Origin of the sequence: Rhodococcus ruber (genome assembly GCF_016804345.1) — a bacterium.
GTDB lineage: Bacteria > Actinomycetota > Actinomycetes > Mycobacteriales > Mycobacteriaceae > Rhodococcus > Rhodococcus ruber.
The window spans coordinates 111977-226051 of the sequence record NZ_CP044211.1 but is presented as its reverse complement, the minus strand read 5'-3'; the positions used below and the strand labels follow the sequence as shown (position 1 = coordinate 226051).

Here is a 114075-nt window from a genome sequence, read left to right as displayed (position 1 = left end):
GGATCAGCCCGGCCGCGCTGTGGTGGTGCTCGAGGCCGTCGACCACGGCGCCGGTGGTGACGGTCCGCACCTGATCGAAGGCCTCGAAGCGGCCCTGCAGCACCCACTCCGGCGCAGGCTCGTACGCGGGGATTCCGGTGAAGGCCGTCAGAGCCGGCGACTTCGGGTCGTGGATGCGGACGGCGAACCGGCCGGTGCGGCGGATGATCTCGGCGTAGCCGTCGCCGGCCGCGACCCGGACACCGGGTGCGCCCTCGATCGGCTTGTGCACCTCGGTTCCGCCGTCGGATTCGAGGAGCACGCGCTCGCCGTCCACCCGCCACAATCCGGGCACCTCGTCGAGGATCGTGGGCTCGGTGTCCAGCCAGTACAGCCCGGTCAGGCTGAGCCAGCCGTCCGGGCGGCGCAGCGCCTCCTCGCGGGCTGCGTGCCAGCTCCGCCAGTCCTCGGTGAACGTCTCTCGGTCGAGTGTGGTGGTCACGATGCCTGAACTCCTTCGTCGATCTCGTGCGGGTGGCGCAGGTCGAGGTGACTGCGCAGGGTGGTGCCCTCGTATTCGGTGCGGAAACTGCCGCGTTCCTGCAGCAGCGGCACGACCTTGTCGACGAATTCGTCGAGGCCGCCGGGGGTGAGGTGCGGAACCAGGATGAAGCCGTCGCTCGCGTCGGTCTGCACATAGCGGTCGATCTCGGCGGCGACGTGATCGGGGGTGCCGACGAACTGCTGCCGCGCGGTGACCTCGATGATCAGTTCGCGGATGCTGAGCTTCTCGGCCTCGGCCTTCTCCCGCCAGGCCAGCGCGACGGCGCGCGGATCCTTGGCGTGGCGGACGCGGCCGCGCGTGATGTTCAGGTTGTCCTCCGGTTCGACGTCCGGCAGCGGCCCTTCGGGGTCGTACCCGGACAGGTCGCGGCCCCACACCTGCTCGAGGAACGCGATCGCGGTCTGCGGGCTCACCTGCTGCAGCCGGATGTGGCGGGCTCGCTCGGCCGCGTCCTCCGCGGAGTCGCCGAGGACGAACGTCGCGGCCGGAAGGATCTTCAGGTCGGCGTGGCTGCGCCCGTACTTCGCGAGGCGGCCCTTGACGTCGGCGTAGAAGGCGTGGCCCTCCTCGAGGGTGCCGTGGCCGGTGAAGATGGCGTCGGCCTTGGCGGCGCCGAATTCGCGGCCCTCGTCCGAGTCGCCGGCCTGCAGGAGCACCGGGTGTCCCTGCGGGCTGCGTGGCACCTCGAACCGCCCGGAGATGTCGAACTGCGTGGTGTGGATGTCGAACGGAGCGATGTCGGAATCCGCCGCGAAGATGCCGTTTTCGCGGTCGACGACCGGTGCTCCGGGGCGCCAGCCGTCCCACAGCCGCCGGGTGACGTCGACGATCTCGTGGGCGCGGACGTAGCGCTGCGAGTGGTCGAGATAGCCGCCACGCCGGAAGTTCTCGCCGGTGAAGGCGTCGGAGGAGGTGACGAGGTTCCACGCGGCGCGGCCGTCGGACAGATGGTCGAGGGTGGCGAACTGCTTGGCCAGTTCGTACGGCTCGTTGAAGGTGGTGTTGATCGTGCCCGCGAGCCCGAGGTGGGTCGTCGCACCGGCGAGGGCCTCGAGAACCGTAAGGGTGTCGGGCCGGCCGACGACGTCGAGATCGTGGATGCGGCCGCGGTGTTCGCGCAGCCGCAGTCCCTCGGCCAGGAAGAAGAAGTCGAACAGTCCGCGTTCTGCGGTCCGGGCCAGGTGCAGGAAGGACTCGAAGTCGATCTGGCTCTTCGATTCGGGATCCGCCCACACGGTCGTGTTGTTGACGCCCGGGAAGTGCGCGGCCAGATGGATCTGCTTTCGAACGGTGTTCTGCGGCATGGTTGTCGGCCTCCTCAGGCGGTGGCGTAGCGGTTGACGGGGCGCGGCAGGCCGAGACGGTCCCGCAGGGTTCCAGTGGACGTCGGGTCCTGCCGCCGCAACACCGGCAGGACCCGTTCGGTGAGCGCCGCGACCGTGCCGGCGAGGGCCAGCGGACGTAGCACCACGCCGTCCAGGCCGTCCACGTCCCCGAGGAGTGCGAGCAGCCCTGCCGGGCCGCCGCGGTAGAACAGCGACTCCGGCGTGTAGGCAGCGCCGGCCCAGTTCTCGAGCTGGGCCAGGTCCGCGGCGGCGGTGGCGTCGTCCGCGGCGAGCAGCACGTCGATGTCGAGCAGCACCGCCGGTCGCCGATCACCGGCCTGCGCGCGCAGGCGCTCGGCCAGGTTCGCGGCGGACCCGAGGTCGGCGGCCTCGATACGCACGAGATCGGCGCGTTCTGCGGCGAAGTCGAACGACTGCTCGTCCGCTGCCGCAACGGCGACGAGGGGCAGGCCCTGGGGTGACCGGGGCGTGATCGACGGACCTTTGACGGAGAAGTGCTCGCCGACGAAGTCGATGTAGTGCAGCTTGTCCCGGTCGACGAACCGGCCGGTGGCGACGTCGCGGATCTCGGCGTCGTCCTCCCAGCTGTCCCACAGGCGGGCCGCGACCTCGGCGGCCTCGGCGGCCTCGGTCCACAGTGAGCCGGTGCCCTGGGTGCCCTTGCGGCCGAACAGGGCGGCCCGGTCCTCACCCTCGGAGACGGCGACCTGCCACCCCGCACGGCCGGCCGTGGTGTGGTCGAGGGTTTGCACGGCCTTGGCCACGTGGAACGGTTCCGTGTGGGTCACCGTCGCGGTGGGGATCAGCCCGATCCGCGAGGTGACGGCGGACAGCCGGGCGGCGACGCCGACCGCTTCGAGCCGGCCGCGCACGGTGTCCGCACCGGAGTCGATACCGAACGAGTCGGGGAGGAAGGCCAGGTCGACGCCGGCACGATCCGCGCTGCCCACGATATCCGCCCAGTAGCGGGCGGTGAACACGTCCTCCGCGCGTGAATCCTTGCGACGCCACGAATGCGGATGCGAGCCGGTTCCGCGGAATTCGAGGGCGAGCAACAAGTGTGAACTATCGGGCATGCCGAACCTTCCCTGGAATGGCATCGAGCAGCAGTTTCGTGTACTCGTGCTGTGGTCTGTCGAAAATCTCTGCGGTGGTCCCGGATTCGATGATTTCGCCGGACCGCATCACCGCGACGGTGTCGCTGATCTGCCGGACCACGGCAAGATCGTGGGAGATGAACAGGTAGCTCAGCCCCAGCTCGTCCTGCAGGCGGGCGAGCAGGTCGAGGATCTGCGCCTGGACCGACACGTCGAGCGCGGAGACGGGCTCGTCGAGCACGAGGAGTTCCGGGTGCAGCGCGAGCGCGCGGGCGATCGCCACGCGCTGTCGTTGTCCGCCGGACAGTTCCGCGGGTCTGCGCTCGAGGTGTGCCGTGCTCAGCGCCACCTGCCCGATCAGCTCCGCAACACGTTCGGCGCGCTCGCTTTTCGTGCCGATGCCGAAGGCTTCGAGCGGTTCGGCGACGACGTCGCGGATGCGGAGCTTGGGATTCAGGGCCGCATAGGGGTTCTGGTGGACGATCTGCACCCGGCGGCGGAGCTCGCGCAGGTCCCGGCCGCGCAGCGCGGTGATGTCCCGCCCGTCGAACCGGACCTGCCCGGACGTGGCGGATTCCAGTCGGATCGCGATGCGGGACACCGTGGACTTGCCGGAACCGGACTCGCCGACCAGGGACAGAGTGCGACCGCGCGGAACCGAGAAGGAGACGTCGCGCACCGCCTCGAGCGACGTGCGCCGGTCGATGCGGAAGGTCCTCGATACCCCGGACACGGTGAGCAGGGGTTCCGCGGGTCCGCGGCCGGGCCGGGCCGCGGTGCCGGCGAGGCTCGGTGCGGCGGCGACGAGCGCCCGGGTGTACTCGTGCCGGGGGTTCTCGAGGATCTGCCGGGCCGGCCCGGTCTCGACGATCCGGCCCTGGCTCATCACGACGATGCGGTCGGCGCGGTCGGCGGCGACGCCGAGGTCGTGGGTGATGAGCAGGACCGCGGTACCGGTCTCGGCGATGCGGCTGTCGAGGTGGTCGAGGATGCGCCGCTGCACGGTGACGTCGAGCGCGCTGGTCGGCTCGTCGGCGATGACGAGGTCCGGCCGGCATGCGAGCGCGATGCCTATGAGCACGCGCTGCCGCTGCCCGCCGGACAGGTCCTGCGGGTACTGCCTGGCACGGAGTTCGGGATCGTCGAGGCCGGCTTCCGCGAGGATGCGCCGCGCGTCGATCTTCGCGGTGCGCCGGTCGGCGCGACCGTGGATACGCAGGACCTCGGCGACCTGGTCACCGATGCGGACGACCGGGTTCAGGGACGTGGTGGGGTCCTGGGGCACGAGTCCGATGCGGGCACCGCGCACCTTCTCGAAGGCGCGTTCGGGCAGGGTGTCCAGTCGCTGCCCGTCGAACGTGACGGTGCCGCCGGTGATCCTGCCGCTGCCCGACAGCAGGCCCAGGATCGCGTGTGCGGTCGTCGACTTGCCGGAACCGGACTCGCCGACCACCGCGACGACCTCACCCCGGGAAAGCGTGAAGCCGACCCCGTCCACCGCGGTGACCGGGTCGCGACGGCTGCCGTACTCGACCCGCAGGTCGCGTACGTCCAGCAGGGGCGCGGTCATCGAGTGCTCCGTTCTTCGATGGCGTGACCGAGGCGATGCGCCGACAGGACGACCGCCACGATGACCAGGCCGGGCAGCGTCGTCATCCACCAGGCGGTGGCCAGGTAGTTCCTGCCCTCGGAGATCAACGATCCCCACTCCGGGGTGGGCGGCACCGCGCCGAAGCCGAGGAAGCTCAGCGACGACACAGCGAGCACGGCCATGCCGAACTCCACCGCCGCGAGCGCGACGACGGGGGCGTACGAGTTGCGCAGCACGTGCCGGCGCAGGACTCTGTGCCAGCGGGCACCGCATGCGAACGCCGCCTCGACGTACAGGGCGCGGCGCACGCGCAGGACCTCCGACCGCATCACGCGGGCGAAGTTCGCGACGAGCCCGACGCCGACCGCGATCGCCACGTTCATGGTGCCGAATCCGAGCGCGGTGACGAGCGCCAGGGACAGCAACAGGGCGGGGATGGACAGCAGAACATCGACGGCCCGCATGAGTAGCCCGTCGACCGCTCCGCCGACCGCGCCGGAGAGCAACCCGACGAGCGAGCCGACGACGAGAGCGATTCCGACGGCGACGAGCGTCGCGGTCAGGGACAGGCCCGCACCGTGCACGACCCGGGTGTACACGTCGCGCCCGATGTTGTCGGTGCCGAACCAGTGCGCCGCGGACGGCCCCTGCAACTTGTCGGCCGGGACGCCCTGCAGCGGATCACCGGACGCGAAGACCGAGGGGAACAGGGCGAAGCCGACGGCGAGGAGCAGCACGGTCGTCGAGACCACGAGAACCCCGTAGCGGCGCAGGGCGCTCGTCGCTCCCCGGAGCCGGGACGGTCCGTGTGGCCCGGCCGCGGCCTGCGCGGATGCGGCGACCGGTTCCCGGATCAGGACGTCAGACATGAGCCTTCCTCTCCTCCTCCACCGCGAAGCCGGTGAGTTCGGTGGTCACCTCGGCGGGCGTCGGATGCGAGGGCGAACCGCCGCCGCGACGGCCGTCGGCGATGCGTGGATCGATGAGCGGATAGACCAGGTCCACCGCGAGGTTGACGAGCACGAAGATCACCGCACTGAAGACCACGATGCCCTGGACGACGGGAATATCCTGCGCCAGAACCGAAGTCTGGGTCAGACGACCGACACCGGCGCGGGAGAACACCGTCTCGACGACCACGGACCCCGCCAACAGGTTGCCGACTGTCACCCCGGCGATAGTGAATGCGGGGATGCTGGACAGCCGCAGTGTGTGCCGGGTCTGGATGCGCCACCGGGACGCGCCCTTGGCGCGAGCTGCTTCGACGAACGGTTGCCGCCATGTGGTCTGCAGGCTGGCGGCGAGGACCTGCGCGATCACCGCACCGGTGGGGAGCGCGAGGGTGATCGCGGGCAGCACCAGATGCTCGATGCCCTGGTCGCCGAATGCCGGAAGCAGCTTCATCCGGAACGAGAAGAGCTGGAGCAGAACCAGTCCCACCCAGAAGGTCGGAACCGCGACACCGAGCGGCGGCAGCGAGAACAGCGTGCTGCGCAGCCACCGGGCGCGCGTGTACGTGGCGACGAACGCGATCGAGGTGCCGAGGAGCACGGCGAGCGCCAGGGCGACCGCGGCCAGGGCCAGGGTGCTGGGTACGGCGGCGGCGATCGCGTCGGTCACGGGTTGTCCCGTGACGATCGAGATGCCGAAGTCACCCCGGACGGCGTTGCTCAGCGCAGTAAGGTACTGCCCCGACAACGGACGGTCGAGCCCGTACCGCTCCTGCAGTTGCGCGACAGCGGCCGCATCCACCGGTGTGCCGCTGCCGGCGCCGTCGACCGCGATGCTCACCGGGTCGGACGGCAGCAGGTACAGCACGCCGAACGAGACGGTGAACGCCGCCCACAGCACCAACAGCGCCTGCACGAGCCGGGAACCGAGATACCGGGCCATGGTCTACTCGCTCAGCCAGGTGTCGAAGAACTGCAACCGGGCGGAGGCCTCGAACTTCAGGTCCTGCACCGCCCCCGCCGCACCGATGGCCTGGGACAGCTCCACGGTCGGCAGCCACAGGCCGTTGTCGAGGACGAGCTGCTGTGCCTGCTCGATCAGCTCGCCGCGTTCGGCCGGGTCGGTGGTGCGCAGCTGCGCGGACAGGACCTCGTCCAGCGCCGGGATCGGGCCGCGGTTGTTGAGGTTGCGCCCGTCGAGTCCGAACGTGGTGCGCAGGATGTCGCCGTCGGCGCGCGTGCTGTTGTAGTAGGTGGCGTCGAAGTCCTTCGTGCCCTGCCGGGCAGTGGCTTCCGGGGTGGAGACCAGGTCGAGCTGCAGGTCGATACCGACCTCGCGCAGCTGCTGCTGCACGAGCTCGAGGATCGCCTGGTTGCCGGCGAACACCGAACTGAACAGCACCGAGAAGGACAGGCGGTTGCCGTCCTTGACGCGGATGCCGTCCGGGCCGGGAACCCAGCCGGCGGCGTCGAGGATCGACTTCGACTTCGCCGGGTCGTAGGTGACGTCGTCGAGTGCGGCGTAGCCGGGGGTGCGGGAGGCGAGGGTACTGGTCGCGGGCCGGAAATCGGGGCCGAGGACGGTGTCGACGAGTTCCTGGCGGTCGAGGGCCGGCACGATCGCAGCGCGCACCGCCGGATCGGTCAGGACGCCACGGGTGACGTTCGGCTGGAAACCGAACGGGACACCCGGGTTCGGCGTGGTGAGGATCCGTCCGCCGCTGCCTTCGATCTGGGAAGCGTCCTGCGGCAGCGCATCGCTGATCGCGTCGAGCTGGCCGGATGCGAGGCTGCCGGTGCGTACACCGGACTCCGGGACGATCGTGAACTCGATGCGATCGAGGTAGGCCTCGCCGTCGTGCGCGAAAACGTCGGATCCCCACGAGTATCCAGTGCGCTTGACCAGCGTGGCGGACTTGTCCTGCTGGTAGTCCTCGTAGACGAAGGGACCGGTGCCGGACAGGTCGCCGGCGCAGCGTTCCTCCGCGGACTTCGCGACGTCCCTGTCGGACAGGAAGCCGAGTTGCAGCGTCGACGACGCCTGCAGGAACTGCGCGTTCGGTCCGGCGAAGGACACCTGGGCGGTGAGCGGATCGAGCACCGTGGTGCCGGTGTACCCCGACAGGTAGCTCGCCGCCAGCGCTGCCTTGGCGCCGGTGAGGGTCTGGACGATCGCGTCGAAGTTCTTCTTCACCGACTCCGCGGTGAACGGGGTGCCGTCACTGAATGTCACGCCGTCCTTCAGCCGGAACGTGAACGCCGAGGCGTCCCCGTTCACCTCCCAGCTTTCGGCGAGCCACGGCTTCAGTTCACCGGTCCCGGGGTCCTGATCGGTGAGCGAGTCGACGATCTGACGGGCGACGTAGATGGTCTGGTTGCTGCCGGCCTGCGCGGGATCGGCACACGTGGGGGCCTGGGACAGGCCGTAGCGCAGGGTGCCGCCGGGCTGCGGGGTGCCGCCACCGGAGGAGGTGCCCGCCGTGTCGGCGCCGCACGCGGCGAGCCCACCGGTGAGGATTGCGGCGGTGGCGCCCGCGACGGCGCGACGTCGGGCGGCAGAGGTGAACGGAACAGGCACCGGGGAACTCCATGATCTCGTGAGGCGCCGATGGCACCGCGCTTCGCGATGCCACCGGCCGGGCAGACGGTCGTAGTTCTTCGACTGGGTTGCGCCGCTCAGGCGCGACAGGATCGGGGGCGACAGAGGCCCGAGCACTGACGGCACAGGTCGACGTGCAGGCGCGCCCACGCGCCCACGAACCCCTCGCCTGCCATGCCTTCTCCTCCATCGTTCCCGGCGGTAGCACCCTCACCTGCGGCAGGGGGTTGCTGCGACGTCGTCGAGCCGGGTCTCTCGGTCGCTCTGGATGGTTCCCGGTGACCGTACGCGTTGCGAACGAGTTCGGAGAACCCTTTCGCTCACCGTGATCGAAACCCGGCGTCGGCACGACGGCGCCGGTCGGCGAGCGCACAGAGCAGCGACACCGCGAGCATGGCGGCGCACACCGCGAGGCCGGCCGACGCGGCACCGGCGAAGTCGTCCCCGTCCGTCGCCAGCGCCGACAGATACAGGCCGGACACCGCGGCGAGGGCGACCGTCGCGGACAACCGCTGTGACAGTTGCAGGAACCCGGCCGCGACACCGTGACCGCCCGCCGGGGACGACTCGAGCGTCAGCGCCCGGTTGGGTGCATCCACGAATCCACCCGAGAGGCCCGACAGAGCGGCCAGCGCCACGAACACCGGCATCGTGGCGTCGTGCCGCACAGCGGCGGCGTAGCCACCGACGACGGCGATCTCGGCCGCCACCGCCACGACGACCGTCACCCGGCCGTATCGCGCGACGACCCGCCACCCCACGGCCGAGGCGACGGCCATCGCCGCGGCGGCGGCGGACAGCACGGCGGCGGCCTGGACCGCGGCATAGCCGCGCCCCTCGATGAGGTACAGGCTCACGACGGTGTTCAGGGACAGCACCGCACCGAACCAGAACAGTGCGACCAAGGTGCCGAGGATGTATCCGCCGGATCCGGTCAGTTCGGGAAGCAGCACGGGCTTGCCGCCGCGCACGGCGACACGGCGTTCCCACCATAGGAAGGTGGCGAGTGAGACCGCCGCTCCCCCGACGGCGAACACCGCACCCACCGGACCCGGTTCGGAGACCACGGGCACCATCACCAGCGTCGTGGCCGCCGCGAGCAGCGCGAGGCCCCCGGCATCGACCCCGCTGCGGGCCGACGGTCGTCCCCGATCCGGGGGCAGGCGGCGGGCCGCGAGCACGAGTGTGACGAGTGCGCACGGCACGTTGAGAATCAGCAGAACACGCCACCCGTAGTCCCCGGGTGCAGCGCCGAGCACCAGCCCACCGACGAGTGGACCGCACAGCCCGGCGAGGCCTCCGGCCGTGCTGTAGGCGGCCAGGGCCCGGGCGCGCGCCGGGCCGGTGTAGTTCTCGGCCAGGATCCCGAGCACCTGCGCGCTGATCAGGCCCGCCCCGACCCCCTGACCGGCCCGTGCGGCGACGACCGTCCAGGGGTCGGACGCGACAGCTCCGCACACCCCCATGACCGCGAAGAGGGTCATGCCCGCGAGGAACAGCCGCCGCCGGCCGGCCACATCGCCGAGCCGGCCTGCCGGGACCAGCGCAAGACCGAAGCTCAGCGAGTATGCGGCCAGGATCCACTGCACCTGCGAAACGCCCGCGTCGAGACCGGTCCGCAAGGCGGGAAGGCCGATGTTCAGCACCGACGAATCGAGCAGGGTGGTGAAGCCGGCGGCCGCACAGACCGGCACCACTGACGTCGTCTGCCGGGGCGTCTGCGCCCGATCGGTGAGTGTCACGCGGGAGGTGGGTTAACCGCCGACCGCCACCGGATCGGCCGGCACCCGCAGCCCGAGGTTGTGCCGCAGCGTGGTTCCGGTGTACTCGACGCGGAGGACACCACGGTCCTGCAGCAGGGGCACCACCTCGTCGACGAAATCGTCGAGCCCCCAAGGCACGAGGTGCGAACCGAGGATGAACCCGTCCGAGCCGTCGTTCTGCACGAAGGCGTCGATCTGCTCGGCGATCCGTGCCGCGGTACCGACGAGGGGTCCGCGCTCGAACTGGTCGATCACGACCTCTCGCAGCGTCAGCTTCTTCTCCTCCGCGATCGCGCGGAGCCGTGCGACGGTCTCGAACCGGTCCTGGTGGACGAACGCCCGTCCCTGGATGATCGGCTCGGCGTCGGGGTCGGGATCGATGTCCGGCAGCGGGCCCTCCGGATCGTATTCGGACAGATCCCGATTCCAGATCTGCTCGAGCAGGATCAGGGCGGTCTGCCCGGTGACCTGCTGGTTACGGATCTCGTGGTACTTCTCGACGGCCTCGGCCTCGGTGTCACCGATCACGAAGCTCGCCGACGGCAGGATCTTGATGTCGTCGGCGGAGCGGCCGGCAGCGATCGCCCGGGCCTTGACATCTCGGTAGAACTCCGTGGCCTCGGGCAGCTTCCCGTACGGGGAGAAGATGGCGTCGGCGTTCGCGGCAGCGAAGTCCCGGCCCTGCGGGGACACCCCGGCCTGGAGGATCACCGGGCGTCCCTGGAGGCTGCGCGGAACCGTGAACCTGCCGTGCACGTCGAAGTGGTTGCCGTGGTGTTCGAAGGCGCCGGCGTCGGGTCGACGCAGGAACCGGCCGCCGGCCTTGTCGGCGACGATGTCGTCGCTACGCCACGAATTCCAGAGTTGACGGATGAGCGTCAGGTTCTCCTCCGCGCGCTCGTACCGGTGGGAGCGATCCAGGAAGCCGCCGCGGCGGAAGTTGCGCCCCGTGAAGGCATCGAAGGAGGTGACCACGTTCCACGCGGCCCGGCCGCCGGAGAGGTGATCGAGAGAGGCGATCTGCCGAGCCAGCTCGTACGGCTCGTTGAAGGTCGCGTTGATGGTGGCGGCCAGGCCGAGGTGGTCCGTGACGGCGGCCAGCGACGCGAGGACCGTGAAGGTGTCGGGCCGGCCGATGATGTCCTGATCGAAGATCCGGCCCGCGCGCTCGCGCAGCACGAGGCCCTCGGCGAGGAAGAAGAAGTCGAACTTGCCGCGCTCGGCGGTACGGGCGGTGTGCTCGAAGGTCGAGAACTCGATCTGGCTGCCCGCCCGGGGATCCCACCATGCGGTGTGGTGATTGACACCGCCGAGGTAGGCCCCGAGGATGACCTGCTTGCGTGTACTCATCGGTCGTGTCCTTCGGTTCCGGCCGTGGTGACGGCGTAGCGGTGGGGAATGTCGGTCGGCAGATCCAGAAGTCCGCGCAGGGACGTGTCGGGGTACTCGGAGCGGAACAACTCGCGCTGTTGCAGGATCGGGACGAGCACGTCGACGATGACGTCGAGGTCGTCGACTGCCACCCCGGGCCGGAGCCGGAAGCCGTCGATACCCTGTCGACGCCACTCACCGATCCGGTCGGCGAGTTCGGTCGCCGATCCGGTGAACACGAGTGCATCCGAGTCGAATGCGCTGCCCGCGAGTGCGTCGAGACGCCGGAGCCGCTCGGCGCCGCTCTCGCGCGGTGTGTCGAGGAAGACCACGAGGTCCGCGTACACCCGCAGCGGTTCACCGACACGCCCGACCCGCACCCCCGCCGCCGTGACCTCGTCGACGAGGTCACGCACGCGGCGGGTGTCCGACGGGGTGACGAACACCAGATCTGCCTGCCGCGAGGCCAGTTCGTACGGAAGGTCGCGGTGGGCCAGCAGTGCGACCACCGGCTGCCCCTGCGGCGGTCGGGGCGTGATCGACGGCCCTCGAACGTGGAAGAACCGGCCTTCGAAGTCGATGTAGTGCAGCTTGTCGCGGTCGATGAACCGTCGCGTCTTCACGTCGCGGAGCTCCGCGTCGTCCTCCCAGCTGTCCCACAGCCGCCGAACGACCTCGACGGCGTCGGCGGCCTCGTCGAACAGGTCGTGGACGAACTCGGGCAGGCGATTCTCGGCGAGCGCCTGCCGGTCGCGCTTGTCGAGTCCGGGGATGTCGCGCCGGCCGAAGTGTGCGGCCTCCTGCGCGGAGGAGGACACCTTGACCTGCCAGCCGGCGCGACCGTGCGATGTGTAGTCGAGGGTGGCCAGCGCCTTGGACACGTGGAACGGTTCGGTGTGCGTGGTGGTGATCGTCGGGATCAGCCCGATGTGCCGGGTCGACGGTGCAACCCGCGCGGCGATCAGGAGCGCATCGAGCCGGACCCGTACCCGGTCCACCGCGTCGGGGTCCTCGCTCGTGTACGGGTTCGCCGGTACGGCAAGGGAATCCTCGATCGTGACGAAGTCCAGCAGCCCGCGTTCCGCGGTGGTGACGAGATCGGCCCAGTACGTGGGTGAGGTCAATTCGTCGGGGCGTGAATTCTCTTCACGCCACGCGGCGGGATGCCAACCGGCGCCGTCGAGCGCGACGGCGAGGTGGACGGGTGTTGTCGAGGTCATCGGCGAGACTCCTGGTCGGTGTGCGGCGGGGATCGGTGGCGTCACAGGGGCGTCCGGCAGCAGGGCGCACCGGCAGCACCGCGGGCTCGCGATGCTGCCGGGCCTGGTGGGGGTCTTCGGGAGGATCGTGGCGGCGGAGAGTTCACACGAGAATCGGACGTCCGCACCCGTCACGACGGCTGCGGACGTCCGATTCGTGCACTGCTTCGAGCCGCTCGGCGCGGTTCAGTCCGTCCGCAACCGGATCAGCACTTTCTCGAAGGGGTGCGGCCCGATCTCCTCGGCCGGTCGGCCGGGATCGAACAGGGCGGTGTATCCCGCGGCCAGGTACAGCGCGACTGCCTCGGGTTGACGCCACCCGGTGGTCAGGTAGATGCGGGCGTACCCCCTCCGGGCCGCCTCGGCCTCGAGTTCCTCCAGCACGAGTCTGCCGAGTCCGCGCCGCCGGTGCTTTTTCGACGTCCAAATGCGCTTGAGCTCAGCGGTGGTCGCGTCGTAGCGCCGGAACGCGCCACCGGCGACAGGTTCGTCGTCTTCGACGAGCACCAGCAACGTGCCGTCGGGTCCGGCGAACTCGTCGGCCGGGTGGGTGGTGAGGGTATGGATCTGCTCGTCGAGCGGACGTTCGTAGCGGGTGCTGTATTCGACGGCGAGTTCGGCGAGCAGCGGCGCGGCCAGCGGGTCGTCCTGCCGCACGGTGCAGACCTGGATGTGGCGGGCGGTGGTCACCGCGCGGTCACCGCCTCCCGGGTGCCGAACCGGAACGGCTCCGGTGCGACGGCCGTGCCCTCGACGAGACCTGCGATCAGCTCGCCGATCGCGGGGGCGAACTTGAAGCCGTGCCCGGAGAAGCCCGCGGCCACGACGACGGCGCCGATGCGGTCCACGACGAAGTTGCTGTCGGGTGTGCTGGTGTACAGGCAGGTGTCGGCCACGGCGCTGCCCGGGTCGACGCCGGGCAGCCACCGGGCGGCGTAGGCGGCGAGCCGCGCGAGGCCGGCGGGGTCGGCCCGGAAGGTTCTCGTCTCGGGCGTCACTTCGGGTCCGGTGCCGTGCTCGCCGATCTTGATGCCGTCCTCGGAGCCGAGCCCGTAGATGCCGGCTGTCGTGAGCAACGCGCCGGGGTGATGGACGAAGCTCGGCCAGTCGGGCCCCGTGACAGGAACGAAGTGCGCGGGCTGCTCCTGCGTGGTGCGCATCGCCGGGAGGAGGGGCGCCGGATCCGAAGCCCGGGTGAGCAACCGGTGCGACCACGCGCCGGCCGCGACGACGACGTGCCGGGCGCGCACCACCGCGTCCGGGGTGACCACGTCGACGCCGTGTCCGTGACTGTGCAGGCTTTCGACGACGGTCCCGTGCCGCACGTCGGCCCCGGCCTGCGCCGCGGCCTCCTGGAACGCGGCGACCGCGCGGTCGGCGTGCAGCCGTCCCGCCTCGGGATGATGCACGACGGTTGTGTCGAACCGTATTCCGGGCCAAAGACGTTCCGCGGCACGCGGCTCGAGGACCTCGTGCCGGACGCCGAGGGCGGCCAGCGACCGGGCACGTGCTTCGACGACGGCGGGCAGTCCGTGGTCGACCGCACCGGTGAGGGTCAGTACCTCCGTGCCCGTGGTGTCCTGCAGGTGCCGCCATAGCGGCAGGGCACGGCCGGCGAGGGCCGTGTAGAACTCGCCGTCGTATGCCTGCCGGTAGATGCGGGAACTGCCGTGCGAGGCGCCGCGACGGTGACCCGGCTCGAACTGTTCGAGCAGGATCACCGCCTTCCCGCGGGCGGCCAGGCGCCACGCCGCCGCCGACCCGATGACGCCGCCCCCGACGATCACGATGTCGGCCCGGCGCTCCACCTGACTCATTGCTGTCCCTCCCCTGGCTGTTGTCCGGCTACTGCTTCTTCGGCAGGCCCGGAGGATTGATCACCGAGGTCGCGACAGCCTCGTTCGCGATACCCCATCGGTCGAGCACCTGCTGGTAGGTGCCGTTCTCGATGACGTGGTTGAGCGCCTCGTTGATCGCCTCGATCAGGCCGTTGTCCTTCTTGGTCAGGACCGCGATCTCGCCCTGCAGGTCCGCACCCGCGCCGGAGAACGTGCCGGCGATCTCGGTCTCCCCGGCCTGGATGACGTGGAACGACGCGGACGGATTGGGCCCGAAGTAGGCGTCGATGCGGCCGGAGCCGAGCGCGAGGTAGTAGTCGGTGGCGTTCTGGAAGTAGAGGATTTCGGTGGGCTCGAGGCCCGCGGCGACGTTCTGCTCGTTCCACTCGACGAGGAGCGCCTCCTGGTTGGTGCCGGAGCTCACCCCGACTTTCAGACCCGCGACATCCTTCGGATCCTTCACCTCGATCCCGCTGTCCTTCGTCACCTCGAAGGCGAGGTTGTCGAGACGGTAGGTGGAGAAGTCGTACTTCTCCTTGCGTTCCTCCGTGACGGTGACATTGGAGATGAACACGTCCGCTTCACCGGAGTCGACGCGCACGAAGTTCTGTGCCCAGTCCGCGGCGGTGAGCTCGACGTCGAGGTCGAGAACGTCGCCGAGGAGATGCGCGAAGTCGGTCTCGGAGCCGATGATGGTCTTGTCGTCGTCGGCATAGAACCGCAGCGGAGGTGCGGTGCCGGCGGACCCCGTGACGATGAGGGTGCCGCGGTCGCGGATGGGCTGCGGGACCTTGGCCGCGATCTCGGGTACGGGGTCGGTGGTGATGCGGTTCTGGTCGGCGGTGAGGTTGTAGCCGGCGGCGCCGGCCGCGTCGGGCTCGTTGGTGCCGCAGGCGGCGACCGACAGCAGGGCGACGGCGGTCAGGGCCGAGGCGACCAGCCTCGTGCGTCGGGTCAACGCGGACATCATTGCCTTTCGGGAGGACTTCAGAGGACTTTGGACAGGAAGGCGCGGGTGCGATCCTGGGTGGGCCGGTCGAGAACCTGCGCGGGCGGACCTTGTTCGACGACGACGCCGCCGTCCATGAACACGACGGTGTCGGCAACCTCACGCGCGAAGCCGATCTCGTGGGTGACGATCACCAGGGTCGCACCGTCGCGGGCCAGGTCGCGGATCACCTCGAGCACCTCGCCGACCAGTTCGGGGTCGAGCGCGGAGGTCGGCTCGTCGAACAGGATCACGGCCGGGCGCAGCGCGAGGGCGCGGGCGATGGCGACCCGCTGCTGCTGCCCACCGGACAGCTGTTTGGGGTAGTCGTGGATCTTGTCGCCGACGCCGACCCGGTCGAGCAGTTCGCGGGCGAGCGTCTCGACCTCGGCGCGGTCGCGGCGCTGCGCGGAGATCGGCGCCTCGATCACGTTCTCGAGCACGGTCAGGTGCGGGAAGAGGTTGAAGTTCTGGAACACGAATCCGATGCGCGACCGTTGACGGAGGATGTCCCTCTCGCGCATCTCGTGCAGCTTGTTGCCCCGGCGGCGGTAGCCGACGAGTTCGCCGTCGATGCGGACCGTGCCGCGGTCGACCTTCTCGAGGTGGTTGAGGGTGCGCAGCAGGGTGGACTTGCCGGAGCCGGAGGGGCCGAGGATCACCGTGACCTCGCCCTTGCGGACCTTCAGGTCGACACCTCTCAGGACCTCGAGGGATCCGAACGACTTGTGCACGCCCCGGACGTCGACGGCGTACGGGGTGGGATCGACCGGCGTGGTCATCGGGTGGCTCCCCGGGGTGCGGCGATACCCGAGTCGCGGATCTCGCGGAACTTGGCGACGGTCTTCTGCCAGGGGGTGAGCGGGAGGGCGCGGGACGAGCCGCGCGCGTAGTGCCGCTCCACGTAGTACTGGACGATCGACAACGCGGTGGTGAGCACGATGTACCAGACGGTGGCCACCATGAGCAGGGGCACGACCCGGCCGTTGCGGCCGAAGACGACCTGCACCTGATAGAACAGCTCGGCGATCGCCATCGTGGAGACGATCGAGGTGCCCTTGAACAGGCTGATGACCTCGTTGGCGGCGTTGGGCAGGATCGATCGCATGGCCTGCGGCAGAATAATCTTGAAGAACTGCCGGCGGCGAGGGATGCCCAGGGCCTGCGCCGCCTCGATCTGGCCGTGGTCCACGGAGATGATGCCGGCGCGGATGATCTCCGCCGAGTAGGCGGCCTGATGCAGGGCCAGGCCGATCACCGCGGCGGTGAAGCCGGAGATCACGCCGGTGACCTCGAACTCGAAGAACGACGGTCCGAACGGGACACCCAGCGACAGCGTTCGGTACAGGTACGCGATATTGAACCAGAACAGCAGTTGCACGATGAGCGGGATGGATCGGAATGCCCAGATGTACACCCAGGAGATCACCTGCAGGACGGGATTCCTCGACAGCCTGCCGACGGCGAGCAGCACGCCGAGCCCGAATCCGAGAACCGTTCCCCACACGGTGAGTTCGATGGTCACCACCAGGGCCGAGAGCACGGACTGTGCGGTGAAGTACCGAGCGAACGTCGCCCAGTCCCAGCCCGGGTTGGTAGCCAGGCCGTGCACGAACTGCGCCACCAGGACGAGGGCGAGGGCGGCGACCAGCCAGCGCAGCGGGTGGCGGGCGGGGGCGACGATCAACCCTGCGTCGTCGGGCTCCGCGGTGCTCGCCGGCGCAGGACGGATCCCGGTCGGCGCGCTCACGCCGACCCACCGGGGAAAGCGTTCATCGGGTAGTACCTTTCACGGATCTCGGGTGAGTGATCGGCGTGCACACCGGGAGGGCGGGGCGCGTGGACACCACTCTCGCCCGGCGGGGTCCTGCTCGTCACGGATTCCGATCCGGGTGATTCGAACCCGCCGCAGGACCCGAGCAGTCCGCGGGGTGATACCGCACGCCTGAATGGCCGAATGTCACACGGGTTCGATCCAACTGAACCTGTGTGACATTCGGCCGAGTGAGGCGCCGGTGGGTGGGCGTGGCTCTAGCCGATCGGCACCCGCGTCGTCTCCGGCAGCGCCGGTTCCTCGGTCGCGCGCGCATAGACGGTCTCGCCGGGCGCGAGACCGAGAGCGCGTGCGTCGCCGCGGGTGACCTGCGCGGTGAAGTCCTCACCGGTCGCGGCGTTGCGCAGCTCGACGCGGACCTCGAACCCGAGGTGCACGACCCGCTCCACCGTCGCGCGGGTGACACCCACGGACCCGGCGGTGCCCGCGTCCTGGGCGCGGGCGAGATCGGGTTCGCGACCGAGACGGATGTCGTGCGGCCGCACCAGCTTTCCGTTGAGCCTGGAGACATTGCCCAGGAACGACATCACGAAGTCGTTCGCGGGCCGGTCGTACAGGTCCCGCGGGGTTCCGACCTGCTCGATGCGGCCCCGGTTCATCACGGCGATCCGGTCGGCGACGTCGAGCGCCTCCTCCTGATCATGGGTGACCAGCACGGTGGTCACGTGCACCTCGTCGTGCAAGCGGCGCAGCCACGTGCGCAGGTCGGCGCGCACCTTGGCGTCGAGCGCGCCGAACGGTTCGTCGAGCAGCAGCACCTTGGGATCGACGGCGAGGGCGCGGGCCAGGGCCATGCGCTGGCGCTGGCCGCCGGACAGCTGTGCCGGATAGCGTTGCTGGAACCCGTCGAGCCCGACGATGCCGAGCAGTTCGTCGACGCGGCGGCTGATTTCGGTCTTGGGCCGCTTGCGGATCTTCAGTCCGAACGCGACGTTCTCGCGGACGGTCATGTGCTTGAACGCCGCGTAGTGCTGGAAGACGAAACCGATGTCCCGCTTCTGCGGGGTCACGCCGGTCACGTCGTCGCCGCCGATGCGCACGATGCCGTCGTCGAGGGTTTCCAGTCCGGCGATGGACCGCAGCAGCGTCGACTTACCGGAGCCCGAGGGTCCGAGCAGCGCGGTGAGCGACCCGGACGGGATCTCGATGTCGACGTCGTCGAGGGCCGCGAAGTCGCCGTAGTTCTTTCGTGCGCCCATGACGGTGATCATCTGGTACTCCTCTTGCGGTCGAGCAGGGTCATCAGCAGCAGCACGATCACGGCGATGGCCATGAGCAGGGTCGCGGCGCAGTAGGCGCCGAAGGTGTTGTGGTCGTCGATGTAGCGGGAGTGCACCAGCAACGTCAGGGTCTGGGACACGCCGGGGAAGCCGGACGAGACCATGATGACAGCCCCGAACTCGCCGAGCGCGCGGGCGACGGTGAGGACCACGCCGTACGTCAGGCCCCACCGGATCGAGGGGAGGGTGATGCGCCGGAACGTCTGCCAGCCGTTCGCGCCGAGTGTCGCGGCGGCCTGCTCCTGTTCCTGGCCGATCTCGTGAAGCACCGGTTCGACCTCGCGCACGACGAACGGCAAGGTGACGAAGATCGTGGCGATCACCATGCCCGGTAGCCCGAATATCACCTTGAATCCGAGGGATTCGACACCTCCGAACCACCCGCCGGCACCCCACAGCATGATCAGGGCGACACCGACAACGATCGGTGAGACGGCGAACGGCAGGTCCACCACGGCTTGCAGCAGCCCGCGGCCGCGGAACCGGCCGCGCACGAGCGCAAGTGCGACGACGACACCGAACACGACGTTGACGGGCACCACGATGGCGACGATCAGCAGCGACAGGTTCAACGCCGAGATCGCCGCGGGCGTGCTGATCGACTGGAGGAACGCACCCACGCCGTTCTCGAATGTGCGGTAGAGGATCACCCCGATCGGAACGAGCAACAGGACCAACAGGTAGCCGAGTGCGATCGTCCGCAGCGAGATTCGCGTCCACGGGGAGACCTTCATCGGTCCTCCTCCTCCCGGCGCAGGCTGCGTCCCGCTGCCAGGCGCAGCACGAACAGCACGACGAAGGCGATGAGCAGCAGTGCCACGGACACCGCGGCAGCGTTCATCGGGCGGTCGATCTCGATCTGCTGCTGGATGTACTGCGACGCCACCTGGGTCTCGTACGGGATGTTGCCGCCGATGAGCACGATCGATCCGTATTCGCCGAGGGCACGGGCGAACGCGAGCCCGGCACCGCTGACGACAGCCGGGGTCAGCGCGGGCAGTACCACGGACCGGAAGACGGTCAGGTTGTTCGCGCCGAGGGACGCCGCGGCCTCTTCCACCTCCCGGTCCGCCTCGAGGAGCACCGGCTGCACCGAACGCACCACGAACGGCAGCGTCACGAATGCCAGCGCGACGACGAGCCCCGGCTGGGAGGCGTTGAGATGGATACCGATCGGGCTCTCCGGCCCGTACAGCGCCAGCAGCACGATGCTCGCCACGATGGTGGGCAGCGCGAAGGGCAGGTCGATCAGGGCATTGACGAACTTCTTGCCCGGGAACTCGTCGCGCACCAGTACCCACGCGATGAGGGTGCCCATGACCACGTTGACGACCGCGACGATCGCGGAGACGACCACGGTGATCCGCAGCGTCGCCAGCGCGGCCGGGGCGGTGACGGCGTTCCAGAAGCCACTCGGACCGTCGGCGAACGCCTCCGCGGTCAGCGCCGCGAGCGGCAACAGAACGATGACGGACAGCCACAGCACGGACACTCCGATGCCGAGCGGTCCGACCGTGCCGGTCGCTGCGCGCAGCGGAGTGCGGCGGCGCGCCGCCGGGGCGGGAGCCGGCCTCGGTCCCACCCCGGTGGCGCTGTCGGTGATACTCACTGTCCGGGCTCTACTTCGTGGCGTTGTCGTAGATCACGGCGATCGAGCCGGTCTCGGCCTTGAACAACTGCTCGTCGACAGCCTTCCAGCCGCCCAGGTCCGCGATCGTCCACAGCTTCGCCGGCTGCGGGAAGTCGGCCGCGAACTCCTCCGCCACCGCAGGGTCGACGGGCCGGAAGCCCGCCTCCGCCCACAGACGCTGCGCCTGCGGGGTGTAGAGGAAGTCCGCGAACGCCCGTGCCTTCTCGGCGTTCTTCGAATTCGTGAGCACTGCAGCCGGATTCTCGATCTTGAAGGTGGTGGGCGGGGTGACGTGCTCGACCGGGTCGCCGTTGCGCTCGATGAACAGCGCCTCGTTCTCGTAGCTGAGCAGCACGTCGCCGGAGCCCTGCAGGAACGCCTCGGTGGCCTCGCGACCGGACTTGGGCTGGATCTTGACGTGCTCGTTCACGAGTGTGGTGACGTAGTCCAGACCCGCCTGCGGGTTCGCGCCGCCGTCGCTCTTCGCCGCGTAGGGGGCGAGCAGGTTCCACTTGGCCGAGCCGGAACTGAACGGGTTGGGCGTGACGACCTCGAGGCCGGGCTGCAGCAGGTCGTCCCAGTCGGTGATGTTCTTGGGGTTGCCCTCGCGCACCACGATCGTCACCACCGATCCGAAGGGAATTCCGTTGTACGGACCGGAGTTCCAATCGGCCTCGACGAGCCCGGCGTCGACGAGACGCGTGATGTCCGGCTCGACGGAGAAGTTGACGAAGTCCGCCTCGGCGCCGTCCTTGACCTTCCGGGACTGATCGCCGGAGGCGCCGTAGGACTGCTGGAACTCGACGTCCGCACCCTCCTCGGTGGCCTGGAAGGCGGGGATCAGCTTGTCGAATCCAGGCTTCGGCACGGCGTACGCGTACAGGTTGATCGTGCCGCCGGAGCCGTCGCCGCTGCTCTCACCTCCGCCCACGGTGTCGCTGGATCCGCCGGAGCACGCGGTCAGCACGGTCGCGCCGAGGGCGGCGAGGGCGGTGACGAACAGACCCGAACGTCTCTTCATGAGGTGATGCCTTTCCTGCAGGAGTGTCTCTGTGCGAGACCGGGGGAGGACCCGGGCACACCGGTTCGAGGAGACGCTCCGCAGGACGGACGAAGGTGGTGGAGACGTGGACCCGAACGAGTCGGGCCGACGAATGTCACGCCGGACGGGGCGACGCGACTCCTCGGCAACCGGGGGCGGCAACGATGCCGCAAGGGTTGGTGACGGGAGTCAGCGACGACAGTCGACGTCGGCGACCGCGCGCACGCCGACAGCGATCAGCGCCAGTTCATGGCGGACGCGAGGCACGGCGGTAGCGGACACGCGGCAGACTCTAGCAGAAGCGCTCGGCCTGTTCGACGGTGTCGTCCGGAAGCGCGCGCAGTCCGATGACGCCCGCGCCGCCCATCGCGTCCACGGCCTCGCCGAGGAGGAGGCAGCCGGCGAACACGACACCGCCGACGGTAAGCACCGCGGCGTACATCTTGTCGATCACGATCTGCCTCCCGGCGGGTTCGGTGGTGTCGCGAGTGGTCGTGCTCCAGCGTGACGTGGGGTCGGCGTCCCGAACTGTCCGGATTCTGGACAGTGCCGGTGTCAGGGCGTCGTTCGCGCGCCCGGCGAGCCCTCGCCGCCCTCGGCCGCGGCGACCCCGAGCATCAGCCGCGTGATCTCCTCGCGGTCCGCCGCACCGGGCAGACCCCAGCCGGGCTGGTAGCCGTACATCTCCGCGAGGGTGATCGCGCGCCGGTTGCCGTCGGCCACCTCGACGTCGGTCGGGGTGATCAGACCGGGATGCGCGACGCCACAGGCCTCGGCCAGCTTGAACATGTCCCGGCGCAGCGCCCGGAGGTAGTTGGCGGCGCGCACCGCCTTCAGCTCGACGTCGAGGCCCCGCTCGAGCCACGGGTTCTGGGTGGCGACGCCGGTCGGGCACCGATCGGTGTGGCACTTCTGGGCCTGGATGCAGCCGATCGCGAGCATCGGCTCCCGCGCGACGTTGATCATGTCGCAGCCCAGGGCCATCGCCACCACCGCGTTGTCGGGCAGTCCGAGCTTGCCGGCGCCGATGAACGTCACGTCGTCGCTGAGACCGGCCTCCGCGAACAGCTTGTAGACCCGGGCGAAGCCACTGCGGAAGGGCAGCGAGACCGCGTCGGTGAACACGAGCGGCGCCGCACCCGTGCCGCCCTCGCCGCCGTCGATCGTCACGAAGTCGACGCCACGGTCGGAGTTGCACATCGCGTCGACGAGGTGCTGCCAGAAGGCCATGTCGCCGACCGCCGACTTGACGCCGACCGGCAGCCCGGTCTCGTGGGCGAGCAGCTCGATCCAGTCGAGCATGCTGTCGACGTCGTGGAACGTGGTGTGCCGCGACGGGCTGACACAGTCGCGGCCCTCCGGGATGCCGCGGATCTCGGCGATCTCGGGCGTCACCTTCGCCCCGGGCAGCAGGCCGCCGAGGCCGGGCTTGGCGCCCTGGCTCAGTTTGATCTCGATCGCCCGCACCGGCGCCGACTCGACGACGGCCTTCAGCCGGGCCAGGTCGAACCGGCCCTCCTCGTCGCGGCAACCGAAGTACGCGGTGCCGATCTGGAAGATCAGGTCTGCCCCGTTGCGGTGGTAGCGCGACAGCCCGCCCTCACCGGTGTTGTGCAGGCAACCGCTGTCGGCGGCGCCGCGGTTGAGCGCCGAGACGGCGGCCCCGCTCAACGACCCGAAGCTCATCGCCGAGACGTTGACGATCGACTGCGGCCGGAACGCCTTCGCCCGCCCACGCGGTCCGCCGAGGACCTTCGCCGACGGGATCGGCAGCTTCTCCCCGGCGTGCGGCGCGGCCGACGGCGGGGTCTCGGAGAACGTGCGGTGCTTGATGATCGTGTAGCCGTCGGTGTATTCGACGTCGTTGTCGGTGCCGAATCCGAAGGTGTTGTTCACGAGCTTCGAGGAGGTGTACACCCAGCGGCGCTGATCGCGCGTGAAGGGACGCTCCTCGTCGTTTCCGGTGGTGATGTACTGCCGCAACTCGGGACCGACGGCTTCGAGCAGGTAGCGGCCGTGCCCGACGACGGGAAAGTTGCGCAGGATGGCGTGCCGCCGCTGCAGCAGGTCGTACGACGCGACCGCGGCCATCGCCGCGGCGGGGAGTCCGAGGGCTTTCGACCACTTCATGAGGCCACCGTACGACGCGGCCACGAGGCCCGCCGACCTTCACGAATCCGGTTTCGCGGGCGCGGCGCGCGGGTAGGCAGAGCATCGACACGCGTGCGCGGGGAGCCGGGCGCGCGGACACGGTGTGGACGACCGCGGACACAGTGTGGACGACGAGGGGCCGGCGATGCGCAGACACGATCGGGACTACGACGAGCGCGACCTCGAGGTCGACGACGCCGAGGATCATGCCGCGGGCCCGACCGCGGTGGCGGTGTCGATGAAGCGGTCCCTCGAACGGATGGGACCGATCCGGACGGCGCAGACACTGCTGCGGTTGAACCAGGCCGAGGGCTTCGACTGCATGAGCTGTGCGTGGCCCGATCCGGACCCGGGACATCGGTCGGTCGCCGAGTTCTGCGAGAACGGTGCGAAGGCGGTGGCGGAGGAGGCGACCCGGCGCCGCGCCACCCCCGGGTTCTTCGCCGCCCACAGCCTCGCCGAGCTGGATGCGCACAGCGAGCACTGGCTCGGCCAGCAGGGCCGCATCACGCATCCGATGATCAAGCGGCCCGGCGGCACCCACTACGAACCGATCGACTGGGACGAGGCGTTCGCCCTGATCGGCGCGGAGCTGAACGCGCTCGACAGCCCCGACGAGGCGATCTTCTACACCTCGGGGCGGGCTTCGAACGAGGTGGCGTTCGCCTACCAGCTCTTCGCCCGGGCGTTCGGCACGAACAACCTGCCCGACTGTTCCAACATGTGCCACGAGTCCACCAGCATCGCGTTGCAGGAGTCGATCGGCATCGGCAAGGCGAGCGTCACGCTCGACGACGTCTACCACGCGGAGCTCATCGTCCTGCAGGGCCAGAATCCGGGGACGAACCATCCACGCATGCTCACCGCGCTCGAGAAGGCCAAACGCAACGGCGCCACTATCCTGTCGATCAATCCGCTGCGGGAGGCGGGCCTGGTCAACTTCCGCAATCCGCAGACCCCGCGCGGGGTCGTCGGCCGGGGCACCGACCTGTCGGACCTGCACCTGCCGATCGCGCTGAACGGGGATCTGGCGCTGCTGCAGGCGTTCGGGTCGCTGCTCGTGGAGTGGGACGCGCTCGACCACGAGTTCATCGAGCGGCACACCCGCGGTTTCGAGCAGTGGCGCCGCCACGTCGCCGACGTCGACTGGGACGTCGTCACCACCGCCACGGGGCTGTCGCGGGAGCAGATCACCGAGGCCGCGAGGCTGCTGCGTGACTCGCGGGCGACGGTGTTCTGCTGGGCGATGGGCCTGACCCAGCACCGCAACGCGGTCGCCACCATCAAGGAGGTCACCAATCTGGCTCTGGCACAGGGCAATATCGGTAAGCGCGGCGCGGGTCTGTTCCCCGTGCGCGGGCATTCCAACGTGCAGGGCGACCGCACCATGGGAATCTGGGAGCGGCCCCCGGCCCACTTTCTCGATGCGTTGCAACGGGAGTTCGGCTTCGATCCGCCGCGCGAGAACGGCTTCGACACCGTCGACTCGATCCGGGCGCTGCGCGACGGCCGGGCCCGCTTCTTCATGGGTCTCGGGGGCAACTTCGTGCAGGCCGCGCCCGACACCCACGTCACCGCGGCCGCGATGCGGCGGGCCCGGATGACCGTGCAGGTCTCCACCAAGATCAACCGCTCGCATCTCGTGTGCGGCGAGACGGCGCTGATCCTGCCGACCAAGGGGCGCACCGAGCAGGACGTGCAGGCGTCGGGCCCGCAGTTCGTGACGGTCGAGGACTCGACGTGCTCGGTGCACGCGTCGCGCGGGCCGCTCGAGCCCGCGAGCCCGCACCTGAAGTCCGAGGTCGAGATCGTCTCGCGGATCGCCGAGGCCACGCTCGGGGACCGGTACGGCCTCGACTGGAAGGCGATGCGCGACGACTACGGCGTCGTCCGCGGCCTGATCTCCCGCGTCGTCCCGGGTTGTGAGAGCTACGACGTCAACGTCCGTCGCCCGGGCGGGTTCGTCCTGCCGCACCCGCCCCGCGATTCGCGTACCTTCCACACCGATTCCGGGCGGGCCGAATTCGCGGTCTCCCCGATCGACGTGCTGCACGTGCCCGAGGGGCACGTGATCCTGCAGACCCTGCGGAGCCACGACCAGTTCAACACCACCATCTACGGGCTGAGCGACCGGTACCGCGGCGTCGAGGGCGGGCGGCGGGTGATCTTCCTGCACCGCGACGACATCGCCGCCCTCGGCTTCGACGACGGTGATCTGGTCGACCTGTTCACGCGGTGGGACGGCGACGAGCGGGTCCGGTGCGCGCGGTCGTTCCGGATCGTCGAGTACGACACTCCGCGCGGATCGGCTGCCGCCTACTATCCCGAGACCAACGGATTGGTGCCGCTGGATTCGACTGCCCGCCAGAGCAATTGCCCTACCTCCAAGTCCGTCGTGGTGTCCCTGGCCCGCGTGGGCGAACGCAGCGACGAGTGCCCGGAGGACTCGCACCAGGGCACCCTCGGTTCGGACTGGTCGCACAAGACCTGCCCGGACCCCGAGTACCTGTCCTGAGACCCGTTCAGCCCCCGGTGTGCCGGGCGGCGGCGTGGGAGTGACCGGCGCGGAACGCCGCCGGTGACGCCCCGTAGCGCCGGGTGAACGCCTGCCGCAGCGTCTCGGTGGTGCCGAACCCGCAGCGCGCCGCGATCGCCGTGACCGGCAGCGACGTGGTGGTGAGCAGGACGGCGGCGGCCTCGAGCCGGACCCGGCGGACGTAGCGGGCGGGGGTGTCGTGCAGGTGGTGCAGGAACATCCGGGTGAGGTGCCGTTCGCTCATCCCGGCCCGCGCGGCGAGCGCGGTAGCCGACAGATCGCCGCCGAGGTGGGTGGTGATGTGGTCGACGAGGCGCCGCATCCCGCGGTCCTCCGGCTCGGGCACCGTGGTGAACAGGCTCATCTGCGCCTGGTTGCCCGGTCGCTGCAGGTAGGTGACCAGGGCGCGGGAGACGTGGCGGGCGAGGTCGGGGCCGTGGTCCTCCTCGACGAACGCGAGGGTGAGGTCCAGGGCGCTGGTCACCCCGGCGGCGGTCGCGACGTGGCCGTCGCGCACGAAGATCGGCAGCGGATCCACCTGCACCTGCGGGTACCGCGCGGCGAGCCGAGCGGCGAACGCCCAGTGGGTGGTGGCGCGCCGGCCGTCGAGCAGACCGGCGGCCGCGAGGACGGAGGCGCCCGTGCACACGGACGCCACCCGGCGGCTGTCCCGCGCGAGGCGGCGCACGTGGCCGACGAACCGGGCGTCGTCGGCCACGTCGACGTGCCCGAAGCCGCCGGAGACGACGAGGGTGTCGAGTGCTCCGACGAGCCGTTCGAGCCGTCGCTGTCCGGCCAGCACCAGCCCGGTGTCGCAGGTGATCGCGGCCCCGCCGGGGGTGGCCAGCTCCACCCGGTACGCCGGGGCGGCGCCGAATCGGTTCGCAGTCGCGAACGTCGTCGTCACGCAGGCGATGTCGAGCAGCTCCGCCCGGTCGTAGCCGACGACCACCACGCGTCGTTCGTCCACACCGTCGACGGTAGCCGCGGCCGGGGCCGGACGCGGCGTGTCCGACGGACAGGGATCCCACATTTCCGGACACGTCCGACCTCGGGGTCTCGTCCGGCCGGATCCGGGGGCCGATCGTGGAGGCATCCGCCCACCACTGCCCCCGGGAGACCTCATGGACACCACGACGGCCGTGAGCACGGCCCGCCCCGCATCGCGCCGCCCGGCCGGTCCGGCCTTCCTGGCGCAGCGCTGGCCGACGGTCGCGGCTCTGGCGTTCGCCCTGTTCGGCACGCCCGCCGAGGCGAGCGTCGAGATCCTCACCGAGATGATGATGCTGCTGCCGTTCCTGTATCTCGTCACGGCCGTGCTGGGCCGGCCGCGTGCGGTATGGGTGGTGTTCCCGGCCTCCTACACGGTGTGGTTCGTGCTGCGGGCGCTGGACGTCGTGCCGTCGACGGTGCTGATCGGCGCCGCGGCGGCGGTCGTGATCGTCGTGGGCGTGGTGCGCGGCCGGCTGCGCGACCGCCGTTTCCTCGTCCAGGTGGCCGGCATGGTCGCCTTCGGGGTGCTCGGCCTGGTCGCGCTCGCCGCCGATCCGGACCTCGCCCGGTACCTCGTCGCGGCCGGATGGTTCCTGCACGGCGTGTGGGATCTCGTCCACCATCGGCTCCGGGTCACCGTGGACCGTTCCTTCGCCGAGTTCTGCGCCGTGCTCGATGTCGCGGTCGCCGTCGCGCTCGTCGTCGTGTGAGATATCGGCATCGCGCTCACCGGGCGCGCAGCCGCAACCGGGTGTAGGTGAACGTGGCGTAGACGATGCCGAGGAGGAGCAGCATCCCGGCGGAGAGCAGCCACCACGACGGGGCGTGCTGCCACAGCACGTCGGCCTCGGCGGTCGGGTCCTTGGCACGCAGGTCGACGGTCGAGGCGGTCGCGGCGTAGCCCCACCGCGACGGCGACAGCCACGACAGCTGGGCGAGCACGGCGCGCCCGGTGATGGGGATCAGGCCACCGCTGAGCACGAGCTGCACCATGACCGTCACGACGAGCAGCGGCATCACCTGTTCACCGGACCGGGCGACGGCCGACAGGGCCAGGCCGACCACCACGCAGGCACACGTGGTCAGGGCGATATCGACGACGAGTTCGACGCTGCCGGAAGGAATCACGCTGCCGGCACCGGGGGCGCCCTTGCCGACCAGGACGACGAGGACCAGCACGAACGACTGCACGATCGCGGCGGCGCAGAACACCACGATCTTCGCGATCAGGTACGCCGACGGTGCGAGCCCGGCGGCGCGTTCGCGGTGGTAGATCATCCGTTCGCCGACGAGGTCCCGGACGGTGAGCGACGAGCCCATGAAGCAGGCCCCGAGGATCAGCAGGATGAGGATGAACGCCAGCTCGCCCGGATCCGCACCCGGGCTCGGCGGGCCGAATCCGTCGCTGCCGGGCACCAGGATCGACAGCCCGCCGAGGATGAACGGCAGCAGCGACAGGAAGATCAGGTAGCCGCGGTCCGCGCGGATCAACCGGATCTGCCGCCGCGCGACGGTGCTCAGCTGTCTGCGACGGGAGGTGTGGGCGGGTCGGCCCAGCGGGCCGGGGGCCGCGGCGGGTGGATGGTCGACGGTCGCACTGCGGGCGAGGTGCTCGGCGTGCACCGCGTCGGGTTCGGCGGCGACGCGGGCGAAGATCTCGGCCCAGTCGGAGCTGCCGAGCGCGGTGCCCACCTCGCCGGGCGGCCCCACATAGGCGGTCTTGCCGCCGGGAGCGAGCAGCAGCACCTGATCACACAGTTCGAGGTAGGACAGGGAGTGGGTGATGACGAGGACGACCCGGCCGGAGTCGGCGAGGCGGCGCAGCGTGGTCATGATCTGCCGGTCGAGTGCCGGATCGAGGCCGGAGGTGGGTTCGTCGAGGATCAGCAGCGACGGCCCGGTGAGCAGTTCGAGGGCGACCGACGCGCGCTTGCGCTGCCCCCCGGAGAGGCGGTCGACCCGGGTGCCGGCGTGTTCGGTGAGCTGCAGTTCGCCGAGCACCCGGGCGATCACCTCCTCGCGGTCGGCGCGGGTGGTGTCCGGCGGCAGCCGCAGTTCGGCGGCGTAACCGAGGGCCTCGCGGACGGTGAGCTGCCGGTGGAGCACGTCGTCCTGGGGGACGAGGCCGATCCGGGAGCGCAGCGCCTGATATTCGGCGTGCACGCTGTGGCCGTCGAACTCCACGACCCCGTCGGTGGGACTGCCGGTGCCCGAGACGATCTTGGCCACGGTGGACTTGCCGGCACCGGAGGGGCCGATGACGGCGGTGAGCGTGCCGGGCGGCGCGGCCAGGGTGACGTCGTGCAGCAGTCGCCGGCTCCCGTCGATGGTCAGTCCGACGGCGCGCACGCGCAGCCCGTCGGTCGTGGCCGCCGCCGTCTTCTCCCGCGGGACGAGGGTGCCGTCGCGGACGACGAGGTCGGTGTTGCCGATCGTCACGACGTCGCCCTCGGCGAGGACGGCGTGATCGATGCGGGTGCCCGCGACGAACGTGCCGTTGACGCTGCCGAGGTCCTCGATCTCGAGGCCGGTCGGCCCGGTGCGCAGGGCCGCGTGCTGGCGGGAGGCCAGGACGTCGTCGACGACGACGGTGTTGTCGGCGGCGCGGCCGATCGACACGTCGCCGGTGCGGGGCGCGCGGCGGGTCCGGCGCCGCGCCCCGCGGGTCTCGCCGGCCCGGACCGCGGTCAGCTGGTCGAGCAGACCCCCGCGGCGTTCGCGGGTCGCCTCGGGTTCGGCGACGGAGATCCGGAGGTCCGGTCCCTCGGCGCGGTCGCCGAGGCGGGCGACGACCGTGCCGGTCACCCGGATCCGCTCCACCCGGCGGCCGTCGACGAAGAGCCCGTTCTTGCTGCCGGAGTCGACGAGATACCAGCCGTCCTCCCACTGCAGGAGCGCGTGTTCGCGGGAGACCACCGGGTGTTCGAGGGTGACATCCATCGATCGGTCGCGGCCGATGTGCACCGTCGTTCCGGGGTCGTAGCCGGCGCGGCCGCTGTCCCATTCGAGCAGAACCTGCGCGTGCCGGGTGTCCACGTCGTCCATCGTCTCGGCCTTCCGTCAGCCGTGTCCGCTCGTACCGACGTGCGGTTCTCGACCGCCCACCGACGATTTCCGACCGCTCGTCGCGTCGCGCGCCGGGGGTCGTTCGATCTCCGATTCTCCCACTCCGGGAATGCCCAGGCCAGGGCCCGCATGCGGACGCCACGGGTGTGTCCTGTCCGATTTGACACGCGGTTGTGTGGCCCACGACACTACTGACAGACCGCTTACCGACCGAGCGATCGGTCGTGGCGGTGGAAGGCCCCGCAGTCGAGTGGAAGGAACTGCGTCGTGACGTCCCAGATGCGCCCCTGGACCGCGCTCTACCCGAACGGACTCGACCCCGAGCCGGTGGTGCCGTTCGTCTCCCTGGTGGACGCGTGGCGCGCCCGCGTGGATGCCGACCCCGACGGCAAGGCCATCGCCTACTTCGACGGTGTGCTGACCGCCCGCGAGACCGACGAGCTCTCCGACGCTCTCGCCGTCGCCTTCGCCGCTCGCGGGGTGCGGCGCGGCGACCGTGTGGGCATCTACCTGCAGAACATCCCCCAGTATGCGCTGACCCTGCTCGCGCTGTGGAAACTCGGCGCCGCGGCGCTCGTGCTCAACCCCATGTACCGGAGAGTCGAACTGCGCCGTCTCGTCGACGACGCCGAGATCGTCGGCATGGTGTGCGCCGACACCGCCGTCGCGGAGACCGCGGACACCGTGCGCGACAGCTCGGTGCGCTGGATCGTCAGCACCAGCGACCTGGACTTCCAGAGCCGCGACGACGCACGGGTCTTCCCGACGACGGACCGTGCCGTGGCCGCGCCCGACGGCGACCTCGTCGAGCTGATCGAACAACACCGGGGCCGGCGGCCGTCGCCCGTCGAGATCACCGGCGACGACGTCGCCCTGCTCGCCTACACCTCGGGCACCACCGGACCACCGAAGGGCGCGATGAACACCCACGCCAACGTGCTGGCCGTGGCCACCACCTTCGGCTCCTTCGTCGGCCTGACCGCCGGCGACGCGGTGTTCGCCGTCGCGCCGTTGTTCCACATCACCGGCGCCGTCATCAACGCCACCCTGGCGCTGGTGCACCCGACCACCCTGGTCTTCGCCAACCGCTTCAATGCCGAGGTCGCGCTCGAGGCCCTCGTCGAGCACGGGGTCACCTTCACGATCGGCTCGATCACGGTGTTCAACGCCCTGTACGAACCCCCCGGCGCCGAGGCCCGCCACTTCGCGTCGGTCAAGACCCTCTACTCCGGCGGCGCACCGATCCCGCCCGCGACCGTGGAGAAGTTCGAAGCGAAGTTCGGCAAGTACATCCACAACGCGTACGGGATGACCGAGACGTCCTCGGGCGTCATCGCGGTGCCCCCCGGGCGGCGGGCACCCGTGGACCCCGCCAGCGGCACCCTCGCGATCGGCGTCCCGCTGCCCCTGATCGATGCGCGGGTCGTCGACGCGGACGGTGCCGCCGTCGAACCCGGCACGCAGGGGGAACTGGAACTGGCCGGCCCGCAGGTGATCTCGGGGTACTGGCGCAAGCCCGAGGCATCCGCCTCCACCCTGCCCGGCGGACGGCTGCGCACCGGCGACGGCGCGATCATCGATCGGCACGGCTGGGTCTACCTGGTGGACCGGCTGAAGGACCAGATCAACGTCTCCGGCTACAAGGTGTGGCCCCGCGAGGTCGAGGACGCCCTCTACGAGCACCCCGCCGTGCACGAGGCCGCCGTCGTCGGTCAGCCCGACGACTACCAGGGCGAATCCGTGGTGGCGTTCGTGTCGCTCGAACGCGACGCCCACGCCACCGAGGACGAACTCGTGGACTTCGCCCGTGAGCGCCTCGCCGCCTACAAGCGGCCCCGCCGGGTCCACATCGTCGAGAACCTCCCCAAGACCCAGACCGGCAAGATCCGGCGCAGCGACCTGCGCGACCGCACCGCCCCCACCGCGACCACCTGACGATCCGCCCCCCTCCCACCCGACCGAATGACCGACCGACCGACCGAATGTCACACCGGTTCGGTCACATCGAACCGATGTGACATTCGGCCACTGCTCCCGCGAACGAAAAGAGACACCACGTGAACACCGACGTCCGGAACCCCCGGGATGCGGTCGACACCGCGCCCACCCTGGCCTCGAAGAAGAAATCGCTGTTCGCCAGCGCGGTCGGCAACGTACTCGAGTGGTACGAGTGGAGCGCCTACGCGGTCTTCGCACCGTTCATCGCCGCGGTGATGTTCAACAACTCCGATCCGATCTCCGCGCTGCTGTCGACGCTCGCGGTCTTCGCCGTCGGCTTCCTCATGCGCCCCCTCGGCGGCATCGTGTTCGGCCGCATCGCCGACCGGCGGGGCCGCAAGTTCGTCCTCGTCACCACGATGCTCATGATGGCGACGGGCAGCCTCGTCATCGGCATCATGCCCACCTACGAGTCCATCGGGGCGTGGGCGTCGCTGATCCTGCTCGCCGCGCGGATCATGCAGGGCTTCGCCCACGGCGGCGAATCGGCCACCGCCTACTCGTACGTCGGTGAGATCGCCCCGCCGCACCGTCGCGGGATGTGGGGCAGCGTCGCCTTCATCGCGATCTTCGGTGGCTCGGTCCTCGCCTACAGCATCGGTGGCGCCGTCACCTCGTCGCTCTCCGAAAACGCCGTCGCCGAATGGGGCTGGCGCATCCCGTTCCTCATCGGCGCGTGCCTGGCCCTGGTCGCCCTGTACCTGCGTCGCAGCATGGACGAGAGCGACGTGTTCGACGCCCACCAGGAGCAGGACGAGCAGCCGCGCATCCCGCGCAAGACCGTCGTCCGCGCGATCCTGCTGATGATCGGCATGACCTCCGGCATCACCGCCGCCCACTACACCTGGACGTCGTACGTCTCCACCTACGCCATCACCCAGCAGGGGATGGACCCCGACGTCGCCTACTGGATGTCGGTGATCGCCCAGTCGATCGCGCTCGTCTCCCTGCCCTTCTGGGGCATGCTGTCCGACCGGATCGGCCGCCGCCCGATGCTGTTCGCGTTCGCCGGCCTCATGCTCGTGTTGCAGTTGCCGCTGACGATGATGATCTCCTCCGCCGGATGGACCCTGCTCGTCGCGACGACCGTCGCGCTGCTCGTCGTGTCCGTCCCCGCGTCGGTGCTGTCGGCGACGCTGTCGGAGAGCTTCCCCACCCGGCTGCGGACCCAGGCGATCGGCTTCGCGTACTCGTTCTCCGTCGCGGTGTTCGGTGGAACCGCCCCGTACCTGAATCAGCTCCTGATCGGCCGCGGCCTCGGATGGGCGTTCAGCGTGTACATCATGGTGCTGTGCGTGCTGACCGGCATCGCCTGCGTCTTCATGAGGGAGACCAAGGGCATCCGCCTCGAGCACGCCTGACGGCTCGTCCCCTGCGCCCCACCGGCATCGTGGCGGTGGGGCGCAGTCGCGTCCGCGACGAGTGGGACGCAGTCGCGTCCGCGACGGGTGGGACGCAGTCGCGTCCGCGACGGGTGGGGCGCAGTCGCGTCCGCGACGGGTGGGGCGCAGTCGCGTCCGCGACGGGTGGGGCGCAGTCGCGTCCGCGACGGGTGGGGCGCAGTCGCGTCCGCGACGGCCCCCGTGCCGATACGCTGGGCCTGCCGCGACGGGGGCCGACCCCGGTCGCGGTGACGCATCCCGGGTGGGCGAGGAGGCGGTGTGCAGGCACATTCCGGTCCGCAGGTGCTCCCCGGCGGCGGTCTCACCGGAAGTGAGGCCGCCGCGCGGCTGATCCGCGACGGCCCGAACCAGCTCCCCGCCGCGCGGCGAGTGCCGTGGTGGCGCAGGCTGATCGCGCAGCTCACGCACTTCTTCGCGCTGCTGTTGTGGTTCGCTTCGGCCCTCGCGTTCGTCGCGGGCATGCCGGAGCTGGGCATCGCCGTGATCGTGGTGATCGTCGTCAACGGCATTTTCGCCTTCGTGCAGCAGGAACGCGCGGAGAAGGCTGCCGAGCGCCTCGGCGAGCTGTTGCCCACCACCATCGTGGTGCGCCGGGACGGGGCGCTGCGCACGGTCGACGCCCGTGACCTGGTGGTCGGCGACGTCGTCGTGCTCACCGGCGGCGACCGGGTCCCGGCCGATCTGACCCTTGTGGTCGCGGGCCGCTGCACCTTCGACGAATCCACCCTCACCGGGGAGAGCGAACCGGTGCTCCGCACGGCCGGCGCGGCCGTGTTCGCCGGAACGTTCGTCGCCGAGGGCGAATCCGAAGGGATCGTGACAGCCACGGGTGCGAACACCCGCCTCGCCGGTATCGCAGCCCTGACCACGTCGGTGCGACGTCCACCCGGCCCGCTCGATCGGGAGATCCAGCGCATCGTCCGGACGCTCGCCTTCGGTTCCGTCGGCGTCGGCGCGGTGTTCTTCGCCGTGTCTCTCCTGGTGGGGATCTCCTGGCAGGACGCCTTCCTCTTCGCGGTGGGCATCACCGTCGCCCTCGTGCCCGAGGGGCTGCTGCCCACCGTGACGCTGTCGCTGGCGATGGGGGCGCAGCGCATGGCCCGCGACAACGCGCTGGTGCGCAACCTCGAGGCCGTCGAGACCCTCGGTGCGACGACGTTCGTCTGCACCGACAAGACGGGCACGCTCACCCAGAACCAGATGAACGTCGTCGAGGCGTGGACCCCGGCCGGGACCGTCGCCGTGCGCGGGGAGGGGTATGCGCCCACCGGTGCGGTGACCGGCCCGGAGCCGGCGGTGGCGGCGGCCGCGACCGCCGGTCTCGCCGGCGCGGCCGCCTCGAAGGGCGGAATCACCCTCGACGACGACGAGTGGCGGGCGGTCGGCGACCCGATGGAGGCGGCGATCGCCGCGTTCGCGGCCCGTCTCGCCGGTCCCGGCGCACAGCCGGGGCCGGTCACCCGCCGGTTCGTGTTCGATCCCCGGCGCCGCCGCGAATCGGTGATCGTGGGCGGGCGGCTGCTTCTCAAGGGCGCCCCGGACGCGGTGCTTCCGCGCTGCGCCGAGCCGGGCGAGCTCGTCGACCGGGCGGAGGAGGCGCTCGCGGACATGGCGTCGCGGGGCCTGCGGGTGCTCGCCGTCGCCCGCCGGACCCTGAGCGATTCCGGCGCGCTCACCGACCCCGAACTCGCCGAACGCGACCTCGAGCTCCTCGGCCTGCTGGGCATGGAGGATCCGCCGCGGATCGCCGTCCCGGCCGCGCTGCGGGCCGCGCGCGGCGCCGGCATCAAGGGCGCGATGCTCACCGGTGACCACCCGGAGACGGCCCGCGCCATCGCCCGCGAGATCGGCCTGCTCGGCGCAGAGGGCAAGGTGGTGCAGGGCAAGGATCTGCCGGACGACGATCAGCTGCTCGGTGCCCTCCTCGATCGCGACGGCGTCGTGATCAGCCGGGTCTCTCCGGAGCAGAAGCTGCGCGTCGCGAAGGCCCTGCAGGACCGCGGTCACGTCGTCGCGATGACCGGCGACGGTGTCAACGACGGACCGGCCCTGCGGCAGGCCGACATCGGGGTGGCGATGGGCGAGGGCGGCACCGACGTCGCGCGCGAGGCCGCGGACCTGGTGCTGCTCGACGACGACTTCGCAACCATCCTCACCGCGGTCGAGCAGGGCCGGGCCACCTACGCCAACATCCGCCGCTTCCTCAGTTATCACCTGACCTCCAACGTCGCGGAACTGACGCCGTTCGCGCTGTGGGGACTGTCGGGCGGGCAGTTTCCGCTCGCCCTGGGGGTGCTGCAGATCCTGTGCATCGACATCGGCACCGATCTGCTGCCGGCGCTGGCCCTCGGCGGTGAACCGCCGAGCCGGGACACGCTGAAGCGGCCACCGGAGCGTCGGCACCTCGTCGACCGGACCCTGCTGGTCCGGGTGTTCGGGGTTCTCGGACCGGTCGAGGCGATCGTCGAGATGAGTGCGTTCCTCGTCGCGCTCCTCGTCGCAGGTTGGCGTCCCGGAGGTGAATTTCCCACCGGTCCGGCACTTCTCGCGGCCTCGGGCGCCGCGTTCGCCGCGGTCGTCCTGGGGCAGGTGGGCACCGCGTTCGCCTGCCGCAGCGCGTCCCGGCCGCCGTGGCAGCTCGGGTGGGGCTCGAACCGGTTGCTGCTGTGGGCCGTTCTCGTCGAGCTCGTCGCCCTCGTCGTCTTCCTGGGAGTCGTCCCGGTCGCCGACGTGCTGGGCCATGCGGTTCCGCCGCTCGAGGCGCTGTGTGTCGCGCTGCTGGGCATCCCCGCGGTCCTTGCCGCGGACTTCGTGTACAAGACGGTCCGTAGCCGCCGGTGAGTGCGGCGCGCCGGCCTCGGGGTGCGGTCCGGGACCCGCACGCGCACGATGGGACCGAAGGGAGGAGGGCACATGGATGTCGTCACAGTCACGGATCTGCACAAGCACTACGGAGACGTGCGGGCGGTCGACGGGGTGTCGTTCGCGGTGCAGGCCGGTGAGGTCTTCGCGCTGCTGGGACCGAACGGCGCGGGCAAGACCACCCTCGTCGAGATTCTCGAGGGACACCGGCGGCGCACGTCCGGAGAGGTCGACGTGCTCGGGTTCGACCCGGAGACCGGGGGACGGGACTTTCGCGAACGTATCGGAATCGTGTTGCAGGAAGCCGGTTTCGAGGAGCACTTCACCGTCCGGGAACTCGTCCGTCACTACCGGTCCCTGTATCCGCGCCGGCTGGACGTGGACGATGTCGTGGATCTCGTGGGCCTGTCGGACAAGCGCGACGCGAAAGTCGAGACCCTGTCCGGCGGTCAGCGGCGTCGCCTCGACCTGGCGCTCGGCCTCGTCGGCGATCCCGAACTGCTGTTCCTCGACGAACCCACCACCGGGTTCGATCCCGCCGCCCGGCGCCGCGCCTGGGATCTCGTCGAGGCCCTGCGCGGTCTGGGCAAGACCGTCCTGCTCACGACCCACTACATGGACGAGGCCGAGCATCTCGCGGACCGGGTGGGCATCGTCGTCGCCGGACGCATGATCGCGCTGGGCACGCCCGGCGAGATCGGCGGCGAACAGGGCAGTGCCGCCGTCGTGAGCTTCCGCCTGCCACCCGGCGCGGCACCGTCGGGGCTACCCGACCTGGGCGCACCGTTGACCACCGACGGGGCGGACTGGCAGCTGCGCACCTCCACCCCGACCGCGGCGCTGCGCCGGCTCACGGAGTGGGCCCGGGACCGCGGCCAGGAGCTGCCCGCGCTGACCGTCACCCGACCGTCCCTCGAGGACGTCTACCTCGAGCTGGTCGCCCGGCACGACGACCGGCGCGCGACCGCCCGGTCCGCGGAGGTGCCGTCGTGAGCGTCCCCCAGGCCTCCGCGCACACCGGCCGTCCGGCCGCGGCCGGTCTGTTCGCCGAGCAGCTGCGCCACACCGTCGTCGACCTGTGGCGCGCCCGGGTCGTCTTCGTCTTCACCTTCCTGTTCCCCCTCACCTGGTTGGTCGTCATCGGGTTCCTCGCCGGCAACGCCACCGTGGACGAGACCGGCGGGGTGCGCGTGATGCAGTTCGTCACGCCCACCGCGGCGGTGATGGGTGTCCTCTACGCCGCCTTTCCGACCGTGGCGACGGCCCTGGCCACCGCACGCGAACAGGGAGTCCTGAAGCGGGTACGCGGAACCCCGCTGCCGGCGTGGATCTACCTCGCCGGGCGTGTCGGGGGCGCCGTGGTGTTCGCGCTGTGCTCGGTGCTGACGATGCTGCTCGTCGGGACGGTCGTCTACGACGTGCAGATCCTGTGGCGCACCGCACCCGCCACCGTCGTGACGATCGCGGTGGGAATCGCCTGCTTCGCGGCACTCGGCCTGGCCGTGGCCGCGCTGTCCCCCACCGCTGCCGTCGCGGAGGCGGTGTCGATCGCCGCTGCGGTGGCGCTCGGGTTCGTGTCGGGACTGTTCATCGTCGGTGACATGCCGGGGTGGGCGGATTCGATCGCGTCCGTCTTCCCGCTGAAGCCGTTCAACGAGGCGCTGCAGGGGCAGTTCGATCCGTTCGCCGCCGGTGGCGGCTGGGATCTCGGCGCGCTGGCCGTGATGACGGCGTGGACCTTCGCCGCGTCCCTCGTCGCGGTGCGTGCCTTCGGCTGGGACCCCGCGCGGGGCAGCACCGGCCGCGCGTCTGCCCCGCCCGTCGCGTCCCGGCGCGCAGATCGCATGCTGGACGCCGACGTGCCCGGCCGGCCCTCCACGGCCCGACTGGTCCTCGGCCGGATCGCCTGGACCACCCGGGCGGCCGCGCGCGACCCGGGCTGGGTGTTCTTCGCGGTCGCCCTGCCGGTGGGCCTGTACGCCTTCATCATGGCCGTGCTGCCCGACGGTGCCGTCACGGTCGCCGACGTGCCCCCGGAGTTGTCCGGGGCGGCGGGCATGGCGGCGTGGGGTGCAGCGGTCACCGCGTTCGTCAACATGCCCGAGGCGGTGGTGCGGGCCCGCGACCGGGGGGTGTTGAAGCGGCTGCGCGGCACCCCGCTCGGGCCGGTCGGTTTCATGGCCGGGCACACCGTGTCGACGCTGTGGATTGCCCTGGTCACCGCAGTTCTGGTCGTGGCCGTCGGTGTCGTCTTCTTCGGCCTCGTCCTCACGTGGCCCGGCGTGTTCCTCGCCGCCGCTGTGGTGGTGCTCGGCACCGCGACGTTGGCTGCGTGCGGTTTCGCTCTCGCTGCGGTGCTGCCGAGCAGCAAGGCGGTCTCCGCGGTCGGCCTCGCGATCCTCCTCCCGCTCGCGTTCTTCTCCGACATCTTCTTCCTCGGCGACACCCCCGGTTGGATGCAGACGGTGGGATCGGCCTTTCCGTTGAAGCATTTCTCGAATTCACTTGCCGCAGCCCTGGATCCGTCCGGTCCCCGGATCCTGTGGGGCGCCATCGCGGTGATGGCTGCCTGGCTCGTCGCCGCCGCGCTCGTCGCGACGCGCACCTTCCGCTGGGGTCCGCGGGCGGAGCACGGGGCGCCGTCCGCCGCCCCACTGGGATTGCGCCGCCGCGGCTCCGGGTATGCCCGGAACAGCGCTCGCCGATGATCGGAAGGGACCGGCCATGACCACCCCCTGCCTGACCACACCTTGCCTGACCACACCCTGCCTGACCACACCCTGCCTGACCACACCGGACCCGGACACGGGGCCGGGCTCGCCCGAGCCGGCCCCGCCCGTCCCACCGACGCCCACGCCGCCGTCACCGTTCCCGCCGGAGCCGAATCCGGTGCCGACCCCACCGGAGCCGCAGCCGCCGTTCCCGCCGGAACCGGATCCCGAGCCCTCGCCCCCGCATCCGCAGCGGCCCTTCCCCCAGATCCCCGACAACGCGATGTGACGACCTCGCCGACGGCGAGAGTGAGGAGAGCAGGTATGTCCAGCATGTTCGGCCGCACGTTGCTCGGAACGACCGCGGCGACCGCCGCGACGGCGGTGGCGGGATCGATCGCCTCGCGGGACGTGGACACGCGGTGGTACCGGCGGTTGCGCAAACCGTCGTTCCAGCCGCCGGGTGCGGTCTTTCCCGTCGTGTGGACGGCGCTGTACGCCGACATCGCGGTGAGTTCCGCGGTGGCGATCGACGAACTCGAATCGGAGGCGCGGGTCGACGAGGCCACCTACTATCGGGCCGCCCTCGCGGTGAATCTGGTGCTCAACGCGTCCTGGTCGTGGGTGTTCTTCAAGGCGCACCGGCTCGTGCCGGCGACGGTGGTCGCCGGAGCGCTCGCGGTGAGCAGTGCCGACCTGGCGCGTCGCGCCGCCGTCGCGAAGCCGGCGGCAGGGGCCGCGCTCGGTCCGTACGCGGTGTGGTGCGCGTTCGCCACGGTTCTCAGCGGCCGGATCGCGCGGCTCAACCGGTCCTGAGCGGGCGCGGAGGTCAGTAGAGCGGGTCGTGGCGGAGGCGGTCCGCGGGCACGCCGGCGGCCTGCAGCCGGAACTCGGTCGCCTGGATCATGGCGGGCGGGCCGGCGATCTGCACGTCGTGCCCCGACCAGTCCCCGGAGCCGAGCACCCACGTCTCGCCGACGCGGGCATGGCCGACGATGTACGGGCTCACCCACCCGCCGGAGACGCGACGGACGTGGAATTCCACGGAACCGGCCGCGTTGCGAATCGCCGTGTGGGCCGGACGGATTACCGGGAAACGGATCTCGGGACGTACGTCCCTGCCGGTCGGGTGCTTCGGTCCTGTGGACGGCGGCTGCGGTCGAAACGCCGGCGCCACCCGTGGAACCGGCACCACCTGCAGCCGGCGCGCGGTTCGATGCGAAAGTCCCTGGGGAGAAACGGAAGAGGCATCAGCCGCCGTGCCGTAGGTCAGCGCCCACGGAGGGGCCGGCGGCGGCTCGAAGGTCCCTCGACAATCGGGACCTTCGAGCCGGTGACCCCGGACGGGTGGCGTCGCTGCGCGACTACCGCTGGGCTGCAATGCGGTTGCGCATCGCCTCGAGCCCCCCGACGACGACGATCGCGATCACCACGTGCATCAGCGAGAGTGTGATCGTGCTCGGGGTGTCGAAGTCGGCGACGATCGTCGACGCGATCGTGCCGAGCGCGGCCACCGCGCCCACGACCTCGGCGACGCGGACGATGCCGAACCAGCGCAGGCTGAGCAGCGCCGCGAGACCCATGCCCACGGTGAGCGGGACGACGGTCATGACGAGAACGCCACCCGGGGCGGCGCTTTCGACGGTGTCACCGTTGGTGACCTCGAACGTGCCGCCGGCGGCGAGGCCGACGAGCCACAGGGCGATGTTGGCGACGAGAGCCACGACGACCGGGACGAGCACCGCCATCGGACGACTGAGCGCGAACGCGGGCAGGGTCGGCGTGGCGGTGCGGTCGAGAGGCTTGACAACACTCATGATGTCCTCCGGAAGGGCCGATGAACTGACGTCGCCCATCGTTCAACCTCGAGTCGACTCGAGGTCAAGTTCTTTCCTCGCGAGCTACGCGGCGGCCACGGCGCACCAGTCCACGGTGACCGAACGCGCACCGGAATGCGCGAGCATGGAACGCACGGGGCCACCCAGGCACAGCTGCCGGTCGAGCTCGCGCTGCTCGGCGTCCGGGTCGCGGGCGTCGGGGGCACCCACGAGGATCTCCGCCGGCTCGGTGCTGCGCGCGCCCTCCACCAGCAGCCGCTCCTCGTCGACGACCCGCACGGGCACGTCGTCCGATCCGACCACGTCGCCGATGAGCAGGGCCACGTAGTCGGCGTCGTCGTCCGCGTCGTGATAGGCCAGCAGCCGGCCGCGGACGGTGCCCGAGACGAGCCGCCGATCGAGAGTCAGCCCGGACCGCGCGGGCGTTCCCGCCGCGACGGCCCGCAGGCAGTGCGGCAACGTCACCCGTCGTGAGGTCCAGCTGAAGAAGGCCCCACACCCCGTGTCCATGACACTCGCTCCTCCTCGGTACGTCCGGGCGAGGCGGTCCCCGGTTCTGTGATCAGTGTGCGCCGGGGGTCCGACATGTTCCGGGAGTGCCGGAGCTGGTGCCGGAGCAGGTTCAGAGCGTGGTGCTGAGCGAGCCGGACGGAGGCGGCATCGGTGTTCAGGGCACGAGCCGTGTCGGTGATCGACAGGCCACACGCGATGCGCAGGTGCAGCACGGCGCGGTAGCGGTGCGGGAGGGCAGCGATCAGCGTCGAGGGTCGTGTCGCCGCCTTGTCCGTCGTCACCGCCTCGTCCGTCGTCACCGCGTGCGTCCTCCTCCGTCCGGTGCGGGACATCGTGTCGCGACCGGTGTCCCGGACGGAAGGGACCGGTGTCCCGATCGCGCGGGCGCCCGGCGTCTGCTGTGATGCACTCGCGACACGACGCACCCAGGGAGGCTTCCGTGAGACCGACCGCCGAGGACATCGAGCGGATGACCGCCACGCTGTTCCTGTCCGAGGACGCCCAGCCGCGGTCGCGGCGCGCGACGTTCTGGACCCTGCTCGTGCTGGCCTCGGTCATCGCCTCGGCGGGCGTCGTCGCGGACTCCACCGCCACCGTCATCGGCGCCATGATCGTCGCCCCGTTGATGACGCCGATCGTCGGGACGGCCCTGGCGGTGGTGCTCAACGATCATCGCAACCTGGTCGCCTCCGCGTTGCTCGTCGCGGCGGGTGCGGCCGCGGTGGTGGCGACGGGATACGCGGTGGGCCTGCTCGATCCACTGGATGTGCTCGCCGAGAACAACAGCCAGGTGGCGGGCCGGGTCGCGCCGCGGCTGATCGACCTCGTCGCGGCCCTGGCCACGGGCGCGGTCGGGGCGTTCGCGCTGGTGCGGCGCGACGTGTCCGACGCCCTGCCCGGGGTGGCGATCGCCATCTCGCTGGTGCCGCCGCTCGCGGTGGTGGGCCTGACCCTCGAGTCCGACGCGCCACGCCAGGCCGGTGGGGCGCTGTTGCTGTTCGCCACGAACGTCGCGGCGATCGTCGCCACCGGCACGCTGGTCTTCCTGTTCGCGGGGGTGCGCGGGGCGGCGCGCCGCGCCGGTCGCGAGGTCGGGGACCTGCGCGGCCTCAGCCTGCTCACGGTGGTGGCCGCGGTGGTGGTCGTCGCGGTGCCGCTGGGGCTGTCCAGCACCCGGGTGATCCGGCAGGAGACGCTGAAGGCCGACGTCGCTCCGGTCGCCGAGCGGTGGGCCCAGGAGCAGGGCTGGGCGATCACCGAGATCGGGTTCCGGCAGTCCGTGCTCTGGATCGAGGCGCTCGGGCCGCCGCCGGAGGCGGACCCGGCGACGCTGCGCGAGGCCCTGAACGAGGCGGGTCTGCGCGACGTCGACGTCGAGGTCACCCTCGTCATCGGCGGAACGCGGCGCCTGCCGGGCGGGTAGCGGCCGCGGTCAGCACACGACCGGCCGGTCCGCGGACGGGTCCAGCGCGGCCAGCACGAGCTGCTCGGCGACGGGATCGTAGGGGATCGAGACGTGGTCGGCGGTGTTCGCCGGGCACACGTCCTGCAGCAGGATGTTCCGCGCGCCGGGGCCGGTGAGGAACGACGCCGTGTAGGGGATGATCACCTGGTCGTATCTGGTGGCGACGACCGTGTAGGAAACCCCTTCGACGGTGTCGCTGCCCGCGTTGAGCTCGGCGAGCACGGCGTCCTGCGCGACGGACGGCGGCCCGAGCGACGGGTAGTTCGCCGGCGCCAGCCCGACGATGCGGCTGGTCTTGTCCGCCCCGCCGAGGAACCGCACGTACCACCGGGGGACGGCCCCGCCCTTGGAGTGGCCGACGACGGACACCCGCTCCGCACCGGTTGCCGCCAGGACGGCGTCGACGAACGCCGCCAGTTCGCCGGCGGCATCCGGGATCGGCTCCCGCGCCTTGAACGGCTCGGCCGGCGGGGCGCCGTAGTCGAGTGCGAACACGCAGTACCCCTCGGTCTTCAGCGCCGGCGCCAATCCGGCCCAGTTGGCGTAGGAGTTCTCCAGGAAGCCGTGGACGAGCACCACCGGCTCGGGGTGCTCCGGCACAGGCACGCAGCCGAAGTCGTTCGTCCCGGCCGGGACGACCCCGGGATGCACCAGCGAGTAGGCGAGCGCGGCGCCGAAGGTGCTCTGCGGTGGGCCGGTCGGCTCGTCGGCGGAGGCCGACGGACTCGCGGCGACACTGCCGCCCAGCACCAGGAGACCGGCGACCGCGAGTGTGCGGATCATGACGCCGATCATGCACCGCCGAGGTCCAGGCGGGGGCCGGAACGGCCGGAGGGGGAATACCGGCGAGCCTCCGCCGTTCGTATAGTTGAGCAATCAACGATTAGACGGAGGCACCCGTGCAGTTCGGCATCTTCACCATCGGCGACGTCACCCGCGACCCCACCACGGGCCGCATCCCCACCGAGCACGAGCGGATCGTCGCCATGACGGAGATCGCGCTGAAGGCCGAGGAGGTCGGGCTCGACGTCTTCGCGAGCGGCGAGCACCACAACCCGCCCTTCGTCCCGTCGTCGCCGACCACCATGCTCGGCTGGATCGCGGCGAAGACCGAGAAACTGATCCTCTCGACCGCGACCACCCTGATCACGACGAACGACCCGGTCAAGATCGCCGAGGACTTCGCGATGCTGCAGCACCTGTCCGGCGGCCGCGTCGACCTCATGATGGGCCGGGGCAACACCGGCCCGGTCTACCCGTGGTTCGGCAAGGACATCCGACAGGGCATTCCGCTCGCGATCGAGAACTACCACCTGCTGCGCCGGCTCTGGCGGGAGAAGGACCTCGAGTGGGAAGGCAGGTTCCGCACCCCGCTGCGCGGCTACACCTCGACTCCGTGGCCTCTCGACGACACCCCGCCGTTCGTGTGGCACGGCTCGATCCGCTCGCCGGAGATCGCCGAGCAGGCCGCGTTCTACGGCGACGGCTTCTTCCACAACAACATCTTCTGGAACCGCGAACACATCCAGCAGATGATCGGCCTCTACCGCACCCGGTTCGAGCAGTACGGCCACGGCGCCGCCGACCAGGCGATCGTCGGGCTGGGCGGCCAGGTGTTCATGGCCGAGACCGAGGAGAAGGCCAAGCGCGTCTTCCGGCCGTACTTCGACAACGCCCCCGTCTACGGTCACGGGCCGTCGCTCGAGGACTTCTCCGCGACCACCCCGCTCACCGTCGGCACCCCCGAGCAGGTGATCGAGCGCACCCTCGGCTTCGCCGACTACGCGGGCGACTACCAGCGGCAGCTGTTCCTCATGGACCACGCCGGCCTGCCCCTCGACGTGGTGCTCGAGCAGATCGAGATCCTCGGTCGCGACGTCGTGCCCGTGCTGCGCGCCGAATTCGAGCGTCGCCGCCCGGCGCACGTGCCGTCGGACCCGCCGACGCACGCCTCGCTCGTCGCCGAGGGCGCAGACTCGCCGCACCGGCTCGTGATACCCGCGAAGGTCGACCTGTCCGCCGCCGGGGAGGCCGAGACTCTCTGAGCCGAACCGGCGGTGTGACGCGCAGCGAGCCGGGTATGCCGGTCCGTATGGAGACACACAACGACAAGCGCAGGTTCGTGGCTCAGCGGCTCGACGAGATCATCGGGGCCCTCGAGACGAGTGCCCCGGGTCCCGGCGAACAGAGTCCGGTGCCGACGTCGGGGGAGTTCGACGGGTCCCTCGTGGCGGCGCAGCGGCACCGTGCCGAGATCGAGACCGCCTCGGACGAGCGGCTCGACGAGATCGCGGCCGGATACCCGGAGATCGCCGCGGCGTGGGAGCGCGACGGCTCGTCCTGAACCCGGATCACCCGGTCGCCACCCGTGCCCGCAGATCGTCCACACCCGCCCCGGACAATCGGGGCAGCGCCACGCGACGGCCGGTGAGCAGCAACAGGATCGCGGAGATCGGTCCCCGGATCTCCGGTCCCTCGCCGACCGACCACGCGACGTCGGTGGCGGTGAGCCGGTAGCCGCGCAGGGGAAGGGAGCGGAAGACCCGGGCCTTGCCCCTGCCGCCTTGGGACCACACCCGCGCGGCGACCGCGGACGCCGCGTCCGCGGGCATCTCGAGGTCGCGGTGCAGCGGGATCGCGATGTCCTGGCCGTGCACGAGGATGTCGGTCAGGGGCTCGAAGGCGGTCAGCCCCACATTGTGGCGGCGGGAGCCGATCGTCGCGCGCAGGTCCGCGATCAACCGGTCGGTCGGCAGCGCCGCCCGGTCGCGCGCGGCGGCACGGATCATCGAGTTCATCGGGCCGGGATGCCGCAGGACGATCCGGACGGCGTCCCCGACGGTCAGCTGCTGCAGGGTCAGGTGGGCGGCGACGTCACGCACCGCCCAGCCGTCGCACAGCGAGGGCTGCGCCCATTCGTCGTCGGAGAGCCGTTCGAGCAGGTCGGCCGTGCGCCCTCGCGCGCTGTCGATCGCGGCCCAGATCTCGTCCTCGTTCATCATGGGGCCCCCCTTGTCAGTGGAACACCGGTGGGCGGGTCCGGGTGCGCTTGAGTTCGAAGAAGTCCGAGAACCCGGACAGCAATCGCGCGCCCTCGAAGACGCGCACGGCGTCGTCGCCGCGCGGAATCGAGTTGAGTACCGGACCGAAGAACGCGACGCCGTCGAGGTGGACGGTCGGCGTGCCGGCCTCGCGGCCCACCGGCGCCATCCCGGCGTCGTGACTGCGGCGGAGCGCGTCGTCGTACTCGGTCGAGTCGCCCGCGGACGAGAGCCGGGCCGGCAGGCCGGTCCGCTCGAGCGCACCGGCCATCGCGGTGCGATATTCGTCCGCATCGGGGTAGCGCCACCGATCGAAGATCGCGTCACCGAATGCCGTGTACAAGTCCCGCAGGACCGCCTCGCCGAACTGGACGGCGGCAGCGGTGGCCACTCGTGACGGACCGGCGGAACGTTCGATGTTGGCGAGATAGGCGGGATCGCCCGGGCGGTTCTCGTTGAGAACCCTCAGGCTCATCACATGGAATCTCAGATCGAGGGGCCGCCGGCGCTCCACTTCCAGCAGCCACCGGGACGCGATCCACGCGTACGGGCAGACGGGGTCGAAGTAGAAGTCCACGACGGGCGCTTCGTCGGCCATCTCGCACCTCCCGGGCGGGCCAACAAGTACGATGCTGGTACCAATATAGTTCGAGGATCGTACTATCTGCAAGGAGTGGGATGGCAAAGGACCTCAACACCGCCCTGCTGATGTTCATCGCCTCGCGCTCGGCGGAGAACCGCATCCTCGCGGCGCTGCGGCGCGCGGGCTACGACGACATCACGCTCGCTCAGGCGCGGGTGGCCGCCCGGATCGGGCCCGACGGCACGCGGTTGACGGACCTCGCCGAGCAGGCCCAGGTGGCCAAGCAGACGGCGAGTTTCCTCGTCGACCAGCTCGAACGGGCCGGCTACGTCGAACGCACCGTCGACCCCACCGACGCCCGCGCGCGACTCGTGCGGATCGCGCGGCGCGGCACGGAGGCCCTCCCTGTCGCCCGGGCCGAGGAGGCGCGGATCGAGGCCGAATGGACCGAGCACCTCGGCGTGCGCCGGATGAAGCAGCTGCGCGAGGCGCTCACCCTGCTCCGGGAGATCACCGATCCGTATCGGCCCACGGGAGCGTAGTCGTCCGGTCGCATCCGGCCGGGACGTCCACCCGGTGTCACGCGTGCCCTACGCCGGGAACGATGTTCGCATTCCGGTGAAAGACGTTGTGCGGATCGTACTTCGCCTTGATCTCGGCCAATCGCGCGTACTTGTCCGGACCGTAGGTGGCGCGCACCCGGTCCTGCTCGAATTCGGTCATGGAGTTGACGTACGCGCCGATGCCGACCGAATACGGGCGCAGGGCATCCCACAGGGACCGGGCCCAGGCTCGCTCCGGTGGCAGCAGTGCGGGATCGGGACAGACGCCGACGATGAAGACGGCGAAGCGTGGCGTCCGTCCGCCGCCGAAGGCGGTGTCGTCCTCCCCGGTCTCGCAGTACGCCTCGTCCAGCCGGTAGAACAACAGGAGCGACAGAGGCGAGGTCTTCTGCGGCACAAGATCGACGACTGTCGCGATCAGATCGTCGGAGAGATCTTCGACGTAGCAGCCCTTGTCGTAGCAGTAGAAGCCCCACGCATTGCCCTCGTCGAGCAGCTGCTGCACGTCGACGTAGGGCATCGGCGTGACGAACTCGAACAGCGGTGGCAGCGCGCGCCGAATCCGCGCCAGCGCGTCCTCGTGCGCCTGCGCTGCTCCGAAACCGGTGACCAGGAAGGCATAGCCGGGCTGGAGGTGGTACTGCTCGGGCACGAACGGGGCCGGTGGGGCGTTCACGCCGGCGAGCACGATGTTCAGCTCGCGCGGCAGCGTACCGATCACCTCCCGGGCGAGCCGCAGCACCTCGGTGCCCTGATCCAGACCCCAGAACAGGAGGCCGAACTGCACGACGGGACCGGCCTCGTGCAGGCGGAACTCGAACTCCGTCACCACACCGAAGTTGCCGCCGCCGCCCCGGATCGCCCAGAACAGGTCCGTATTCTCGTCCTCGGCGGCACGCAGGATCCGGCCGTCGGCGGTGACCACCTCGGCCGACTCGAGGTTGTCGATGCTCAATCCGGCCTGCCGCGTGAGCCAGCCCATTCCTCCGCCCAGCGTGAGTCCCGCGACGCCCGTGTGACTGATCAGCCCGGCCGGGACGGCGAGTCCGTGGGCCTGCGTGGCGGCATCGAGATCACGCAGCAGGGCGCCGCCACCGACCCGCGCCCGCCTGCGCTTCGGGTCGACGACGACGTGATTTATCGATCCGAGGTCGATCACCAGGCCGTCGTCGACGACCGACGCGCCTGCGGTGCTGTGGGCGCCCGCACGCACAGCCATCTCCATTCCGTGCCCGGTCGCGTAGGCGATCGCCGCCTGCACGTCGGCGGTACTCCGGCACTGTGCGATCGCGGCCGGGCGGCGGTCGATGTCGGCGTTCCACACCGTGCGCGCTTCGTCGTAGTCCGCGTCGCCGGGTCCGAGAACCGGGCCCTCCATCGCGGCCCGCAGCATGCCGAGGTCGCCGGTCGTGTGAGTCATGTGTTCTCCAGACGTTGCCGGGCGCAGGCGGGATCCTCTCCGGCGAGGCGTTCGGCGCGCTCCCGGATGCCGAGCAGCATCCTGCGCATCATCGGAAAATCGGCCAGTTCCATCAGTGCGACGGTGAGCGGCAGCGACGGTGTGGGCCGGTAGGCGGCCTGCAACCGGCTCACGAGCCGGGTCCGTCGCCCGCCGTCGACGGGATCGAGGCGCCACGACCACGTCGAATCCGGCTTCGCCCACACCAGGTAGCGCCCCGGATCGAAGGAGTGCACCCGGAAGGACGTCGCCGCCGTGGCCGGACTCGCCATCGGCGCCGCCACGTCGCCGACCTCGATGCACTGCAGGCGTGGATCGATCGTCGTCGCGCTGGGCCGCCCCAGGTTGTCGAGACGGTCGTAGGAGTAGAAGCCGGCCCGGTTGTAGCCGACCTGGACGATCCACGGCCACACGCACTCGGCCGGCGCGTCGATCGTGAGGGCGCGGGTCGCGCTGAACGCGGCCGAGGAGAGGATGTCGTCTCCGGGCATCGGGCCGGCGCACTCGGCAGTCGTCGCTCCCCACCGCCGGTGCCACCGGCGATACAGGACGAAGGCACTCACCGCTGTCGCGACTGCGGCGAGCGTGCGGATCGCCATGAGAGAACTGTTCCACACCGGAGCCGGGGAGAGAAGGTCCCGGCGGTCCTGCTCATCGGGCGGCCCGGAGGGCGAGGGCGGCCTGCACCACCGCGGCATGGGTGAGCGCCTGCGGATAGTTGCCGAGGAAGGCGCCGGTGGCGGGATCCACTTCTTCCGGAAGAAGGCCGAGGGTGCCGGTGCGCCGCAGCAGGGTTTCGAACAGCTCCTCGGCTTCCGTCCGCCGGCCGGTGAGGGCCAGTGCCTGGACCAGCCAGAAGGAGCACGGCAGGAACGCGCCCTCGCCTCCGGGCAGTCCGTCCTGGCCGGGCGGATACCGGTAGAGCAGCGGACCTCCGGCCGACAGCTCGCGCCGGATCGCGTCGATCGTGCCCCTCACCCGGTGCGAGTCCGGGTCGTCGATGCCCAGCACGGGAAGCACGAGCAGGGCGGCATCGACGTCGCGGGAGCCGTAGGTACGGGTGTAGCGGTCTCCGAGCCGGTCGAAGCCGCGAGCGCGCACCTCCGTGGCGACGGCGTCCCGCGCTGCGCGCCAGCGCCGGCGGCGACGGGCGGACAGGCGATGGGTCTCGCCGATGCGCAAGGCACGGTCGAGGGCCAGCCAGGCCATCGTCTTCGAGTGCACATGGTGGGCGGCGTCGGCGCGGATCTCCCAGATGCCGGCATCCGGATCGCGCCACCGTTCGCAGACATGATCGGTGAATCCGCGTACCATTCGCCAGGTTTCGGAATTCAGCGACCGGCCGGTCCGGACGAATTCCCACGCGGCGTCGACGACCCAGCCGTAGCCGTCGAGTTGGTGCTGGTCGGCCGCGTCGTTGCCGAACCGCACGGGGGCGCTGCCGGCGAAGCCGGGCCATCCCGCCAGGGTGCGTTCGGCGGGTCCGGGCCGGCCGTCGAGTGTGAACAGGACCGGCAGGCGGGGTCGCTGCAGACGGCTCGCGTGCAGGAGCCACCCGAGGAACCCGCGTGCCTCGTCGACCTTGCCGGCCCCGAGAAACGCCGCGACGCCGATGCCGGCGTCGCGCGGCCAGGCGTAGCGGTAGTCCCAGTTCCGGATCCCCCCGAGCCGTTCGGGCAGCGACGTCGTCGGCGCGGCCACCGGTGCGCCGGAGGGAGAGTAGGTGAGCAGACGCAGCGTCAGCAGGCTTCGCACGACGGCCTCCCGGTAGGGCAGGTCGTGAGCGATGTCCGCCGTCCATGTCCGCCAGCGTGCCTCGTCCTCGGCCACGAGCTCCCACGCCGCGCCAGGAGTGAGGTGGATCAGCGGCTCGCGGTGAGCCACGGCCAGGACGAAGGTGACCGGATGCCCGGGGGTCACGGTGATCGAGGCCGGCCGGCCCGGCGTGATCGGGGTTTCGGAATCGCAGGCCAGCGACAGGGCGAGCGAGCCCCACTCGCACACGAGATCGCGGCCGCGCCGACGCACGTTGGGAGAACGGTGCCGTTCACCGAGCATGGGATCGAAATCGACCACTGCGCGGGCAAATTCGCTTTCGGCGGAGAGTTGTCGCACCAGGACCGTCGTCGGTAGCAGCTGCCCGGCCACCTCCGCGATCATCGCCTCGCGCAGGGTGAGCCGGGCATTGCCGAGATCCCAGGTGGTCTCCAGCGTCGCGGTGTGTGTCCGGTAGCGGCGCCGGACGACGGGGGCAGGCCCCTCGGGCCCGAGCCGGAACCGTCCGGCCTGCGCCCCGCCGACGAGCCGGCCGAAGACGGGATCTCCGTCGAAGCGCGGCACGCAGAGCCAGTCGAGCGATCCGTCGTCGGAGACCAGCGCTGCAGTGCGAGTGTCGCCGAGCAGGCCGTAGTCCTCGATCCGGGACGGCACGGCCGCATCGTCCCTGATCCGATCGAAAGCTCTTGCCGTGGAGGTCACTTCAGGACACCTGCAACAACAGTCCGAGTGCGATGCCGTAGACGAGATGTGCGACGACGGCGACGGCCGGAGTTTGGGCACCGTAGTTCAGGCCGAGCAGGCCGGGCGGTTCGAGGACCGCGGTGCTGCGCGGACCGGCTCGCCGGGAAGCCATGCGTGGATGTACGCCCGGCAACAGCGGCAGCAGGACCGTCAAGGCGACGACGCCGTGCAGCAGGCCGAGCATCATGCCGAGCCACCACGTCGCCTGATGGAGAAGCGCGAAGGTGGCGGCGTACCCGAGCGCGAAACCCTGGCCGATCGCGAGGTGGACGAAGAAGCCGACCACCCGGGCGCGGTCCGGGTCGGGAGTGACGGCCGTGCCGAGCACCAACGGCAGGTCCAGTCGGCTGAAACCTGCCAGTTGGGCGGCGATCATGACCGCCGTCAGGACGGTGGTGGCCAGCGATCCGAAGAGTGCCCATCCGGCCCAGTCCATGGCATTTCACCTTCGGGTGCGGGAGCGGCGGGTCCACGGTCGGCGTCCGCCGTGGACCCGCCGCTCGACTTCACGGGGTGCCGGCGGTGACTCTGCGCCGGGCGGCCGGGGCGGTGGCCAGCCGGGCGAGGGCGAGGGCGGCGACCGCCAGTCCGACGTCGCGCAATGCGATGTCGAGGTAGCCGCCCAGGGTGACCAGATCGACGATGATGCCGAGCAGCCATGCGGCGACGACGTAGCCGCCGATCGCAGGTCGGATCGCGACGAGGATGCCGGCGAGGATCTCGACCACTCCTACCGCGAGCATGGCCTGGTGGGCGGTGCCGGGGACGATGTCGTCGATCCAAGGGGCGAGATAGCGCTCCCAGTCGGTGAGCAGGTTCGTGAACTTGTCGAGACCGAAGGCGATCGGAGCGACCGTGAAGACGGTCCGGAGGAGGACGAATGCCTGGCGGGCTCCGACGTCGGCGTCGATGCGGGTGCGAGGGGACGTGGCGGGGGAGAGGGGGGAGGTGCTCATCGAAGTCTCCTGACTTCTAAAAGATAGTAGACTCTATTTTAGATATGTGACGTAGATTACGTCAAGAAGTTTCTCTTTTAGAAGGAGAGCGAGCGTGCAGGACGAGTTTGCAGAGCAGGCTGCAGGAATCGGGGCGCTGGCGGACCCCGTCCGGCGCTCGCTCTACCGGTACGTCGTCGCGCAGGCGGACGCGGTCGGGCGCGAGGAGGCGGCGGCCGCGGTGGAGGTGCCGGTGCATGCGGCGAAATTCCATCTCGACCGGCTCGTCGTCGACGGTCTGCTCGAGACGGAGTTCCGACGGCTTTCGGGACGGACCGGCCCGGGCGCAGGACGGCCGTCGAAGCTCTACCGGCGCTCGTCGCAGGAATTATCGATCTCCCTGCCCGAGCGTCGCTACGACCTGGCGGGGGAGATTCTGGCAACTGCCATCGAGCGGTCGATGCGTGAGTCGGTGCCCGTCGCGGAGGCGGTGCGGGCCGCCGCCGCCGAGCGGGGACGGCGGATCGCGGCGGAGCCGGCCCCGGCGGACGGCCCCGCGAACGGAGGCGATGTCGAGGCACCGGCCGGCCTCGAGGGCGTGGCGCGGGTGCTCGCCCGGCACGGCTACGAGCCGCGCCTGTCCGGCGACGGGCAGATCCGGTTGGCGAACTGCCCCTTCGACCGGCTGGCCGGCGAACACCGCGACCTGGTCTGCGGCATGAACCTCGCTCTGGTCGAGGCGGTCGTCGCCGGGCTCGGGGCTGCCGGTCTCGACACTGCCGAGCTCGACACCGAGCTTGCCCCGGAACCGGGATTCTGCTGCGTCCGGATCCGGAGCGGGGACCGGTGAATCGGCGCCGCACCGCTCCCGCCGCGGAGGACGGGACCGCACCGGCCGGCGCGGTCCCGTCCGGGTGTCAGAGCCCGAGAGCTGCGGCTACCTCGCGCAGGGCCGGGACCGGGTCGTCGCGCATCGGCAGGGTCTGCACCGCGACGTGGTCCGCCCCGGCGTCGAGGTGCTCTCGCAGCCGGGTCGCGATGTACTCCGCGTCGCCGTGCGCGACGAGTGCGTCGACGACCCGGTCGGTGCCGTCGTTGTCGAGTTCCTCGGCGGTGAAGCCGGTGCGTTCCAGATTCGCGCGGTAGTTGCGCAGTTTCAGATACGGGTTGGCCACGGCCTTGCGGCCGACGTCGCGGGCCGTGGCGACGTCGGTGGACAGCACGATCTTCTGCTCGGGCGCGAGCACGACGTCCGGGCCGAGCACGTCGCGCGCCTCACGGGTGTGCTCGGGGGTGGTGAGGTAGGGATGGGCCCCGGCGGACCGGTCTGCGGACAGCTTCAGCACCTTCGGTCCCAGCGCGGCGAGCACCCGCCGCGCCGCGGGTACGCCCTCGCGGTCGAGCACGTCCAGGTATTCGACCAGCGCCGTGTACGGCTTGCGGTACGTCTCACCGTGCGCCTCGGGGTGGCCGACGCCGACCCCGAGCAGGAAGCGGCCGGGGTGGCGCTCCTCGAGCCGGTGGTAGGAGGCGGCGATCTCGTCGGCGGGAGCGGTCCAGATGTTGACGATGCCGGTGGCGACGACCACGGTCTCGGTGGCGTCGAGGAGGCGTTCGGCCACCTCGAGGTCGGCGGGCGGTGAGCCGCCGATCCAGATCGTGCCGTAACCGAGTTTCTCGATCTCGGCCCCGGTCTCCGGGGGGAGACCGGTCGCGTGCCGCCAGACGCCGAAACGGCCGAGCGGGGGAGTCTGCGTCGAGTTCTCTGCCTTCGTCGAATCCGTCACGCCGAGTCCAACCTCCACCGGTTCCGGTTTCATTCCGTCGGGCCGCGGCGGATATCGATCCCGCAACGGTTGCGTCTTTCGTGCTGCGGGGGCGGCGCACGGGTTTCGTGTCGCGTTAGCGTGGAGGGCGATCACCCACTCCCCCCTGCGTGGGTGATCCGCCGGAAGGACCTCGCGGTCGTGCCGGCGCCCGACGACCCCGCCGGCGCTCTCGGATGTATGCGCCGGCGGGGTCCGTCCGTTTTCGGCGGGTCCGTGCGTTTTCGGCGGGCTCGGCGGCCTCGGCTCACCCCTGTCGGCGCCGCAGCACCAGGTAGACGATCAGCGCCAGCAGCGCCCCGACGGCCACCGCCGGCCCGACCCTCTTCAGCACCGACCCGCGGGCGAACTGCATCAGGTCCAGCGGGGCAGCCTCGGTGGGTTGCGCCGCCGGGGCCGGGGTCACCGGCGCGACCGCCGGTGCGGCGGGCGCGGCGGGTGTGACCGCTTCCGGCGTCGGGGCCGGGGCCGGCGCGGCGGGCGGGCCGCCGAGCTTGTCCGCCAGGCACGCCGTGAACTGCTCGATGATCTTGCCGCCGACGTCGGAGATCATGCCCCGGCCGAACTGGGCGGGCTTGCCCGTGATGGACAGGTCGGTCACGACGGTGCCTTCGGTGCGGTCGCCGTCACCGATGAGCGTGATCGTGAACGTCGCGTTCACGGTGCCGTTGCCGCGCGAGTCCTTCGCGGCGGCCTCCATGACCGCGCGACGCGCCTGTTCGTCGGTCTCGACGAACTTGCCGGTTCCCTTGTACAGCAGCTGCACCGGCCCCATCTTGATCTTCACCGTGCCGGTGAAGGTGTTGCCGTCGACCCCGGTGAGGGTGGCCCCGGGCATGCAGGGTGCCACCTTCTCCGGATCGAGCAGTGCCGTCCACACCTCGTCGACGGGTGCCGGCACGGACATGTGGTGTTCGAGTTGCATGGTTTTCGTCTCCAGTGCTTGCTCAGGCGACGTCCGCTGCCGTCGACACCGCACGGCGCGTGAGCACCCGCGCGAGCTGGCGACGGTAGTCGGCGTCGGCGTTGCCGTCGCTCATGGGGGAGGTGCCCTCGGTGGCCCGCTCGGCGGCGGCCCGGATGGTGTCGGCCGTCGCGGGCTGCCCGACGAGTGCCTGCTCGACGGCGTGCGCGCGGACCGGCACGGCCGCCATGTTGGTCAGCGCCACCCGGGCCTGCCGGATCGTGCCGCCGTCCGTCTGCACGGTGGCGGCGACCGCGACGATCGACCAGGCGTGCGCCACCCGGTTGAACTTCTCGTACCGCGCCGCCCATCCCGTGCGCTTGGGGATCCGCACCTCGACGAGGATCTCATCGGGTTGCAGGGTGGTGGTGAAGTAGTCGTCGAAGAAGTCCGCGACGGGGATGCTGCGCCGCCCCGACGGTCCCGCCGCGACAAGGGTCGCCTCGAGCGCGAGCACCGGGGCGCCGAGATCCCCGGCGGGATCGGCGTGGGCCAGAGCCCCGCCGAGGGTGCCCCGGTGCCGGATCTGGGGGTCGGCCACCGTGCTCGTGGCCTCCGCGAGCAACCGGGCGTGCTCCCGCACGAGTGGATCGTGGATCACGTCGTGGTGCGTGGTCATCGCCCCGATCACGAGGTCGCCGCCGTCCTCGCGGACACCCCGCAACTCCGGGACCCGTCCGAGGTCGACGAGCGTGGTGGGGGCCGCCAGCCGCAGCCGCAGCACCGGCATCAGGGACTGCCCCCCGGCGATGATCTTGGCGTCCTCCCCCGCCGAGGCCAGGGCGGCGACGGCCTCGTCGACGGTGGTGGGCGCGACGTAGTCGAACGTCGACGGGATCATCGGGCGCCTCCCTGAGCCGAGTTCCGAGCTGATTCGACGGCGTGCCACACCCGCATCGGCGTGCACGGCATCTCGATGTCCCGCACGCCGAGGTGGCGCACGGCGTCGAGGACGGCGTTGACCACCGCCGGCGTGGAGGCGATCGTGCCGGACTCGCCGACCCCCTTGACGCCCAGCGGGTTTCCGGTCGCGGGGGTCTCGGTGCGGTCGGTGGTGAACGTCGGCAGGTCCGCGGCCGACGGCAGCAGGTACTCGGCGAACGAGCCGCTGAGCAGGGTGCCGGACTCGTCGTGCACGGCCTCCTCGTACAGGGCCTGCGCGATGCCCTGGGCGAGGCCGCCGTGCACCTGGCCCTCCACGATGAGCGGGTTGACGACGTGCCCGACGTCGTCGACGCACACGTACGAGCGGATACGCACCTGCCCGGTCTCGGTGTCCACCTCGGTGGCGCACAGGTGCGTGCCGTGCGGGAACGAGAAGTTGTCCGGGTCGTAGGTGGCCTCGGAGTCGAGGTTGGGTTCGATGCCCTCGGGCAGGTCCGCGGCGGTGAACACCGCGAGCGCGATGTCGCTCATGCCCACGGCCTTCTCGGTGCCGCGGACCCGGAACCGGCCCTCGGTGAACTCGAGGTCGTCCTCCGAGCACTCCATCATGTGCGCCGCGATCGGACGGGCCTTCGCGATCACCTTCTCCGCGGCCTTGACCACCGCCACGCCGCCCACGGCCAGCGACCGGGATCCGTAGGTGTCCAGCCCGCGCGGGGAGGTCTGCGTATCGCCGTGCAGCACTTCGACATCCTCGAACGGCACGCCGAGCCGGTCGGCGACGATCTGGCTCCACGCCGTCTCGTGCCCCTGCCCGTGCGACGACGAGCCGGTCACCACTTCGACCCGGCCGGTGGGCAGCATCCGGATCGCGGCGTGCTCCCAGCCGCCCGCCCCGTAGTTGAGCGAGCCGAGCACCCGCGACGGGGCCAGGCCGCACATCTCGGTGAAGGTCGACACCCCGATGCCGAGCTGGACCGGATCGTTCCGGCGACGGCGTTCCTCCTGCTCACGGCGCAGCTCGTCGTAGTGGAACAGGTCGCGGGCCTTCGCGGTGGCGGCCTCGTAGTTGCCCGAGTCGTACGTCAGGCCCGCGACGGTGTCGAACGGGAACTCCTCGTGCCGGATCCAGTTCTTCGCTCGCAGCTCGAGCGGATCCATCGACAGTTCGGCGGCGAGTTCGTCCATGATGCGTTCGATTCCGAACGTCGCCTCCGGCCGGCCTGCCCCGCGGTAGGCGTCGGTGGGCACCTTGTTGGTGAACACGTTGGTGCAGGAGAAGTGGTAGGCGCCGAACTTGTAGATGCCGTTGAACATGAACGCACCCAGGATCGGTACACCCGGGGTGACCAGCCGCAGGTAGGCGCCCATGTCGGCCAGCAGCTCCACCTTCAGGCCGACGACGGTGCCGTCGCGGCGCGCGGCGAGGGTGAGCTTCTGGATCTGGTCGCGGCCGTGATGCGCCGCGACCATCGACTCGCTGCGGGTTTCGGTGTACTTCACCGGTTTCCCGAGCCGGCGCGCGACGAGCAGGGCGAGCAGCTCCTCCGGCGTCACCTGCAGCTTGCCGCCGAAACCACCGCCGACGTCCGGGGCGATCACCCGCAGCTTGTGCTCGGGGATGCCGAGCGTCATCGCCAGCATGATCTTGAGGATGTGCGGGACCTGCGTGGCCGACCACACCGTGATCTGCGGGCCGGTCGGGTCGACCACGACGGAGCGCGGCTCCATGAACGCCGGGATGAGCCGCTGCTGCCGGAACGTACGCTCGACGACCACCTCGGCGTCCCGGATGGCCTGCTCGACGTCGCCCCCGGTACCGGCCTCGGCGGAATCGAACGTCCACGTCGCGCTGACGTTGGTGCCGAGGTCCGGGTGCACGAGGTCGGCGCCGTCGCGGGCCGCGTCCGCCAGGTCGAGGACCACGGGCAGGTCGTCGTAGTCCACGTCGATCGCCTCGAGGGCGTCGTGCGCCTCGTAGGCGCTGCGCGCGACGACGACGGCGACGGCCTCCCCGGCGAAGTTGACCGTGTCGACGGCCAGGGACGGCGCGGGCGGGATCTTCATGTCGGGGGTGATCACCCACGCGCACGGCAGGCTGCCCTGCTCCGGTGAGGCGTCCGCACCGGTGAGCACCGCCACCACGCCGGGCCTCTGCCGGGCTTCCGACGTGTCGATCGAGGTGATGCGGGCGTGGGCGAACGGGCTGCGCAGGATCGCCATGTGCAGCATCCCGGGGAGGACGAGATTGTCGGTCCAGCGGGTGCGTCCGGTGACGAGGTGCTCGTCCTCCTTGCGCCGCCGCGCCTGGCCGATCTCCGGTTCGACGGTACTGGTCATCGTCCGCCTCCCGCGGCCGCGTCGGTCTGCAGTTCGGCGGCGCGGGCCTTCTGCGCCGCGTCCAGTGCCGCCTTCACGATGTTCTGGTAGCCGGTGCAGCGGCACAGGTTGCCTTCGAGGCCGAGCCGCACCTCCTGCTCGTCGGGATCGGGATTCTCCTCGAGCAGGTCGATCGTCGACATGATCATGCCGGGCGTGCAGTAGCCGCACTGCAGGGCGTGGTTGTCGTGGAACGCCTGCTGGACGGGGTGCAGCACGCCGTCGCGGGACAGGCCTTCGACGGTGGTGACCTCCGAACCGTCGGCCTGCACGGCGAGCACCGAGCAGGACTTGACGCTGCGGCCGTCGAGATGGACGGTGCAGGCGCCGCAGTTGCTGGTGTCGCAGCCGACCACGGTGCCGACCTTGCCGAGCCGCTCGCGCAGATAGTGCACGAGCAGGAGCCTCGGTTCCACCTCGTCCGTGTAGGCCGTCCCGTCGACGGTGACAGTGATGCGCATCGGGCCTCCAATGCCGGGAACATCCGGGATCCAAGATCGTCGAGAAGTGTTCACTGACACTGTGCTCCAACGGTGACCACCGAACACGCCGATTCGCCGAATCGGTGGCGGATCAACCTCGTTCCCGCGTTTGCGACGACCGGAGCGAGGGAATCCGCACGGACACGTTCGTCGGAGAACGACAGGCGGAGGTGAGAGGTGACCACGGTGGAGGAGATCGTCGAGCGAGGCGCCGGCCGGGACCTTCCCGTCGTCGGCAGCCTGGCGGAACTGACGGACCTGGTGATGTCCCACGACTCCGAGATCTACCTGCGGTACTCGAAGGGACCGGACAGCGATGCGCGGAAGGGCCCGAGCCGGGACTACGAGGCCGACGTGACACTGCCCGGGTTGTCGGTGACCAGGATCGTCCCGGAGCCGTGGTGGCCGCGGCCCGCCGTCGACTGGGTGGCGCGCCGGATCCGCAAGTACGCCGAGCTGGGCCGCGAGAGCGGCCGATTCGCGTGGCTGCTGACCGGCACGGTGGTCGGCGAGGGACCGGACCACGAACCGCTCGTCGTGCGCGCCCGCCCGCTGGCGCGCTTGTCCGACGAGATGCTCGACGAGGCGGCCGAGTGCTACCGGACCCGGTTCCGCGTCGGGAACGATTCGCGAAGCTGACCCGCGTCGCGGGGGCGCGCGCGGGGTACCCGTCGGGCATGGACCAGTCCGAAACTCCCATGCTGGATGCGCTGGATCAGTACCACCGACTCGACCGCTACGGGTTCTCCCCGCCCGGCCACCGCCAGGGGCGCGGCGCCGACCCGCGGGTGAAGAAGGTGCTCGGGCTCGACCCCTTCCGCTCGGACGTGCTCGCCTCCGGCGGCCTCGACGACCGCAGGTCGCGCAACGGCTACCTGTCGCGGGCCGAGCAGCTCATGGCCGAGGCGGTGGGAGCGCAGCAGGCGTTCTTCTCCACCTGCGGAAGCTCGCTGTCGGTCAAGGCCGCGATGATGGCGGTGGCGGGCAACGACCCGGGGGGACTGCTCGTCGGCCGGGACTCGCACAAGTCGATCGTGGCCGGTCTGATCTTCAGCGGCGTCACGCCCCGCTGGATCACGCCCCGCTGGGACGAGGAGATGCACTTCTCGCATCCGCCGTCGCCGGAACAGGTGCGCGAGACGTGGGAGAAGTACCCGGACGCGGCCGGCGCGCTGATCGTCAGTCCCAGTCCCTACGGCACGTGCGCCGACATCGAGGGCATCGCGAACGTCTGTCACGAGCGGGGCAAGCCCCTCATCGTCGACGAGGCGTGGGGTGCGCACCTGCCGTTCCACGACGACCTGCCCACCTGGGCGATGGACGCCGACGCCGACATCTGTGTCGTCAGTGTCCACAAGATGGGTGCCGGCTTCGAGCAGGGATCGGTCTATCACCTGCAGGGCGACCTGGTGGACGGCGCACACCTGTCGGCCTGCGCCGATCTGCTGATGACGACGAGCCCGAACGTGATGATCTACACGGCGATCGACGGGTGGCGCCGGCAGATGGTCGAGTACGGCACCGAACTGCTCGGCGACGCCCTGCACCTGGCCCGGCGGACCCGTGAGCGGATCGCCGGGATCGACGGTCTCGCCGTCCTCGAGGACCGGCTGCTCGGCGAGGAGGCCTCGCACGACCTGGATCGGCTGCAGGTGCTGATCGACGTGAGCGAGCTCGGCGCCTCCGGCTACCAGTGCAGCGACTGGCTGCGCGAGCACTGCCGGCTCGATCTCGGCATGACCGATCACCGGCGCATCCTGGCGACCTTGTCCATGGCCGACGACGAGAGCACCGCCGATCGGCTCGTCTCGGCGCTGGAGGCGCTGTCGCAGGCCGCGGAGTCGTTCGATCCGCCGCCGCAGATGTACCTGCCGACCCCCGGCGAACTGCAGCTCGACTCGGTGATGTCACCGCGCGACGCGTTCTTCGGCAAGGCGGAGATGGTCGATGCGAGCCGGGCCGCCGGGCGCATCGCGGCCGAGCAGATCACTCCCTACCCGCCGGGCATTCCCGCGGTCGTGCCGGGGGAGCGCCTCGACGACGCCGTCGTCGACTACCTGCGCAGCGGCGTGAACGCCGGGATGACGATTCCCGACGCGACCGACACCTCGCTCGAGCAGTTCCGGGTGGTCGCCGAGAACTGACCGCCGCGCCCCTACTGACCCGGCACCGCGGTGTCCTCGTGGGCGTGGATCGGGCCCGCGGTGCGGGCGAGGTGCTCGCCGCGGCCGCCCCACTTCAGCGCGATGATCTCGGCCGCGATCGACACCGCGGTCTCCTCCGGTGTGCGCGCCCCGAGATCCAGCCCGATGGGAGAGCACAGCCGCGCGAGCTCGTCGTCCGTCATCCCCGCTTCACGCAGGCGCGCCGACCGGTCCTCGTGCGTGCGCCGCGAGCCCATCGCGCCCACGTAGGCCAGGTCGAGCCGCAACGCCACCTCGAGCAGCGGCACGTCGAACTTCGGGTCGTGGGTGAGCACCGTGACCACGGTGCGCGAGTCCACGCGCCCCGCGGCCGCCTCGGCGGCGAGGTAGCGGTGCGGCCAGTCCACGACCACCTCGTCGGCGGCGGGGAACCGGGCGGCGGTGGTGAACACGCCCCGGGCGTCGCACACCGTCACGCGGTAGCCGAGGAACGAGCCGAGCTGCGCCATGGCGGCCGCGAAATCGATGGCGCCGAACACCAGCAACCGCGGCGGCGGCTGGAAGGAGTGGACGAACACCGACATGCCCTCGCCCCGGCGCTGCCCGTCGGGCCCGTAGTGCAGCGTCGCGGTCCGGCCCGCGGCGAGCAGACCCCGCGCGTCGTCGGCGACGGCGTCGTCCGCCCGCGCCGACCCCAGCGACCCGCGCGCGCGATCCGGCCACACCGCCAGGCGACGCCCCACCCATGCCGGATCGGGATGTTCGGTGACGGTGGCGACCGCGACGGCCTCCTCGGCCCGCATCGACGCGACGACTTCACCCAGCTCGGGAAATGCGGCGGCATCCACCCGTTCGACGAACACGTCGATGATGCCGCCGCACGTGAGGCCGACGGCGAAGGCGTCGTCGTCGGACACGCCGTACCGCTGCAACACGGGCACCCCGTCGTCGAGCACCTGCTGCCCGAGCTCGTACACGGCGCCTTCCACGCAACCGCCGGAGACGCTGCCGGTCACCGTGCCGTCCCCGGCGACGAGCATCGCGGCGCCCGGTGCGCGGGGCGCGGACCGGAACGTCGAGACCACGGTTCCGAGGGCGACGGTGTCACCGGCCCGGTAGCGACGTTCGAGTTCGTCGAGAACTTCACGCACGGTGGACCTCCTCGAGCAGTTCCTGCAGCGTCGCGAGGCTGTGCCCCGCGAGCAGACGGTCGAGATGCGGCAGGGCGGCCGCGATGCCGGACTGCACGGGCTCGTACCCGGCTGCCCCGGCGTGCGGATTGACCCACAGGACGGCGTGGGCGAGCCGCCGCAGCTGGGCGAGCTGCTCGGCGAGCAGGGCCGGATCGCCGCGTTCCCACCCGTCCGAGAAGATCACCACGACGGCGCCGCGCGCGAGGCCGCGCCGGCCCCACCGGTTCAGGAAGGCCCGCAGGGTCTCGCCGAGCCGGGTGCCGCCCGCCCAGTCGGGGACCGCCCGGCCCGCCGCGGCGAGGGCGCATTCCGGGTCGCGGGCCCGCAGCGCGCGCGAGAGCCGCGTGAGGCGGGTGCCGAGGGAGAACACCTCGGTGTGGGCGGGATCGGCGCGGGTCACCACGTGCGCGAAACGCAGCAGCGCGTCCGCGTACGGGCTCATCGAGCCGGAGACGTCGAGCAGCAGCACCACGCGGCGCGCCCGGGTGGCCCTGCCGTGCCGGCTCGGCCGGACGGGTTCGCCGCCGGCCGCGAGCATCCGGCGCACCGTGCGGCGCGGGTCGATGCGCCCCCGGCGCGACGGGCGCAACCGCACCGCCGGACGGGTGGGCGGCCGAGGATGCAGCGTCGCGATCAGCTCCGCGAGGTGTGCCCGCTCGGCGTCGGTCAGTTCCGCGATGTCGCGCCGGCGGAGCACGTCGGTGTCGTCCGCGGCGACCCGCAGTTCGGGGCCGCCGCCGGCGGTCTCGTCGCCTCCCGACGGCGTGAGGCCCGCGATGCGGGCCCGGCGCGGAGTGCGCGTGCGCGGCGACGTCACCTCGGGTGCCGTTCCGCCGAACCAGCTCTCGAACGCGAGGTCGTAGCGGGGGATGTCGTCGGGGTCGTGACACAGGGTTGCGCGCCCGGCCCAGTACACCTGCCGGCGGTCGCCGAGGTCGATCTCGCGCAGGGCGCGCAGGTAGGCCACGGCGGCGTCCGAGGCGACGGACAGGCCGGCCGCGGCGAGGACGCGGGTGAAGCCGGTGATCCCGACGAGGGAACCCCCGGCGTCGGCGGTCGTCGTCATTGCGGGTCTCACCCCGTCAGGAGCCGGTCGAGCCCGGTGCGGACCACTCGGTCGAGGTCCTCCCGGTACTTCAGGACGGCACCGAGCGTCGCGGCCGCGGTCGCCGCGTCGAGCACGTCGCGGTCCAGTTCCCGCAGCGCTCGGGCCCAGTCCAGCGACTCGGCGACCCCGGGCGGCTTGAGCAGGTCCATCCCGCGCATGGTCTGCACGGCGTGGGCGACCTGCGTCGCGAGGTGTCCGTCGATGCCCGGGATGCGGCGGCGCAGGATCTCCACCTCCCGCGCGAGGTCGGGATGTTCGAGCCAGTGGTACAGGCAGCGGCGTTTCAGGGCGTCGTGCACCTCGCGGGTGCGGTTCGAGGTCAGCACCACCAGCGGCGGCGTCTGCGCCCGCACCTGTCCGAGTTCGGGGATGGTCACGGCGTTCTCGTCGAGCACCTGCAGCAGGAAGGCTTCGAATTCGTCGTCGGCCCGGTCGATCTCGTCGACGAGCAGCACGCACGGCGCGTCGGTGAGCGCCTGCAGCAGGGGTCGCGCGAGCAGGAACCGCTCGGTGTACAGCGAGCGCTCCGCCTCCTCGGCCTCGAGCCGGCCGCCGCTCGCGGCTTCGAGGGTGCGCAGGTGCAGCAGCTGCCGGGGAAAGTCCCAGTCGTAGAGCGCCTGGGACGCGTCGATGCCCTCGTGGCACTGCAACCGGATCAGCGGCAGGTCCAGCGCGTCGGCGAGGGCGACGGCCAGCGACGTCTTGCCGGTGCCGGGTTCCCCCTCGCAGAACAGCGGGCGGCCCATGCGCAGCGCCAGGAACGCCACCGTCGCGAGCCCGTCGTCGGCGAGGTACCCGGTGGTGTCCAGTGCCCGCGTCAGCTCCGCCGGTGAGCCGATCGCCGCCGTTGCCGTCATGGTGCGAGCCTATGGCAGCGCCGCTGCCGAGGTGCGCTTTCCGACGTAGCTCCGGCACCGCGGGCGGGACCCGAGGGGGAGCGGGTGGGACCGAGCGAATGTACCGTCCACCTCGTCGGATCGAGTCGGCAGCTCGGCAGCTCGGCAGCTCGGCAACTCGGCGGTCAGGCGACGGCCACGACCTCGAGGCGCGTGGCGTCGTCCGTGCGGCGCCGAGCCAGGTCCGCGGCCCCGACGATCCCGGCGTCGGGGCCGAGCTCGGCCAGGCGCACCGGGGCGGCCGGGCGGTGCCCGCGTCCGGTCAGCCGCTGGGCGAACGTGGCGACGGCGGGCCCGCGCAGCAATTCCCCGGCCTCGCACACACCGCCGCCGAGGACGAACACCTCCGGGTCGAGGAACGCGGCGAGGTCGGCCATGCCGTGCCCGAGCCACGTGCCGATCGTGCGGAAGCACTCGAGCGCGGCGGCGTCGCCCTCGCGGGCGGCGGTGGTGACGTGGTGCCCGGTGATCTGCTCGGCGCGCCCGCCGGCCAGCTCGAGCAGCCGGCCGGCGAGCGCGGGCGAGACGCTCGCGATCTCCTGCGCCTCCCGCACCAGGGCGCGCCCGCTGGCGTACCGCTCCCAGCAGCCGTGGTTGCCGCACCCGCAGCGACGCCCGTGCGGTTCGACGTTGAGGTGGCCGAGTTCCGCGGCCAGTCCCGAGGATCCGCGGTGCAGGGCGCCGTCGATGATCAGTCCACCGCCGATGCCGGTGCCGACGGTGAGCACGATCGCGGTGCGGGCACCGCGGCCGGCGCCGAAGCGCGCCTCACCCCAGGCGGCGGCGTTGGCGTCGTTCTCGACGACGGTGGGCAACCCGCACGCGGCCTCGACGGCCGCCCCGAGCGGTTCGCCGCGCCACGCGAGATTGGGGGCGAACAGGACGGTACGACGATCGGAGGCGACGAACCCGGCGGCGCCGATGCCCACGGCACACACGTCGTGCGTGGCGCGGAGTTCGCGGACGACGTCGGCGACGACGTCCTCGGTGCGGGCGGGGTCGTCCGACGGGGTGGCGCGGCGGAGCCGGGCGTGCAGGGTGCCGTGTTCGTCGACCACGCCGGCGGCGACCTTGGTGCCGCCCACGTCGATTCCGATGGTCAGTGCCATGTCTGTTCTCTCCCTGACTTCAGTTGCCGGACGGGTTAGGCGGCGTCCATGTCCTCGAGCTCGCGGCCCTTGGTCTCTTTCACCCAGCGCAGGACGAACAGCAGCGACAGCACCGCGCACACGGCGTAGAAGCCGTACGACATCCCCAGCGACAGTTCCTTCATGGCGGGGAAGGAAACGGTGACGACCCAGTTGGCCGCCCACTGCGCACCGGCGGCGAGCGACAGAGCCGCCGCGCGGATCCGGTTGGGGAAGGCCTCGCCGAGCAACACCCACACGACCGGCCCCCACGACATGCCGAAGGCGACGACGAACAGGTTCGCGGCGATCAGCGCGATCGGTCCCTGCAGTCCGGTCAGGTGCGGGGTGGTCACACCGTCGACGACGGTGGTCGAGGCGGTGGCGAAGACGACGGCCATCGTGGCGAGGGTGACGGCCATGCCGGCCGAGCCGATGATCAGCAGGGGGCGACGTCCGACGCGGTCGACGAAAGCGATGGCCACGAGGGTGGTGGCGATGTTGACGACGGAGGTGACGACGGTGATGACGAGGGAGCTGCTCTCGTCGAATCCCACTGCCTGCCAGAGAATGCTGGAGTAGTAGAAGATCACGTTGATGCCGACGAACTGCTGGAACACCGAAAGTCCGATGCCGATCCACACGATGGGCAGCAGGCCCAGCGCGGGTCCTCTCAGGTCGCGCAGCGACGGGGTGTGCTCGTGGCCGAGGGTGGCGCGGATCGATTCGATGCGCAGGTCGATGCCCTGTTCGCCGAGCAGCATGCCGAGGATGCCGCGGGCCTCGCCGATGCGGCCCTTCGCGACGAGATAGCGCGGGGACTCCGGGATGGTGAGGGTCAGGAATCCGTACACGAGCGCGGGGACGGTCATGGACAGGAACATCCAGCGCCACGCCTCGAGCCCGAACCACAGTTCCTCGCGGGAACCGCCGGCGAGGGCGGCGAGCGCGTAGTCGACGAGCAGGGCGGCGAAGATGCCGACGACGATCGCGAGCTGCTGCAGCGATCCCAGGCGGCCGCGCACCCGGGCGGGGGAGATCTCGGCGATGTAGGCGGGGGCGATGACGGAGGCGAGTCCGACGCCGACGCCGCCGACGATCCGGAACAGGACGAGAGTTTCGACGTTGAAGGCGAATCCGGTACCGAGCGCGCTGACCAGGAACATCGCGGCGGCGACCTGCATCGTGGTGAGGCGGCCGTAGCGGTCCGCGATGCGGCCGGCGAGAACGGCCCCGCCGGCCGCGCCGAGCAGGGCCGAGGCGACGGCGAAGCCGAGGACGGCGGACGAGACGGCGAACCGGGATTCGATGGCCGAGACGGCGCCGTTGATGACGGCGCTGTCGAAGCCGAACAACAGGCCGCCGAGCGCGGCGATGACGGCGATGCGGACCGGCACTGCGGCGCCGGCGGTGTCGGGCCCGGTGTCGGGGACGGTCGGGAGCGCGACGTGGTTGCTCATGGGACTCCTCGTAGGCGGCGGGAACCGGCCGCGGCGGTCCCGTTCCGGGAGGCGTGTGGCGGCGGTCACGCGAACTGTGTGCTGGACCACAGTAGGGCGAAGACGTCTCTATCGTCAAGAAATGAACGAACAAATCGATCCGGATGGACGTCTATGTTCAATTCTGAACTCAATCGGTGGCGCGGAAGGGCGCGAAGTCGTCGGAGTCGATCATCAGTGCGGGTTGGCCGCCCGCAGGCCCAGGGCGACCGCCCCGAGCACCTGGGCGCGGGCCCCGAGGGCCGCGGTGCGCACCTGCACGGTGCGCGCGGCGCTGGGCACCGCATACCGCTCGATCGCGCGGCGCAGCGGCTCGAGCAGCAACTCTCCCGCCAGGGCGAGTTCGCCGCCGATCAGGATCAGTTGCGGATTGAGCAGGTTGCACAGGCCCGCCGCCGCGACCCCGACGTGACGGCCGGTGTCCGCGAGCACCCGGGCGCACCCGGCGTCGCCGGCCTCGGCGAGTGCCACCACGTCCGCGATCGTCAGGCCGGGCCCCCGGCTCGGCTCGAGCAGCCCGATCACCACATGGGAGGCCACCATCGTCTCGAGGCAGCCGCGGTTGCCGCACCGGCACACCTGGCCGAACTCGTCGAGGGAGGTGTGACCGATCTCCCCGGCCGTGCCGGCGCGGCCACGGTAGAGCCGCCCGTCCAGGACCAGTCCGGCGCCGACGCCGTCGGACAGCTTGATGTAGGCCAGGTCGTCCATGCCGCGCCCGGCACCCCAGATGTGTTCGGCCAGTGCGCCGAGATTGGCGTCGTTGTCGACATGGACGGGAAGCGCGAGCCGCTCGGCGGCGAGGGCTTCCGGGTCGACGCCGACCCAGCCCGGCAGGATGGACGGCCCGCCGATACGGTGCGTGGCGGACTCGACCGGTGCGGGCAGTCCCATGCCGACGGCCGCCACGGCGTCGCGGCCACACCCGAGTTCGACGAGAGCGTCGTCGAGAAGTGCTCCGGCTCTTTCTATTCCGTCCTCGGCGCGGTGCCCGGTTGCCAGCTCGACCCGCTTCTCGGCGAGGATCTCGTGTGACAGGTCGGCGACGGCGACGGTGAGATGCCGGTGCCCGAAGTCGATTCCGACGGCCAGGCCCGCCGACCGGGTGAGCTTGACTGCCCGGCCCCGCTGGCCCGGACGCTCCGCCGCGGCCACTTCCACCAGCCCGCCGGTGGTCAGTTCCCGAACCAGATTCGACACCGTCGCCGGGGCCAGACCGGTGCGCCGGGCGATCTCCGCCTGGGTGAGCTCCCCGCCCGACTGCAGAACCCGAACCACCCGTTGCTGATTGGCCGAACGCAGCGACGACTGCGAGCCGGGATGTTCGGTGTCCTCACGCATCCGCTCAGGGTACCGGCCCGCGACCGTCCGTTCGCTCCGGACGGCCGGGACCATCCGCGACCTGCGCGGTCGTCCGCACGCGTCGCGACGGTCGCGTACGACGATCGGGCGCGCGGATGCGGTGACGTCGAGGACTCGCCCCCGCCGCATCCGAGCGGGGCGGAGGCGAGTCCGGTTCGCCTACGCCTCGGCCCGGCGCAGTCCCGTGGTCACCTGCGCGAGGCGGGTGATCCGGGCCCAGTCCCGGGTCTGCACCGCATCGGCGGGGGTGAGCCACGAGCCCCCCACGCAGCCCACATTGGGCAGCGCGAGGTAGTCGGGGGCCGTCGCGACCGAGATTCCGCCGGTGGGGCAGAACCGGGCCGCCGGCACGGGGGAGTGGACGGACGCGAGGAACCGGGTGCCGCCTGCGGCCTCCGCGGGAAAGAATTTCATCTCGCGGTAGCCGCGTTCGAGCAGCAGCAGTACCTCCGAGACGGTCGCCGCCCCCGGCAGGTGCGGCAGCCCGGTGTCGGTCATGGCCTTCAGCAGCGACTCCGTCGCGCCCGGCGACACCAGGAAGCGCGCACCGGCCGCCGCGGCCTGCGCGGCCTGGCCGGGTTCGACGATCGTGCCGGCACCGACGGTGATGTCGGGGACCTCGTCAGCGATCCGCTCGATCGCCTCGAGGGCGCACGGGGTGCGCAGGGTCAGCTCGATCATGGGCACGCCGCCGTCGGCGAGGGCCCGGGCGATCGGGACGGCGTCGGCGGCATCGTCGATCACGACGACGGGCACGACGGGGGTCACGTCCAGCAGGCTCATCGGGGTCTCCTTCACGCGAAGTCGGATTGAAAGACGCTGGCGCCGTGGGTGGCCGGGCCCACGGTGGCCCGCAGGCCCGCGAACAGCTCACGGCCCGTGCCGGTCCAGGCGTCGTCGGTGGGGGCGTGACCGGTCGCCGCGCGGCCGGCGAGCGTGGCGTCGGACAGGTGCACACACAGCGAGCCGGCGACGGCGTCGACGGTGATCGGGTCGCCGTCGCGGACGCGGGCGAGCGGACCCCCGGCCGCGGCCTCGGGCGTGACGTGGATGGCGGCGGGAACCTTGCCGGACGCGCCCGACATCCGGCCGTCGGTCACCAGCGCGACCCGGCGCCCCCGATCCTGCAGCACCCCCAGCGCCGGGGTGAGCTTGTGCAGCTCGGGCATCCCGTTCGCGCGCGGGCCCTGGTAGCGCAGCACGGCCACGACGTCGCGGTCGAGTTCGCCAGCCTCGAACGCCGCGAGGAAGTCGGCCTGGTCGTCGAACACCCGCGCCGGGGCGGTGACGACGTGGTGCTCCGGGGTGACCGCGGACACCTTGAGCACGGCCTCGCCCAGGTTGCCGTCGAGCACCTTGAGCCCGCCGTCGACGGCGAACGGATCCGCGACGCCGCGCAGCACGGTGCGGTCCAGGCTCGCCGACGGCCCGGCCTCCCACCGCAGCGTCCCGTCGCGCAGCCGCGGCTCCTGCGTGTACCGGTGCAGCCCCGGCCCGGCGACGGTGGTGACGTCGTCGTGCAGCAGGCCCGCCGAGAGCAGGTCCGAGACCACGACACCGAGCCCGCCGGCGGCGTGGAAGTGGTTCACGTCGGCCGCGCCGTTGGGGTAGATCCGGGCGAGCAGCGGCACGACGGCCGACAGGTCCGCCAGGTCGCGCCACGTGAGGGTGATCCCGGCGGCCCGGGCGATCGCCACCAGGTGCATCGTGTGGTTGGTGGAGCCGCCGGTGGCGAGCAGTGCGACGCAGCCGTTGACGACGGCCCGCTCGTCGACGACCTCACCGACCGGGGTGAAGTCGGAGCCGAGGGCGGTCAGGCCAGTGACGCGGCGCGCGGCCTCGTCGGTGAGCGCGTCCCGCAGTTCGGTGCCGGGATTGACGAAACTCGCCCCGGGCAGGTGCAGGCCCATCACCTCCATCAGCAGCTGATTGGAGTTGGCGGTGCCGAAGAACGTGCACGTGCCGGCGCCGTGATAGGAGGCGGCCTCGGCCTCGAGCAGGTCTTCGCGGCCGGCGCGGCCCTCCGCGTAGAGTTGCCGCACCCGGGCCTTCTCGCCGTTGGGCAACCCCGACGTCATCGGCCCGGCCGGGACGAACACCGTCGGCAGGTGCCCGAAGCCGAGCGCGCCGATCAGCATGCCGGGGACGATCTTGTCGCAGACACCGAGCATGAGGGCTCCGTCGAACATGTCGTGCGACAACGCGATTGCGGTGGACATTGCGATGACGTCGCGGCTGAACAGCGACAGCTGCATGCCGTCGCGGCCCTGGGTGATGCCGTCGCACATGGCCGGGACGCCACCGGCGAACTGCGCGATGCCCCCGGCCTCGAGGACCGCGGCCTTCAGCCGTGCCGGGTAGTCCTCGAAAGGCCGGTGCGCGGAGAGCATGTCGTTGTAGGAGGAGACGATCGCGATGTTCGGCTTCACCAGCCCGCGCAGCGCGGACTTGTCGGCAGGTTCGGCGGCGGCGAATCCGTGGGCCAGGTTGGCGCACGCGAGACGCCCGCGGGCGGGGCCCTTGTCGGCGGCGGCACGCAGCCGCTCGAGGTAGGCGCCGCGCTCGGCGCGGCTGCGCCGGACGATGCGGTCGGTGACCCGGTCCAGAACGGGATGGCTCATACGGAAGTTCCTTCGTACCAGGCGCGTCCGTCGCGCTCGATGAGGGTGGTCGCGTCGGTGGGGCCGGACGTTCCCGCCGGGTAGCGGCGCGGCATCCGACCGGTGCGGTCCCAGGTCTGCAGGATCGGTTCGACCCACGCCCATGCGGTCTCGACCTCGTCGCGCCGCATGAACAGGGTCGGGTCGCCCCGCACCACGTCCATCAGCAGCCGCTCGTACGCGTCGGGCGAGGGCCGGTCGAACGCGTCGACGTAGTTCAGATCCAGGGAGACCGGGCGCAGGCGGATCCCGCCGGGTCCGGGTTCCTTGGCGGTCATGTGCAGGCAGATGCCCTCGTCGGGCTGCAGCCGGATCACCAGTCGATTGGGTTCGGTGGCGCCTTCGGCGCGGGGGAACATCGGGTGCGGAACGTCCTTGAACTGCACCACGATCTCGGAGCTGCGCTTCTCGAGGCGCTTGCCGGTGCGGAGGTAGAACGGCACGCCGGCCCAGCGCCAGTTGCGCACCTCCGCGCGCACCGCGACGAAGGTCTCGGTGCGGCTGTCCGGGTTCTCCACCTCGTCGCGATATCCGGGCACGGCACCGCCGTCGACCAGTCCGGGTCCGTATTGCCCGGTGACGGTGAATCTTTCGACGTCGTCGGCCGTCATCGGCCGCAGTGCCTGCAGCACCTTGAGTTTCTCGTCGCGCACCGTTTCGCGGTCGACGATCGTCGGCGGTTCCATCGCCACCAGGCACAGCACCTGCAGCAGGTGGTTCTGCAGCATGTCGCGCAGCGCGCCGGAGGTGTCGTAGTAGCCGCCGCGGGTGCCCACGCCGAGGGATTCGGAGACGGTGATCTGGACGTGGTCGATCCACGTCGAGTTCCACAGCGGCTCGAGCAGGGTGTTCGCGAACCGGGTGACCAGCAGGTTCTGGACGCTCTCCTTGCCGAGGTAGTGGTCGATGCGGAAGATCTGCGACTCGTCGAACACTTCGCCGACCGCGTCGTTGATCGCGTGGGCGGAGGCGAGGTCGCGGCCGATGGGCTTCTCGAGCACCACCCGGGAGGTCGGTTCGACGAGTCCGTGCCGGGCGAGGTGATGGGAGATCGGCCCGAACAGCGAAGGGGCGCAGGCGAGGTAGAACACGCGCACGGAGTCCGGGGTCAGGACGTCGTGCAGGGCGGACCAGTCGTCCCCGCCTGCGAAGTCGAGGCTCACGTAGTCGAGGCGGTCCAGGAACCGGGTGAGGGTGCCGGCGTCCAGCAGGGGAGCGGGCACGAAGCGCGCGAGCTCGCCGCGAATCTTGTCGCGGTAGCCGTCGGTGTCGAGGCCGGCGCGTGCGGCGCCGACGATCCGGCTGCGGGGTGGCAGCTGGCCGTCCCGATCGCGCAGGTAGAGGGCGGGCAGGAGCTTACGGACGGCGAGATCGCCGGTGCCGCCGAAGACGACGACGGTACAGGGGGCGGCGGGTGACATGGCTTGTCCTCCCGAATGAGGGGGTGAGGGCTGTCACTCGCAACCGTAGAGCATCTTCCGCACTGAAACAACAAACTTACGCATTTCTAAGAACAAAGTCCGCTGGGATGTGGCGTCCTGCCGCAGCGCCGGGCGCTCTCGAGTGCGTTTCCTTGGTTCAATGGCGGTATGAGCCGATCCTCCAGCGCGCCCGCCACAGCGGGCGAGGTCTTCACCCTCGTCCGTGCCGGCGCCGCGACCACCCGAAGCGAGATCGGGCACCACACCGGGCTCTCCCGCACCGCCGTCGCGGCCCGGGTCGCGGCGCTCCAGGACCTCGGCCTCGTCGTCGAAACGGAGGAGGGGCCCTCGACCGGGGGGCGCCCGCCCCTCACCCTCACCTTCGGGGCGGGGGCGGGCATCGTGCTCGTCGTCGCGATCGGCCGCAGTCGCACCCAGCTCGCCGTCTGCGATCTCGCCGGGGAACTGCTCCGTACCGAGGACCTCGAGCAGGAGATCGGGGCGAGCCCGGGTGAGCTGATGCCGAAGGTGGCCGCGCACCTCGCCGACCTGCGCGACGCGCTCGGTCCCGGCGCCCCCCGCACCGTCGGCATCGGGGTGAGCCTGCCGGGCACCGTGGACACGGTCCGCGGCTGCAGCCTGGATTCGCCGATGATGGCCGGCTGGGACGGTGTCGAGTTGCAGCCGTTCCTGGCGGACCTCGGCGGCGCACCGGTCTTCGTCGACAACGACGCGAACGTCATGGTGCTCGCCGAAAGACTGGGCGAACGAAGGCAGTTCGACGACATGCTCCTCATCAAGGCCTCCACGGGTCTCGGGGCGGGCATCGTGTCGGGCGGGGTGCTGCAGCGCGGCGCGGTGGGCGCGGCCGGCGAGATCGGGCACACCAAGACCGCTGCGGCGCAGGGCGTCCTGTGCCGCTGCGGCGACGTCGGCTGCGTCGAGGCGATCGCCGGGGGCTGGGCGCTGGTCCGTGACCTGCAGGAGCAGGGCCGGGACGTGACCCACATCCGCGACGTCGTGGCCCTCGCCGTCGGCGGAGATGCGGAGGCGCGCCGCATGATTCGCGACAGCGGCCGGCGGATCGGCGAGGTCATCGCCGGCGCCGTCAACCTCCTCGACCCGGCGGTGCTCGTCGTCGGCGGCGACATGGCCGAGGCCTACGACGTGTTTGTCGCCGGACTGCGCGAGACCCTCTATCGCGATGCGGTGTCCGTCGCCACCCGTGCCCTGCAGATCCTGCCGTGGTCGCACGGCGATCGCTCCGGGATGATCGGCTGCGCCTCCATGGCGCTGGACCAGGTACTCAGCGTGCGCGCCGTGGACCGGATGGTGGCCGAGCGGGGCCGGTGACCCGGTTACTCCGCCGGCTGGCGGCGGATGAAGTCGGCCATACCCGGGACGGTGAAGGCGATGCGACCGTGCTCCGGCGCCCAGATCAGGCCCTTGCGGATGGCCGAGTTGCGGACGTCGCTGACGCCGGTGGCCGTCGAGCCCATCAGCTGGGCGACCTTTCCGGACCGGGGTGCCTCCTCGCCGGCCGCGGCGAGTGCGGTGAGATACCGGCGCTCACGGTCGGTGGCCCGGTTCCAGCGCGACGGGAAGAATTTCTCATCGAGGTGACGGCGGCCCACCTCGACGGCGAGCTCGGCATCCTCGAGCTGGAAGGGGCTGTGCGGAGCGATGTTCCAGATCGCCTTCCCGAACTCCTGCAGGAAGTACGGATAGCCCCCGCTGGCCTGGACGAGCACGGCGAGGGCGTCGTCGGTGAAGTCCCCGCCCTGGCGGCGCACCGGGATCCGCAGGGCGTCGGCGGCGGCGGTCGGCGAGAGGGGGCCGATGGTGCTGTAGAGGAACTGGCGCTCCGCGTACGAGCGGTTGCCGGCCAGGACCGCGGGAAGATTGGGCAGTCCGGCACCGATGAGGAAGAACGGCCATTCCCGCTGGCTCGCCCGGTGCTGGACGGCGAGCAGCGCCGACAGCAGATCGGAGTCGAGGTCCTGCATCTCGTCGACGAACAATCCGAAGGCACTGGATCTCGGCCGCAGTTCGGCGGTGATCGCCTCGACGAGTTCCTCGAGATCGAGGTCGATGTCCCCGCTGGCCGCCGGGGGCTGGTCGAGGGAGAAGCTCGCGGTGGCCGGCCCGAGGCCGAGGCCGAGGGAGAAACCCCGGGCGAGATCGATGAGCGGATCGATCGCATGCTGGATCCGGTGCTTGCGGCTGTAACGGCGCAGTCCGACGGTCAGCTCCTGGGAGAGCTTGGCGCGGACGGCGCTGGTCCCGGCCTCGTTGGGTCGCGCCTCGAGGGCGATCGTCAGCCAACCCTGCCGGTCGGCGTGCTCGACGAGGGCGTTGAGCAGGGTCGTCTTCCCGACTCCCCGCAGTCCCGACAGGATGAGTCCACGGTCGTAGTTCTGCCGCTTGCTGCGGGCGACGAGGAGTTCGAACGCCCCGATCTGCTCGTCACGCCCCTCGAGCGCCGGCGGCCGCAGGCCGGAGCCGGGCTTGAACGGGTTGAGCTCGAGATCCACGAACCGAGTATAGAGACTTATGGCGACTTATCTGAACCTCTCCATAGTTGTCCATAACTGCCGATAGATTCGTCGGCCGAGCTCCTTCGCCGTCCGACTCACAGCCCGGCGATCCCGTTGCCGATCAGGATCAGGCCGAGGATCAGAAGAACCGCCGCCATGATCACCGTGTGTTGGCGGGTCATCCACTCGTCGGCGGCCGCGAGCGCCCGGTCGGCACGGTCGGCGAACACGCCGCGCACCACGGGCGGGGCAGCCACCCCCAGACTGGCTACGACCGCGAAGACGATCAGCGCCACGATCTGTTCGGGAACGCGCGCAGTCGCGTCCGCGATCACCACCGCGCCGGCTGCAACCAGGGCGAGGTTCTTCGGATTCGCCGCCGCAAACAGAAACCCGAGAGCCAGAGCCCGTCGAGCGGTCATGGTCTGGGCGGCCGCCATCCATCCGGGCACGGTGGATTCCTCTCCCGGCTGCGGCCGCGAGTACCACTTCCGGACGGCCAGGAGGACCAGCACGACTCCCAGCACGAGTTTCGCAGCAGCGGCCCACCAGGTGGGCTCGTCAGACAGCATGATCACATCCGCCACCGCGATGACCACGGCGCCCACCACGAGCAGACCCGCGAACCAGCCGCCGACGAAGGCATAGGAGACGCGCAGCGGCCGCTTGGTGACCAAGAGCACCGACAGCATCACTATCGGCATCGCCGCCAGCAGCAGGCCGACCGCAATCGGCAGGGACTGCCCGATCGCACCTGCCATGAGCCACCCCTCGGATCGCCGATCATCGATCTCCGACGAAGAGTAGTCGCATCCCCGTCCGGTGGAGACGGACACGGTCGCGCGGTCTCCTCCGGGCCGACACCCAGTCCTCCGCGACGCGGATCTTGTCCCCCTGTCTCTGCCACCCCGCCCGTCCGAGCGTCCGGATCACCCGTTGGGGAACATGAAGCACACATACGGTCCGGTACACCCCGGTCGGGACAACGACGGGACGTGCACGCTCGGCACCGCACACCGCACACCGCACACCGAACGGCCGGCGGCACGCAGGCCGGGTCGCGTCGCGGCGCCGGGCATCGAGCGGAACCGCCGTGCCTCGGCAGGTGATCGGCTCATCCGCAGGCCGGGTCAGGGCGACGCGCAGCCGAGACAGTGCGCGGTGCTGTCCGAGCCGGACCGCGCCGGGCGTGATGTGCAGGACGGCGGCGGTTTCCGCCGTCGACATGCCGTGGACGACCCGCAGATGCAGGATGTCGCGTTGCCTGTCGGTCAGGACGTCCAGCAGCGCATCGATGCGACGCCGCTCGTAGCGGCGCCGTGCGTGGGTTTCGGGAGCCTCCGGTCCCCACGGTACGTCGGGAACGTCTCCGACCGGTGCTGCGTTCCGTGGATCCGACCGCACGGCATCAGGATTCCCGGGGTCGAGCGCAGCGGTGCGCTGCTCGATCCAGGGCCGCGTCGTGTCCGCACTCGATCGTAGGGAGTCGGACGGAGGCCCGTCGTTCACAGGAGCTGTCATCGAGTCGTGCCTTTCCTTGCTGTGACATGACGCATCGCGTCCGTCCACGCACCCACACAACCGGACGTTCGCCCGGCGTCCATGGGAGTGCGTCGTGGATCTGCTGGGAACTGCGTCTGCGGCGAACCCGGCAGGCGTCGGAGACACCGGTCACCGGGGTGTCGATGTCACTGCGGTACCGGAGATCCGCCGCCGAGCGCGCAGGGGTCCGTTCCGTCCTGTGTCAGCACGTCGAACACTCGGCTCTTCGCATTGTCGCGGGTGGTGACGACGACCTGGTCCCACGGGCTCCCGGCCGTGGTGTCGTCCTCGTCGGTGAGGTGCGATCGCAGAACGGTCCATCGATGCCAGTGCCGCGCGAACGACGACTCGTTCACAACGCGCCCGCGAGCGTGCTGCCCGGCTTGCGCGACATCGCGGGGTACGTCGAGGAAGACGAGCACCGGCGTCCAGCCTCGCCGCCGCGCCAGGCGAGCCGTCCAGTCGCGTCGGCGGCTGCGTGTGGCGGTGTCGTGAACGGCCACAGGCCCTTCGCTCCGGTGCGGTCCGGCCAGGAGAGTGCGCACCACGTCGAGGGTGTGCATGAGATGGACGAGTGGCCGATACCGGCGATACGGCAGGTCCGGCGGAAGCGCGGCGGCGAGGCCTTCGGCACGGCGTTCCGGATCGAGAACGGTCAGACCCGGGATATCGTGCTCGATCCGGCGAAGCAGGGTGCTCTTACCCGCTCCGGGAATGCCACCGACTATCAGGAAGACGGCACCGGTGTCGCGCCCGGACGGATGTGCCAGGCGGGAGACCGTCGGAGCTGAAGCGGTTATGACGATTCCTTTCCCCGCGAACAGGTTCGCGATCGATTCTGCCGTCTCCAGAATGCCGGCACGGACTGGGCCGCCGCTGAGACCTTCCGAGGTCGGGCTGTGAAACCGGGCCGCACCGCGCGGCCCGCCTCTCACGCCTCGGCCGGTCCCCACTCACGCAGCTCAACTGTCACGCAGCTCCGCGAGCGCAGCGGTGCGCTGCTCGATCCAGGACCGCATCGAGTCCGCACTCGATCGGAGCGAATCGGCCGGGAGCCCGTCGCTCACCGGAACGGTCGCGACGAGGGTGTCGAGCATCTCGAGGGCGCGTCCGCTGCCGTACATCTGGTCGTACAGTTCCCGGTAGGCGTCCTCGTAGACGCCGGTGAAGGCATCGGATCCGAGAAACCGTGTCTTCAGCGCATTGCCGGACTGCATCCGGCCATCTCCCGGGGGCGCGGCTGCGTCCGAGGGCATCGCGCGCGGCTGAGCCACCGCGCCGACGCCGGCGGGTGGGGTACCGCGGCCGTCCTGCCCGGCGCCGCCCCTCGCTCCGGGGTCCATCGAGACGGTGTCGTGCGGGCCGGTCGTGGCGTCACCTTGCATGGCCAGGTTCAGGTCCCACGACACGACGGAGAGCCTGCCCGTCCCGAGGTCGTACCAGAGGTAGTAGTTCTGGCCCGGCCCGCTCATGTCGTCGCCGTTGACGAGCAGATTCTGTGTGGCGACGTACCGCGCGAACGAGTCCACGTCCACCCACTCCGACAGGTGTGCGTCGAACTCCTCGTCGCCCGCCGAATCCAGCCATTCCAGGAAGCGGACGATCGGCTGCAGGTTCCCCGTCCCGACCGCGTTGATCTGCTCGAACTGGTCGGCGTAGTCCGACTGGTCGTCGCCGACATACTCGAACCGCGACGACGCATCCGCCTTGTACAGATAGCCTTCGGAGTCGAACAGGGAGTTCGCATAGGTGTCGTCGGGATGTTCGAGCAGCAGGCGCGTGGTTGTGGCGCTGCCGTTGACCGAATAGACCGTGTACGCGTAACGCTGTGTCGGCTGCTCGGTCTCCGCGGTCAGCGACAAGGCCATCGCCTCGTTGAGCACGGGCGAACCGGGGCGCACCGAGATCTCGGTCATGCCCTGGTAGGCGCGGCCGTCGGCGTTCTCGTCGAAGCTGACGAGCAGCGGCAGCGACGTCGGATCGTCCGCGGTCGCCTGCGACATGCCGCCCGTGGCCGGCGGCTCGAATCCTTCGGGCAGCTCCAGCCCCGCCGGTGGTGCGACGCCCTGACCGCCGACGCGAGTACCGGTGCCGCGCAATCCCATCAGGGTGGAGTTGCCCTTCAATCGCACCGAGACGTCGGTGATCAGCGTGCCGTCGAGGGTGACGTCGGCGGTGACCCACTTCTTCTCGCCGGTGCTCTGGAAGGCGGTGATCATCTCGTCGTACTCCGCGTCGGTGATCTCGACCGAGAGTTCGTGCGGGACAGAGGCGTCGAACAGGTCCACCGTGCCGGTGATGTTGTCGGTGATCTCCGAGGCGATGATCGTCGGGTCGCCGGTGAGGTACGGCCGGATGCGGGTCGCCCCGAACACGGTCGCCAGGATCGTCACGAACGCGACGAACACCGCCAGAAGTTTCCAGTGCTGTCGTAACGACACCGGGATCCGGTGCCGGAGCCGTCGTCGCGGTGGCGGCTGTCCGCCGGTCGGCGTCCCGCCCATCAGATGTCCGTCTGGTCGTAGCCGGTCAGGACCGTCACCCGCTGACCGGTGTTGACCGCGCTCAGGGCCGAGATCAGCTCGTTCGGCTTCGCGTCCTTCTTCAGCTGCGCGGTGTAGTACAACTCGGTCAGCGCCCCGGAGCGGACGGATTCGGTGGAGACCAGCTCGAACTCGGTGCAGTACCGGACGAGCTCGTCTTCGACCATCGCGCTGTACTGCTGCTCCGGCGGTACCTGCACCTTGACGACCTGGCGCCGGACGTCGAGCTCGAACCAGTTGAACTTGCTCATGATCAGCAGCACCAGGCAGATCGCGATCGTCGCGGCGATCGCCAGCAGGTAGAAGCGGGTGCCGGTGGTCATGCCGACGGCCATCACCAGGAAGATGAAGCCCACATCGCGAGTTTCCTTGATGGCGTTGCGGAACCGAACCACCGACAGGGCGCCGACGAGTGCGAACGCGCGGGCGATGTTGGAGCCGACGACCAGCATGATCAGCGCGATCACCATGCCGACCAGTACCAGGGTCTGCACGTAGGACTGGCTGTAGGAGACGTTCTTGTGGGTGTGCCGGTAGACCCAGCCGATGATCGAGGCGAGGACGAACGACAGTGACAGCGACACGATGATGTCGAACGTGGTGAACGTCCCGCTGAGGTCTTGCAGGTCGAAATTCATGAGAGTCCTGGTTCGGTGTAGGGACGGGAACAGGGCGGCAGGTCAGGGCACCGTCGTCGTGGTTTCGAGGAGGCCGGTCGGCGCACGGCCGTCGAAGCCTTGCGGCAGAACGAGTTCGGGAGCGCCGAACCGGGAGCGGGGCGCGAGACCGAACGCCTCGACGGACTGGCAGTACTTCGAGACGCGGACGACCGACATGTCCATGCGGGCAGTGAGATCGGTCGCCCAGTACGGAACGCGTTCGTTGGCCTTGAGTTCGACGATCGCGAGTTTCGGCGGCACGACGAACCGGTTCTGCGCTCCCGACGCGAAGCCGAAATCGCGGTCGCGGCCGTGCACCTTGTGGTCGATCGTCACTCGGAGACCGAGGTCGGCCTCGCGGCCGACGAACGCCTCCCGCAGATATCCCGTGGTCACGATCGGTCGCAGGTCGAGATTGCCGATCAACGTCGTCACCTCGTGGACGAACGGACGCTGCGGGGGATCACAGCCGACCTCCTGCCGTCCGTCGAGCCAGCGCTGCGCCGTCCCGTACGGCATCGCGATGCGCCGCTTCTGGGTGACCCGGTTGACGCGCTGCTTGATCTCGATGTGCACCGGCGTGTCGTGGGTGCATTCGGAAGGGTTGCCGTACAGACGCATCCGCAGTTTTCGCCGGAATCTCAGGCCTTCGATCTTCTCCCAGTAGAACCGCAGGTCCGGCGTGTCGTAGTAGAGCGAGGTGACCGGGTACCCGCCGTGTGGAGAATACGGATCGGTGTCCATCCGTGCCGTGAGTTCCCGGCGCAGGTCGGGAACCTTCAGTTCGTCGACGAAGTACTTGATCTCGTAGCGGTTGAAGGCATGCAGGCTACCGGCGGTCTGCCGGTAGCCCGTCGGTGCGGTGGGAACGGCGTCAGTCGGGGGCATGTCCTGCGGGGTGGACGTGCGGAATCGGTCGAACATTCCCATGGAACCCGGCCTCTCGTCGAAGAACTGCGCTGCGGTGAACGCGATGCGAACGAGACCAGTACAGCCGGTGACTCTCGAGGGATCTTGGGACGTTCCTGGCAGTCTGCTGGCAACGTGCCGGGATCGGGACTCGTACCCGCGACACGAATCGACGAACGCACCGACGACCGCTGTCGCGTACGGCTGCGAAGTGCGCGGCCGTGCGGCACCGACGAAGGCCGTCCCGCGCGTCGTCAGGTTCCGGCGGGCCGGAACCTGACGACGCGGTGCCACCAGCGTCGACGCGGCGGCTCGGCGGTGTACTCACGCAGCGCTGCGGCCGCCGCCGCAGCCCGCTCGGCCCGTTGCGACCGCAGCTCCGCCCGATCTGTGGCCCACTGCCGGACCACCTCCTCCGGGTCGACCCGGTGGATGGGAACCAGGGGACCGCTCGGTGCGCGCAGGCAGTCCACGATTCGCCGGTTCAGCTCCCGGACGATCTGCCGCACCGCCGGCTCGGAGGGCACGTCGCGCACGGTGTCGCGCAACCGCTCGACCTCCTTGCGCAGCTGCAGCGGGGGCGGCAGCAGGGCCTCGGTCGAGAGCCCTTCCCGGCGCAGGTAGTCCTTGACCCACCACAGCTCGTCGTCGCTGCGATGCGGAATCGGCTTGCCCGCGCCACGCAGGTTGTCGAAGTCGCCCCGCTCCTGCGCGACGCGGATCTGGCGTTCGATCCACGACTCGAAGGTGATGTCCGGCCGCTTGCGCTCGGTCATGGAGGCGATTGTCCTCCGCGAGGCGTCGGGTTTCACGCTCGGCGGGTCACCGGGACCGTCGCCGACACGCCGATCGGATCGGGGAGGAGGGGTGTCGAGACCAGGCGCCAGCGGCCGCATGCGCAGCGCTGATACCGCACCACGCCTTCGCTCGTCGGGTGGCGGGAGACCTCGGTCCAGTGGTGGCTGTGGGATGTCGGCATGCCACCAGCGTGGTGTAATGACATTGTGCATCTCAACCCTTACGGCGAGTATGCCGTGCGACTCGCCGCGGAGCTGGTGAACGACCCACCCGCGACAGTCGACGCGCTGGTGTGCCGCTGCCTCGAGGCGGGCCTGGTGATCGACTTTCCCGTCGGCGCCGGCGACCTGCGCGACGTCGAGGCGATGCTCGAACGCTGGTGCGGGATCGTCGACGCGACCGGTGACGCCGAGCGTGCCGCGCTCGTCAACGAGATGCTGGCCGCCGCTTCGGCGTATCCGCGGATGACGAATCACGCGGGGGACGGCTGGCACCTGCACTACCGGGACGATCAGTATTCGCTCGCCGGGGTGCTCGAGGCGCTGATCTCTGTCGGTACGGCCCTGCACCTGGTGGGCCGGGGCATGCACCGACTCGGCCGCTGCGCCCTCGACGAGTGCGACGACGTCTACGCGGACACCTCCCGTAACGGGCGGCAGCGGTACTGTTCGCCGCGGTGCGCGAACCGCGACGCCGTGCGCCGGCACCGCGCTGTGCGCGCCGGCTGAACCGCGCTGCGCGCCGGCTGAACCGCGCTCAGCGCGGCGCGGTGCCGACGACGACGGTCGCGAAGTCGTCGTCGCTGTGTGCCACCTGCGGGGTCAGCCCGTTCCGGTCGAAGCACGCGGCGATCCCGTCGGCCTGCTGCGTGCTCGACTCGACCAGCAGATGTCCGCCCGGCGCGAGCCATCGTCCGGCCGCCGCTGCCACCCGGCGCAGCACGTCGAGGCCGTCGGTGCCGCCGTCGAGGGCGATGCGGGCTTCGTGCTCCCGGGCGTCGGCCGGCAGGAGCGCCAGGTCCGCGGTCGGGACGTACGGCACGTTGGCGAGCAGGAGGTGGACGCGCCCGCGCAGTCCCGCGGGCAGCGGGTCGTAGAGGTCGCCCTCGTACACGTGGCCGCCGAACGCGGCGAGGTTGCGGCCCGCGCACTCCACCGCCGCCGGATCGAGGTCCGTCGCATGCAGTTCCACGTCGGCGACGGCCGCCGCCACCGCGGCACCGAGCGCCCCGGATCCGCAGCACAGGTCGACGACGACGCCCGGCGCGGCAAGCGCGACGGCGCACTCGACGAGGAACTCGCTGCGCCGGCGGGGGACGAAGACCCCGGGGGTCACGTGGATGCGCAGGCCGCGGAACTCGGTCCAGCCGAGAACGTGCTCGAGCGGTTCGCCGGCGGCGCGCCGGCGCACCGAGTCGGCGAGGTCGCCGGGCGTCCGGGCGGCGTCGATCAGCAGCCGCGCCTCGTCCTCCGCGAACACGCACCCCGCCCGTCGCAGGGTGGCGGCGACGGCGGTGACGTCCGGTGGGGGCGGCATGCGGTGGTGCCCGGCGGCGGGTCTCAGTCGGCGAGATCCTTGTATTCGGGATGCTTGTCGATGAAGCCGTCGACGAACGGGCAGATCGCCACGACGCGCTTTCCGCGGGCGCGGACGTCGTCGAGCGCGAACCGCACCAGCGTGCTCGACAGGCCCCGGCCCGAGTAGGCGTTGTCGACCTCGGTGTGGTCGAACACGAGCTGGACGTCGCCGTCGGGGTGGTACTGGGTGTAGCCGACGACGGTGTCGCCGTCGCGCAGTTCGTAACGCTGGCGCTGCGGATTGTGGACGGCGACGACGGACGGGTCGCTCATGGCATTCCTCCGGCTGTTCAGGTGTTCTCGAGCAGGTGCGTGCGCATCGCGGTGTACGTGTCCCCGAAGCGGGTCACGTCCTGGGGGCCGAGCAGGTCGAACACGTAGGAGCGTACGGCCTCGACGTGCCCGGGACTGGCCTGGGCCAGCTTCGTGGCGCCGGCGTCGGTGAGTTCGGCCAGCGTGCCGCGCTTGTCCTCGTCGCATTCGACGCGCCGGACCCAGCCGGCGTCGACGAGGCGGCTGATCGCGCGGGTGACGCCGCTGCGGGTCGTCACGACGGCGTCGGCGAGCGCGCGCATGCGCAGCCGCCGGCCGGGGGCCTCCGAAAGCGCGACCAGCAGTTCGTAGTCGGTGAGGGACATGCCGGAGTCCCGGGTGAGCTGCCGGTCCAGGGCATTCATCAGCAGACGGGTGCTGTCGAGGTAGGCGCGCCAGGTGCGCTGCTCGTCGTCGCTGAGCCACCGGGTCTTCGTCATCAGTCGAGGATAACCGGATGGTTGCTCAGGAAATCAGTTCGGCGTCACTCCTGCGGGGGACGGACCGGGTGCCGGCTGACGATGGAGACCCGGTTGAACGTGTTCATCGCCACGGCCACCCACGCGATCGCGGAGAGCTGGTCCTCGGTGAGGCGGGCGCGGGCGAAGGCGTAGTCCCGGTCCTGGGTACGACTGTCGGGCAGCTCGGTGATCGATTCGGCGAGGGTGAGGGCGGCCTGCTCCTGCTCGGTGAACAGGTCGGTGTCCCGCCAGGCCCGCAACACCGCCAGCCGCTGAGTGGTCTCGCCCTCGCGCAGGGCGTCCCGGACGTGCACGTCCAGGCAGTAGGCGCAGCCGTTGATCTGGGAGACGCGGATGTTCACCAGCTCCACGAGCCGACGCCCGAGTCCGGCGTCGGCCGTGGCCTGGCGTATCGCTTGGGCGACCGCGATCTGCGCCCGGTACACCGGGCGGGTCTGCTTGTCGATCGCGACGCGCTTGTCGCTCACTCCGGCGGTGAGACGTGCACAGAGATGTAGAGGGGTTCGCCGAGCTGCTCGAGCAGGCCCAGCTGGGTTTCCAGGTAGTCGATGTGCTCTTCCTCGTTCGCGAGGATCTCCTCGAAGATGCGGGCCGAGGTGATGTCGTGGACCGAACGCATGTACTCGGCGCCCTTGCGGAGCCGGTCGCGGGCCTCGATCTCGACCTGCAGGTCGGCCTCGAACATCTCCTTGACCGTCTCGCCGAGCCGCAGCGTGCCGAGGCGCTGGTAGTTGGGCAGGCCCTCGAGGAACAGGATCCGGTCGGTGAGGGTTTCGGCGTGCCGCATCTCCTCGAAGGATTCGGCGCGGGTGTGCGCGGCGAGCTTCGTCCAACCGTTGTTGTCCTGCATCTTCGAGTGCAGGAAGTACTGGTTGATCGCCGTGAGCTCGGCGGTGAGCTGCTCGTTGAGGTACTCGATGACCTTCTTGTCGCCCTTCATGGCGCCTCCCGGGGACCGAACGCGGATCGACCGCCGGGTATCGGGTCTAGACGGCGGTCTCGAGTTCGATCCTCTCATCCCGGTCGCGGGATGCGCGAACGATCGCCGAGATATTCCGGACGCAGCGTCCGCAGTCGGTGCCCGCGCGGCAGGCCGCCCCGATCTCGCGTGTGCAGCGCGCGCCGGCAGCGATGTGGGCCTCGATGTGCCGGTGCGAGAGAGCGTGGCAGCTGCAGACGATCATCGAGGCCCTCCTGGACGTACTACTTAGGTTCACCAAACCTTACCTCACTGAGGTGTGGCTTACCTGTGATGGTAGTCACAGTCCGGCGGTGGGCGCCCCGGGCAAGTGCCCAGTCCCGACCCAGGGCGCCCGGGCTCAGTGCTGCTGGGACTGCAGCTGCGACGCCACCACCTGGTTGATCCGCTGCAGACCACCGGGGGTCAGACCGGGCAGCTGCCCTTCGATCGTCCGGACGACCGCGCTGTCGTCGATCACCTTCTCGCTGGACTGGATGAGCACGGTCCCGGCGCCCGTGAAGTCGAACTGCCGTTCCTCCCCGGACTGCACGCCGAACATGCGCGCCCCGGCGGCCACGAAGCCGTTGACCCAGGCCTCGTCGTAGTGATGGCTCGGTGACGGGCAGTCGGCCCAGCCGACGAGCGCCTCGGGGTCGACCCGCAGGGGCGGCTCGGCGAACATCACCGGCCCGTTCGACGAGGCGAGGAACTTGCCCGTCCCGATCAGGGTGAGAAAGCCCGGCACGATCGACTGGTTCAGCGACAATCCCGGCTCGAACGCGAGCAGGTTCGCGGCCCGGATGGTCAGATTCCCGTCGTCGAGGTCGTAGGAGTTGATGTCGTAGCCCCGGTCGCCGAGGATCAGCTTCCCGTACCCCTCGGCGACGACGTAGTCACCCATGTACAGCGGCGCCGAGAACTGATGCGCGACCATCTGCAGCAGCTGCCCCTGCAGTCCGTGCGTGAGCGAGGTGAACTGCACCTGCCCGTAGTAGGCGATCATCGCGCCCTTGGACAGGAACCACGGGCTCTGCAGGTCGATGCAGAAGGCGTAGTGATTGCCGGGCAGGTTGTCGCTGCCGACGAGATGAGAGGGATTGAGGACGACGCTCACAGTTTCTCCTCGGACGCTTGCACGTAGACGATGCCCTGACCGGTGCATTCGAGCTGAAGACCCTCGCCGCCGCTGCGGCCGGCGTTGCGCCAGCTCATGGCGGACTTCAGTTCCGTCCGCACCGGTCCGGACGCGGCGATGAACGACTGCGGGTCGACGACGACCGGGGCCGGACCGCCCACCTGCAGTTCGAGGAAGCCGCCGTGCCCGAGCAGCACCGCGGTGCCGCGCCCCGACAGCTGGGTGGTGAACATGCCGCTGCCGGTCACCATGCCCGTCGCGGCGTTGCGCAGCGCGCCGAGGAAACCGCCGCCCCCGCCGCCACCGCCCGCCGGCGGCGCCGACATCGACACCACCGAACTCTGCAGGCTCGCGGTGTAGCCGAGCAGCCGCGACGCCTCCACCCGCAGGTCACCGCCGGCGGACAGGTCCACCACGTGCACCTCGAGGCCGCGGAAGCCGTAGTGGACGACGCCGTTGCCCTGCGCGAGCATCGTGCGTTCGTGCTCGCCCTGCATCATCCGTCCCGCCATTCCGGCGATCCCGCCCATGCCCGGCATCCCGCCGGCGCCGGGCACCTGGTGCGGAGCGAACTGCACCATGCCCGTATAGAACAGCATCGCCCCGCGGCGGGCGACGACCGGACCGGACTGGTTCAGATCGACCTTGACGACCTTGCCGTTGATCTTCGAGAACATGCTCTCCCTCACCGCTCCGCCGGCTGGATGGACACGACGCCCATGCCGTCCCACCGCAGCGAGAACGCCTCGCCGCTGCCCTGCCCGACGAACGTGCGCCACGAGACGTCGGTGACGAACGACTGGCTCAGCTGTCCCTTCGCGCACACGAACGCGTCCGGGTCGACGACGAGCGGATACTGCGGGGATACCTCGAGGTGGATCAGCGGACCGCCGGCCGAGAGCAGCGCGACCTGCCCGCTCCCGGTGACCGTCGTGGTGAACAGGCCCTGGCCGCTCATGTTGCCGCGCACCCCGGCGAACGTGACGTTCGTGCCGAGGTTGCCGTTCAGGGCGAGCAGCTGCTCCGATTCGACCTGCAGCGTCTCGTTGTTCAACTCGAGCACCGTGACGTCCTGACCCTGGTGGGCGAGATAGACCACGCCGTTGCCGCTGCACTCCATCAGCGACAGGCCCTCCCCGGTGGCCCGCTGGCGCAGTCCGGCCAGCACGCCCTCGCCCCCGCCGAACCCGGCCGACTTGAACTGCACCTGGCCCTCGTACGCCACCATCGACCCCGACAGTGCCCGGACACTGGTGTTGTTCAGGTGCGCCTCTATGACCCGTTTCGATTTCTCGACCAGTCGCATGCGGCAAGACGATAGACGCTCGGCCGCCGGTTCGCCCTTCCGGCTCGACGCCCGGTGGCGCGGACACTCCACAATGTATGCGTGCCCGATGCTCCCGACCGGTCCCTGCTCGGCCGTGCCTTCGCAGTGCTGGGCGCGTTCACCGCCGAACGGCCGCGCCTGACCCAGTCGGAACTGAGCCGCCGGACCGGACTGCCCCTGCCGACGGTGTTCCGGTTGTGCGGTCAGCTCGTCGACGCCGGAGCTCTCGAGCGCCGGGCGGACGGCAGCTACCAGATCGGGGTGCGGGTGTGGGAACTCGGTGCCCTCGCGCCGCGGGCTCACGGTCTGCGCCAGGTGGCGATGCCCTATCTCGAGGACCTGTTCGACGCGACGCGGGAGAACGTGCAACTCGTCGTCCGCGAGGGACTCGAGGCCCTGTACGTGGAGCGGCTTTCGGCGCGCGGTGCCGTGCCCGTCGTCGGCCGGGCCGGTGGCCGGCTGCCCCTGCACGCGTCGAGCGGTGGGTTGGTGCTGCTCGCCCACGGCGGGCCGGAGCTGCTGCAGGAGGTGCTCGATGCCGGACTCGAACGGTTCACCCCCGCCACGATCGTCGACGAGTCCCGGCTGCGGCGGGTGCTCGACGACATCCGGCGGACCGGTGTCGTGATCGCCCGTGAGTACCTCAACGTCGGCACGATGGCGATGGCGGCGCCCATCCGGGAGCGCTCGGGCCGGGTCGTCGCCGCGGTGTCGGTGGTGGTGTCGGTCGAGGCGGATGCCGCGCCGCTGATCCCGGCGATGCGGGCCGCCGCCAGCGGCATCTCCCGCAGGCTGACCTGAAAGCCGTCTTTCGGTGAGTGAAAGCGGGGGGTGACGACGTGGTCCTTCCTCCCGGACAGTGAGGGGCATCACCGATCGTCCCCGTTTCCGAGGAGTCTTCCCATGAGCGAGTCCCGCCCCCAGGTCGCGATCGTCGGCGCCGGCCCTGCCGGCCTGATGCTGTCGCACCTGCTGCATCTGCGCGGCATCGAGTCCGTCGTGCTCGAGGCGCGCTCCCGGGAGGACATCGAGGCCACCATCCGTGCGGGCGTGCTCGAGCAGAACACCGTCGACCTGATGGTCGAAACCGGGGTCGGCGACCGGCTGAAGGCCGAGGGGTACGAGCACCACGGCGTGGAGTTCCGTTTCGGCGGCCGAGGACACCGCATCGCGTTCGACGAACTCGTCGGCCGTGCGGTCACCGTCTACCCGCAGCACGAGGTCAACAAGGACCTCATCGCGCGCCGCCTCGCCGACGGTGGCGACATCCGCTTCGGGGTCTCCGACGTGCAGGTCCACGATCACCTCACCGATCGGCCCTATCTCACCTACACCGACCCGCAGGGCAACCCGCAGCGTCTCGATGCCCGGCTCGTCGCCGGATGCGACGGCTCGCGCACCAGCACCCGCGGTCTCATCCCCGAGCCGCAGATCCGCACCGACCACTTCCGTCAGTACCCGTTCGCGTGGCTCGGCATCCTCGCCGAGGCGCCGCGCTCGTCCGAGGAGCTGATCTACGCGCGGCACGAGCGTGGCTTCGCGCTCGTCTCGACCCGGACCGCCGACGTGCAGCGGCACTACCTGCAGGTCGATCCGGACGACGACATCGCGAACTGGTCCGACGACCGCATCTGGAGCGAACTGCACGCCCGGGTCGACGGGGAGGGTGCCGAGATCAAGGACGGCCGGATCTTCGAGAAGTCGATCCTGCAGTTCCGCAGCTTCGTGTGCGAACCCATGCAGCACGGCAACCTGTTCCTCGCCGGCGACGCCGCGCACACCGTCCCGCCCACCGGCGCCAAGGGCCTCAACCTCGCAGTCGCCGACGTCTTCGTGCTCGCCCGGTCGATGGACGAGTACCTCGCCCGCGGCGACCGCGCCCGGCTCGACGGCTACACCGAAGAGGTCCTGCCGCGCGTGTGGCGGGCCCAGCACTTCTCGTGGTGGATGTCGTCGATGCTGCACACCCACCCGGGCAACAGCCCGTTCGACAACAAGCGGCAGGACGCCGAGCTCGACGCGGTCACCCGCTCCGTCGCGGGACGCACCCTGATCGCCGAGCAGTACACCGGCTGGCCGCTGGTCTGAGACGCGGGAGTTCGCTGCGCGGTCCGCTCGGCGTCGGCCGACCGGTCGCGCCGAGCGGGCCGTGACTGCGGCATCGGCCGAGTAGCTCCGACGACAAGCTCCCGCTGGACGCGACATCCTCCCGCTCACGGGCCGTCAGTACGACGCGCGGCCGCCACTCGCGTCGTACACGGCGCCGGTCGAGAAGCTCAGCGCGTCCGAGGACAGCCAGGCGACGAGTTCGGCGATCTCGTCGGGCCGGCCCATCCGGGCCATCGGCGTCAGGCTCTGCGACCGGGCCAGGATCGCCGGATCCGTTCCGGCGTTCATCGGGCTCTCCACCGCCGCGGGCGCAACCACGTTGGCGAGCACCCCGGTGGTCGCGATCTCCTTGCCGAGCGACTTCGTCAGCGCGATCACCGCGGCCTTGGACGCGGAGTAGGCGCTCTGGTTCGGGTTGCCGTCCTTGGCGGCGATGCTCGCCAGGTTCACCACCCGGCCCCAGCCGGCGTCGATCATGGCGGGCACGAAGGCGCGGCACATGAGGAACGTGCCGTCGACGTTGATGCGGAACGTCCGCTGCCAGTCCGTCAGGGCGGTGTCGACGAGCGGGGCCGACGGACCCACCACCCCGGCGCTGTTGACGAGGATGTCGACCCGCCCCAGGCGTGCGCGCAGCCGGTCGACGGCCTGGGGATCGGTGACGTCGACGTGCTCGTCGGCACCGTCCGCGACGTCGGCGGTGACGACCCGGATGCCTTCGGCGGACAGCCGCCTCGCGCAGGCCGCACCGATTCCGCTCGCCCCGCCGGTGACGAGCGCGGTCGCGCCCGAGGGATAGGTCACCATGCGCTCGCTCCTCGCGGGTGTGCCGGTAGTAGTCTGAATCCATGTGCGAAATCGAAACAATCGACGACGCACCATGTATGGATCTGGATATACGGCTGTAGGCGCAGCCGTCAAGTCCCCGGAGGGATCGAGATGGAGATCCGCTGGCTTCAGGCCTTCGTCGCCGTCGCTGAGGAACTGCACTTCGGGCGGGCGGCCGCCCGCTTGCAGATGGCGCAGTCGCCGCTGAGTCAGACGGTGCGCAAGCTCGAGAAGGACCTCGGTGTGCCGTTGTTCGAACGCAATACGCGCAGCGTCGCTCTCGCGGCCGGGGGGCATGCCTTCCTGCCCCACGCCTACCACATTCTCGAAAGCGTCGAGACGGCACGACAGGCCACGCGCGCGTCCGCCGGCGGTGTGTACGGCCGCATCAAGATCGGGTTCACCGGTGTGCTGAACCATATTTCGCTCCCCCCGTTGACGCGGGCGCTGCGGCAGCGGTACCCGGACATCGAACTCGATCTCGTCGGCCGCATCATGACCCGTGAGGCCGTCACCCAACTGGAAAGCGGCGCATTGGATCTCGCGTTCGTCGGGCTGCCGGTCCAGTCCACGGCGGTGGCTACCCGGCTGATCCGCCGCGAGTCGTTCGGCGCCGTGCTGCCCTCCGACCACCCGCTCGCCGGGGAGGCGGAGATCGACCTGCACGACCTCGCGGACGACGGCTTCATCACCACGCCGCTGTCGGCGGGGTCGGCCCTGCAGGAGAGCGCCATGCGGGCCTGCCTCGACGCCGGATTCCGCCCGCGCGTGGTCCAGGAGATCACCGACCCGTACATGATCCTGGTGCTCGTCTCGGCCGGCGTGGGAGTGGCGCTGATGACGTCGAGCATCGCGACGATCACGCCGCCGGGCACGGTCTTCGTCCCTCTCGCCGACGAATCCGTCTACATGCACCACGGGATCGGCTGGTCACCGCGCCGCGTGTCCCCGGCGCTCGAAGTCGCCTTGCGGGTCGCCGAGGAGATCCTTCCCACTCCGGATTGAGACGACAATCGTCTTTATCTGAGACTTTTTCAGTGTTGGACGCTGCATAGTGCGGCGTGTCAGGCTCGTTCCGTTCCGGCGACTGTGAGGGCCATCACCGAAGGCCGACTCGGCGTCCGTCGGATCCTGGGACGAAAGGAACGCCATGGCGAACACACACGCTGCCGGCCCCGACGGACGACCGAACGAGAACGCCCGCCGGGCGGCCATCTCCGGTTTCCTGGGCAGCACCCTGGAGTACTACGACTTCTTCATCTACGGCTCCGCCGCAGCGCTCGTCTTCGGGAAGATCTTCTTCCCCGGCGACGGAGCGACGTCGACGCTGCTGTCGATCGGCACCCTCGGCGTCGCCTACATCGCCCGCCCGCTCGGCGCGGTGCTGTGGGGGCACTGGGGCGACAAGTTCGGCCGGCGCAACGCCCTGCTGGCCTGCCTGCTGCTGATGGGCATCGCCACGTTCGTGATCGGCTGCCTGCCCACCTACGAACAGATCGGCATCGCCGCACCGGTGATCCTGGTGCTGCTGCGCCTGCTGCAGGGCCTGTCGGCCGGCGGTGAATCCCCGGGCTCGTCGTCCCTGACACTCGAGCACGCCCCGGCGAACCGGCGCTCGTTCTTCACGTCGTTCACCATGAGCGGCATCATGTTCGGCATCGTCATCTCGAGCCTCGTGTTCATCCCGGTGGCGTCGCTTCCCGACGAGGCGCTCTACTCGTGGGGCTGGCGGGTGCCGTTCTGGCTCAGCATCGTCGTCACGGTGGTCGCGGTGTGGCTGCGCCGCAAGCTCGACGAACCCGAGGTGTTCGAGGAACTCCAGGAGAACGGCGACACCGCCGCCCTCCCCGTCGTCGAGATGTTCCGGTCGCACTGGCGCACCGTCGTGCGGATCAGCCTCAGCGCCACGTTCGCCATGATCAACACGATCGTCAACGTCTTCGCGCTCGCCTACGCCGTGCAGGTCGAAGGCTTCGAGCGCTCCACGATGCTGTGGGCGATCGCCACCGCCAACTTCGTGGCGGTGCTCAGCCAGCCCGTCGCCGGGCTGCTCGCCGACCGGATCGGCCGCAAGCCGGTGTTCGTGTTCGGTGCCCTCGGCTCCGGCGCGATGGTGTTCGTCTTCTTCCACGCCATCGGAACCGGAAGCGCGCCATTGGTGTTCGCCTCGGGAATCGTCCTGATCGGTTTCTTCTACGCCATGCCGAACGGTGTCTACCCGGCCTACTTCCCGGAGCAGTTCCCGGCGCGGGTGCGCTACACCGGCATGGCCGTGAGTCTCATGCTGGGTCTGCTCGTCGCCGGATTCACCCCCGCCGTCGCGCAGCTGCTCTCGGCGGGCGACACCAGCAACTGGACCCCGGTCGCCTGGATGTGCCTGGGCTTCGCGGTGCTGTCGTCGATCGCCGCCCTCACCGGGCCGGAGACCTACCGCACCCGCACCGAGGACCTGGGCGAGCCTCGCCCGGCGTCAGTGGCGCGACCGGCGCAGGAACTCGTCCGCAGCGACGTCTGACCGGCCACCGAGCCCCGGCGCCCGAGGCGCCGGGGCCACGGCCCGTCCCATCCCGTAGGAGTAACCGTGACCCCGTCCACCGCCCGCCACCGCATCCGGCTCGTGGGGGCAGGCATCGCCTCGTCCCTGTCGCCGGCCCTCCACGCGCGCGAGGCCGCCGCACTCGGCCTGACCGACTACCGCTACGAACTGCTCGACCTCGAAGCGGAGAACGTACCCGTCGAACGCACCGGGGGCCTGGTGCGCTCCGCCGTCGCCGACGGCTGCACCGGGCTGAACATCACCCACCCGTGCAAGCAGGTCGTCCTGCCGGTCCTCGACGATCTGTCCGACAACGCCCGTCTGCTCGGCGCGGTCAACACCGTCGTCGTCCGGAACGGGCGCCTGATCGGCCACAACACGGACCACAGTGGATTCCTCACGGCGTTGCGGCGCGGGTTGCCGGCCGCCGCGCTGGATGCGGTCGTGCTGGTCGGTGCGGGCGGCGCCGGCTCGGCCGTGGCGTACGCGCTCGCCGCCGCGGGTGTCGCGGACCTGCGGATCGCCGACGTCGACACCGTTCGCGCCGCGGACGTCTGCGCACGACTGTCGGCCGTCTTCCCCTCGACACGGGCCACGGCTCTGCCGGTGGAGGCGATCCCGGCCGCCCTGCGTACGTGCACCGGGGTGGTCAACGCCTCGCCGATCGGCATGGTCGGCCACTCGGGAACGCCGTTCGACGTCGCTGCCCTGCACCCCCGGCTGTGGGTCGCGGACATCGTCTACCGGCCGATCCGAACCGAACTGATCTCCGCCGCCGCGGTTCTCGGCTGTGACGTGCTCGACGGCGGACAGATGCTCGTCGCCCAGGCCGCCGACACGTTCGCGTTGCTCACCGGCATCGACCCCGACGCGGACCGCATGCGACGTCACCTCGACGAGCTGCTGTCGAACCAGGTCCTCGCCACGCACCAGGAGGCACGATGACCACCACCCCCGCGTTCGCGCGGCCCCTGGACATGGGTCCCGTCCGGTTGCGCAACCGCTTCGTGTCGGCGCCGATGGAACGCAACTACTGCGAACCCGACGGCTCGATGACCGACGCCTACATCGCCTATCTCGAACGACGTGCCGCCGGCGGTGCCGCGCTCGTCTTCACCGAGGCGAGCTATGTGCGGGCCGACGGCAAGGGCCGCATCCGGCAGATGGGGGTCGACGTCGACGACCGCATCCCCGGCATCGCCCGGCTCGCCGAGGCGGTGCACGCGCACGGCGCGCTGCTCGGGGTCGAACTCAACCACGGTGGCCGCACCGCGCAGGGAGCGGTCAGCGGGTTCGTCCCGGTGGCCCCCACCCCGATTCCGTGCGCAGTGGTCGGCGGCGAGATGCCCGAGCAACTCGACGGCGACGACATCGAGCACATCGTCGAGTGTTTCGGTGAGGCCGCCGCGCGCTGCGCGGAGGCGGGCGTCGACGTGATCTCCCTGCACGGCGGCCACGGCTATCTCATCCACCAATTCCTCTCGCCCGCATACAACCACCGCGACGACGAGTGGGCCGACCCGGCACTGTTCCTCAACCGGGTCATCGATGCGGTCCGCACCATGGCACCGGGTATCGCTCTGGGACTGCGCTTCTCGGCGTTCGAGGCGGTCGACGGCGGGCTCGATGCGCAGACGACCCGCGAGCGTATCGACGCGGTCGACACGCACCGGCTGGACTTCCTCGACGTCTCGGCGGGCAACTACGAGTCGGGGCAGTGGATCATCCAGCCGGGGGAATGGCAGCGCGGTCTGCTCGCCCCCTACGCCGAACCGTATGCCCGCGACTTCGCCATCCCGGTGGGCGTCGCCGGCCGGATCAACACTCCCGAGACGGCGGAACACATCATCGCCTCCGGCCGCGCCGATTTCGTGAGCCTGGCCCGGACGCTGCACGCCGACCCGGACTTCCCGAACCGGGCGCTGGACGGAGGCCGCTACCGGCCCTGCATCGCCTGCAACTTCTGCATCGACAACCTTGCCGCAGGGCCGATTCCGTGTTCGGTCAACCCCTGGGTCGGCCGCGAGCTCGAGCAGCCGACGAAACCGGCCGGGACCCCGGTGCGGGTCGCCGTCGTGGGCGGCGGCCCGGCCGGTACGGCGGCAGCGCGCGAGCTCGCCCTGGCGGGCCACAGCGTCGACCTCTACGACGAGCGCGACACCCTGGGCGGCGACTTCGCGCTGGCCTCCCGGCTGCACGAGTACCCGGAGTACCACCGGATCGTCGACTGGTACCGCGACGAACTGGCCGACCTCGACGTCACCTGCCACACCGGCACTCGGGTCGACGCCGCGACCCTGGCGCCGCTCGGCTTCGACGCGGTGGTGCTCGCCACCGGCGGACGCGGGCCCGCGATCGACATCCCCGGTGCCCACACCCGGTCGATCCGCGACGTGCGGGAGTTTCTCGCCTCCGGAGACCCTGCGCCCGAGGCGATCACGATCTTCGGTGCCGACCGGGAGGCCGCGGCCGTGGCCGACGATCTGCTCCGGCGCGGGACGACGGTCGTGCTGATCGGCCCCCAGGAGACGATCGCGCACGACGTCGGCCGCCGGGCGAAGATCGTCCTGTTGCCCCGGCTCGCGGCGAGCGAACGCCTCACCACACACCTGTCGTCGATCGTCACCCGGATCGAACCCGAGCACGTGGTCGTCTCGACGAACGGGCGCGAACGCACCGTCGCCGCACCCGGTGAGCTGCTCGTCTCGCACGGCATCGAGCCGCGCACCGACCTGCTGGCCGATCTGCGCCGGCTCGAGCCCCGCCTCGGCGTGCACTGCGTCGGCGACGCGAGCGGCGACGGCGGATCGATCCAGGCCGCGCTCGTCACCGCCGCCGACGTCGCCGTCCGGATCACCGAGGCCGCCGATTCGCGCGTGGGAGCCGGCGCATGAGCGCGGAGACCACCGCACCCGCGCCCGATTCCGTCCGCACCGCACTGCCGCGCCTGGGCCTGGGCACCTGGCCGCTCGTCGGGCCCGACGCCACCCGCGCCGTGCTCACCGGCATCGAGGCCGGCTACCGGCTGATCGACACGGCCGCGATCTACGGGAACGAGGACGCCGTCGGTGCCGCCCTCGCCACCTGCGGCGTGCCCCGCGAGGACCTGTTCGTCACCACGAAACTCCGCGGCAGCGACCATGTGTCCGGGGACGTCCGCGGCGCCGTGGAGCGCAGCCTCGAGCGCCTGGGCCTCGAGCGGCTCGACCTGTTCCTGATCCACTGGCCGCTGCCGCGGTTCGACCGGTATGCCGCGGCGTTCGAGGCCATGCTCGAGTGCCGCGACGCCGGGCTCGTGCGCTACGTGGGGGTGTCCAACTTCCTCGGTCACCACCTGCGCAGGGTGGTGGCCGAGACCGGGGAGGCGCCCGCCGTCAACCAGATCCAGATGGACCCGTCGCTGGCCCGGCTGCCCGTCCGCCGCGCGAACGACGAACTCGGCGTGTTCACGCAGTCGTGGAGCCCGCTCGGCCGCGGCGAGGTGCTCGCGGCCCCCGCCGTCGCCTCGATCGCGGACCGCATCGGCTGCACCCGTGCGCAGGTCGTGCTTGCCTGGCACCTCGCGCAGGGCGTCGTGCCGGTCGCGCGGTCGGCGAATCCGGCGCGCCAGGCCGAGAATCTGGCCGCCGTCGACGTGGCACTCACGGCAGCGGACGTCGCCGCGCTGAACCGGCTGGACCGCGGCGAAGCCGCAGCCCGGGACGTCGAACGAGAGGAGCACTTCTGATGGCCCTCCGCGCAGGCATCGTCGGATGCGGAAAGATCGCGGGCAACCACGCGCACGCGCTGCAGCAGGTGCCCGGCGTCGAGGTCGTCGCGTGCTGCGATCCCGACCTGGAGCGCGCCCGCGCCTTCGCCGCCCGGCACGGTATCGCTCACGCCGTCGGATCGGTGGACGAGCTGTTCGGGCTCGGCCTCGACGCCTGCACCGTGTGCACCCCGCACCCCGTGCACGAACAGATCGTCGTCGCCGCGGCCGAGGCCGGGATCCACGTGCTGTGCGAGAAGCCGATCGCGGTGGACGTGGCCGCGGCCGACCGGATGATCGCGGCCGCCGACCGCGCGGGCATCACCTTCGGGGTGTTGTTCCAGCGTCGATTCTGGCCCGCGGCCCGCCGCATCAAGGCGGCGATCGAGGACGGCCGTCTCGGCGTGCCCGTTCTCGGGGAGGTGTCGGTGCTCCTGCACCGCCCGTCCCGCTACTACTCGGCCGACGCGTGGCGCGGGCGGTGGGACACCGACGGCGGCGGCGTCCTGATGACGCAGGCCGTCCATCAGATCGACATGCTGCAGTGGTTCATGGGCGAGCCCGTCCGCGTCGGCGGGTTCGTCGGCACCCGCTTCCACGGCGAGCACATCGAAACCGAGGACACGGCCTCGGCCGTCGTCTCGTTCGCCTCCGGCGGCACCGCGACGATCACCGCCACCACCGGCGCCGGCCACAACCTCGGCAACCGCGTCACGGTGATCGGCGCAACCGGGGCGCTCGCGAGCGTCCTCGAGTTCCCCGAGGGACGGGAGGGCGTCAACGAGCTGTGGACCGTGCCGGGCGAGGTGGAGCTGCGGTCTCCGTATTCGCCGGCTGTCGACGCCAACCTCGACGTCCGCGACATCAACGCCGGGCTCACCGACTTCCACACCCTGCAGGTCCAGGACTTCGCCGAGGCGGTGCTGACCGGTCGCCGGCCCGCGGTGACCGGCCGCGACGCCCGCGCCTCACTGGCCGTCGTCGCCGCGATCTACGAATCCTCCCGCACCGGCAGAGTCGTCGAACTCTCGCCCGCACCCACCCCCGTCCCGTCCGGCAAGGAGCCCCGATGAACCCCGCCACAGTGTCCGAATCCCTCACCTACGACGTCGTCGTCGTCGGGTCCGGTGCCGGCGGGCTGTCCGCGGCCGTGGCTGCCGCCCACGGGGGCGCCTCCGTGCTCGTCGTCGAGAAGGCGGACGTGTGCGGCGGCGCCACCGCCTGGTCGGGTGGATGGATGTGGACACCGCGGAACCTGTTCGCCCACGCCGACGGTGTGCACGAGGACCGCGCGCAGCCGCGCCGCTACCTCGAACACCGGCTCGGGGACGAGTTCGATGCCGCCAAGGTGGATGCCTTCCTCGACGGCGCCCCCGAGATGGTCGAATTCTTCGAACGTCACACGGCGCTGCAGTTCGTCCCCGGTGCCGCCATCGCCGACATCCACGGTGACACGCCCGGCGCGGGCACGGGACACCGATCCGTCGCGCCGAAGCCGGTGAGCCTGCGCCGCCTCGGATCCGACGTCGCTGCGCTGCTGCGACGGCAGCTGTACGAGACCTCGTTCCTCGGCATGGGCATCATGGCCGGCCCGGACCTGCAGGCCTTCCTGCACTCGACGCGCTCCGGCCGCGCGTTCGTGCACTGTGCACGACGGGTCTCGACCCACATGCTCGACCTCGCCACCGAGCGCCGCGGCCAGCAACTGGTCAACGGCACCGCACTCGTGGGCCGGCTGCTGCGCTCCGCCCTCGACGCCGGCGTCGACATCCGGGTCGCCACCGCCGCCACCGCACTCGTCACCGACCCGTCCGGGCGCGTCACCGGAGTCCGGATCGACGGCCCCGGCGGTGCGCGTACCGTGTCCGCCCGCCGCGGTGTCGTCCTCGCCACCGGCGGGTTCACCCACGACATCGACCGGCGACGAGAGCTGTTCCCGCGGACTCCGAGCGGACGCGAACACTGGACGCTCACCCCGCCGACGACGACCGGCGACGGCATCTCACTGGGCGAATCCGTCGGCGGCCGCCTCGACCGCTCCCTCGCGTCACCGGTGGCGTACTGTCCCGTCTCCCTGGTCCGCTACCGCAACGGCAGGCAGGGGGTGTTCCCGCACATCCTGGACCGCGGAAAGCCCGGCGTCATCGGGGTGCTCGCCGACGGGCGCCGCTTCGTCAACGAGGCGCTCGGCTACCACGACTACACCCTGGCCATGATCGAACAGGTGCCGGACGGCGAGGAGGTGTGCTCCTGGCTGATCGCCGACCAGCAGTACCTGCGGTACTTCCCGCTCGGCATGGCCAAGCCCTTCCCGATCCCCACCTGGCCCTACCTGCGATCCGGATACCTCTCGAAGGGGCGCACGATCCGCGACCTCGCGGAGAAGATCGGCGTCGACCCGGACGGGCTCGAGAAGACCGTCACCGCGTTCAACGAGAGCGCCCGAGTCGGGGAGGATCCCGAATTCGGCCGTGGCACCACACCGTTCAACGTCAAGTCCGGCGACGCGGACAACCCCTGGCCGAACCCGTCCCTCGCCCCGCTCGAACGCGGTCCCTTCTACGCCGTCAAGGTCGTCCCGGGCAGTTTCGGCACGTTCGCCGGCCTGGTCACCGACTCGTCGTCGCGGGTGCTGAACGGCGACGACCGGCCGATCGACGGGCTGTTCGCGGTCGGTGTCGACCAGTCCAGCGTGATGGGCGGCCACTATCCCTCCGGCGGAATCAACCTGGGCCCGGCAATGACCTTCGGGTACCTGACCGGACGCCGACTCGCCTCGACCACAGGAGCCACCCGATGAGCACCCCACTCGGCCTCGCCGCCCTCACCGTCCTCGACACACCGCCGCTGCAGCACGTCGACCTCGCCGAGCGGCACGGCTTCGACACGATCGGACTGCGTCTGCTGCCCGCAGCGCCCGGCACCACCGCCTATCCACTGCACGAGGACGACGCCGCGCTGTCCGCACTCGTCCGGCGGCTGAACGATTCTCCGGTCGAGGTGTTCGATCTCGAGATCATCCGAATCGGACCGGATTTCGACGCGACGGCGTACGTGCCGCTGCTCGAGGCCGGGGCCCGGCTCGGGGCGAAGGCGGTGCTCGTCGGCGGCGACGACCGCGACCGTAGCCGTCTCACCGACTCGTACGCGCGGCTGGCGGAACTGTGCGCCTCCTACGGCATCGTCGCAAGCCTCGAATTCATGCCGTGGACCGCGGTTCCCGACGCGAAGACCGCGGTGGAGATCGTCGGGCAGGCCGACGGCCCGGCCCGCAGCGTCCTCGTCGACGCGCTGCACGTCGCGCGTTCGGCCACGTCGCCCGAGGACCTGGCCGCGATTCCGCGCGAGTGGCTGCACTATGCCCAGATGTGCGACGGCTCGGTTCCCGCCCCGCGTGACCACGCGGAGCTGATCCGGCACGCCCGCGAGGAACGCCTGGTGCCTGGGTCGGGCGGCATCGACCTGCCGGCGATCTGGTCCGCCCTCCCGGCGGGGCTGCCGGTGAGCATCGAGTTGCCGAACGAGCCGTTGCGCCGAGCGGTCGGCACGGACGTCTGGCTCGAGCAACTGATCACGGCGGCCAGGGCCGTACTGGGTCGGGTCCCGGCCGCCGCGACCATCGAGTAGCTGCGCCGCACAGTTGAATTCGCTCGGAACATCGAAATCCGCCCACGCCGTGACGTGGGCGGATTCCGGTTCACCGCACGGATCCTGTGTGCGTGGGGTCAGAGACCGAGGTCCTTGGCGATGATCGTCTTCATGACCTCGCTGGTGCCGCCGTAGATGCGGCTGACGCGGGTGTCCGCGTAGAGCCGCGCGATCGGGTATTCGAGGACGTAGCCGTATCCGCCGTGCAGCTGCAGGCACTTGTCGATGATGCGGCCCGCGGCTTCGGTGCTGAACAGTTTGGCACGTGCCGCATCCGGCACGGTGAGCTCTCCGCGGTCGTGCAGCTCGAGGGCGTTGTCGACCATCAACTGCACGGCCTGCAACTCGGTGGAGCATTCGGCGAGCACGAACTTGGTGTTCTGGAACGCGGCGACTGGCTTGCCGAACACCTTGCGGTCCTTGGTGTATGCGAGTGCGTGCTGCAGGGCGGCGGCCGCGGTGGCGGATGCGCCGAATGCGATCGTCAGACGTTCCTGCGCGAGGTTGTGCGTCAGGTAGGAAAAGCCCTTGCCCTCCTCACCGAGCAGATCCTGCACCGGCACCCGGACGTCGGTGAACGACAGTTCCGCGGTGTCGGAGGTCTTGAGGCCGATCTTCTCGATCTTGCGGCCGACGGCGAACCCCTCGGTGGTGGTGTCGACGACGAGGATCGACAGCCCGGCCCGCCGATTCTCCGGGTCGAACGGGGCCGTGCGGCACACCGTGAGGATGCGGTCGGCGAGCACACCGCCGGTGATGAACGTCTTCGCGCCGTTGACGATGTAGTGGCTGCCGTCCTCGGACAGCTTCGCCGTCGTCGAGATGTTCGCGAGGTCCGATCCCGTGCCGGGTTCGGTCATGGCGATCGCGAACATCAGATCGCCGGAACAGAATCCGGGCAGCCAGCGCTGCTTCTGCTCGTCCGTGCCGTACTCCATCAGGTACGGCAGGATCAGATTCGTGTGCACGGAGTAGGAGCCGAACGACGCGCCGGCCGCCGCGACCTCCTCGGCGACGACCGCGTTGAACTTGATCGACGACTCGCCACCGCCGCCGTACTCCTCGGGTGCCTGGATACCGAGGATACCGAGTTCGCCGAGACGACGGTAGAAGTCACGCGGGGGATGACCGTCGGCTTCCCACTCGTGATGGACGGGTGCGACTTCCTTCGCGATGAAGTCGCGGACGGTCTTGCGGAACGCTTCGTGGTCTTCGTCGAACACCGTACGCTGCACGGTCGGTCTCCTCGGGTCTCGGGTAGATGGGGACTGCAGCTGAATCGGGACTGCAGCTGGATCGGGGCTGCAGCTGGATCGGGGCTACAGCTGGATCGGGGCTACAGCTGGATCGGGGCTACAGCTGAATCGGGGCTACAGCTGGATCGGGACTACAGTGCGTATTCGCGCAGGACACCCTTGCTGATGATCGTCTTCTGGATCTCGCTGGTGCCCTCGCCGATGAGCAGGAACGGTGCCTCGCGCATGAGCCGCTCGATCTCGTACTCCTTGGAATAGCCGTAGCCGCCGTGGATGCGGAAGCTGGCCTGGGTGACCTCCGAGCAGTACTCGCTGGTGAGGTATTTCGCCATGCCGGCAGCGACGTCGTTGCGTTCGCCGGAGTCCTTCAGGCGTGCCGCGTTGACCATCATCAGGTGGGCGGCCTCGACCTTGGTGGCCATCTCGGCGAGCGAGAACGAGATCGCCTGGTGCTGGGCGATGGGCTTGCCGAACGTGGTGCGCTGCTGCGCGTACCGGGCGGCGAGCTCGAACGCGCGGACGGCGACGCCGCAGGCGCGGGCGGAGACGTTGACGCGGCCGACCTCGACCCCGTCCATCATCTGGTAGAAACCCTTGCCCGGGGTGCCGCCGAGAACGTCGGCGGCCTTGGCGCGGTAGTTGTCGAAGATCAGTTCGGTGGTGTCGATCCCCTTGTAGCCCATCTTGTCGATCTTGCCGGGGATCGTCAGGCCCGGGGCGACCTCGCCGAAGCCGGCGGGCTTCTCGACGAGGAACGTGGTGAGGTTCTCGTGCGCCTTGGCGGCACCTTCCTCGGTGCGCACCAGGGCGGCGACGAGGGTGGAGCTGCCGCCGTTGGTCAGCCACATCTTCTGGCCGTTGACCACGTAGTCGCCGTCGGCGTCGCGCTTGGCCTTCGTGCGGATCGCGGCGACGTCCGAGCCCAGTTCCGGTTCGGACATCGAGAAGGCACCGCGCGTCTCGCCGGTGGCCATCTTCGGCAGGTAGTAGTTCTTCTGCTCGTCGGTGCCGTGCTGACGCAGCATGTAGGCGACGATGAAGTGGGTGTTGATCACACCGGACACGCTCATCCAGCCGCGGGCGAGCTCCTCGACGCACAGCGCGTAGGTCAGCAGCGACTCGCCGAGTCCGCCGTACTCCTCGGGGATCATCAGCCCGAACAGGCCCATCTCGCGCATCTGATCGACGATGTCCTGCGGGTAGGTGTCCGAATGCTCGAGTTCCTGGGCGTTCGGGATGATCTCGCGGTCGACGAACCGCCGGACGGTCGCGAGGATCTCGGTCTGGAACTCGGTCAGGCCGAGGGTCTGGGCGAGGCGGGTCATACGGCGAGGTCCTTCTCGAGGGCGGGGAGGGTGCCGGCGGGAACCCGGATGGTCCCGTCGGTGGCGAGGCGATCGATCTCCTGAGGCGTCAGGCCCAGGTGCTCGGCGAGGACGGCGGCGGTGTCGTCGCCGTTGGCCGGCGCCGGCCGGGGGGTGGGGTGGATACCGTCGAACGACATCGGCAGGCTGGGGGCCAGGTGTCCGCCGACACGCGGCTGGTCGACGTACTGGAACATCGGATTGGCGGTCACGCGAGGGTCTTTCGCGATCTCGGCGAAGGTGCGGTACCGCTCGTGCAGGATCGAGGTGCCCGCGAGGGAGGTGGCCACCTCGGCGGCGGTGTGCTCGCGGAACCACACGGCGAACAACGCGTCGAGCACCTCGCGGTGCCGGTAGCGGTCGCCCTCGTCGCGGAAGTCGGCGCCCAGGGCGGATTCGAGCGCGCCCACCGCGGTCGTCGTGCCGGTCAGGTCGGTCAGGTCCCGGAAGTGCCGCGGGGTCAGCGCGACGACCATGAAGGAGGCGCCGTCGGACGTGGTGAAGTCGCGCCCGTAGGTGCCGTAGACGGAGTTGCCGATGCGGTCGCGTTCGGGCCCGCCGAGCTGGGCCTCGGCGAGATAGCCGAGGTTTCCGGCGGTGGCGAGGGCGACGTCCTCGAGCGGCAGCACGATCTTGGCGCCCGCGCCGGTGACCTCGCGGCGGTGCACCGCGGACGCCACCGACAGCGCGGCGTAGAGACCGCATGCGAGGTCCCACGCCGGCAGCAGGTGATTGACCGGGCCGTCGTGGCCGACGGGACCGGTGGCGAGCGGGAAGCCGGCGGCGGCGTTGACGGTGTAGTCGACGGCGGAGCCGCCGTCGGCGCGGCCGAGGACCTGCACGTGGATCAGGTCGGGACGGATCGCGGCGAGGCTGTCGTAGTCCAGCCAGTCCCGCCCGGCCGCGTTGGTGACGAGCACCCCGGCGTCGGTGATCAGATCACGGATCAGACTGTGCGCCTCTGGATCCCGGAAGTCGGCGGCGAAGGAACGCTTGCCCTTGTTCAGACCCGCCCAGTAGATCGATTCGCCGTCGTCGGTGACGGGCCACCGATGGTAGTCGGCGGCCCCGCCGATCGGGTCCACGCGGACGACCTCGGCACCGAGCTGCGCGAGCGTCATGCCGCACAGGGGAGCCGCGATGAAACTCGAGACCTCGACGACCCGCACCCCGGCCAGGGGCGCGGTGGACGAGGGGAGCTCGTCGATGGAAGCAGTGGGGTTCATGTCGCCTGTCCTCATCCGCCCGGACGTCGGAGCCCGGAACGCGCCGACGAAGTTGTACGGCCAAATATGCAGCACCGCCGGACCGTAGGACCAACACCGTTCGGCTATAGGTCGGTTAGCGGCCGTCAATGGCCCCGTTCGCACCGCCGGAAGTCCATAGGTATCGGTGATCGGTCGATTCACCGACCGGACATTGCTTCAGTGACCTACACCACGTTGAATGGATGCCGAGCGCCTGATCGGTGCACATCTCTCGGTCGACGACGCACCGTCCGACCGACACATCCCTTCGAGCCATTAAGGGGACACTCCGGTGACCACTGGCGAAATCTCGCACGACGCAGCGCACGGCGCCCCGCCGAAGGGGGCTACCCCACTCGTCAGCGGCAAGCAGGCGTGGGGCATGACCGGCCTCGTGATCTTCCTGTACGTCGTCAACTATGCCGACAAGGCTGTGCTGGGCATCATCGCGCAGCCGCTGGCTCGCGAGCTGGGACTGTCCTCCTCCCAGATCGGCCTCGTCGGATCCTTGTTCTTCGTGACCTTCACGCTCGGCGGTTTCCTCGCCGGCCCCCTCAACAAGTACCTCACCCTGCGGTGGGCGCTGCTGGCGCTGGGCGCCGTCTGGTCGGTGGTCATGCTGCCGCTGGTCGTCTCGGCGAGCCTGGTGATGCTGATCGTCACCCGCATGCTGCTCGGCCTGGCCGAGGGCCCCAGCTCCGCGCTCATGCACACCGCCGCGTACTCCTGGCATCCCCCGGCCAAGCGCGGCCTGCCCGGCGCGTTCCTCGCCGGCTCGGCGTCGGTCGCGAAGATCGCCCTCGCTCCGATCCTCGCCTACATCACCGTCCAGTGGGGCTGGCGCGCCGCCCTGATCGCGCTGTCGATCCTCGGTGCCTTGTGGATGGCGTCGTGGCTGACCGGCTGGAAGGAAGGCCCGTTCACCGCGACGGCCGTGAAGAAGGGGACCGGCGCCGCCTCCACCGAGCCGTCGGTGCCGTGGAAGAAGATCTTCCTCACCCGCACGTTCCTCAGCTGCGTCGTCCTGATCATGGTCGTCTACGCGCTCACCACCGTCGTGCTGACCTGGCTGCCCTCCTACTTCGAGGTGGGTCTCGGCTACAGCGCCCTGCAGGCCGGCTCGATGTTCGCCCTGCCGTCGATCGTCGGCCTGATCCTGATGGTCACGTCCGGTTCGGTCACCGACCGGCTCGCCCAGCGCGGCTACCGCTCCCGCGTCGTGCGGATCATCGTTCCCGGTGCCGGTGTCCTGATCTGCGGTTCCGTCCTGGTGTTCCTGCCCAGCATCGGCACCCCGGCCCTGGCGGTCGCGGCCGTGTCCATCGGCTACGGCTTCGGGGCGATCGCCTTCCCCCTCATCAACGCCGCGATCTCCGAGCTGTGCCCGCCGCAGCAGACCGCCGGCACGATGGGCGTGTTCCTCGCGCTCATGGCCGTCGGCGGCCTCGTCGCCCCCTACGGCACCGGTGTGCTCGTCGACAACGCCGCCACCGCGGCCGAGGGCTACGCGACCGCGTTCCAGGTCATCGGTGCGCTGGGCATCGTCGCCGCGATCCTGGTCCTGGTCTTCGCGAACCCGGAACGCGACCGCGCCGTCATCCGGTCGGAGGCCCCCGCGAAGGCATAGCTTCCGCCTAACGGAGCCATCCACCGAATGTCCTTTCCCCACCGGCCGGGTGCGTGATCGACTCGATATCGAGGGCCACCACCCGGCCGGTCGTCGTCTCCCGCTACTGCAAAGGATCCACCCATGCGCGATGCCGTGATCGTCGATGCCGTCCGCACCCCCGTCGGACGCCGGGGCGGCGCCCTGTCCGAGATCCACCCCGTCAACCTGTCGGCACATGTGCTGACGGCGCTGGCCGAACGGGTCGGGCTCGATCCGGGCACCGTCGACGACGTGATCTGGGGTTGCGTCAGCCAGGTCGGCGAGCAGGCCGGCATCGTCTCCCGCTCGGCGGTGCTCGCCGCCGGCTGGCCCGTGACGGTTCCGGCCACCACGCTGACCCGGGCCTGCGGTTCGAGCCAGCAGGCGGTCTCGTTCGCCGCCGCCACCGTCCTGTCCGGCCAGAACGACGTGGTGATCGCCGGCGGCGTCGAGGTGATGAGCCGGGTGCCGATGGGCACGGCCGCGAAGAACGGCGAGCACTTCCCGACGGAGGTGCTCGACCGGTTCGGCGTCGACGGCTTCAGCCAGGGCGTCGGCGCGGAGATGATGGCCGAGAAGTGGGGCCTGTCCCGCACCCTCCTCGACGAGTTCTCGCTGCGTTCGCACGAGCGTTCCGCCGCCGCGACCGACGCCGGAGCCTTCACCGGGCAGCTCGCGCCGATCGCCGGGCTGACCGCCGACGAGGGTATCCGCCGCGGCGGCAGTGTCGAATCGCTCGCCAAGCTGAAGACGGTCTTCAAGGAGGACGGGGTGATCCATGCCGGCAACTCCTCGCAGATCTCCGACGGCGCGGGAGCCCTGCTCGTCACCACCAGCGAGTACGCGGCCGCCCAGGGGTGGACGCCGATGGCGCGGATCCACACCGCCGTCGTCGCCGCCGACGACCCGGTCATCATGCTCACCGGACCGATCCCCGCCACCCAGAAGGCCCTCGACCGGTCGGGCCTGTCGCTCGACGACATCGGGGCCTTCGAGATCAACGAGGCGTTCGCACCGGTTCCGCTCGCGTGGCAGGCCGAGACCGGCGTCGACGACGCGCGCCTGAACCCGGTCGGCGGCGCCATAGCCGTGGGGCACCCGCTCGGCGGATCCGGCGCGATCCTCATGACTCGACTGGCACATCACATGCGCGACAACGGAATCCGATACGGTCTGCAGTCGATGTGCGAGGCCGGCGGCATGGCCAACGCCACCATTCTCGAACTGCTCTGACACGCACTTCACGCAAAGGAACGAAAGATATGGAACTGAAGGGTCTTTCCGTCGCGATCACCGGCGGCGCCTCCGGTCTCGGCCTGGCCACCGCCCGCCGCGTCCTCGACGCCGGCGGCACCGTCACCCTCGTCGACCTGCCCGGCTCACCGGGCGCCGACGTCGCGAAGTCCCTCGGTGACGGCGCCACGTTCGCTGCGGCCGACGTCACCGACGCCGAGCAGTTCGCCGCCGCCCTGGACGTCGCGCACGAGCGCGGCGGTCTGCGCGGGCTCGTGCACTGCGCCGGCGCCGGCCGCAAGATGCGGATCCTCGAGAAGGACGGCAAGGCCGGTTCGCTCGAGGACTTCGAGTTCGTGATCCGCCTCAATCTCATCGGGTCGTTCAACGCGCTGCGCCTCGGCGCCGAGCGCATGGCCGCACTCGAACCGGTCGACGGCGAGCGCGGTGCCATCGTCATGACCGCCTCCGTCGCGGCGTTCGAGGGCCAGATCGGCCAGATCAACTACTCGGCGTCCAAGGCCGGCATCGTCGGCATGACCGTCGTCGCCGCCCGCGACCTGGCGAGCAAGAACATCCGGGTCAACACGATCGCGCCGGGCATCATGGACACCCCGCTGCTCGCCCGCCTGCGCGACGACGTGCGGGCCTCGCTCGAGAAGACCGTGCCGAATCCGGCGCGCCTGGGCCGCCCGGACGAGTTCGGCCGGCTGGCCACCAACATCCTCGAGAACGGCTACCTCAACGGTGAGACCATCCGACTCGACGGTGCCATCCGCATGGCCCCGCGCTGAGGTGGCGACGATGAGCACCGACGTGCCCGCCCTGTCCCTGACCTACCCGGACGTGACGATGGGTGTGTGGGCGCCGAGCATGGCCGCCCTGTACGGCGACCGCCCCGCCGTCGTCGACGGCGAGCGAACCTGCACGTACCGCGAGCTCGACGAGCGGTCCGCGCAGTTCGCCTCCGCGCTGACGGCGGCCGGTGTGGCTCCGCGCGACGTGGTGCTGATGCACGTGGGCAACTGCATCGAGTTTCTCGTCGCCTACTACGGCGCGCTACGCACCGGGGCTACCGTGACGCTGGTCAACCCGCTGCAACCGGAACCGGGTCTGCGCAAGCAGATCGAGGAGACCGGCGCCGTCGCGGCCGTCACCCAGACGCAGCAGTTGGGAGTGCTGCTCGGCGCCGCCGCGGGCACCACCGTCGCGACGATCGTGGTGGCATCCGACGACCCGGTGTCCGCACCGCCCACGTCCGCGGCCGTGGTGCGGTTCGACGACTTCCTCTCCGGACAGCCCACCGCGTTCACACCGGCACACGTCGCCGGAACGGACGTCGCGCATCTGGCCTACACGGGCGGCACCACCGGCATCTCCAAGGGTGTGCGGGTGCTGCACCGCAACGTGGTCGCCAACGTGACCCAGATGTGCGGTTGGCGGGCCGCCCACCAGGTCGTCACCACCGGTGACGGGCTGGTCGCGCTGCGCCCGATCGAGGGGCTCGACGTGCACGGGGTGATCCCCGGCGAGGGCGCCACCGTCGTCGTGTCCCCGCTGTTCCACGCCCACGCGCTGATCAACACGTCGTTCCTGCTGCTGTGCGGCCTCACCCAGGTACTCGCGGGCCGATTCGACCCCGCGCGCATGCTCGAGCTCGTCGAGCGGCACCGCGTCAGCTACATCACCGGCAGCCCGGCCATGTGGCATGCGCTGGCCACCCACCCGGACGTCGCACGCCGTGACACCACGTCGGTGCGGGTCGTGTCGTCGGGTGCGGCGCCGATCGATCACGTCACGCTCGAGGCGCTGGAGGTGGCGTTCCCGAACGCCCGTGTGGCCGAGGGGTACGGCCTGACCGAGGGCACGTGCGTGGTCACCGCCATGCCGCTGGTCGTCGGGTCGGCCTACCGTCTCGGCAGTGTGGGCCTGCCCCTCTTCGACACCGAGCTCGAGATCCGGGCACAGGGCGATCCGAGCGTCGTCCTCGGTGACGGCGAGCGCGGTGAGCTGTGGATCCGGGGGCCGCAGGTGACCGACGGCTATCTCGGCCATCCCGAGATCACGGCCCAGCAGTACGTGGACGGCTGGCTCGACACCGGCGACATCGCCTACCGCGACGCCGACGGCTACGTCTACATCTGCGATCGCGCCAAGGACATGCTGATCTACAAGGGCTACAACGTGTATCCGCGTGAGCTCGAGGAGATTCTGGTGTCCCATCCGGCGGTGTCGACGGCCGCGGTGGTCGGCCGGGAGGCCGGCAGCGTCGGCCAGGAACCGGTCGCCTTCGTGGTGCCGGTGCCGGGCACGCAACCCGACCCGGCCGAGCTGATGGCGTTCGTCGCCGAGCAGGTCTTGCCCTACAAGAAGATTCGCGAGATCGTCCTCGTGGACGCACTGCCCACCTCCGCGGCGGGCAAGGTGCTCAAGACGGACCTGCGGACGCGGCTCGAGCAGTCCGCAGCCACGCGCTGAACCATCCTCGCCGTGCGTGTTTTCGGTAGTACCGACTACCGGAAACACGCACGGCGAGGCCGTTCTGCCCGTGCGTGGTTCTGGTAGCCCTTGCTGCCAGAACCACGCACGGGTGCGGGTCAGCCGCGCTGGGCCTGCTTGACGAGTCCGCCGCCGATGATCAGGCGCTGGATCTCGCTGGTGCCCTCGTACAGGCGCAGCAGCCGCACGTCCCGGTAGATCCGCTCGACCGGCACCTCCCGCATGTAGCCGGTGCCGCCGTGGATCTGCACCGCCAGATCGGCGACCTTGCCGACCATCTCCGTGCAGAACAGCTTCGCCGCCGACGGCGCGATCCGCCGGTCGGTGCCTGCCACCCACGCCCGCGCCGCGTCGCGCACCAGCGCCCGCCCGGCCATCACCCCGGTCTGCTGATCGGCGAGCATCGCCTGCACCAGCTGGAAGCTGCCGATCGCGGTGCCGCCCTGCGTGGCGGTCGCCGCGTACGCCACCGACTCGTCCAGCGCGCGCTGCGCCTGCCCCACCGACAGCGCCGCGATGTGCACCCGGCCCCGGGCCAGCGACGTCATCGCGGCCTTGTAGCCGACGTCCTCGCTGCCGCCGACCAGCGCCGCCGCCGGCACCCGCACCTGGTCGAAGTGCACGTCCGCGGTCCACGCCCCCTCCTGGCCCATCTTCGCGTCCTTGCTGCCCACCGTCACGCCCGCGGTGTCGGCGGGGACGAGGAACACCGCGATGCCGGTGCCGTTCGCGTCGGCGGGGCGGGTGCGGGCGAACACGACGAACAGGTCCGCGATCGGGGCGTTGGTGATGAACCGCTTCTCACCGGTGAGCACCCAGTCGTCGCCGTCGCGCACGGCCTTGGTGCGCAGCCCGGCCGGGTTCGAGCCGGCGCCGGGCTCGGTGAGGGCGAACGACGCGACGACCTCGCCGGAGGCGATCTTCTCGAGCCACTGCGTCTTCTGCTCGTCGGTGCCGAACCCGACGAGGACCTGGCCGGCGATGCCGTTGTTGGTGCCGAACATCGACCGCAGCGACAGGGTGGTGTAGCCCAGTTCCATCGCCAGTTCGGCGTCCTGCATCAGGTTCAATCCGAGCCCGCCCCACTGCTGCGGGATGGCGTACCCGAACAGACCCATCTCCTTGGCCGCGGCGCGGATGTCGTCGGGGATCGCGTTCGTGTCGGCGATCTCCTGTTCGCGCGGCACGACCACGCCACGCACGAATGCGCGGGTCTGGGCGAGGATTTCCTGGAAGTCGTCGTCGTCCACCTCAGTGGCCGGCATCGCAGTCGAGGTTGTCATGACACCACCATCGGTTCCGGGACCTCGGGTGTCCAATACGAATCGCCCCATCACCACATAGGCACTGTCGATGAATCGGGCGGGGTCGAATCACCGGTCCTCTCGGTATATTCGGAGCATCAGCCGACGGGCGTCGCCCGCGTCCTCGATTCATCGGTGTCTTCCCGCCGTCCCCGGACCGGGCAGGCTCGTGCGAAAGGAACCTCATGTCACTGCTGGAGAACCGAACCGCCGTCGTCACCGGAGGCGCTCAGGGCATCGGTTTCGCAATCGCACAGGAGTTCGTCGACGCCGGCGCCCGGGTGGTCCTCGGCGACCTCGACCTCGACGCCGCCACGGCCGCCGCCGAGAAGCTCGGCGGCCGCGACGTGGCCCGCGCGGTGCGGTGCGACGTCGTGAACGCGGACGAGTGGGACACGCTCCTCGCGGAGGCCGTCGACGGATTCGGCTCGCTCGACGTCGTCGTCAACAATGCCGGCATCACCCGCGACGCGACGATGCGCACCATGACCGAGGAGGACTTCGACCTGGTGATCGCCGTGCACCTCAAGGGCACCTGGCACGGCACCCGCAAGGCGTCGGCGATCATGCGCGACGCCAAGCGCGGCGCCATCGTCAACATCTCGTCGCTCTCCGGCAAGGTCGGGATGGTCGGTCAGACCAACTACTCGGCGGCGAAGGCAGGTATCGTCGGCCTGACCAAGGCCGCCGCGAAGGAGATGGCGCACCACGGCGTGCGCGTCAACGCGATCCAGCCGGGCCTGATCCGTTCCGCGATGACCGAGGCCATGCCGCAGAAGGCGTGGGATCAGAAGATGAGCGAGATTCCCATGGGCCGACCGGGCGAGGTGTCCGAGATCGCATCCGTGGCCCTGTTCCTCGCCTCCGACATGTCCTCCTACATGACCGGCACGGTGCTCGAGGCCACCGGCGGCCGCTTCATGTGAGTCCCTGTCTCACCGTCTCTTTCACTATCCCTCTCCTCTCCCGAAGGTCGTCATGCGCGAAGTCGTCATCTGCGAGCCCGTCCGCACCCCCATCGGTCGCTACGGTGGAATGTTCAAGTCCCTCAACGCCGTAGACCTCGGTGTCGCCGCCCTGAAGGGCCTGCTCGACCGCACCGGGATCGCCCCCGACTCGATCGAGGACGTCATCCTCGGCCACTGCAACGGCAACAGCGAAGCGCCGGCCATCGGCCGTGTCGTCGCGCTCGACGCCGGACTCCCGATCACGGTGCCGGGCATGCACATCGACCGTCGTTGCGGCTCGGGTCTGCAGGCCGTCATCCAGGCAGCGCTGCAGGTGGGCAACGGCGACAACGACGTCGTCGTCGCCGGCGGTGCCGAGTCGATGAGCAACGCCTCGTTCTATTCCGTCGACATGCGCTGGGGCGGTGCGCGCACCGGTGTGCAGATGCACGACAGTCTGGTGCGGGCCCGCGCCACCGCGGGCGGACGCCACTACCCGGTGCCCGGCGGCATGATCGAGACCGCCGAGAACCTGCGCCGCGACTACGGCATCAGCCGGCTCGAGCAGGACGAACTCGCCGTGTCGTCCCATGCCCGGGCCGTCGCCGCGCAGAAGAACGGCATCCTCGCCGAGGAGATCGTGCCGGTCACCGTCACCACCCGTGCCGGCGACGAGGTCATCGACACCGACGAGCATCCCCGTCCGGACGTCACCGTCGAGTCGCTGGCGAGGCTGAAGCCGATCATGGGCAAGCAGGATCCCGAGGCGACGGTCACCGCCGGCAATGCCAGCGGCCAGAACGACGCCGCATCGATGTGCCTGGTCACGACCCCGGAGAAGGCCGCGGAGCTGGGGTTGACCCCGCTGGTTCGGGTCGTGTCCTGGGGGCTGGCCGGCGTGGCGCCGAAGATCATGGGCATCGGCCCGGTCCCGGCCACGGAGAAGGCCCTCGCGAAGGCCGGCATCACCCTCGCGGACGTCGACGTCATCGAGCTCAACGAGGCGTTCGCGGCGCAGGCGCTCGCGGTGACCCGCGAATGGAATTTCGGCGCAGCCGATTTCGAACGCACCAACGTCCACGGTTCCGGCATCTCCCTCGGCCACCCCGTCGGCGCGACCGGCGGCCGCATGCTGGCGACGCTCGCCCGCGAGCTGCACCGCCGCGACGGCCGTTACGGCCTCGAGACGATGTGCATCGGCGGCGGCCAGGGCCTGGCCGCGGTATTCGAAAAGGCGGCGTAGCCGCCGGTGTGTCCTTTGGGTTGCCAGGGCCGCCCAAAGGGCGCACCGGCGCGTCAGCGCCGGCGGCGCGTCAGCGCCGGCGTACCAGGTCGACGAACGCCTGACCGACCGCCGACAGAGAGGCGGGGTCGAAGGCGAGTCCGTACGCGCGCGCCAGCCGCGGTTCGCATGCGCGGACCACGACCCGGTCCCCGGCGGCCTCGGCGGGTACCCGATCCACGATCGACCCGCCGAGTCCAGCCGCCACCATCGGCAGCCGGACCTCGCGCTGGCCGACGAGCACGGAGATCTCCGGCCGGGCGCCGGCCGCGCGCAGTGCCGATTCCACCGCGTCGACCATCGAGGCGCCCGTCGGCGCGAACACCATGGGAATGTCCGGCAATTCGGACAGGTGGATCGGGCCCTCCGGAACCTCGAACCCCGGCGGATACGCCAGCCAGTACTCCTGTTCGCCGAGTTCGATCACCTCGAGTCCGTCACCGCCCTCGAGCGGCAGGTGCGCGACGACGAACTCGCAGTGGCCATCGCGAATCAACGACGCGACCTGCTCCTCGTCGCGTAGCGGCGAGAGCCGCACCGCCACTTTCGGATACTCGCGCCGGAACCGGGCGATCAGTTCCACCAGCGGTCCGACGGACAGCGACGGGAACGCCATGATGTCGAGCCGGCCCGCGACCGCGCCGTCGGACGTGGTCAGCAACTCCTCGACGGCGGTCACGTCGCGCAGGATCTGCCGGCTCGGGCCGACGAGGCTGCGCCCGGCTGCGGTGAGGACCATGCCGCGGCCGATGCGGTGGAACAGCTCGACGCCGAGTTCGCGTTCGAGGCTGCGCAGCGCCTGCGACACCGTCGGCTGTGCGACGCCGAGCGCGGCCGCCGCCCCGTTGATGCCGTTGTTCTCGACGACCGCGAGGAAGTACTCCACCTGCCGGAAATCCACAGTCCTACGCTCCCTGTCGCAGTGTCGAGGCGACCTCGAGGAACGCCGCCGCGGCCGGCGACGGCTCACCCGCACGCAGCACCAGCCCGACCGGCCGCGTCAGCGGCGGTTCCAGGGGCCGCACCGTCACCGTGGGCATCTGCTGTTCGGCCACCGGCCTGGGCACCACCGTCGCGCCGGTGCCCAGGCACACCAGCTCCCATGTCGCCGCCGGGTGGGCGCAGTCGACGACGACGTTGGCGGCGTTCTCGGCAAGCAACTCGCCGGCCTTCGCAGCGTTGGTGCGATCACCGACATCGACGACGAGCGGCACGTCCCGCACACGGACGCGCGGGACCGGATCCGGCAGGTCGGCCGCGAGGTCGTGGTGGAGGGCGAGCACGAGTTCCTGTTCGAACAGCGGCACGGTGATCATGCCGGCGTGTTCGACCGACAGGTCGGTCACCCCGATCTCGGCCTCCCCGCGTCGCAGCGCGGTGTGCACACCGCCCGGGCCGTCCGCGTCGACGATCCGCACCAGGATGTGCGGGTAGCGATCACGGAAGCGGCGCGCGAGCTCGATCATCGGATCGAAGGAGAACGACGAGTACGTCACCACGTCGACGCGGCCCGAGACGAGTTCGCGTACCGCGGCCACCTTCGCCTTCGCACGCTCGACGTCGGCAAGGATCCGGCGGGCCGCTACGTCGAGGCGGCGTCCGTCCTCTGTCAGCGTGAGCCGGCGTCCCGTGCGGTCGAACAGGGTTGTGCCGAGCCGACGTTCGAGAGTCCGGATGGCCTGCGACAGCGACGGTTGCGAAATGTAGAGGGACTGGGCGGCCTTCGTGATCCCACCTCGGTCGACGACCGCGACGAAGTAGGTGATGAGGTGAAGGTCCACTCGCTTATCGTACGGGGGTGGCCACGGCCGGCGTCCAGCGGTCCGGATCGGTGCCGCATCCGGTGACCACTCCCCGGTCGGCGAGAACCAGCAGGTGGGCGTCGGTCTCGCGCACCGCGAGCCGGCGCAGCCGCGGCGACATCGTCTC

The 114075-nt window shown here is 70.5% G+C and carries 109 protein-coding genes and 1 riboswitch (2 of these 110 only partly in view); of the genes, 33 read left to right on the top strand and 76 right to left on the bottom strand.

Annotated elements, in window-relative coordinates:
• The 22 genes from F1734_RS01090 to F1734_RS00990 all read right to left on the bottom strand — a co-directional run.
• A protein-coding gene (locus tag F1734_RS01090) for a DUF1684 domain-containing protein (protein WP_040272923.1) crosses the window boundary here: on the bottom strand, positions 1-481 show its 5' portion. The gene continues 296 nt to the left of window position 1, outside the view; only the first 481 of its 777 coding nucleotides appear in the window; it begins with the start codon at positions 479-481; its stop codon lies beyond the left edge, outside the window.
• Positions 478-1848 carry an NtaA/DmoA family FMN-dependent monooxygenase gene (locus F1734_RS01085; protein WP_040272922.1) on the bottom strand — a complete coding sequence of 457 codons (1371 nt, stop codon included), beginning with the start codon at positions 1846-1848 and terminating at the stop codon, positions 478-480. The genes F1734_RS01090 and F1734_RS01085 overlap by 4 nt, the downstream gene beginning before the upstream one ends.
• 14 nt (positions 1849-1862) lie before the next feature.
• Entirely contained in the window at positions 1863-2966 is a 1104-nt protein-coding gene (locus F1734_RS01080) for an LLM class flavin-dependent oxidoreductase (RefSeq protein ID WP_203011254.1), read from the bottom strand.
• Positions 2956-4557 carry a dipeptide ABC transporter ATP-binding protein gene (locus F1734_RS01075; RefSeq protein WP_040272918.1) on the bottom strand — a complete coding sequence of 534 codons (1602 nt, stop codon included), beginning with the start codon at positions 4555-4557 and terminating at the stop codon, positions 2956-2958. The genes F1734_RS01080 and F1734_RS01075 overlap by 11 nt, the downstream gene beginning before the upstream one ends.
• Entirely contained in the window at positions 4554-5447 is an 894-nt protein-coding gene (locus F1734_RS01070) for an ABC transporter permease (RefSeq protein ID WP_010594207.1), read from the bottom strand. Before F1734_RS01070 ends, F1734_RS01075 begins: the two co-directional genes overlap by 4 nt.
• Entirely contained in the window at positions 5440-6471 is a 1032-nt protein-coding gene (locus tag F1734_RS01065) for an ABC transporter permease (RefSeq protein ID WP_203011253.1), read from the bottom strand. Before F1734_RS01065 ends, F1734_RS01070 begins: the two co-directional genes overlap by 8 nt.
• A gap of 3 nt (positions 6472-6474) precedes the next feature.
• Positions 6475-8106 carry an ABC transporter substrate-binding protein gene (locus tag F1734_RS01060; RefSeq protein WP_010594205.1) on the bottom strand — a complete coding sequence of 544 codons (1632 nt, stop codon included), beginning with the start codon at positions 8104-8106 and terminating at the stop codon, positions 6475-6477.
• A gap of 204 nt (positions 8107-8310) precedes the next feature.
• Positions 8311-8402: riboswitch (SAM riboswitch) on the bottom strand.
• Between the two features lie 45 nt (positions 8403-8447).
• Positions 8448-9869 (bottom strand): MFS transporter, encoded by a 1422-nt coding sequence (locus F1734_RS01055; protein ID WP_040272915.1) that lies wholly within the window; start codon positions 9867-9869, stop codon positions 8448-8450.
• Between the two features lie 12 nt (positions 9870-9881).
• The gene (locus F1734_RS01050; protein WP_010594203.1) at positions 9882-11240 is read right to left on the bottom strand and encodes an NtaA/DmoA family FMN-dependent monooxygenase; all 1359 of its coding nucleotides are present in this window, start codon (positions 11238-11240) and stop codon (positions 9882-9884) included.
• The gene (locus tag F1734_RS01045) at positions 11237-12481 is read right to left on the bottom strand and encodes an LLM class flavin-dependent oxidoreductase (protein ID WP_010594202.1); all 1245 of its coding nucleotides are present in this window, start codon (positions 12479-12481) and stop codon (positions 11237-11239) included. The genes F1734_RS01050 and F1734_RS01045 overlap by 4 nt, the downstream gene beginning before the upstream one ends.
• A 225-nt stretch (positions 12482-12706) precedes the next feature.
• Positions 12707-13210 carry a GNAT family N-acetyltransferase gene (locus tag F1734_RS01040; protein WP_010594201.1) on the bottom strand — a complete coding sequence of 168 codons (504 nt, stop codon included), beginning with the start codon at positions 13208-13210 and terminating at the stop codon, positions 12707-12709.
• Complete coding sequence (locus tag F1734_RS01035; RefSeq protein WP_040272907.1) at positions 13207-14337, bottom strand: FAD-dependent oxidoreductase; 1131 nt, start codon at positions 14335-14337, stop codon at positions 13207-13209. Before F1734_RS01035 ends, F1734_RS01040 begins: the two co-directional genes overlap by 4 nt.
• 28 nt (positions 14338-14365) lie before the next feature.
• Complete coding sequence (locus F1734_RS01030; RefSeq protein ID WP_203011761.1) at positions 14366-15325, bottom strand: ABC transporter substrate-binding protein; 960 nt, start codon at positions 15323-15325, stop codon at positions 14366-14368.
• A gap of 20 nt (positions 15326-15345) precedes the next feature.
• Positions 15346-16128 carry an amino acid ABC transporter ATP-binding protein gene (locus F1734_RS01025; protein ID WP_010594197.1) on the bottom strand — a complete coding sequence of 261 codons (783 nt, stop codon included), beginning with the start codon at positions 16126-16128 and terminating at the stop codon, positions 15346-15348.
• Entirely contained in the window at positions 16125-17096 is a 972-nt protein-coding gene (locus tag F1734_RS01020; RefSeq protein ID WP_203011252.1) for an amino acid ABC transporter permease, read from the bottom strand. The genes F1734_RS01025 and F1734_RS01020 overlap by 4 nt, the downstream gene beginning before the upstream one ends.
• Before the next feature lie 281 nt (positions 17097-17377).
• A complete protein-coding gene (locus F1734_RS01015) occupies positions 17378-18391 on the bottom strand; it encodes a sulfate/molybdate ABC transporter ATP-binding protein (protein WP_010594195.1) in 1014 nt (337 codons plus the stop codon).
• Entirely contained in the window at positions 18388-19194 is an 807-nt protein-coding gene (cysW, locus tag F1734_RS01010; protein ID WP_010594194.1) for a sulfate ABC transporter permease subunit CysW, read from the bottom strand. Before cysW ends, F1734_RS01015 begins: the two co-directional genes overlap by 4 nt.
• The gene (gene cysT, locus F1734_RS01005; RefSeq protein ID WP_029540016.1) at positions 19191-20063 is read right to left on the bottom strand and encodes a sulfate ABC transporter permease subunit CysT; all 873 of its coding nucleotides are present in this window, start codon (positions 20061-20063) and stop codon (positions 19191-19193) included. Before cysT ends, cysW begins: the two co-directional genes overlap by 4 nt.
• Before the next feature lie 16 nt (positions 20064-20079).
• Positions 20080-21111, bottom strand: a complete 1032-nt coding sequence (locus F1734_RS01000) for a sulfate ABC transporter substrate-binding protein (protein WP_006943619.1) — start codon at positions 21109-21111, stop codon at positions 20080-20082.
• A 210-nt stretch (positions 21112-21321) separates the two neighbouring features.
• Positions 21322-21399, bottom strand: a complete 78-nt coding sequence (locus tag F1734_RS26510) for an Ms4533A family Cys-rich leader peptide (protein ID WP_368681482.1) — start codon at positions 21397-21399, stop codon at positions 21322-21324.
• A gap of 25 nt (positions 21400-21424) precedes the next feature.
• Positions 21425-21586, bottom strand: coding sequence for a hypothetical protein (locus F1734_RS00995; RefSeq protein WP_155621881.1), 162 nt, complete (start codon positions 21584-21586; stop codon positions 21425-21427).
• A 101-nt stretch (positions 21587-21687) separates the two neighbouring features.
• A complete protein-coding gene (locus tag F1734_RS00990) occupies positions 21688-23262 on the bottom strand; it encodes an FMN-binding glutamate synthase family protein (RefSeq protein ID WP_026137624.1) in 1575 nt (524 codons plus the stop codon).
• Between the two features lie 166 nt (positions 23263-23428).
• Here F1734_RS00990 and F1734_RS00985 point away from each other — a divergent pair, with 166 nt between their 5' ends.
• Complete coding sequence (locus F1734_RS00985) at positions 23429-25798, top strand: FdhF/YdeP family oxidoreductase (protein ID WP_026137623.1); 2370 nt, start codon at positions 23429-23431, stop codon at positions 25796-25798.
• 7 nt (positions 25799-25805) lie between these two features.
• On the opposite strand, the gene F1734_RS00980 is transcribed toward F1734_RS00985, so the two are convergent.
• Positions 25806-26852, bottom strand: coding sequence for a GlxA family transcriptional regulator (locus tag F1734_RS00980; RefSeq protein ID WP_017680178.1), 1047 nt, complete (start codon positions 26850-26852; stop codon positions 25806-25808).
• Between the two features lie 91 nt (positions 26853-26943).
• Between F1734_RS00980 and F1734_RS00975 the strand changes: the two genes are divergently transcribed.
• The gene (locus F1734_RS00975; RefSeq protein WP_017680177.1) at positions 26944-27522 is read left to right on the top strand and encodes a hypothetical protein; all 579 of its coding nucleotides are present in this window, start codon (positions 26944-26946) and stop codon (positions 27520-27522) included.
• A 16-nt stretch (positions 27523-27538) separates the two neighbouring features.
• On the opposite strand, the gene F1734_RS00970 is transcribed toward F1734_RS00975, so the two are convergent.
• The gene (locus tag F1734_RS00970) at positions 27539-29857 is read right to left on the bottom strand and encodes an FHA domain-containing protein (RefSeq protein ID WP_017680176.1); all 2319 of its coding nucleotides are present in this window, start codon (positions 29855-29857) and stop codon (positions 27539-27541) included.
• Positions 29858-30145: 288 nt separating this feature from the next.
• On the opposite strand from F1734_RS00970, the gene F1734_RS00965 reads away from it, so the two are divergent.
• The 6 genes from F1734_RS00965 (at position 30146) to F1734_RS00940 (ending at position 39668) form a co-directional block, all read left to right on the top strand.
• The gene (locus F1734_RS00965) at positions 30146-31813 is read left to right on the top strand and encodes a class I adenylate-forming enzyme family protein (protein WP_203011251.1); all 1668 of its coding nucleotides are present in this window, start codon (positions 30146-30148) and stop codon (positions 31811-31813) included.
• Between the two features lie 122 nt (positions 31814-31935).
• A complete protein-coding gene (locus F1734_RS00960; RefSeq protein ID WP_017680174.1) occupies positions 31936-33237 on the top strand; it encodes an MFS transporter in 1302 nt (433 codons plus the stop codon).
• A 300-nt stretch (positions 33238-33537) separates the two neighbouring features.
• Positions 33538-36120 carry a cation-translocating P-type ATPase gene (locus F1734_RS00955; RefSeq protein ID WP_203011250.1) on the top strand — a complete coding sequence of 861 codons (2583 nt, stop codon included), beginning with the start codon at positions 33538-33540 and terminating at the stop codon, positions 36118-36120.
• Between the two features lie 72 nt (positions 36121-36192).
• Entirely contained in the window at positions 36193-37134 is a 942-nt protein-coding gene (locus tag F1734_RS00950; protein ID WP_119700183.1) for an ABC transporter ATP-binding protein, read from the top strand.
• Entirely contained in the window at positions 37131-38849 is a 1719-nt protein-coding gene (locus tag F1734_RS00945; protein ID WP_203011249.1) for an ABC transporter permease, read from the top strand. Before F1734_RS00950 ends, F1734_RS00945 begins: the two co-directional genes overlap by 4 nt.
• A gap of 327 nt (positions 38850-39176) precedes the next feature.
• Positions 39177-39668, top strand: coding sequence for a TspO/MBR family protein (locus F1734_RS00940; RefSeq protein WP_010594181.1), 492 nt, complete (start codon positions 39177-39179; stop codon positions 39666-39668).
• A gap of 13 nt (positions 39669-39681) precedes the next feature.
• Here the strand turns inward: F1734_RS00940 and F1734_RS00935 are convergent, their stop codons facing one another.
• From F1734_RS00935 to F1734_RS00920, 4 genes are all read right to left on the bottom strand, one after another.
• Positions 39682-39897, bottom strand: coding sequence for a ferredoxin reductase domain-containing protein (locus F1734_RS00935; protein ID WP_010594180.1), 216 nt, complete (start codon positions 39895-39897; stop codon positions 39682-39684).
• 319 nt (positions 39898-40216) lie between these two features.
• A complete protein-coding gene (locus tag F1734_RS00930) occupies positions 40217-40669 on the bottom strand; it encodes a DUF6069 family protein (RefSeq protein WP_048771668.1) in 453 nt (150 codons plus the stop codon).
• An 84-nt stretch (positions 40670-40753) separates the two neighbouring features.
• A complete protein-coding gene (locus F1734_RS00925) occupies positions 40754-41200 on the bottom strand; it encodes a hypothetical protein (RefSeq protein ID WP_225222707.1) in 447 nt (148 codons plus the stop codon).
• Entirely contained in the window at positions 41152-41535 is a 384-nt protein-coding gene (locus F1734_RS00920) for a sigma factor-like helix-turn-helix DNA-binding protein (protein ID WP_238424077.1), read from the bottom strand. Before F1734_RS00920 ends, F1734_RS00925 begins: the two co-directional genes overlap by 49 nt.
• A gap of 107 nt (positions 41536-41642) precedes the next feature.
• Between F1734_RS00920 and F1734_RS00915 the strand changes: the two genes are divergently transcribed.
• Complete coding sequence (locus tag F1734_RS00915; protein ID WP_017680166.1) at positions 41643-42626, top strand: DUF389 domain-containing protein; 984 nt, start codon at positions 41643-41645, stop codon at positions 42624-42626.
• A gap of 9 nt (positions 42627-42635) precedes the next feature.
• On the opposite strand, the gene F1734_RS00910 is transcribed toward F1734_RS00915, so the two are convergent.
• Entirely contained in the window at positions 42636-43463 is an 828-nt protein-coding gene (locus tag F1734_RS00910; RefSeq protein WP_017680165.1) for an esterase/lipase family protein, read from the bottom strand.
• A 104-nt stretch (positions 43464-43567) separates the two neighbouring features.
• Here F1734_RS00910 and F1734_RS00905 point away from each other — a divergent pair, with 104 nt between their 5' ends.
• Both F1734_RS00905 and F1734_RS00900 read left to right on the top strand, forming a co-directional pair.
• Complete coding sequence (locus F1734_RS00905) at positions 43568-44713, top strand: LLM class flavin-dependent oxidoreductase (protein WP_048771310.1); 1146 nt, start codon at positions 43568-43570, stop codon at positions 44711-44713.
• A gap of 47 nt (positions 44714-44760) precedes the next feature.
• On the top strand, positions 44761-45012 hold the full coding sequence (locus F1734_RS00900) for a hypothetical protein (protein WP_003938681.1): 252 nt from the start codon (positions 44761-44763) through the stop codon (positions 45010-45012).
• Positions 45013-45019: 7 nt separating this feature from the next.
• Here the strand turns inward: F1734_RS00900 and F1734_RS00895 are convergent, their stop codons facing one another.
• Both F1734_RS00895 and F1734_RS00890 read right to left on the bottom strand, forming a co-directional pair.
• On the bottom strand, positions 45020-45670 hold the full coding sequence (locus tag F1734_RS00895) for a maleylpyruvate isomerase family mycothiol-dependent enzyme (RefSeq protein WP_017680162.1): 651 nt from the start codon (positions 45668-45670) through the stop codon (positions 45020-45022).
• A 13-nt stretch (positions 45671-45683) separates the two neighbouring features.
• Entirely contained in the window at positions 45684-46307 is a 624-nt protein-coding gene (locus tag F1734_RS00890; RefSeq protein ID WP_017680161.1) for a mycothiol-dependent nitroreductase Rv2466c family protein, read from the bottom strand.
• A gap of 80 nt (positions 46308-46387) precedes the next feature.
• Here F1734_RS00890 and F1734_RS00885 point away from each other — a divergent pair, with 80 nt between their 5' ends.
• Entirely contained in the window at positions 46388-46834 is a 447-nt protein-coding gene (locus F1734_RS00885; RefSeq protein WP_203011247.1) for a MarR family winged helix-turn-helix transcriptional regulator, read from the top strand.
• A gap of 37 nt (positions 46835-46871) precedes the next feature.
• Here the strand turns inward: F1734_RS00885 and F1734_RS00880 are convergent, their stop codons facing one another.
• The 5 genes from F1734_RS00880 to F1734_RS00860 form a co-directional block, all read right to left on the bottom strand.
• The gene (locus tag F1734_RS00880; protein ID WP_017680159.1) at positions 46872-48275 is read right to left on the bottom strand and encodes an FAD-binding oxidoreductase; all 1404 of its coding nucleotides are present in this window, start codon (positions 48273-48275) and stop codon (positions 46872-46874) included.
• Complete coding sequence (locus tag F1734_RS00875) at positions 48272-48913, bottom strand: SRPBCC family protein (protein ID WP_102031739.1); 642 nt, start codon at positions 48911-48913, stop codon at positions 48272-48274. Before F1734_RS00875 ends, F1734_RS00880 begins: the two co-directional genes overlap by 4 nt.
• A 52-nt stretch (positions 48914-48965) precedes the next feature.
• The gene (locus F1734_RS00870) at positions 48966-50744 is read right to left on the bottom strand and encodes a glycoside hydrolase family 15 protein (RefSeq protein ID WP_238424076.1); all 1779 of its coding nucleotides are present in this window, start codon (positions 50742-50744) and stop codon (positions 48966-48968) included.
• 49 nt (positions 50745-50793) lie between these two features.
• Entirely contained in the window at positions 50794-51270 is a 477-nt protein-coding gene (locus F1734_RS00865) for a hypothetical protein (RefSeq protein ID WP_124259007.1), read from the bottom strand.
• Between the two features lie 70 nt (positions 51271-51340).
• Positions 51341-51790, bottom strand: coding sequence for a hypothetical protein (locus F1734_RS00860; protein WP_203011245.1), 450 nt, complete (start codon positions 51788-51790; stop codon positions 51341-51343).
• 94 nt (positions 51791-51884) lie between these two features.
• Here F1734_RS00860 and F1734_RS00855 point away from each other — a divergent pair, with 94 nt between their 5' ends.
• Entirely contained in the window at positions 51885-52619 is a 735-nt protein-coding gene (locus F1734_RS00855) for a helix-turn-helix transcriptional regulator (protein ID WP_064066250.1), read from the top strand.
• Positions 52620-52686: 67 nt separating this feature from the next.
• On the opposite strand, the gene F1734_RS00850 is transcribed toward F1734_RS00855, so the two are convergent.
• The 5 genes from F1734_RS00850 to F1734_RS00830 form a co-directional block, all read right to left on the bottom strand.
• Entirely contained in the window at positions 52687-53589 is a 903-nt protein-coding gene (locus F1734_RS00850) for an LLM class F420-dependent oxidoreductase (protein ID WP_010594164.1), read from the bottom strand.
• Between the two features lie 253 nt (positions 53590-53842).
• The gene (locus tag F1734_RS00845; protein WP_203011244.1) at positions 53843-54520 is read right to left on the bottom strand and encodes an SRPBCC family protein; all 678 of its coding nucleotides are present in this window, start codon (positions 54518-54520) and stop codon (positions 53843-53845) included.
• Between the two features lie 22 nt (positions 54521-54542).
• Positions 54543-55400 (bottom strand): FAD binding domain-containing protein, encoded by an 858-nt coding sequence (locus F1734_RS00840; RefSeq protein ID WP_010594161.1) that lies wholly within the window; start codon positions 55398-55400, stop codon positions 54543-54545.
• Complete coding sequence (locus F1734_RS00835; protein WP_203011243.1) at positions 55397-57784, bottom strand: xanthine dehydrogenase family protein molybdopterin-binding subunit; 2388 nt, start codon at positions 57782-57784, stop codon at positions 55397-55399. Before F1734_RS00835 ends, F1734_RS00840 begins: the two co-directional genes overlap by 4 nt.
• Positions 57781-58284 (bottom strand): (2Fe-2S)-binding protein, encoded by a 504-nt coding sequence (locus F1734_RS00830; RefSeq protein WP_003938697.1) that lies wholly within the window; start codon positions 58282-58284, stop codon positions 57781-57783. The genes F1734_RS00835 and F1734_RS00830 overlap by 4 nt, the downstream gene beginning before the upstream one ends.
• A gap of 198 nt (positions 58285-58482) precedes the next feature.
• Between F1734_RS00830 and F1734_RS00825 the strand changes: the two genes are divergently transcribed.
• Together F1734_RS00825 and F1734_RS00820 are read left to right on the top strand one after the other, a co-directional pair.
• Positions 58483-58944: a DUF6098 family protein gene (locus F1734_RS00825; protein ID WP_010594159.1), complete on the top strand. Its 462-nt coding sequence runs from the start codon at positions 58483-58485 to the stop codon at positions 58942-58944.
• 38 nt (positions 58945-58982) lie between these two features.
• Positions 58983-60449 carry an aminotransferase class I/II-fold pyridoxal phosphate-dependent enzyme gene (locus F1734_RS00820; protein ID WP_203011242.1) on the top strand — a complete coding sequence of 489 codons (1467 nt, stop codon included), beginning with the start codon at positions 58983-58985 and terminating at the stop codon, positions 60447-60449.
• Between the two features lie 11 nt (positions 60450-60460).
• Here the strand turns inward: F1734_RS00820 and F1734_RS00815 are convergent, their stop codons facing one another.
• From F1734_RS00815 to zwf, 9 genes are all read right to left on the bottom strand, one after another.
• Entirely contained in the window at positions 60461-61600 is a 1140-nt protein-coding gene (locus F1734_RS00815) for an XdhC family protein (protein ID WP_203011241.1), read from the bottom strand.
• The gene (locus F1734_RS00810) at positions 61593-62708 is read right to left on the bottom strand and encodes a vWA domain-containing protein (RefSeq protein ID WP_203011240.1); all 1116 of its coding nucleotides are present in this window, start codon (positions 62706-62708) and stop codon (positions 61593-61595) included. The genes F1734_RS00815 and F1734_RS00810 overlap by 8 nt, the downstream gene beginning before the upstream one ends.
• Positions 62709-62716: 8 nt before the next feature.
• Positions 62717-63607 carry an AAA family ATPase gene (locus F1734_RS00805; protein WP_059174560.1) on the bottom strand — a complete coding sequence of 297 codons (891 nt, stop codon included), beginning with the start codon at positions 63605-63607 and terminating at the stop codon, positions 62717-62719.
• Positions 63608-63771: 164 nt separating this feature from the next.
• Positions 63772-64755: an ROK family glucokinase gene (locus F1734_RS00800; RefSeq protein ID WP_010594154.1), complete on the bottom strand. Its 984-nt coding sequence runs from the start codon at positions 64753-64755 to the stop codon at positions 63772-63774.
• Positions 64756-64790: 35 nt separating this feature from the next.
• On the bottom strand, positions 64791-66233 hold the full coding sequence (locus F1734_RS00795; protein WP_040269977.1) for a sugar porter family MFS transporter: 1443 nt from the start codon (positions 66231-66233) through the stop codon (positions 64791-64793).
• Between the two features lie 213 nt (positions 66234-66446).
• Positions 66447-67613, bottom strand: a complete 1167-nt coding sequence (locus F1734_RS00790; protein WP_040783968.1) for an ROK family transcriptional regulator — start codon at positions 67611-67613, stop codon at positions 66447-66449.
• Positions 67614-67793: 180 nt separating this feature from the next.
• Complete coding sequence (eda, locus tag F1734_RS00785) at positions 67794-68417, bottom strand: bifunctional 4-hydroxy-2-oxoglutarate aldolase/2-dehydro-3-deoxy-phosphogluconate aldolase (RefSeq protein ID WP_040269975.1); 624 nt, start codon at positions 68415-68417, stop codon at positions 67794-67796.
• A gap of 11 nt (positions 68418-68428) precedes the next feature.
• The gene (edd, locus tag F1734_RS00780) at positions 68429-70255 is read right to left on the bottom strand and encodes a phosphogluconate dehydratase (RefSeq protein WP_119700177.1); all 1827 of its coding nucleotides are present in this window, start codon (positions 70253-70255) and stop codon (positions 68429-68431) included.
• The gene (zwf, locus tag F1734_RS00775) at positions 70252-71715 is read right to left on the bottom strand and encodes a glucose-6-phosphate dehydrogenase (protein ID WP_119700176.1); all 1464 of its coding nucleotides are present in this window, start codon (positions 71713-71715) and stop codon (positions 70252-70254) included. Before zwf ends, edd begins: the two co-directional genes overlap by 4 nt.
• A gap of 168 nt (positions 71716-71883) precedes the next feature.
• Here zwf and F1734_RS00770 point away from each other — a divergent pair, with 168 nt between their 5' ends.
• Positions 71884-73068 carry an ROK family protein gene (locus F1734_RS00770; RefSeq protein WP_119700175.1) on the top strand — a complete coding sequence of 395 codons (1185 nt, stop codon included), beginning with the start codon at positions 71884-71886 and terminating at the stop codon, positions 73066-73068.
• Between the two features lie 5 nt (positions 73069-73073).
• Here the strand turns inward: F1734_RS00770 and F1734_RS00765 are convergent, their stop codons facing one another.
• From F1734_RS00765 to F1734_RS00725, 9 genes are all read right to left on the bottom strand, one after another.
• Complete coding sequence (locus F1734_RS00765; protein WP_203011239.1) at positions 73074-74249, bottom strand: ATP-binding protein; 1176 nt, start codon at positions 74247-74249, stop codon at positions 73074-73076.
• 98 nt (positions 74250-74347) lie between these two features.
• Complete coding sequence (locus F1734_RS00760) at positions 74348-75088, bottom strand: GAP family protein (protein ID WP_203011238.1); 741 nt, start codon at positions 75086-75088, stop codon at positions 74348-74350.
• Positions 75036-75773 (bottom strand): sigma-70 family RNA polymerase sigma factor, encoded by a 738-nt coding sequence (locus tag F1734_RS26185; RefSeq protein WP_238424075.1) that lies wholly within the window; start codon positions 75771-75773, stop codon positions 75036-75038. The genes F1734_RS00760 and F1734_RS26185 overlap by 53 nt, the downstream gene beginning before the upstream one ends.
• Before the next feature lie 167 nt (positions 75774-75940).
• Positions 75941-76729, bottom strand: a complete 789-nt coding sequence (locus tag F1734_RS00750; RefSeq protein ID WP_238424074.1) for a P-loop nucleotide/nucleoside kinase family protein — start codon at positions 76727-76729, stop codon at positions 75941-75943.
• Positions 76730-76756: 27 nt separating this feature from the next.
• Complete coding sequence (locus tag F1734_RS00745) at positions 76757-78202, bottom strand: CotH kinase family protein (protein WP_203011237.1); 1446 nt, start codon at positions 78200-78202, stop codon at positions 76757-76759.
• 95 nt (positions 78203-78297) lie between these two features.
• Entirely contained in the window at positions 78298-78975 is a 678-nt protein-coding gene (locus F1734_RS00740) for a DUF4956 domain-containing protein (RefSeq protein WP_048771337.1), read from the bottom strand.
• Positions 78976-79017: 42 nt separating this feature from the next.
• A complete protein-coding gene (locus F1734_RS00735; RefSeq protein WP_082170343.1) occupies positions 79018-79926 on the bottom strand; it encodes a polyphosphate polymerase domain-containing protein in 909 nt (302 codons plus the stop codon).
• Between the two features lie 233 nt (positions 79927-80159).
• Complete coding sequence (locus F1734_RS00730; RefSeq protein WP_203011236.1) at positions 80160-80681, bottom strand: DnaJ family domain-containing protein; 522 nt, start codon at positions 80679-80681, stop codon at positions 80160-80162.
• A 32-nt stretch (positions 80682-80713) separates the two neighbouring features.
• On the bottom strand, positions 80714-80884 hold the full coding sequence (locus F1734_RS00725) for a hypothetical protein (protein WP_203011235.1): 171 nt from the start codon (positions 80882-80884) through the stop codon (positions 80714-80716).
• A 25-nt stretch (positions 80885-80909) separates the two neighbouring features.
• Between F1734_RS00725 and F1734_RS00720 the strand changes: the two genes are divergently transcribed.
• Positions 80910-81431, top strand: a complete 522-nt coding sequence (locus F1734_RS00720) for a CGNR zinc finger domain-containing protein (protein WP_203011234.1) — start codon at positions 80910-80912, stop codon at positions 81429-81431.
• Between the two features lie 28 nt (positions 81432-81459).
• Here the strand turns inward: F1734_RS00720 and F1734_RS00715 are convergent, their stop codons facing one another.
• The 9 genes from F1734_RS00715 to F1734_RS00675 all read right to left on the bottom strand — a co-directional run bounded on the left by F1734_RS00715 (position 81460) and on the right by F1734_RS00675 (position 86476).
• Entirely contained in the window at positions 81460-82239 is a 780-nt protein-coding gene (locus tag F1734_RS00715; RefSeq protein ID WP_203011233.1) for a putative protein N(5)-glutamine methyltransferase, read from the bottom strand.
• A gap of 23 nt (positions 82240-82262) precedes the next feature.
• On the bottom strand, positions 82263-82553 hold the full coding sequence (locus F1734_RS00710) for a GNAT family N-acetyltransferase (RefSeq protein ID WP_017680134.1): 291 nt from the start codon (positions 82551-82553) through the stop codon (positions 82263-82265).
• Between the two features lie 17 nt (positions 82554-82570).
• Entirely contained in the window at positions 82571-83032 is a 462-nt protein-coding gene (locus tag F1734_RS00705) for a MarR family winged helix-turn-helix transcriptional regulator (RefSeq protein ID WP_054373541.1), read from the bottom strand.
• Between the two features lie 44 nt (positions 83033-83076).
• Positions 83077-83541, bottom strand: coding sequence for a carboxymuconolactone decarboxylase family protein (locus F1734_RS00700; RefSeq protein WP_203011232.1), 465 nt, complete (start codon positions 83539-83541; stop codon positions 83077-83079).
• Positions 83538-84014, bottom strand: coding sequence for a bacterioferritin (gene bfr, locus F1734_RS00695; protein WP_003938723.1), 477 nt, complete (start codon positions 84012-84014; stop codon positions 83538-83540). Before bfr ends, F1734_RS00700 begins: the two co-directional genes overlap by 4 nt.
• 46 nt (positions 84015-84060) lie before the next feature.
• Entirely contained in the window at positions 84061-84258 is a 198-nt protein-coding gene (locus F1734_RS00690) for a (2Fe-2S)-binding protein (RefSeq protein ID WP_003938724.1), read from the bottom strand.
• A gap of 135 nt (positions 84259-84393) precedes the next feature.
• The gene (locus F1734_RS00685) at positions 84394-85197 is read right to left on the bottom strand and encodes an AIM24 family protein (protein WP_371382668.1); all 804 of its coding nucleotides are present in this window, start codon (positions 85195-85197) and stop codon (positions 84394-84396) included.
• Positions 85146-85847: an AIM24 family protein gene (locus F1734_RS00680; protein ID WP_203011231.1), complete on the bottom strand. Its 702-nt coding sequence runs from the start codon at positions 85845-85847 to the stop codon at positions 85146-85148. The genes F1734_RS00685 and F1734_RS00680 overlap by 52 nt, the downstream gene beginning before the upstream one ends.
• Before the next feature lie 8 nt (positions 85848-85855).
• Positions 85856-86476 (bottom strand): AIM24 family protein, encoded by a 621-nt coding sequence (locus F1734_RS00675; RefSeq protein ID WP_003938727.1) that lies wholly within the window; start codon positions 86474-86476, stop codon positions 85856-85858.
• Between the two features lie 81 nt (positions 86477-86557).
• Here F1734_RS00675 and F1734_RS00670 point away from each other — a divergent pair, with 81 nt between their 5' ends.
• On the top strand, positions 86558-87298 hold the full coding sequence (locus F1734_RS00670; RefSeq protein WP_119700171.1) for an IclR family transcriptional regulator: 741 nt from the start codon (positions 86558-86560) through the stop codon (positions 87296-87298).
• Positions 87299-87400: 102 nt separating this feature from the next.
• The gene (locus F1734_RS00665) at positions 87401-88585 is read left to right on the top strand and encodes a 4-hydroxybenzoate 3-monooxygenase (RefSeq protein WP_203011230.1); all 1185 of its coding nucleotides are present in this window, start codon (positions 87401-87403) and stop codon (positions 88583-88585) included.
• Positions 88586-88720: 135 nt separating this feature from the next.
• Here the strand turns inward: F1734_RS00665 and F1734_RS00660 are convergent, their stop codons facing one another.
• The gene (locus F1734_RS00660; RefSeq protein WP_017680128.1) at positions 88721-89413 is read right to left on the bottom strand and encodes an SDR family NAD(P)-dependent oxidoreductase; all 693 of its coding nucleotides are present in this window, start codon (positions 89411-89413) and stop codon (positions 88721-88723) included.
• Between the two features lie 132 nt (positions 89414-89545).
• Between F1734_RS00660 and F1734_RS00655 the strand changes: the two genes are divergently transcribed.
• From F1734_RS00655 to F1734_RS00620, 8 genes are all read left to right on the top strand, one after another.
• Complete coding sequence (locus tag F1734_RS00655) at positions 89546-90439, top strand: LysR family transcriptional regulator (protein ID WP_017680127.1); 894 nt, start codon at positions 89546-89548, stop codon at positions 90437-90439.
• 145 nt (positions 90440-90584) lie between these two features.
• A complete protein-coding gene (locus tag F1734_RS00650) occupies positions 90585-91949 on the top strand; it encodes an MFS transporter (RefSeq protein ID WP_040269953.1) in 1365 nt (454 codons plus the stop codon).
• A 66-nt stretch (positions 91950-92015) separates the two neighbouring features.
• A complete protein-coding gene (locus tag F1734_RS00645; protein WP_203011229.1) occupies positions 92016-92915 on the top strand; it encodes a shikimate dehydrogenase in 900 nt (299 codons plus the stop codon).
• Complete coding sequence (locus F1734_RS00640) at positions 92912-94864, top strand: oxidoreductase (RefSeq protein WP_017680124.1); 1953 nt, start codon at positions 92912-92914, stop codon at positions 94862-94864. The genes F1734_RS00645 and F1734_RS00640 overlap by 4 nt, the downstream gene beginning before the upstream one ends.
• Positions 94861-95697: an aldo/keto reductase gene (locus F1734_RS00635; protein WP_010594122.1), complete on the top strand. Its 837-nt coding sequence runs from the start codon at positions 94861-94863 to the stop codon at positions 95695-95697. The genes F1734_RS00640 and F1734_RS00635 overlap by 4 nt, the downstream gene beginning before the upstream one ends.
• A complete protein-coding gene (locus F1734_RS00630; RefSeq protein WP_010594121.1) occupies positions 95697-96791 on the top strand; it encodes a Gfo/Idh/MocA family protein in 1095 nt (364 codons plus the stop codon). The genes F1734_RS00635 and F1734_RS00630 overlap by 1 nt, the downstream gene beginning before the upstream one ends.
• Positions 96788-98518, top strand: a complete 1731-nt coding sequence (locus tag F1734_RS00625; protein WP_017680123.1) for an FAD-dependent oxidoreductase — start codon at positions 96788-96790, stop codon at positions 98516-98518. Before F1734_RS00630 ends, F1734_RS00625 begins: the two co-directional genes overlap by 4 nt.
• Positions 98515-99345: a sugar phosphate isomerase/epimerase family protein gene (locus F1734_RS00620; protein WP_010594119.1), complete on the top strand. Its 831-nt coding sequence runs from the start codon at positions 98515-98517 to the stop codon at positions 99343-99345. Before F1734_RS00625 ends, F1734_RS00620 begins: the two co-directional genes overlap by 4 nt.
• Before the next feature lie 98 nt (positions 99346-99443).
• Here F1734_RS00620 and F1734_RS00615 read toward each other — a convergent pair whose 3' ends face one another.
• From F1734_RS00615 to F1734_RS00605, 3 genes are all read right to left on the bottom strand, one after another.
• The gene (locus F1734_RS00615) at positions 99444-100601 is read right to left on the bottom strand and encodes an acyl-CoA dehydrogenase family protein (RefSeq protein WP_048771354.1); all 1158 of its coding nucleotides are present in this window, start codon (positions 100599-100601) and stop codon (positions 99444-99446) included.
• 152 nt (positions 100602-100753) lie between these two features.
• A complete protein-coding gene (locus tag F1734_RS00610; RefSeq protein ID WP_010594117.1) occupies positions 100754-101947 on the bottom strand; it encodes an acyl-CoA dehydrogenase family protein in 1194 nt (397 codons plus the stop codon).
• Positions 101944-103212: a CoA transferase gene (locus F1734_RS00605; RefSeq protein WP_017680121.1), complete on the bottom strand. Its 1269-nt coding sequence runs from the start codon at positions 103210-103212 to the stop codon at positions 101944-101946. The genes F1734_RS00610 and F1734_RS00605 overlap by 4 nt, the downstream gene beginning before the upstream one ends.
• 313 nt (positions 103213-103525) lie before the next feature.
• Between F1734_RS00605 and F1734_RS00600 the strand changes: the two genes are divergently transcribed.
• The 4 genes from F1734_RS00600 (at position 103526) to F1734_RS00585 (ending at position 108592) form a co-directional block, all read left to right on the top strand.
• The gene (locus tag F1734_RS00600) at positions 103526-104860 is read left to right on the top strand and encodes an MFS transporter (protein WP_203011228.1); all 1335 of its coding nucleotides are present in this window, start codon (positions 103526-103528) and stop codon (positions 104858-104860) included.
• Positions 104861-104983: 123 nt separating this feature from the next.
• Complete coding sequence (locus tag F1734_RS00595; protein ID WP_040269944.1) at positions 104984-106114, top strand: thiolase family protein; 1131 nt, start codon at positions 104984-104986, stop codon at positions 106112-106114.
• 29 nt (positions 106115-106143) lie between these two features.
• The gene (locus F1734_RS00590; RefSeq protein WP_203011227.1) at positions 106144-106908 is read left to right on the top strand and encodes an SDR family NAD(P)-dependent oxidoreductase; all 765 of its coding nucleotides are present in this window, start codon (positions 106144-106146) and stop codon (positions 106906-106908) included.
• A 10-nt stretch (positions 106909-106918) separates the two neighbouring features.
• Entirely contained in the window at positions 106919-108592 is a 1674-nt protein-coding gene (locus F1734_RS00585) for a class I adenylate-forming enzyme family protein (protein ID WP_203011226.1), read from the top strand.
• 119 nt (positions 108593-108711) lie between these two features.
• On the opposite strand, the gene F1734_RS00580 is transcribed toward F1734_RS00585, so the two are convergent.
• Complete coding sequence (locus F1734_RS00580) at positions 108712-109896, bottom strand: acyl-CoA dehydrogenase family protein (protein ID WP_026137613.1); 1185 nt, start codon at positions 109894-109896, stop codon at positions 108712-108714.
• Between the two features lie 206 nt (positions 109897-110102).
• On the opposite strand from F1734_RS00580, the gene fabG reads away from it, so the two are divergent.
• Together fabG and F1734_RS00570 are read left to right on the top strand one after the other, a co-directional pair.
• Positions 110103-110843 (top strand): 3-oxoacyl-ACP reductase FabG, encoded by a 741-nt coding sequence (fabG, locus tag F1734_RS00575; RefSeq protein WP_203011225.1) that lies wholly within the window; start codon positions 110103-110105, stop codon positions 110841-110843.
• Positions 110844-110895: 52 nt separating this feature from the next.
• Positions 110896-112107, top strand: a complete 1212-nt coding sequence (locus tag F1734_RS00570; RefSeq protein WP_040269941.1) for an acetyl-CoA C-acetyltransferase — start codon at positions 110896-110898, stop codon at positions 112105-112107.
• 70 nt (positions 112108-112177) lie between these two features.
• On the opposite strand, the gene F1734_RS00565 is transcribed toward F1734_RS00570, so the two are convergent.
• The 3 genes in view from F1734_RS00565 to F1734_RS00555 are tightly spaced (at most 4 nt apart) and all read right to left on the bottom strand, a layout consistent with a single transcriptional unit that may run on beyond the window.
• Entirely contained in the window at positions 112178-113047 is an 870-nt protein-coding gene (locus tag F1734_RS00565) for a LysR family transcriptional regulator (RefSeq protein ID WP_026137612.1), read from the bottom strand.
• A gap of 4 nt (positions 113048-113051) precedes the next feature.
• A complete protein-coding gene (locus tag F1734_RS00560; RefSeq protein WP_010594106.1) occupies positions 113052-113927 on the bottom strand; it encodes a LysR family transcriptional regulator in 876 nt (291 codons plus the stop codon).
• 4 nt (positions 113928-113931) lie between these two features.
• Positions 113932-114075: the 3' portion of an MBL fold metallo-hydrolase gene (locus F1734_RS00555; RefSeq protein ID WP_010594105.1), read on the bottom strand. The gene runs 915 nt beyond the window's last position; only the last 144 of its 1059 coding nucleotides appear in the window; the start codon falls outside the window, past its right edge; its stop codon occupies positions 113932-113934.

Bases quoted from the DNA above. Each gene is read 5' to 3' on its own strand.
- F1734_RS01085 (WP_040272922.1), bottom strand. From the start codon at position 1,848: ATGCCGCAGAACACCGTTCGAAAGCAGATCCATCTGGCCGCGCACTTC.
- F1734_RS01080 (WP_203011254.1), bottom strand. From the start codon at position 2,966: ATGCCCGATAGTTCACACTTGTTGCTCGCCCTCGAATTCCGCGGAACC.
- F1734_RS01075 (WP_040272918.1), bottom strand. From the start codon at position 4,557: ATGACCGCGCCCCTGCTGGACGTACGCGACCTGCGGGTCGAGTACGGC.
- F1734_RS01070 (WP_010594207.1), bottom strand. From the start codon at position 5,447: ATGTCTGACGTCCTGATCCGGGAACCGGTCGCCGCATCCGCGCAGGCC.
- F1734_RS01065 (WP_203011253.1), bottom strand. From the start codon at position 6,471: ATGGCCCGGTATCTCGGTTCCCGGCTCGTGCAGGCGCTGTTGGTGCTG.
- F1734_RS01050 (WP_010594203.1), bottom strand. From the start codon at position 11,240: ATGAGTACACGCAAGCAGGTCATCCTCGGGGCCTACCTCGGCGGTGTC.
- F1734_RS01045 (WP_010594202.1), bottom strand. From the start codon at position 12,481: ATGACCTCGACAACACCCGTCCACCTCGCCGTCGCGCTCGACGGCGCC.
- F1734_RS01035 (WP_040272907.1), bottom strand. From the start codon at position 14,337: ATGAGTCAGGTGGAGCGCCGGGCCGACATCGTGATCGTCGGGGGCGGC.
- F1734_RS01030 (WP_203011761.1), bottom strand. From the start codon at position 15,325: ATGTCCGCGTTGACCCGACGCACGAGGCTGGTCGCCTCGGCCCTGACC.
- F1734_RS01025 (WP_010594197.1), bottom strand. From the start codon at position 16,128: ATGACCACGCCGGTCGATCCCACCCCGTACGCCGTCGACGTCCGGGGC.
- F1734_RS01015 (WP_010594195.1), bottom strand. From the start codon at position 18,391: ATGATCACCGTCATGGGCGCACGAAAGAACTACGGCGACTTCGCGGCC.
- cysW (WP_010594194.1), bottom strand. From the start codon at position 19,194: ATGAAGGTCTCCCCGTGGACGCGAATCTCGCTGCGGACGATCGCACTC.
- F1734_RS01000 (WP_006943619.1), bottom strand. From the start codon at position 21,111: ATGAAGAGACGTTCGGGTCTGTTCGTCACCGCCCTCGCCGCCCTCGGC.
- F1734_RS00990 (WP_026137624.1), bottom strand. From the start codon at position 23,262: ATGAAGTGGTCGAAAGCCCTCGGACTCCCCGCCGCGGCGATGGCCGCG.
- F1734_RS00985 (WP_026137623.1), top strand. From the start codon at position 23,429: ATGCGCAGACACGATCGGGACTACGACGAGCGCGACCTCGAGGTCGAC.
- F1734_RS00980 (WP_017680178.1), bottom strand. From the start codon at position 26,852: ATGTGGGATCCCTGTCCGTCGGACACGCCGCGTCCGGCCCCGGCCGCG.
- F1734_RS00975 (WP_017680177.1), top strand. From the start codon at position 26,944: ATGGACACCACGACGGCCGTGAGCACGGCCCGCCCCGCATCGCGCCGC.
- F1734_RS00970 (WP_017680176.1), bottom strand. From the start codon at position 29,857: ATGGACGACGTGGACACCCGGCACGCGCAGGTTCTGCTCGAATGGGAC.
- F1734_RS00950 (WP_119700183.1), top strand. From the start codon at position 36,193: ATGGATGTCGTCACAGTCACGGATCTGCACAAGCACTACGGAGACGTG.
- F1734_RS00940 (WP_010594181.1), top strand. From the start codon at position 39,177: ATGTCCAGCATGTTCGGCCGCACGTTGCTCGGAACGACCGCGGCGACC.
- F1734_RS00930 (WP_048771668.1), bottom strand. From the start codon at position 40,669: ATGAGTGTTGTCAAGCCTCTCGACCGCACCGCCACGCCGACCCTGCCC.
- F1734_RS00925 (WP_225222707.1), bottom strand. From the start codon at position 41,200: ATGGACACGGGGTGTGGGGCCTTCTTCAGCTGGACCTCACGACGGGTG.
- F1734_RS00920 (WP_238424077.1), bottom strand. From the start codon at position 41,535: ATGTCCCGCACCGGACGGAGGAGGACGCACGCGGTGACGACGGACGAG.
- F1734_RS00910 (WP_017680165.1), bottom strand. From the start codon at position 43,463: ATGATCGGCGTCATGATCCGCACACTCGCGGTCGCCGGTCTCCTGGTG.
- F1734_RS00900 (WP_003938681.1), top strand. From the start codon at position 44,761: ATGGAGACACACAACGACAAGCGCAGGTTCGTGGCTCAGCGGCTCGAC.
- F1734_RS00895 (WP_017680162.1), bottom strand. From the start codon at position 45,670: ATGATGAACGAGGACGAGATCTGGGCCGCGATCGACAGCGCGCGAGGG.
- F1734_RS00890 (WP_017680161.1), bottom strand. From the start codon at position 46,307: ATGGCCGACGAAGCGCCCGTCGTGGACTTCTACTTCGACCCCGTCTGC.
- F1734_RS00885 (WP_203011247.1), top strand. From the start codon at position 46,388: ATGGCAAAGGACCTCAACACCGCCCTGCTGATGTTCATCGCCTCGCGC.
- F1734_RS00880 (WP_017680159.1), bottom strand. From the start codon at position 48,275: ATGACTCACACGACCGGCGACCTCGGCATGCTGCGGGCCGCGATGGAG.
- F1734_RS00875 (WP_102031739.1), bottom strand. From the start codon at position 48,913: ATGGCGATCCGCACGCTCGCCGCAGTCGCGACAGCGGTGAGTGCCTTC.
- F1734_RS00865 (WP_124259007.1), bottom strand. From the start codon at position 51,270: ATGGACTGGGCCGGATGGGCACTCTTCGGATCGCTGGCCACCACCGTC.
- F1734_RS00860 (WP_203011245.1), bottom strand. From the start codon at position 51,790: ATGAGCACCTCCCCCCTCTCCCCCGCCACGTCCCCTCGCACCCGCATC.
- F1734_RS00850 (WP_010594164.1), bottom strand. From the start codon at position 53,589: ATGAAACCGGAACCGGTGGAGGTTGGACTCGGCGTGACGGATTCGACG.
- F1734_RS00845 (WP_203011244.1), bottom strand. From the start codon at position 54,520: ATGCAACTCGAACACCACATGTCCGTGCCGGCACCCGTCGACGAGGTG.
- F1734_RS00840 (WP_010594161.1), bottom strand. From the start codon at position 55,400: ATGATCCCGTCGACGTTCGACTACGTCGCGCCCACCACCGTCGACGAG.
- F1734_RS00835 (WP_203011243.1), bottom strand. From the start codon at position 57,784: ATGACCAGTACCGTCGAACCGGAGATCGGCCAGGCGCGGCGGCGCAAG.
- F1734_RS00830 (WP_003938697.1), bottom strand. From the start codon at position 58,284: ATGCGCATCACTGTCACCGTCGACGGGACGGCCTACACGGACGAGGTG.
- F1734_RS00820 (WP_203011242.1), top strand. From the start codon at position 58,983: ATGGACCAGTCCGAAACTCCCATGCTGGATGCGCTGGATCAGTACCAC.
- F1734_RS00810 (WP_203011240.1), bottom strand. From the start codon at position 62,708: ATGACGACGACCGCCGACGCCGGGGGTTCCCTCGTCGGGATCACCGGC.
- F1734_RS00805 (WP_059174560.1), bottom strand. From the start codon at position 63,607: ATGACGGCAACGGCGGCGATCGGCTCACCGGCGGAGCTGACGCGGGCA.
- F1734_RS00800 (WP_010594154.1), bottom strand. From the start codon at position 64,755: ATGGCACTGACCATCGGAATCGACGTGGGCGGCACCAAGGTCGCCGCC.
- F1734_RS00795 (WP_040269977.1), bottom strand. From the start codon at position 66,233: ATGAGCAACCACGTCGCGCTCCCGACCGTCCCCGACACCGGGCCCGAC.
- F1734_RS00790 (WP_040783968.1), bottom strand. From the start codon at position 67,613: ATGCGTGAGGACACCGAACATCCCGGCTCGCAGTCGTCGCTGCGTTCG.
- eda (WP_040269975.1), bottom strand. From the start codon at position 68,417: ATGAGCCTGCTGGACGTGACCCCCGTCGTGCCCGTCGTCGTGATCGAC.
- edd (WP_119700177.1), bottom strand. From the start codon at position 70,255: ATGAGCCATCCCGTTCTGGACCGGGTCACCGACCGCATCGTCCGGCGC.
- zwf (WP_119700176.1), bottom strand. From the start codon at position 71,715: ATGTCACCCGCCGCCCCCTGTACCGTCGTCGTCTTCGGCGGCACCGGC.
- F1734_RS00770 (WP_119700175.1), top strand. From the start codon at position 71,884: ATGAGCCGATCCTCCAGCGCGCCCGCCACAGCGGGCGAGGTCTTCACC.
- F1734_RS26185 (WP_238424075.1), bottom strand. From the start codon at position 75,773: ATGACAGCTCCTGTGAACGACGGGCCTCCGTCCGACTCCCTACGATCG.
- F1734_RS00740 (WP_048771337.1), bottom strand. From the start codon at position 78,975: ATGAATTTCGACCTGCAAGACCTCAGCGGGACGTTCACCACGTTCGAC.
- F1734_RS00735 (WP_082170343.1), bottom strand. From the start codon at position 79,926: ATGGGAATGTTCGACCGATTCCGCACGTCCACCCCGCAGGACATGCCC.
- F1734_RS00730 (WP_203011236.1), bottom strand. From the start codon at position 80,681: ATGACCGAGCGCAAGCGGCCGGACATCACCTTCGAGTCGTGGATCGAA.
- F1734_RS00725 (WP_203011235.1), bottom strand. From the start codon at position 80,884: ATGCCGACATCCCACAGCCACCACTGGACCGAGGTCTCCCGCCACCCG.
- F1734_RS00715 (WP_203011233.1), bottom strand. From the start codon at position 82,239: ATGCCGCCCCCACCGGACGTCACCGCCGTCGCCGCCACCCTGCGACGG.
- F1734_RS00710 (WP_017680134.1), bottom strand. From the start codon at position 82,553: ATGAGCGACCCGTCCGTCGTCGCCGTCCACAATCCGCAGCGCCAGCGT.
- F1734_RS00705 (WP_054373541.1), bottom strand. From the start codon at position 83,032: ATGACGAAGACCCGGTGGCTCAGCGACGACGAGCAGCGCACCTGGCGC.
- bfr (WP_003938723.1), bottom strand. From the start codon at position 84,014: ATGAAGGGCGACAAGAAGGTCATCGAGTACCTCAACGAGCAGCTCACC.
- F1734_RS00690 (WP_003938724.1), bottom strand. From the start codon at position 84,258: ATGATCGTCTGCAGCTGCCACGCTCTCTCGCACCGGCACATCGAGGCC.
- F1734_RS00685 (WP_371382668.1), bottom strand. From the start codon at position 85,197: ATGCACCGGTCAGGGCATCGTCTACGTGCAAGCGTCCGAGGAGAAACT.
- F1734_RS00680 (WP_203011231.1), bottom strand. From the start codon at position 85,847: ATGTTCTCGAAGATCAACGGCAAGGTCGTCAAGGTCGATCTGAACCAG.
- F1734_RS00675 (WP_003938727.1), bottom strand. From the start codon at position 86,476: ATGCGACTGGTCGAGAAATCGAAACGGGTCATAGAGGCGCACCTGAAC.
- F1734_RS00665 (WP_203011230.1), top strand. From the start codon at position 87,401: ATGAGCGAGTCCCGCCCCCAGGTCGCGATCGTCGGCGCCGGCCCTGCC.
- F1734_RS00660 (WP_017680128.1), bottom strand. From the start codon at position 89,413: ATGGTGACCTATCCCTCGGGCGCGACCGCGCTCGTCACCGGCGGGGCG.
- F1734_RS00655 (WP_017680127.1), top strand. From the start codon at position 89,546: ATGGAGATCCGCTGGCTTCAGGCCTTCGTCGCCGTCGCTGAGGAACTG.
- F1734_RS00650 (WP_040269953.1), top strand. From the start codon at position 90,585: ATGGCGAACACACACGCTGCCGGCCCCGACGGACGACCGAACGAGAAC.
- F1734_RS00640 (WP_017680124.1), top strand. From the start codon at position 92,912: ATGACCACCACCCCCGCGTTCGCGCGGCCCCTGGACATGGGTCCCGTC.
- F1734_RS00635 (WP_010594122.1), top strand. From the start codon at position 94,861: ATGAGCGCGGAGACCACCGCACCCGCGCCCGATTCCGTCCGCACCGCA.
- F1734_RS00630 (WP_010594121.1), top strand. From the start codon at position 95,697: ATGGCCCTCCGCGCAGGCATCGTCGGATGCGGAAAGATCGCGGGCAAC.
- F1734_RS00625 (WP_017680123.1), top strand. From the start codon at position 96,788: ATGAACCCCGCCACAGTGTCCGAATCCCTCACCTACGACGTCGTCGTC.
- F1734_RS00620 (WP_010594119.1), top strand. From the start codon at position 98,515: ATGAGCACCCCACTCGGCCTCGCCGCCCTCACCGTCCTCGACACACCG.
- F1734_RS00610 (WP_010594117.1), bottom strand. From the start codon at position 101,947: ATGACCCGCCTCGCCCAGACCCTCGGCCTGACCGAGTTCCAGACCGAG.
- F1734_RS00605 (WP_017680121.1), bottom strand. From the start codon at position 103,212: ATGAACCCCACTGCTTCCATCGACGAGCTCCCCTCGTCCACCGCGCCC.
- F1734_RS00595 (WP_040269944.1), top strand. From the start codon at position 104,984: ATGCGCGATGCCGTGATCGTCGATGCCGTCCGCACCCCCGTCGGACGC.
- F1734_RS00590 (WP_203011227.1), top strand. From the start codon at position 106,144: ATGGAACTGAAGGGTCTTTCCGTCGCGATCACCGGCGGCGCCTCCGGT.
- F1734_RS00585 (WP_203011226.1), top strand. From the start codon at position 106,919: ATGAGCACCGACGTGCCCGCCCTGTCCCTGACCTACCCGGACGTGACG.
- F1734_RS00580 (WP_026137613.1), bottom strand. From the start codon at position 109,896: ATGACAACCTCGACTGCGATGCCGGCCACTGAGGTGGACGACGACGAC.
- fabG (WP_203011225.1), top strand. From the start codon at position 110,103: ATGTCACTGCTGGAGAACCGAACCGCCGTCGTCACCGGAGGCGCTCAG.
- F1734_RS00570 (WP_040269941.1), top strand. From the start codon at position 110,896: ATGCGCGAAGTCGTCATCTGCGAGCCCGTCCGCACCCCCATCGGTCGC.